This window comes from Clostridium bowmanii, assembly GCF_018861315.1.
GTDB classification, from domain to species: domain Bacteria; phylum Bacillota; class Clostridia; order Clostridiales; family Clostridiaceae; genus Clostridium_AD; species Clostridium_AD bowmanii.
Window position 1 is genome coordinate 1 of sequence record NZ_JAHLDL010000021.1, and the last position, 85,524, is coordinate 85,524.

At 30.4% G+C, this 85,524-nt stretch carries 79 protein-coding genes and 5 pseudogenes; 16 read left to right on the top strand and 68 right to left on the bottom strand.

Going from position 1 to position 85,524, the window contains the following annotated elements:
• Positions 1-122: 122 nt before the first annotated feature.
• The 4 genes and pseudogenes from KPL51_RS14280 to KPL51_RS14295 form a co-directional block, all read left to right on the top strand.
• Positions 123-317, top strand: a pseudogene (locus tag KPL51_RS14280) (tyrosine-type recombinase/integrase); the annotation flags it as partial.
• Positions 314-2,404 carry a tyrosine-type recombinase/integrase gene (locus KPL51_RS14285; protein ID WP_216162917.1) on the top strand — a complete coding sequence of 697 codons (2,091 nt, stop codon included), beginning with the start codon at positions 314-316 and terminating at the stop codon, positions 2,402-2,404. The pseudogene KPL51_RS14280 and the gene KPL51_RS14285, both read left to right, overlap by 4 nt.
• 13 nt (positions 2,405-2,417) lie before the next feature.
• Entirely contained in the window at positions 2,418-2,798 is a 381-nt protein-coding gene (locus KPL51_RS14290; protein WP_216162919.1) for a DUF6262 family protein, read from the top strand.
• Between the two features lie 93 nt (positions 2,799-2,891).
• Positions 2,892-3,086, top strand: a complete 195-nt coding sequence (locus tag KPL51_RS14295) for a hypothetical protein (RefSeq protein ID WP_216162921.1) — start codon at positions 2,892-2,894, stop codon at positions 3,084-3,086.
• Positions 3,087-3,252: 166 nt separating this feature from the next.
• Here the strand turns inward: KPL51_RS14295 and hag (KPL51_RS14300) are convergent, their stop codons facing one another.
• The 32 genes from hag (KPL51_RS14300) to murG all read right to left on the bottom strand — a co-directional run bounded on the left by hag (KPL51_RS14300) (position 3,253) and on the right by murG (position 34,796).
• Positions 3,253-4,182 carry a flagellin Hag gene (hag, locus tag KPL51_RS14300; protein ID WP_216162931.1) on the bottom strand — a complete coding sequence of 310 codons (930 nt, stop codon included), beginning with the start codon at positions 4,180-4,182 and terminating at the stop codon, positions 3,253-3,255.
• Between the two features lie 106 nt (positions 4,183-4,288).
• On the bottom strand, positions 4,289-5,233 hold the full coding sequence (gene hag, locus KPL51_RS14305; RefSeq protein ID WP_216162938.1) for a flagellin Hag: 945 nt from the start codon (positions 5,231-5,233) through the stop codon (positions 4,289-4,291).
• A 103-nt stretch (positions 5,234-5,336) separates the two neighbouring features.
• Positions 5,337-6,266 (bottom strand): flagellin Hag, encoded by a 930-nt coding sequence (gene hag, locus KPL51_RS14310; RefSeq protein WP_216162940.1) that lies wholly within the window; start codon positions 6,264-6,266, stop codon positions 5,337-5,339.
• A gap of 190 nt (positions 6,267-6,456) precedes the next feature.
• On the bottom strand, positions 6,457-6,792 hold the full coding sequence (locus tag KPL51_RS14315) for a hypothetical protein (protein WP_216162943.1): 336 nt from the start codon (positions 6,790-6,792) through the stop codon (positions 6,457-6,459).
• 60 nt (positions 6,793-6,852) lie between these two features.
• Complete coding sequence (gene fliD / locus KPL51_RS14320; RefSeq protein ID WP_216162945.1) at positions 6,853-8,922, bottom strand: flagellar filament capping protein FliD; 2,070 nt, start codon at positions 8,920-8,922, stop codon at positions 6,853-6,855.
• A gap of 18 nt (positions 8,923-8,940) precedes the next feature.
• Positions 8,941-9,336 carry a flagellar export chaperone FliS gene (gene fliS, locus KPL51_RS14325; protein WP_376770092.1) on the bottom strand — a complete coding sequence of 132 codons (396 nt, stop codon included), beginning with the start codon at positions 9,334-9,336 and terminating at the stop codon, positions 8,941-8,943.
• Positions 9,337-9,347: 11 nt separating this feature from the next.
• Positions 9,348-9,638, bottom strand: a complete 291-nt coding sequence (locus KPL51_RS14330) for a hypothetical protein (RefSeq protein WP_216162947.1) — start codon at positions 9,636-9,638, stop codon at positions 9,348-9,350.
• A gap of 51 nt (positions 9,639-9,689) precedes the next feature.
• A complete protein-coding gene (locus KPL51_RS14335) occupies positions 9,690-10,037 on the bottom strand; it encodes a flagellar protein FlaG (RefSeq protein WP_216162949.1) in 348 nt (115 codons plus the stop codon).
• 16 nt (positions 10,038-10,053) lie between these two features.
• Positions 10,054-10,269, bottom strand: a complete 216-nt coding sequence (gene csrA / locus KPL51_RS14340; protein ID WP_216162951.1) for a carbon storage regulator CsrA — start codon at positions 10,267-10,269, stop codon at positions 10,054-10,056.
• A 38-nt stretch (positions 10,270-10,307) separates the two neighbouring features.
• The gene (fliW, locus tag KPL51_RS14345) at positions 10,308-10,745 is read right to left on the bottom strand and encodes a flagellar assembly protein FliW (RefSeq protein WP_216162953.1); all 438 of its coding nucleotides are present in this window, start codon (positions 10,743-10,745) and stop codon (positions 10,308-10,310) included.
• A gap of 101 nt (positions 10,746-10,846) precedes the next feature.
• Positions 10,847-12,112, bottom strand: a complete 1,266-nt coding sequence (gene flgL, locus KPL51_RS14350) for a flagellar hook-associated protein FlgL (protein ID WP_216162955.1) — start codon at positions 12,110-12,112, stop codon at positions 10,847-10,849.
• Between the two features lie 53 nt (positions 12,113-12,165).
• Positions 12,166-13,932: a flagellar hook-associated protein FlgK gene (flgK, locus tag KPL51_RS14355; RefSeq protein ID WP_216162957.1), complete on the bottom strand. Its 1,767-nt coding sequence runs from the start codon at positions 13,930-13,932 to the stop codon at positions 12,166-12,168.
• Between the two features lie 21 nt (positions 13,933-13,953).
• Positions 13,954-14,364, bottom strand: coding sequence for a flagellar protein FlgN (locus KPL51_RS14360; RefSeq protein WP_216162959.1), 411 nt, complete (start codon positions 14,362-14,364; stop codon positions 13,954-13,956).
• Between the two features lie 2 nt (positions 14,365-14,366).
• On the bottom strand, positions 14,367-14,639 hold the full coding sequence (gene flgM / locus KPL51_RS14365) for a flagellar biosynthesis anti-sigma factor FlgM (protein WP_216162961.1): 273 nt from the start codon (positions 14,637-14,639) through the stop codon (positions 14,367-14,369).
• A 225-nt stretch (positions 14,640-14,864) separates the two neighbouring features.
• Positions 14,865-15,980: a flagellar motor switch phosphatase FliY gene (fliY, locus tag KPL51_RS14370; RefSeq protein WP_376770093.1), complete on the bottom strand. Its 1,116-nt coding sequence runs from the start codon at positions 15,978-15,980 to the stop codon at positions 14,865-14,867.
• A 49-nt stretch (positions 15,981-16,029) separates the two neighbouring features.
• The gene (gene fliM, locus KPL51_RS14375; RefSeq protein ID WP_216162965.1) at positions 16,030-17,025 is read right to left on the bottom strand and encodes a flagellar motor switch protein FliM; all 996 of its coding nucleotides are present in this window, start codon (positions 17,023-17,025) and stop codon (positions 16,030-16,032) included.
• 57 nt (positions 17,026-17,082) lie between these two features.
• The gene (locus tag KPL51_RS14380) at positions 17,083-17,484 is read right to left on the bottom strand and encodes a chemotaxis protein CheW (RefSeq protein ID WP_216162967.1); all 402 of its coding nucleotides are present in this window, start codon (positions 17,482-17,484) and stop codon (positions 17,083-17,085) included.
• Between the two features lie 12 nt (positions 17,485-17,496).
• A complete protein-coding gene (locus KPL51_RS14385; protein ID WP_216162969.1) occupies positions 17,497-17,856 on the bottom strand; it encodes a response regulator in 360 nt (119 codons plus the stop codon).
• A gap of 15 nt (positions 17,857-17,871) precedes the next feature.
• Positions 17,872-18,471 carry a chemotaxis protein CheC gene (locus KPL51_RS14390; RefSeq protein ID WP_216162971.1) on the bottom strand — a complete coding sequence of 200 codons (600 nt, stop codon included), beginning with the start codon at positions 18,469-18,471 and terminating at the stop codon, positions 17,872-17,874.
• Positions 18,472-18,483: 12 nt separating this feature from the next.
• Positions 18,484-20,520 (bottom strand): chemotaxis protein CheA, encoded by a 2,037-nt coding sequence (locus tag KPL51_RS14395; RefSeq protein ID WP_216162973.1) that lies wholly within the window; start codon positions 20,518-20,520, stop codon positions 18,484-18,486.
• 32 nt (positions 20,521-20,552) lie between these two features.
• Complete coding sequence (locus KPL51_RS14400) at positions 20,553-21,317, bottom strand: CheR family methyltransferase (protein WP_216162975.1); 765 nt, start codon at positions 21,315-21,317, stop codon at positions 20,553-20,555.
• Between the two features lie 9 nt (positions 21,318-21,326).
• Entirely contained in the window at positions 21,327-22,310 is a 984-nt protein-coding gene (locus KPL51_RS14405; RefSeq protein WP_216163072.1) for a protein-glutamate methylesterase/protein-glutamine glutaminase, read from the bottom strand.
• 76 nt (positions 22,311-22,386) lie between these two features.
• Positions 22,387-22,875 (bottom strand): chemotaxis protein CheD, encoded by a 489-nt coding sequence (locus KPL51_RS14410; RefSeq protein ID WP_216162977.1) that lies wholly within the window; start codon positions 22,873-22,875, stop codon positions 22,387-22,389.
• Positions 22,876-22,889: 14 nt separating this feature from the next.
• Positions 22,890-23,339: a chemotaxis protein CheW gene (locus KPL51_RS14415; RefSeq protein WP_216162979.1), complete on the bottom strand. Its 450-nt coding sequence runs from the start codon at positions 23,337-23,339 to the stop codon at positions 22,890-22,892.
• Between the two features lie 11 nt (positions 23,340-23,350).
• Positions 23,351-25,381 carry a flagellar assembly protein A gene (locus KPL51_RS14420; protein ID WP_216162981.1) on the bottom strand — a complete coding sequence of 677 codons (2,031 nt, stop codon included), beginning with the start codon at positions 25,379-25,381 and terminating at the stop codon, positions 23,351-23,353.
• Positions 25,382-25,471: 90 nt separating this feature from the next.
• Positions 25,472-26,353 (bottom strand): aminotransferase class IV, encoded by an 882-nt coding sequence (locus tag KPL51_RS14425; RefSeq protein WP_216162983.1) that lies wholly within the window; start codon positions 26,351-26,353, stop codon positions 25,472-25,474.
• 27 nt (positions 26,354-26,380) lie between these two features.
• Positions 26,381-27,025 (bottom strand): HAD-IB family hydrolase, encoded by a 645-nt coding sequence (locus KPL51_RS14430; protein ID WP_216162985.1) that lies wholly within the window; start codon positions 27,023-27,025, stop codon positions 26,381-26,383.
• A 198-nt stretch (positions 27,026-27,223) separates the two neighbouring features.
• On the bottom strand, positions 27,224-27,622 hold the full coding sequence (locus KPL51_RS14435) for a DUF1292 domain-containing protein (protein WP_216162987.1): 399 nt from the start codon (positions 27,620-27,622) through the stop codon (positions 27,224-27,226).
• Between the two features lie 248 nt (positions 27,623-27,870).
• A complete protein-coding gene (nifJ, locus tag KPL51_RS14440) occupies positions 27,871-31,389 on the bottom strand; it encodes a pyruvate:ferredoxin (flavodoxin) oxidoreductase (protein ID WP_216162989.1) in 3,519 nt (1,172 codons plus the stop codon).
• 174 nt (positions 31,390-31,563) lie between these two features.
• A complete protein-coding gene (locus KPL51_RS14445; protein WP_216162991.1) occupies positions 31,564-31,989 on the bottom strand; it encodes a flavodoxin in 426 nt (141 codons plus the stop codon).
• Positions 31,990-32,147: 158 nt separating this feature from the next.
• The gene (locus KPL51_RS14450) at positions 32,148-33,542 is read right to left on the bottom strand and encodes an MBL fold metallo-hydrolase RNA specificity domain-containing protein (protein WP_216162994.1); all 1,395 of its coding nucleotides are present in this window, start codon (positions 33,540-33,542) and stop codon (positions 32,148-32,150) included.
• 180 nt (positions 33,543-33,722) lie between these two features.
• A complete protein-coding gene (gene murG, locus KPL51_RS14455; RefSeq protein ID WP_512699087.1) occupies positions 33,723-34,796 on the bottom strand; it encodes an undecaprenyldiphospho-muramoylpentapeptide beta-N-acetylglucosaminyltransferase in 1,074 nt (357 codons plus the stop codon).
• A gap of 247 nt (positions 34,797-35,043) precedes the next feature.
• Here murG and KPL51_RS14460 point away from each other — a divergent pair, with 247 nt between their 5' ends.
• Both KPL51_RS14460 and KPL51_RS14465 read left to right on the top strand, forming a co-directional pair.
• Entirely contained in the window at positions 35,044-35,229 is a 186-nt protein-coding gene (locus KPL51_RS14460) for an alpha/beta-type small acid-soluble spore protein (RefSeq protein WP_216162996.1), read from the top strand.
• 254 nt (positions 35,230-35,483) lie between these two features.
• Positions 35,484-35,666: an alpha/beta-type small acid-soluble spore protein gene (locus KPL51_RS14465; RefSeq protein WP_216162997.1), complete on the top strand. Its 183-nt coding sequence runs from the start codon at positions 35,484-35,486 to the stop codon at positions 35,664-35,666.
• Positions 35,667-36,062: 396 nt separating this feature from the next.
• On the opposite strand, the pseudogene recJ (KPL51_RS14470) reads toward KPL51_RS14465, so the two are convergent.
• The 3 genes and pseudogenes from recJ (KPL51_RS14470) to KPL51_RS14480 all read right to left on the bottom strand — a co-directional run.
• Positions 36,063-37,571, bottom strand: a pseudogene (gene recJ, locus KPL51_RS14470) (single-stranded-DNA-specific exonuclease RecJ); the annotation flags it as partial.
• Between the two features lie 283 nt (positions 37,572-37,854).
• Positions 37,855-38,157, bottom strand: coding sequence for a hypothetical protein (locus KPL51_RS14475; protein ID WP_216162998.1), 303 nt, complete (start codon positions 38,155-38,157; stop codon positions 37,855-37,857).
• Between the two features lie 294 nt (positions 38,158-38,451).
• The gene (locus KPL51_RS14480) at positions 38,452-38,688 is read right to left on the bottom strand and encodes a helix-turn-helix domain-containing protein (protein WP_216162999.1); all 237 of its coding nucleotides are present in this window, start codon (positions 38,686-38,688) and stop codon (positions 38,452-38,454) included.
• A 312-nt stretch (positions 38,689-39,000) separates the two neighbouring features.
• Here KPL51_RS14480 and KPL51_RS14485 point away from each other — a divergent pair, with 312 nt between their 5' ends.
• Together KPL51_RS14485 and KPL51_RS14490 are read left to right on the top strand one after the other, a co-directional pair.
• Positions 39,001-39,243 carry a hypothetical protein gene (locus KPL51_RS14485; protein ID WP_216163000.1) on the top strand — a complete coding sequence of 81 codons (243 nt, stop codon included), beginning with the start codon at positions 39,001-39,003 and terminating at the stop codon, positions 39,241-39,243.
• A complete protein-coding gene (locus KPL51_RS14490; protein ID WP_216163001.1) occupies positions 39,212-40,159 on the top strand; it encodes a hypothetical protein in 948 nt (315 codons plus the stop codon). Before KPL51_RS14485 ends, KPL51_RS14490 begins: the two co-directional genes overlap by 32 nt.
• 157 nt (positions 40,160-40,316) lie before the next feature.
• Here KPL51_RS14490 and KPL51_RS14495 read toward each other — a convergent pair whose 3' ends face one another.
• The 9 genes from KPL51_RS14495 to KPL51_RS14535 all read right to left on the bottom strand — a co-directional run bounded on the left by KPL51_RS14495 (position 40,317) and on the right by KPL51_RS14535 (position 50,935).
• Positions 40,317-40,853, bottom strand: coding sequence for a tyrosine-type recombinase/integrase (locus KPL51_RS14495; protein ID WP_216163002.1), 537 nt, complete (start codon positions 40,851-40,853; stop codon positions 40,317-40,319).
• Positions 40,854-40,929: 76 nt separating this feature from the next.
• Complete coding sequence (locus KPL51_RS14500) at positions 40,930-41,082, bottom strand: site-specific integrase (protein WP_216163003.1); 153 nt, start codon at positions 41,080-41,082, stop codon at positions 40,930-40,932.
• A 479-nt stretch (positions 41,083-41,561) separates the two neighbouring features.
• Entirely contained in the window at positions 41,562-42,302 is a 741-nt protein-coding gene (locus KPL51_RS14505) for a hypothetical protein (RefSeq protein ID WP_216163004.1), read from the bottom strand.
• Positions 42,303-42,388: 86 nt separating this feature from the next.
• Positions 42,389-43,102: a M48 family metallopeptidase gene (locus tag KPL51_RS14510; RefSeq protein ID WP_216163005.1), complete on the bottom strand. Its 714-nt coding sequence runs from the start codon at positions 43,100-43,102 to the stop codon at positions 42,389-42,391.
• A gap of 77 nt (positions 43,103-43,179) precedes the next feature.
• A complete protein-coding gene (locus tag KPL51_RS14515; RefSeq protein ID WP_216163006.1) occupies positions 43,180-46,368 on the bottom strand; it encodes a type I restriction endonuclease subunit R in 3,189 nt (1,062 codons plus the stop codon).
• A gap of 16 nt (positions 46,369-46,384) precedes the next feature.
• Positions 46,385-47,791 carry a KAP family P-loop NTPase fold protein gene (locus tag KPL51_RS14520; protein WP_216163007.1) on the bottom strand — a complete coding sequence of 469 codons (1,407 nt, stop codon included), beginning with the start codon at positions 47,789-47,791 and terminating at the stop codon, positions 46,385-46,387.
• Between the two features lie 15 nt (positions 47,792-47,806).
• Positions 47,807-49,105 carry a restriction endonuclease subunit S gene (locus tag KPL51_RS14525; RefSeq protein WP_216163008.1) on the bottom strand — a complete coding sequence of 433 codons (1,299 nt, stop codon included), beginning with the start codon at positions 49,103-49,105 and terminating at the stop codon, positions 47,807-47,809.
• A gap of 19 nt (positions 49,106-49,124) precedes the next feature.
• Positions 49,125-49,385, bottom strand: coding sequence for a hypothetical protein (locus KPL51_RS14530; RefSeq protein ID WP_216163009.1), 261 nt, complete (start codon positions 49,383-49,385; stop codon positions 49,125-49,127).
• A gap of 29 nt (positions 49,386-49,414) precedes the next feature.
• Positions 49,415-50,935, bottom strand: coding sequence for a type I restriction-modification system subunit M (locus KPL51_RS14535; RefSeq protein WP_216163010.1), 1,521 nt, complete (start codon positions 50,933-50,935; stop codon positions 49,415-49,417).
• 617 nt (positions 50,936-51,552) lie between these two features.
• Here KPL51_RS14535 and KPL51_RS14540 point away from each other — a divergent pair.
• From KPL51_RS14540 to KPL51_RS14555, 4 genes are all read left to right on the top strand, one after another.
• A complete protein-coding gene (locus KPL51_RS14540) occupies positions 51,553-52,326 on the top strand; it encodes a hypothetical protein (RefSeq protein ID WP_216163012.1) in 774 nt (257 codons plus the stop codon).
• A gap of 22 nt (positions 52,327-52,348) precedes the next feature.
• Complete coding sequence (locus KPL51_RS14545; RefSeq protein WP_216163014.1) at positions 52,349-52,717, top strand: hypothetical protein; 369 nt, start codon at positions 52,349-52,351, stop codon at positions 52,715-52,717.
• Positions 52,718-52,892: 175 nt separating this feature from the next.
• Positions 52,893-53,156 (top strand): TIGR04540 family protein, encoded by a 264-nt coding sequence (locus KPL51_RS14550; RefSeq protein ID WP_216163016.1) that lies wholly within the window; start codon positions 52,893-52,895, stop codon positions 53,154-53,156.
• Between the two features lie 159 nt (positions 53,157-53,315).
• The gene (locus KPL51_RS14555) at positions 53,316-53,621 is read left to right on the top strand and encodes a hypothetical protein (protein ID WP_216163018.1); all 306 of its coding nucleotides are present in this window, start codon (positions 53,316-53,318) and stop codon (positions 53,619-53,621) included.
• A gap of 895 nt (positions 53,622-54,516) precedes the next feature.
• On the opposite strand, the gene KPL51_RS14560 is transcribed toward KPL51_RS14555, so the two are convergent.
• From KPL51_RS14560 to KPL51_RS14570, 3 genes are all read right to left on the bottom strand, one after another.
• Complete coding sequence (locus tag KPL51_RS14560; RefSeq protein ID WP_216163020.1) at positions 54,517-55,329, bottom strand: hypothetical protein; 813 nt, start codon at positions 55,327-55,329, stop codon at positions 54,517-54,519.
• A gap of 161 nt (positions 55,330-55,490) precedes the next feature.
• On the bottom strand, positions 55,491-55,691 hold the full coding sequence (locus tag KPL51_RS14565) for a hypothetical protein (protein ID WP_216163022.1): 201 nt from the start codon (positions 55,689-55,691) through the stop codon (positions 55,491-55,493).
• 50 nt (positions 55,692-55,741) lie between these two features.
• Positions 55,742-56,200, bottom strand: coding sequence for a hypothetical protein (locus KPL51_RS14570; RefSeq protein WP_216163024.1), 459 nt, complete (start codon positions 56,198-56,200; stop codon positions 55,742-55,744).
• A 197-nt stretch (positions 56,201-56,397) separates the two neighbouring features.
• On the opposite strand from KPL51_RS14570, the gene KPL51_RS14575 reads away from it, so the two are divergent.
• Complete coding sequence (locus KPL51_RS14575; protein WP_216163026.1) at positions 56,398-57,033, top strand: hypothetical protein; 636 nt, start codon at positions 56,398-56,400, stop codon at positions 57,031-57,033.
• A gap of 112 nt (positions 57,034-57,145) precedes the next feature.
• Here KPL51_RS14575 and recJ (KPL51_RS14580) read toward each other — a convergent pair whose 3' ends face one another.
• The 6 genes from recJ (KPL51_RS14580) to KPL51_RS14605 form a co-directional block, all read right to left on the bottom strand.
• Entirely contained in the window at positions 57,146-58,864 is a 1,719-nt protein-coding gene (recJ, locus tag KPL51_RS14580) for a single-stranded-DNA-specific exonuclease RecJ (RefSeq protein WP_216163074.1), read from the bottom strand.
• Positions 58,865-58,925: 61 nt separating this feature from the next.
• Positions 58,926-59,513, bottom strand: coding sequence for a hypothetical protein (locus tag KPL51_RS14585; protein ID WP_216163028.1), 588 nt, complete (start codon positions 59,511-59,513; stop codon positions 58,926-58,928).
• A complete protein-coding gene (locus KPL51_RS14590) occupies positions 59,504-61,324 on the bottom strand; it encodes a tyrosine-type recombinase/integrase (protein WP_216163030.1) in 1,821 nt (606 codons plus the stop codon). The genes KPL51_RS14585 and KPL51_RS14590 overlap by 10 nt, the downstream gene beginning before the upstream one ends.
• A 253-nt stretch (positions 61,325-61,577) precedes the next feature.
• Positions 61,578-63,923 (bottom strand): tyrosine-type recombinase/integrase, encoded by a 2,346-nt coding sequence (locus tag KPL51_RS14595; protein ID WP_216163032.1) that lies wholly within the window; start codon positions 63,921-63,923, stop codon positions 61,578-61,580.
• A 17-nt stretch (positions 63,924-63,940) separates the two neighbouring features.
• Entirely contained in the window at positions 63,941-65,278 is a 1,338-nt protein-coding gene (locus KPL51_RS14600) for a tyrosine-type recombinase/integrase (protein ID WP_216163034.1), read from the bottom strand.
• A 623-nt stretch (positions 65,279-65,901) separates the two neighbouring features.
• Positions 65,902-66,624, bottom strand: a complete 723-nt coding sequence (locus KPL51_RS14605) for an AraC family transcriptional regulator (RefSeq protein WP_216163036.1) — start codon at positions 66,622-66,624, stop codon at positions 65,902-65,904.
• 186 nt (positions 66,625-66,810) lie between these two features.
• Between KPL51_RS14605 and KPL51_RS14610 the strand changes: the two genes are divergently transcribed.
• Positions 66,811-67,389, top strand: a complete 579-nt coding sequence (locus KPL51_RS14610) for a GNAT family N-acetyltransferase (RefSeq protein WP_216163038.1) — start codon at positions 66,811-66,813, stop codon at positions 67,387-67,389.
• 261 nt (positions 67,390-67,650) lie between these two features.
• On the opposite strand, the gene KPL51_RS14615 is transcribed toward KPL51_RS14610, so the two are convergent.
• The 3 genes from KPL51_RS14615 to KPL51_RS14625 all read right to left on the bottom strand — a co-directional run bounded on the left by KPL51_RS14615 (position 67,651) and on the right by KPL51_RS14625 (position 69,861).
• Positions 67,651-67,875, bottom strand: a complete 225-nt coding sequence (locus KPL51_RS14615) for a helix-turn-helix domain-containing protein (protein WP_216163040.1) — start codon at positions 67,873-67,875, stop codon at positions 67,651-67,653.
• Between the two features lie 427 nt (positions 67,876-68,302).
• Positions 68,303-68,566, bottom strand: coding sequence for a hypothetical protein (locus KPL51_RS14620; RefSeq protein ID WP_216163042.1), 264 nt, complete (start codon positions 68,564-68,566; stop codon positions 68,303-68,305).
• 44 nt (positions 68,567-68,610) lie between these two features.
• Positions 68,611-69,861, bottom strand: coding sequence for a M16 family metallopeptidase (locus KPL51_RS14625; RefSeq protein WP_216163044.1), 1,251 nt, complete (start codon positions 69,859-69,861; stop codon positions 68,611-68,613).
• 162 nt (positions 69,862-70,023) lie between these two features.
• Between KPL51_RS14625 and KPL51_RS14630 the strand changes: the two genes are divergently transcribed.
• Entirely contained in the window at positions 70,024-70,491 is a 468-nt protein-coding gene (locus KPL51_RS14630) for a GtrA family protein (RefSeq protein WP_216163046.1), read from the top strand.
• Between the two features lie 76 nt (positions 70,492-70,567).
• Here the strand turns inward: KPL51_RS14630 and KPL51_RS14635 are convergent, their stop codons facing one another.
• The 4 genes from KPL51_RS14635 to KPL51_RS14650 all read right to left on the bottom strand — a co-directional run bounded on the left by KPL51_RS14635 (position 70,568) and on the right by KPL51_RS14650 (position 77,251).
• A complete protein-coding gene (locus KPL51_RS14635; protein WP_216163047.1) occupies positions 70,568-73,522 on the bottom strand; it encodes a DNA topoisomerase IV subunit A in 2,955 nt (984 codons plus the stop codon).
• 77 nt (positions 73,523-73,599) lie between these two features.
• Positions 73,600-75,555, bottom strand: a complete 1,956-nt coding sequence (locus tag KPL51_RS14640; RefSeq protein ID WP_216163050.1) for a DNA gyrase/topoisomerase IV subunit B — start codon at positions 75,553-75,555, stop codon at positions 73,600-73,602.
• Positions 75,556-75,676: 121 nt separating this feature from the next.
• Positions 75,677-76,699, bottom strand: a complete 1,023-nt coding sequence (gene mnmH, locus KPL51_RS14645) for a tRNA 2-selenouridine(34) synthase MnmH (RefSeq protein ID WP_216163052.1) — start codon at positions 76,697-76,699, stop codon at positions 75,677-75,679.
• Between the two features lie 165 nt (positions 76,700-76,864).
• Positions 76,865-77,251: a hypothetical protein gene (locus KPL51_RS14650; RefSeq protein ID WP_216163054.1), complete on the bottom strand. Its 387-nt coding sequence runs from the start codon at positions 77,249-77,251 to the stop codon at positions 76,865-76,867.
• Positions 77,252-78,289: 1,038 nt separating this feature from the next.
• Here KPL51_RS14650 and KPL51_RS14655 point away from each other — a divergent pair.
• Entirely contained in the window at positions 78,290-79,573 is a 1,284-nt protein-coding gene (locus KPL51_RS14655; protein WP_216163056.1) for an HD domain-containing phosphohydrolase, read from the top strand.
• Between the two features lie 824 nt (positions 79,574-80,397).
• On the opposite strand, the gene KPL51_RS14660 is transcribed toward KPL51_RS14655, so the two are convergent.
• The 8 genes and pseudogenes from KPL51_RS14660 to KPL51_RS14695 form a co-directional block, all read right to left on the bottom strand.
• Entirely contained in the window at positions 80,398-80,973 is a 576-nt protein-coding gene (locus KPL51_RS14660; protein WP_216163058.1) for an undecaprenyl-diphosphatase, read from the bottom strand.
• 248 nt (positions 80,974-81,221) lie between these two features.
• Positions 81,222-81,761, bottom strand: a complete 540-nt coding sequence (locus KPL51_RS14665) for a phosphatase PAP2 family protein (RefSeq protein ID WP_216163060.1) — start codon at positions 81,759-81,761, stop codon at positions 81,222-81,224.
• A 67-nt stretch (positions 81,762-81,828) separates the two neighbouring features.
• Positions 81,829-81,927: pseudogene (locus KPL51_RS24070) on the bottom strand (phosphatase PAP2 family protein); the annotation flags it as partial.
• A gap of 363 nt (positions 81,928-82,290) precedes the next feature.
• Entirely contained in the window at positions 82,291-82,884 is a 594-nt protein-coding gene (locus KPL51_RS14675; RefSeq protein WP_216163062.1) for a TVP38/TMEM64 family protein, read from the bottom strand.
• Positions 82,881-83,381, bottom strand: a pseudogene (locus KPL51_RS14680) (glycosyltransferase); the annotation flags it as partial. The gene KPL51_RS14675 and the pseudogene KPL51_RS14680, both read right to left, overlap by 4 nt.
• Positions 83,382-83,404: 23 nt before the next feature.
• Positions 83,405-83,686 (bottom strand): annotated as a pseudogene (locus KPL51_RS14685) (response regulator transcription factor); the annotation flags it as partial.
• 1 nt (position 83,687) lies between these two features.
• Positions 83,688-84,410 (bottom strand): DedA family protein, encoded by a 723-nt coding sequence (locus KPL51_RS14690; RefSeq protein WP_216163066.1) that lies wholly within the window; start codon positions 84,408-84,410, stop codon positions 83,688-83,690.
• A gap of 275 nt (positions 84,411-84,685) precedes the next feature.
• The coding region (locus tag KPL51_RS14695; protein WP_216163068.1) for an O-antigen ligase family protein at positions 84,686-85,524 on the bottom strand (839 nt) is incomplete at its 5' end.

Genomic DNA, 85,524 nt, shown 5'->3' on the forward strand with positions numbered 1-85,524 from the left:
GAAGTTATTATGGTGAGTGATTCATACAAAGACTGGCTCAAACTCAAGAATAAGTTGACTCACTCACCATTTTAAAACACTCACCATAATGGCGAAAATGGGGAGCTCCCCATTTTAGACACGCTCATGCAACTATCTATTACAGACAAACAAAAGATATAAAACAAGTGCAGGAGAGATTAGGACATTCTCAAATACAAACAACAATAAATATGTATTTACACCCTTCGGATGAAGATATAAGGGCAGGGTGGGAAATAGCACAATCAGCTTTCAAAATTAGCACTATTGAAAATAGTGGGGATGCCTACAAATGATAAATGCATTAACCATACTTGGATACAATACAGTAACAGAATACCAACAAAAAATCGAAGAAGAACTATCAATTTATACAGAAAAGTTTATTAATGCTGATGGTTCAGTAAATTATAAGAAAGTTAGCACATCATATTTTATAGATAATGATAAATGGAATATGGATTTCTTTGATGGTATAGAGCAGTTTAAAAAGCAATGCCAAAGGTATAAGTACACAAACAAGAATATATATTTTAAATTTAACAATCCTAATATTAATACGGAAATTAAATTTATATTCTATCATAAGGTTTTTAATAATGAATGGTCTTTCGCTACTGCTTTTGTAAACAATACTATGTTTAAACAATTATCAAACTTTATAAATGAGAAGTATCCCACGCTAAATTCTATTTTAAATTTAGATAAAGATAAAGCCAATTTTGAATGGGTAGATTGGCTTGTAAATAATGGAACTAAAACAATATGCAATGCCATTTCTAAATGCAATGGTAAAGAATATTCACATAAAATGTGGATATCAAACTTATTAAACCAAGTTTATAAGGAGTTAGTAAGCCTTGCCGATACAAGAGAAGAGTGGCATAAAGACATTTGGGATGTAAGAAATCTCGAACAATATGGTATAGGTTTTAATAAATCAAAAACCCATTATTTTATAACTTTTACTTCAATAAAAAATAAGAACATTAGAAAAGAAGTTAAGAGATATTTTAAACAAAGATTGTTATGTAATAATAAATTCTCAACTGGAAATGCAGTGTTTGTTTTAAATTATTTGTGTGACTTTATAAACTACATATCACAATTAGAACCTACTTGGAATGATTTTAAGAATTTAGAAAGAAAACATATAGAAATGTATATTGAATGGTTGAATTCTTATACGAAAAATAATTTGAATCAAAAAAATGCAGATCCACTGGGATATAAACTAAAAGCTTTGAATTGTATTCTAAAATTCTTATCAGATATTCAAATAAGAGAATATGAAATTGCTCCTGTTAAAAATGTAAGAATACTTATTTACCCAGAAGATAAACCAACTATAAAGAAAAAGCCTTATGACCAAATAGACTATGTTCCAGATTATGTTTTAGAACAATTATTCAACAATATAAATAACCTTAATAACGAAATAGTTCCTGTAGTATGGGTAATGTATAAAACAGGGCTTCGTATATCTGATGTTTTAGGATTAAAACAAGATTGTTTAATTAAAATTAACAATAAGTTTTGGGTAGAAGCTGATATAGAAAAGACTTATGTTAAAGGTCACAGAATACCTATTGATGATGCACTTGCAGATATATTAGCATTTTTAATCCATACCTCAAAGCAAAACAGTAATCAAGATAATAACCCCCAATTTTTTATTTTTAATAGATATACAGGTATTAGAAAAGGTAGGCCTTACTCGCAAACATGGATACAAGATAATCTTAATGCTTTTGCTAGAAAATATAATATAACAGATGAACTAGGAAATCTCTATCACTTCAAAAACCATGCATTTAGGCATACTTATGCTATAAAAATGCTGAATGGTGGCGCTGACATATTAACTGTCCAAGAATTATTAGCTCATGCCTCACCAGAAATGACTATGAGATACGCAAAACTTCTTGATGATAATAAAAGAAAAGTATTTGATAATGTAATAAAGCAAGGAGTTTTTAGTTTTAATGTAGATGGCAAACTCAGTGAAGAAACAAATGGAGAGATACCTAAGGACATACTTGATATGCTTTGGGCAAATCATAAACTAAATGCTATAGACACTCCTTACGGTACTTGTTTTCAACGAAGTAAAGGTAAATGTACTTTTGCAAAACAACCTCCATGTTTAACTTGTAATGCAGGTAAGCCTTGTAAAGACTTGGGAGTAGGTATTTTTGAAGGTGATGTTAATAAATATGAGATTCATATTAACTCTACAAAGGCTCTTATAGAACAGGCTAAAAAATTTAATCGTAAATATATGGTAAAAGAAAATGAAGATCTTTTAAATATTTATGAAGAAATATTTAATACAATAAAAAATGGGAATACTGTATATGGTAGATTAGAAAGATTAATTTAGTGAGGTGATACATATGAGCGAATATGACCGTAAAAAGCACTTAGAACAACTTCATGCTGCAAGGAAGGCTAATACTCGCAAAAAAGTTGATGAGGCTATAAAACTACTTATAAGAATAAATAAGACTATAAATTTTAATAGTGTATCGCAGGAAGCAGGATTAACCAAAGCAACTTTATATAATAATGCTGATATTAGAGAAAGAATTGAAACTTTAAGAAATCAACAAGCTCAAGTACCCACTCCAGCTCAAGTTAAAAGAGGAATGGATGAAAATAATAAAGATGCAATAATTGCAAGTCTTAAAAGGAAGATTAAAAAACTTGGTGAAGAAAATAAGCAAATAAAAGAACAAGTTAAAATTAATTATGGAGAGATATATAAAAGCATATAATTGTCAGTAGATATGATATGTATATAAAGAAATAATGAAGGAATGAGGTGGATCTTTAATGAGTTTATATAGTTTCTTTATTAAAGATAAATTATGATTATTACAAAAAAATATATACAAAATTTAAGTAATAAATCATTCTTAAATATATCAGAGAACATGAAGAATATTATTCTTGAGAATCTTGGCAAAGAACCTGAACCTGATGAAGCTGGACATTACTATGAATACACAGATCAAGATATTGGTGAGCAAGTAAGAAAAATACTTGTAATTAATAAAGCATGAAAAATAAGACAAGAGCTCATATTATACATGTATAATATGGCTCTTGTCTTATTCCACAGTGTTTTTATCAATTAGGTATTGATAATTATAAACCCGCATTTTCTTCTATACACCCAAAGTTTAGTAAGAACCCATTTTAATGCAGTTTCGCTCTTTTTTTTTAAAATTATCTTAATAGCTGAAGTACTTGTTGTGGCTGTTGATTTGCTTGTGCAAGCATAGCCTGAGCAGCCTGAGAAAGAATATTATTCTTTGAGAATGTTGACATTTCTTTTGCCATATCTACATCTCTTATTCTTGATTCAGCCGAAGTCATATTTTCTGATGTTGTTCCTAAATTAGCTATAGTATGCTCTAATCTATTTGTATAAGCACCAAGTTTTGCTCTTTCAGATGAAACGGTAGTAATAGCAGTACTAATTGTAGTTATTGCTGCTGTAGCTAAAGTTGCACTTGTAACATCTAATGCATACTCAGCTGCTGCTGCACTCGCTAAATTACTCTTATCAGATAATTCATTGCTACTTCCAGTAGCTATACCTGTCCCCCCCGAAACTCCTGCAACACCTAATTTTGTAGAACGCATATCACCAATATCAACTGTGAACTGTTGATTAGAATTAGCTCCTATTTGAAGAGTTGCTGCTCCATCTACTCCCACTGCAGCTGTACCAGTCTTATTACCATTGATAAGCTTTTGTGTATTGAATTCTGTTGTGTTACCAATTCTATTAATTTCTGATGTTAAAGCATTTACTTCCTTTTGAATTGCTCCTCTATCCTCAGTTGTATTTGTATCTGTACCTGCTTGTACTGCGAGTTCTCTCATTCTTTGAAGAATCGCAGTAGTTTCATTTAATGCACCCTCAGCTGTTTGAACCATTGAAATACCATCTTGGGCATTTGATGAAGCTTGATCAAGTCCTCTAATCTGGCCTCTCATTTTTTCTGATATAGCAAGACCAGCTGCATCATCACCAGCTGTATTGATTCTAAGACCTGATGATAATTTTTGCATTGATTTACCTGCTGCACCTGAATTAATGTTCATGTTTCTATTTGCGTTCATTGCTGCTAAATTGTGATTAATTATCATAATAAATTCCTCCTTGATTTTTAAGTGGACATCCATGTTCCACTGTATTTACAGTAAGCTTTATATTGTTATAGTCTTAAATATCAATCAATTTTTCTATTTAAAATTATCTTAATAGTTGAAGAACTTGTTGTGGCTGTTGGTTTGCTTGTGCAAGCATAGCCTGAGCAGCCTGAGAAAGAATGTTATTTTTTGAGAATGTTGACATTTCTTTTGCCATATCTACATCTCTTATTCTTGATTCAGCAGATGTCATATTTTCTGATGTTGTTCCTAAATTAGCTATTGTATGCTCTAATCTATTTGTATAAGCACCAAGTTTTGCTCTTTCAGATGAAACAGTAGTAATAGCCGTACTAATCGTTGTTATTGCTACTGTAGCCAAACTTGCTGTTGTAACATCTAATGCATACTCTGAAACACCAGAAGCACTTAAATCTGATAATGCATTCGAAGCGCCCGTAGCACCAGCAGCAGCAAATCCGCCTGTTGCTGCAGTTGTGCCTGAAAGTTTTAAAGATTTAGAACGCATATCACCAATATCAACCGTGAACTGTTGATTAGAATTAGCACCTATTTGAAGTGTCGCCGCACCATCAGTAATTACTCCTGTAGTTACAGCTGTACCAGTCTTATTACCATTAATAAGCTTTTGTGTATTGAATTCTGTTGTGTTACCAATTCTATTGATTTCTGATGTTAAAGCATTTACTTCCTTTTGAATTGCTCCTCTATCCTCAGTTGTATTTGTATCTGTACCTGCTTGTACTGCAAGTTCCCTCATTCTTTGAAGAATTGCAGTAGTTTCATTTAATGCACCTTCAGCTGTTTGAACCATTGAAATACCATCTTGAGCATTTGATGAAGCTTGATCAAGACCTCTGATTTGGCCTCTCATTTTTTCAGAGATTGCAAGACCTGCTGCATCATCACCAGCTGCATTTATCCTAAGACCTGAAGAAAGTTTCTGCATTGATTTACCTGCTGCACCTGAATTAATGTTCATGTTTCTGTTTGCGTTCATTGCTGCTAAATTGTGATTGATTATCATAATAAATTCCTCCTTGATTTTTAAGTGGACATCCCTGTTCCACTATATTTATAATAAGCTTTTTATGGTCATAATCTTAAATATCAATCAATTTTCCTCAACATTATCTTAATAGCTGAAGAACTTGTTGTGGCTGTTGGTTTGCTTGTGCAAGCATAGCCTGAGCAGCCTGAGAAAGAATATTATTCTTTGAGAATGTTGACATTTCTTTTGCCATATCTACGTCTCTTATTCTTGATTCAGCTGATGTCATATTTTCTGATGTTGTTCCTAAATTAGCTATAGTGTGCTCTAATCTATTAGTATAAGCACCAAGTTTTGCTCTTTCTGATGAAACTGTAGTTATAGCAGTACTAATTGTAGTTATTGCTGTTGTAGCTAAAGTTGCACTTGTAACATCTAATGCATACTCAGCAGCAGATCCAGAAGTTAAATCACTCTTATCAGATAATGCATTACTAGCCCCAGTAGAAAAACTTGTAGCACCAGAAGCTCCAGCAATACCTAATTTTGTAGAACGCATATCACCAATATCAACAGTGAACTGTTGATTTGAATTAGCACCTATTTGAAGTGTCGCTACACCATCTCCGCTTGCACCTGATGCACTAGACTTATTACCATTAATAAGCTTTTGTGTATTAAATTCTGTTGTGTTACCAATTCTATTAATTTCTGATGTTAAAGCATTCACTTCTTTTTGAATTGCTCCTCTATCCTCAGTTGTATTTGTATCTGTTCCTGCTTGCACTGCAAGTTCTCTCATTCTTTGAAGAATTGCGGTAGTTTCATTTAATGCACCCTCAGCTGTTTGAACCATTGAAATACCATCTTGAGCATTTGATGAAGCTTGATCAAGTCCTCTGATTTGGCCTCTCATTTTTTCTGATATAGCAAGACCTGCTGCGTCATCTCCAGCTGTATTGATTCTAAGACCTGAAGAAAGTTTCTGCATTGATTTACCTGCTGCACCTGAATTAATGTTCATGTTTCTGTTTGCGTTCATTGCTGCTAAATTGTGATTGATTATCATAATAAATTCCTCCTTGAATTTTTAGTAGGACATCCTTGTCCTCTATTTGTTTTTATAGTTAAGCTCTTTGAGCCATACTAACTAATTTATTGATGTTATTTTCTAGTTTGTTTTTGTTCCTATTATATATATCGCTACTATAAATAGAAACTTTATAGTTTTTTACAACATTTTTCAAAAAAACTTTTCATCAAATTTCTCTGCTCAAAAACACTGCTTTAGCAGATAATTTATTATACCCCGCCATTCCAACATGCCTTTTCTCGTTTTGTTTTATTTTTTTCAATAAATCACTTTTTCTAACTTTCATTTCAGATGCTAATACCTGCTCTAAATTTTCTATTCCATATTTGACATAGAATTTCTTCAGTTCCTCTTTTAAATAATTATTTTTATTAATATCGTCTAAAATTAACTGCCTTTGTTGAAATATCTCTCCTAGTTTCTCATATTTCTCTGCATTAACTATTTCAATAATAGTCAAAGTGATATTTTTATATTTAATAAGATTTTCCTCTAAATTCAATTTATCACCCGCTTTATTTAAATTAGAATCACTTTTACTATTGTCAGATACCACTTACATTTAAGAACTTGTCCCAAGCATAGATGCAAGTGAACTCTGTTGCGAATTCAAAGCATTCATAGCTGTTTCTAATGCTGTAAATTTAGCATAATACCTAGTTTGCGCAGCCTGAAGTTGAGTTTGAAATCTACTAACACTTAAAACCTTACTATAGACTTGATCAGGGAGTGTATTTTTTCCAGAAGTACCTAAACTACTGTTATCATATTGCTTATTTACGAATATATTCATATATCCGGCTGTAGTATACTTACCATCTTTACCTACCCCAGGTGATGCAACATAATCTCTTATTATGTTGTCCATTCTTTTGAATATTCCATCCTCATTGTATTTTTTTGAACCTATATAAGCTGTATTTGAATCTAAAGTGCTGCTAGAAGACCCAATAAATAATTTTTTAAAGTCATCCATATGATTTTCAATAGCATTTTTAAATTTTGCCTCATCCCCATCCTTAATTACAAGTTTACCACCATCTGAAAGATCCTCTGATGTTCCTAAGCCTATAGCCCCACTTCCATAGCTACCAAAACTTAAAGATACTTTTCCAGCGCTAGTATCTGCACTATCATAAGCACTGTAAACAGGTGCATAAAGTACTCCTCTAAGTTGCGTCAACAAACTACTTAAATAATCATCTTTTCTAAGTAATCCAACCTTAGCTTTAGCTTCCCATGTCTTAATTTGGTCTTCACTCATACTTGTTCTTTGATCGTCAGTTAATGGAGCAAAGTCCTTATCTTTTTTTTCTGTTAATTTTGTATTTATCGTTGATACTATAGTATTATAATCCTCAATAAATTTTTTCACATTAGTAACAACAGTATCTGAATTTGCTGTCACCGTTACATTTGAAGATTCACCTGTTTTACTAACTCCTACAAGATTATAATTAACTCCATTTACTGTAAATTTATTAGAACTTTGAGTGGTTGTTGTAGCTGTTTGTCCTGGAGCTGTTATAGCAACTATAGCATCTTCACCTATATCTATAATTGTAGTTTCAGTGCTGGATATGCCTAATTTAGCTATTACACTATCACCTGTTGATCCATTGGTTATGCTAATATTTGAATTAGACCCATCACCCTTAGATTTAAACGAAATTTTCCCCGTTGTATCGTCTATATTCATTGTAATTTGCCCACCGGTCGCACTATTCACTGCATCCATCAAATTCTGGATGGTAGTAGTGTCATTTACTGTAAGCGAAACTGGGTAATCAGTAGTTCCACTTTTCAAAGTGAATTTTAGATTTCCAGCAGTTCCTGTGGTGAACTTGAAATCTGAAACTAATTTTGAACTTGAAGATATTCCGCTATTAATAACTAAATCATCAGTTATTCCAAGAACAGAGCTTCCATGAGCGGTACTCTCTAATGTAATGCTAGTTGTAGCATCCAACTTTGTAAATTTAATGTAACTACCAGTTTCATCATTTACATAAGAAGCAGAAATTTTACCTTTCAAAGAAGTTTTTTCAGGACTTGTTGTCGTCACAGATAGCGCAATTTTTTTATTTATATCCTCTGCCAACTTAGACATATTGGCATTTGTTGGAGTAGTATCCGTTAAAGCACTTAAGCTAATGCTTGCCCAACCATCAAAATTTAAAGTTTTCCCACTCCAATTTGATAAATCTGTTACCTTAATCATTGAATTATTATTATCTCCCTCAATCTCCGCTTGCTGTGCCAACTGTGTAACATTCACCTTATATGTTCCAGCCTTAGCAGTTGACGCCGATGTTGCCATAACTACAGATGTGCCATCACTTGTAGCTGTATTAATGTTAAAAGAATTCCCCGACATCATATACTTACTTGAAAGCGGATCAAAATAATCCTGTAATCCCTTCACACCTTTAATAATTTCCCTATACCCTTCTTGCTGCCACTGAACTGTCTGCTTTGCCGCATTTGCTTTATCAATCTTCGATTGATAATTTGAAACCATAGATTTAACCAGTGCATCTGTATCAATACCAGATGCCATACCCGATATTCTTAACATATTAGCACTTGATTTAGTTCCACTAGTAGCACCTGTTGGATAAATGCTTGTCATACATAATCACCACCTATTTTATTTTCCGCCTTTAGATTTTTTATAAGCCTCATTCCAAGTATCCCTAACATCTTCAATCAGCGGAATTATTTCATTCATTATTTCTTCACTTTTCTTAATATTAGCCTCCGTAAGTCTACGTGCAATAAAGTCATAAACCTGCATTAAACTTTCCGCCCATTCCCCACCTTTTGCCACATCTAAAGTTGCCATTAATTCATAAAATATATTCTGAGTTTTTACAATGTTTTCATGAGCTTTTTTAACGTCTTTATCTACCATGGCTTGTCTACCTATTTTTGAAAATTTTGCAGCACCATCTACTAGCATCAAAAGCAATTGATCCTTTGATGCAAAATTCACACTATTGCTTTTATAAGTATTAAATGCGTTTCCATAAGCGTTCATTGCCATAATCACCACCTCTACTTTTTAGTATCTATAAAATTTCCCATTATCTTTTGCTCTTTTTCTAGTGCTTCTTTAAAAACCTCTACATCATATTGATTAGTTTTGTATGCTCCTACTGTTATTTTGTGATGTTTCTTATATTTTGAAAGTTTGTACTTATAATCTTCGTAAGAACTTGAGTTATCTCTGGGATTTCTGTCTTTATTTACAGTTATTTCATTTTTTCTGTGAATTATACCAGACTTGGTTGTGTCTTTAACTCGTTTTCGTATTTCAACATCAATTTTATTTAATTTAAATTCCATAATACTCCTCCCATCTTTATCCTAGTGGGTTACGAATTTTACTCTTAAAACCTATGCCTTTTTATCTACTAAAACACCAGCCATTTCACACATTTCAGCTACCATATCCAGTATCTTTTCATTTGGAATTTCATTTATTATTTCATTTGTATTGTTATCAATTACGCTTACAATCATTTGATTTAGCTTATCATGCTTTTTATATTGCAAGTGGGTGCCTTCGCCCTCTAACAATTTATTTATTTTACTTACTGCATTTTTAATTTCTTTTTCACCCTTATCTTTTTCACTTAGTGAATTTTCATTTTCAGCAGACTTTGATACAGAAACATTTTCTGTTACTTTATGAGTTTTAACAAAATCCATAGATTTGTTTCCACTAACACCTCTGATTTCCATTCTTTCCCTCCCATATTTATTTTTTTAATTTCTCTAGTGAAGATGCATCAAAAATAACAGCTCTTTGGTTTTCATCCGTCACTTCTTTATAAAGTTCTGATCTTAAAATGCTAATTTCTCTAGGTGCATTTATAGCAATTTTTACAGAGCCATTTTCAATTTTAACTATAGTTATTTCTACGTCGTCACCTATTAACAGGGATTCACCTTTTTTTCTACCTATTACTAACATTTATACATCCCCTTGCTTCTCTTTGGCGTAAATAACAATTATAAATTGTCATTTCTTTTAAATAGAGGTTGTTTTATTTTATATTTATCATTATCCAATATTAATTGTTCCCCTAATTTCTCTTTTATATTAATAATTATGGGAGCTTTTAAATTAGTTGTCATATTCTCAATATTTGAATCTAGTGTTACTGTAGTTAATACTAATACTTGTTCAGGTTTAGCTATTTGTAGTTCTTTTATATCAGGGTCTGGTATTTTAAATTCATAATCAGAAACTAGTGTAAATGGTGATACCAAAACTAAACCAACCTCAGTAGCCTCAATTGAGTGTAATATACTAAAAACTTCATTACTTTCTAAGGGAAAAATAATAAAGTTTTTTAAATCTTTAAATCCCGGTAACCCTTTTTTAAATACGATGATATCGTCATTACTGTATTCTCTAACTCCATGATACTTAGTAATTAGCTCCATATCACAAATCAACTCCTTTAGTAAAAATCATTTTTCTCTTGTTATAATTTTTCACAATAAGTTTTTAGTTCTCCACCTTCAATCTTCAATCATAAATTATTCTATCTTAGATAATCAAGTAATGAAGGCTGAAGCACCTTAGCACTGGTTTGAAGTGATGCCATATATATGGTTTGCATAGTTGCATATTGCATTGCTGTTTCTGTAATATCTATATCTTCTGTTGCTGACAAGATTTCTGTCATATTTAAATTCTGATCTGTATTCCTACTTTCAGCGCTTTCCATTCTATTTTGCTTAGCACCAACTTCTGAACGTAGCTTTAACACATTGGTCATAACGTCTTGAATACCTTTCAAATCTCCATTGGTCAAAGATTTAATATCTTCAGGCTTTGTAGAGTCAAGATGACTAGTAATACCTTCCAATAATTTCATAAGATTCTCACCAGCGCCCGTTCCATAGTTTAAAACTTGCGAAGCTGTAATATTATAATCCATAGTTACTCCTTGTGATACTTCCACCAATAACATGTCTGGTCCAGGTCTTAATCCTAACTCTTTAGTTTCAGTGGTATCAGAAAATGTTATAGCTCCTGATGGGCTATTGATTTCAAATCTTCCATCAGTGGTTCTTGTAACTTTAGCTAATTCAATATACCCAGCTTCTCCTAATAATTTCGCACCATTAGCAGTTGTTATAGCATTATTAATACTATCTTCAATAGTTTTAGCTGTAACTACCATAGTGCCTCCACTTGTAATCTCTGCGGTTGTTGTTACTTCCATTGCTACTCCATTTAAGGATATATCAAATTTAGTCCCTGCCGCTACTGTTGCACCTCCATAAGCATTTAAATTTGTAAGTTCCGCAACTACTTTTAATTTTGCATTTGAAACTAACTCACTATTTCCATCTACAGTATTTGTTCCTACTGGTTTACTTGCTCCGTCTGTTCCCCCAAATATATACTTTCCATCAAAGCTTGTATTTATCAATTGTGAAAGCTCTTGGACCCTCTGATTTATTTCATCCTTAATTGCTTTTCTTGAATTAGGATCACTGGCAGAACCTCCCGTAGATACTAAAAGTTCATCAATTCTTCCAATTACTTTTCCTATATGATCTAGGGTTGTATCTGTTACATCAAGCCAATTTGCTGTATTCTTTATATTGCTATTATATTGTTTGTTTGCATCTATCTCTGAATACATTTGCATTATCTTAGAAGCCTTAGCAGGGTCATCTGAAGGTTTATTTATTTGTTTACCAGAAGCCATTTGATTTTGTATTGTGCTCAAATTACTTAAATTTGTTCTCATATCTCTCAAAAAATTATTTGATAACATTTGATTTGTTACTCTCATATATTCACCCCTTAATTAGTACAGATAAATCATCACCTGCAGTATTTAATCACTTATTTTTTCAATCCATTTATAACCAAATCCAAAAGTTCATCAACAGTTGAAATTATCTTTGCATTAGCTTGATAAGCATGTTGAAATTGAATCATATTAGCCATTTCTTCATCTAATGATACACTAGATATGGAAGTCCTTGATTCGTTTAATCCTGCAAGTAGTGTTGTATGATTTTTTACAGTTTTTTTTGCGTATTGGGTTTGGTCGGCTAATCTAGTCACGGTATCTGTAAAATAGCCACTAATAGTCATTCCATTTGAACTAGACTTAACAGTGTTAAATCCTAAAGTAGTATCTACACTAAATCTATTCGTTAGAAGATCATCTCTCGTTGTCACCTCACCAATACTTTGAATTTCCAATTTCACATCTCTAAGCTGTGAAATAGCTAATGCCCTCTTTCCATCTGACGTTCCCGTAGTAACACCAACTCCAACATTAATAAGCATAACATCATCAAGAATTTTTTTATTAACTGAAATATTTCCTGCTGTTATTTTATCCTCTAAACCACCCACATCGCTATTAACAAAAAACTTAAGTGTATCATTCGTTGCATCGCTTTCACCACTATGCACAGCATTTACAGAAAAAGCAATAGCCTTAGCTAGATTATTTAACTCCCCTATATATTTGTCTATATCAGCTTGTACAGACATATACCCATTTAATTCTCCCGTTATAGGCTTAAATATTTGATAATCAGTCTCCGTCGCTACTACTGATCCATCAGTAATTGTTGTAACAGCACCCTTGGAGTCCGTCCCTGCAATTCTATTTTTGTCTTTATCTATCGCATACCCTTCCTTATCCGCCCAAAGAACTCTGTTTTGGTCTAAATCTGTATATTGAGTATCAGTTAAATCCATGGTTATTGTAACTTTATTCTTATCCGATGATATATCCCCATTTTTGTAATAAGTAACATCATATTTTCCAGCTGTATTTTTTTCAATCTTACTAACATAAGAAAATCTGCTTACGTCATCTTTTGAATCACTTCTTACAAAGTATAAATCATCACCAGGAACCGGTCCCCCAACATTATCAGTAGCCTTTAAATCCTCCCCCGCCAATGCTTTCTTATCTATACTAATACCAAATTTAGTGCTTAGTTGATCTACTAATAAGTCCCTTTTATCCATTAAATCATTAGGCTCATTGCCACCAATTTTCACCGCTCTAACCTGTTGGTTCAATTCATCTATCTGATCGATCATACCATTTACATCCACTACATCCTTCTGAATAACCTGTTGACAATTCTCTTTTAGTTTTGATAAGAGATTATACGTACTATTCAGCTGATCTGTTAATGCTTTAGATTTTTGTGCCACTACAGTTCTAGTATTGGAATTTTGGCTTGTGGAAAGCGATGACCAGGAATTAAAGACTTCACCTAGCATACTTGACACACCCGTATCACTAACTTCATTAAAAATACTTTCAACCTCTGTTAAAAATTTCTCACGTCCCTCGTATAATCCCATAGTACCATTTTCAGTTCTTACCTGATAATCTAAATAGCTATCCCTAATTCTTGTTATAGAGGAAACTTGTACACCAGTGCCTAATTGTCCTGCCCCTATAGCATTGTTCATGCTAGGCATACCAAATGGCCTTGTAGTTTCCATGGTAGCCCTTTGTCTTGAATAACCTTCTGTACCAGCATTAGCTATGTTGTGACTTGTTACATCTAATGCCTTTTGTTGAGCAGTCATACCTCGCACAGCTACATTTAAAGTTGAATATAATCCTGACATTTCATTCACCCCAGCCTCATACTATTTTTTTACTTTACCATATGCATTATAAGTTTTTGATTCTCTTACTGGATTTAATACATTTAATATCCTATTTGTAAAACTAAGTCCTTGTTTTATAAGCATTTCATTTGTGTCTTTTTGAAGTACCACTTCTTGTAATAACCGCTTGATTTTATAGTAATTGTTAGTTAGCTCCTGGTCATTGGCTTCTTGAAGAAGTTCTGTCATAGCTCTATTTTCCGTAATCCTTCGCCTTTCAACTTCACTATGAGCTATGTTTTTATTAGCTTTTTTAATCTTGTCCACGCAAGCTTCCATTCCAAAAATATCATTTTCAACTACACATTTGTGCTGCTCTTCAAGCGCTAATAGAAGAATCCCAATAGTTTCTATTTCCTGTATTATGATTTTATTTAGTTTATCTTTCATAACTAAATATCTCTCCCTTTCATAATATCCATCATTCTAGTAGCTGTTAATTTTGGATCCATTTTGTAAGTACCTTGCATTACTTGATTTCTAATAGCTTCTATTTTTTCTTTAGAATTAACTGGTTTACTATCTAATGACATTGCACTTAAGCTTTTCCCCGCTGTTGATAATTCTATAGTATCTTTTTTTGGTGTAGTCACCTTTGATTCTGCTTTAGGTGTATTCTTTTTATAAAAGTTAACCACGTTATTCTTTACTCCATCTATTTTCAATCTTAATCACTCCTTGCTTTTTATAACTTTAATCCTATACTAACTTTTCCATTGTTCTATCTATTTCTATTATCGTATATAATCCATCAAAGTTTATACTGATTTAACTATTAGTCTAATATTAATATTTTGTTTACTAAATATATTTAATTCATTTAATTTCACATAAAAAAATAAAAAGGAATAAATTTTCTTTATTCCTTTTTATATAATATGTAATTTTTTTTATTCCACTAATGCCTTAACCCTTTCTTCTCCACTAATTATACTAGTAATTCTAACACCAAAATTTTCATCTACAACTACTACCTCACCGTAAGCTACTTTTTTACCGTTTACTAATATATCCACTGGTTCTTCTGCTAACTTATCCAGCTCTATTAAAGATCCAGTTCCCAAATTTAAAATATCACGAATGTTCTTTTTAGTTTTTCCAAGTACTACGGAGATTTCTAATGGAACATCTAATATTAAGTCAATATTCCTAGGTGAATTATAAACAGGAGCATTTGTTAATGGTTTAAAGGATGCTTGCTTAACTTCTACTTGTGGCTCTTGCCTTTCAATAGGTTTAGCACGATACTCCGGCTCAGTTTGTGCACTGGTATAAGCTGCTTCCTGCTGCGCTGATATTTTTTGCTCCACCTGTTCTTGTTTTGGTTCTACCGTTGTAGTTTGTGGGATAATTTCTTTTGGAACCTCTAAAGGCTCTTCTGTACCCATCATAATATCTACTATTTTTTTAGCTGTCTTAATAGGAAGTACTTGCATTATAACACTATCAACTAAATCACCAATAGCAATTTTAAAAGCAACCTGAACAACTTGTTCGTCGTCATCTATACTATCACTTAAAGGGGAGGTAGTATCATCCCATATCTTAGATTGAGGTGGAGAAATATTTACTTCTCTAGCAAACATTGTTGCCATAGAAGTTGCAGCAGATCCAATCATCTGATTCATAGCTTCTGAAACAGCACTAATTTCAATTTCTGAAAGCGCAACTGCACCTTCTAGTTTGCCATCCCCACCCATCATGAGGCTTGCAATAACTGCAGCATCAGAAGTCTTCATTACTAAAAGATTTCCCCCTGCAATACCACTTGTAAACTTAACGTCTAGTGCAATATTAGGAAGTTCATAATTACCTCTTAACTCTTTAAGTGTAGTTACTGAAACCACTGGAGTTGCTATATTTACTGGTTGACCTACTATAGTGGAAAGAGCTGTTGATGCTGAGCCCATAGAAATATTTCCAACCTCACCTAGCAAATCGCTCTCAATTTCAGAAAGTTCAAATTGTCCTATAGGTTCAGAACTCGTTTCTTCTGTAGGGCTCATATCACTTCCATTTAGGAGAGCGTCGATTTCTTCTTGTGAAAGAAAGCCGTTACTCATAATTTTCCACATCCTTATCTATTATATCTAATATCTGAATCCCTTTGTTTTTACCTATAGTACCAGGAATACCTGTATAACATAATTGTCCCTCTACAAATACTTTAACTGGGCTGTCACTTGTATTATCCAATGTAATTACGTCCCCTTCCGTTAATTGTAGAAATTCATTTACAGTAATATTTGTCGAACCTAGCACTCCTGTCATTGGAACACTTACTATATTTAACCTACTCTTTAATTTGTCTCTGGATTCACTTACAATTTCTTCATCATTTTCTCTAAACCAATATTGAACCACTAGTTTATCTAATACTTTTTCAATGCTTAAATAAGGTATACAAATATTTATAAATGTACTATTATTACATAGTTCTACTGAAAAAGTAATTAGGGCAACAGGCTCATTGGGCGCTAGGGTTTGATTAAGTGCAGGATTGGTTTCCAATGTCTCAATTTCTGGCTGCACATCTAAAACATCTTCCCAAGCAAGTTTCAAATTAGCTATAAGCCCTGCATTAACATTTCTTAATATATTTTTATCTATATCAGAAAATTCTTTGAGTTTGACCTTTCTAGCACCCATTCCTCCGAGTAGTATATCAATTACTTGATATGAGAATTGAGGATTAGTCTCAAATAATATAGACCCACTTAGCGGTGGCATTTTGAATATAGTTAAAATAGTAGGGTTAGGTATTGAATGAATAAATTCCTCATAGGTTATTTGTTGAATACTTTCAATTTTAACCTTTACATTGTTTCTTAGCTGTGCTGATAAATAACTTGATATTATTCTTCCGTAATTGTCGTGAATTAGCTCAAGAGTTCTCAGATGATCTTTTGAGAATTTTTGAGGGCTTCTAAAATCATATAATTTAATTCTATGTTTTTCCTCTTCACCCGGGAGCTGATCTGGTTCTATTTCCCCAGAAGAAAGGGCAGATAAAAGTGAATCTATTTCACTTTGTGATAATACTTCTGCCATATTCCTACCTCATTTCTCTGTATAACATATGAATACTATTTATCTTTTGATAAGCTCTTATCTTTCGATAAGTTTACTAATATCAATTAACGTAATTATTCTATCATTAAAGTTTATTACCCCTTTAATATAGGTTTTATTTCTATCAGTTTCAATTTTTTCAATTTGTTTTTCATCAATTTCTAATACTTCATCAACTTGGTCTACAGTTACACCAACAGATTCATCGCCTAGGTTTAATATAATAATATTTTCTTGACTGCCTTCACCTTTTTCAATGTCTAAAAGGAGATTTATATCTAATAGAGAAATTATATTACCTCTTAGATTAATTAAACCTTTTATGTAATCTGGAGACTTAGGTACCTTTGTTATCTCCATCATATCATTAATGCTTTGAACTTTAGCTGTTTCCACTGCAAATTGTTCTTCATTAACTTTAAATACTACTACTTGCATAATATTCCCCTCCTAGCCTACAACTTTTTTTATTGCTTCAAGTACCCTATCTGCTTGAAATGGCTTAACAATAAAATCTTTTGCGCCAGCTCTTATTGCATCCATAACCATGCTCTGTTGACCCATAGCGCTACACATAATTATTTTTGCAGCAGGATCGAAAGCTTTAATTGCTTTTACAGCTTCAATTCCATCCATATCAGGCATTGTTATATCCATAGTAACAACATCTGGTTTTTCTACTTTATATAGTTCCACAGCTTTTATTCCATTGCTTGCTTCCCCTACAACCTCAAACCCATTTTTTTCCAATATATCTTTTATCATCATTCGCATAAATGCTGCGTCATCAACAATTAGTACTTTAGCCATTTATATTACCTCCAATTAATTTACACCTAATGAATTTAGTATTTTCTCTAATGATCCAGGCATCGGTATATAATAAAAATGCCCACTCACCTTTTGATTTTCTTGTAAAAACTGTGTTTCTAAATCAAGTACATACTCATCGAATTGACCTGACTCAATAAAAGTAGTTGATAGTATTGCTCCCATCATATCGAGTGCAACTGCTGGCACAGATGGTAAAAGTGTAAGATTCGTAAGTTTTGATATGGCATTCATGTAGGAACTGGAAATAATATTTCCTATTTCACACAATGCTGAACTTCCAATCTCCGTTATCTGTTCTTGCTTTTCGCCCATTAACGTGGATATTATTTTTAGTGCAGCTTCCTTTTCAAAAGTAAACAATATATTTCCTGGGATATCTCCAAGGACTCTTACAATTACACCAATTACTACTTCTTCAACTCCTATTTCAGAAAAAATATCATCAAAAGGAATAATATTTACTGATGGCACTGCCATATCTACTTTTTCATTAAGTAGCTCCGATAATGATGTAGCTGCATTTCCTGCACCAATATTACCTACTTCTTGTAGCACATCTAACTGCATAGCACTAAGCTCAGAATAATCCATATTATGTCCTCCTTATACTAAAGCAGCAACATCTAGTATCAACGTAACTAATCCATCTCCTAAAATAGTTGCTCCTATATATTCTTTTAATCCCTGCAAGGTTTTTCCTAGAGGTTTTATTACTATTTCTTGCTGCCCCAGGAGTGAATCTACTAAAAGTCCTACTATTTTTTCTCCCACTTTTACAATAACAATATATTTCTTTTTGCTGTCACTAGTTTCTATTTGCAATTTCTTGTTTATCCTTACTAAAGGAATCACACTATCATTGTAAACAATAACTTCTTTATTATTAGTTTTCTTAATTAGGTTGTCCTTATAATCTATTACTCTATCAATGTATCCAAGAGAAATTGCCATAGTTTCATCACCAATTTTTACTAGTAGCGCTTGAATAATTTGTAGTGTCAATGGTAATCTTATAATAAATGAGGTACCTTTGTCAATTTCGCTTATTGCATCTACAGTTCCACCCAAAGCAGCAATTTTAGTTTTAACAACATCCATGCCTACTCCACGTCCAGAAATATCTGTTACTTTCTCATTAGTGCTAAAGCCTTGTGCAAAAATCAAGTTCTTTATATCCGCTTCTGACATACCATCAGTATTTATACCAACTTGATTAGCTTTTGTTTTGATTTTATCAACATCCAGCCCTTTACCATCATCTTCCACCTTTATTATGGCTTTAGTGCCCTCAGCATAGGCTATAAGTTTAATTCGACCAATAGGATTTTTCCCTTTAGAAATTCGATCCGCAGCAGGTTCTATACCATGATCTGCAGCATTTCGAAGTAAATGTAGTAATGGTTCTCCTATTTCATCTATAACTGTCCTATCAAGCTCTGTCTCCTGTCCTTGTATTACTAGTTCCATTTCTTTGTTTAAGTCTTTGGACAAGTCTCTTATCATCCTTGGAAATCTATTGAATACTACTTCGAGGGGTAGCATTCTAATCTTCATAACTAAATCTTGCAGCTCTGAGGTAGCTCTTGCTACTTGTTCTAGTGTTTCATTTAAATCAGTTAATTTATGAACACTGCTTATCTGTTCTAGTCTTGTTCTATGGATTACAAGTTCAGACACCATATTCATAAATTTATCTAATCTATCAAGTTCAACTCTCACAGATTGATGAGCTTTTTTATGAACTACAGCTTCTTTCTTATCCTCATTTTTATTCTCTGGGGTGGCCACATTTTTTACTGCTTCACTAGCAACTTCTGGAGACTGCTCAATTGTTTTAAAATCTCCTGGGTTATCAGAAAAATCCTCTTTGCCTTTCTTATCTTCTACATCATATACAATTACTTTTTCTACCTCAGAAATATTAAGCAAAATATCATTAACTTCTTCTTTTAGTTTATTAGTAATATAAATTAAATTTATTTCAAACTCAAAGTTCTCATTCTCTAGGTCCTCAGCTCCTGGTATGGATTTTATTATTTCACCGTAATCCTCTAAGCTTTTAAAAATTAGAAATGCTCTCGCTGCCTTAAGTAGAGTATTTTCACTTAGTAGAATCTTTATTTCATAGACATTGAACATTTTTTCTTTGGCTTGCTTAACAACATCAATGTCATATTCATTAAGATTAATTCGCTCAATGTGATTATAAGTACTATCCGTAGTCACCGCAGTTTCTATTTCCTTGTCTTCAAGGGTGCCATGTCCTTCTGCTATGGAATGTAGGTCCGCTATTATATGCTCAATGGGAAGTTCCTGCGAATTGCCCTCTGAAATATTATTTACCATCTTTTCTAAGGTATCTAGACATGTAAATAAAACAGTTACCACTTTTTCTGTTACCTTAAGTTTGCCCTCTCTAAATTTAGATAGAACGTCTTCCATTTTGTGTGTTAATTCAGCCATTTGACTAAAGCCCATAGTTGCAGCCATACCTTTTATTGTATGAGCTACCCTAAATATTTCGTTAAGCTTATCCATATTTTCTGGTTGTTGTTCTAATGTAAGAAGTGCTTCATTCAATGTCTGTAAGTTTTCCATAGATTCTTCTAAGAACATTGACATATATTGTGATGTATCCATTTTTTCCCCTCCCCTTTAAATAATACCTGCCCTTATACTTTTTTATAGATAAATGTAGATGCCTTTTCAAATCCATACTCTTTATAATTATATATACTTTCAGTGGCCCCAACAAAAAGTAATCCACCCTTTTTTAATGACTCACTAAATTTCTTGTATATTTTATCCTTAATATCCGCATTGAAATAAATAACCACATTTCGACAGACTATTAAATCAAAATTGCTTTCAAAATTATCTAAAATAAGATCATGTTTCTTAAACTCCACCATTTTCTTAATTCCTGAATTAATGCAATATTTATCATCTTTAACCGTGAAATATTTATCCAAAAATTGTTTTGATACATTTTTAATTTCCGAATAAACATATTCACCATTTTTCGCCTTTTGAAGTATTGTACTGTCTATATCTGTAGCCACAATTCTATGATTAGTTCTTGAAGATAAGTCGTCCACAATCATAGCTAAGGAATAAGGTTCAGCCCCAACAGAGCAAGCTGCACTCCAAATTTTAAGCCCTGAGTTATAGTTCAGTTCAGATTTGATTTTGTTTGAAAGTTCCTGGAATATTTCAGGGTTTCTGAAAAATTCCGTTACATTAATTGTTATAAAATCTAAAAATTTCTGTTTTTGAAGGGGATCACTCGTAAGTAGCTTAATGTACTCTTCAACTGTTTTCACTCCAACTCTTGACATTAAACTTAAAATTCGTCTATGTAACTGATTGGATTTATAAGCTGCTAAATCTATTTTATATTCTTTTAAAACCCACTGCTGAAAATATATTAAATCCATTAGTTATGCTCATCTCCCCATTATAAGTCTATTAATTTCCTGTGCAACATTATCAAGGGGAATAACTTCATCTACTTTGCCTGTTTCAAAAGCTGCTTTTGGCATACCATATATTATGCAAGTAGATTGGTGCTCAGCTATAGTAATCCCACCATTATCTTTAACAGCCACTGTGCCACTGGCACCATCGTGTCCCATTCCAGTAAGTATAACACTTAATAGCCTCGCTCCATAAACTGTTGTGGCGGATAAAAATAGTTTATCCACTGCTGGCCTTACTCCCCAAATTGTTGGCTCTGTATTTAGGTGTATTTTTTTGTCTTGACCTATCTCCATATGAAATCCACCAGGAGCAATATAAACTGTATTTTTTTCAACCTTGTCTCCATCCTGAGCCTCAACAACCGTTAATTTACTGTTCAGATTCAGTCTATCGGCAAAGGCCTTTGTAAATCCCGTGGGCATATGTTGCACCACAAGGACTGGGACTCCTAAGTTATCAGGCAGCGCTGTTATCACCTTATATAAGGCTTTTGGCCCACCTGTGGAAGCTCCAATAACTACAGCCTCTAGCTTATGTGCTACTTGTGTTTTAACGTTTTTTTGATACATTATTGTATTTTTACCCTCACTTTGCATAAAAGCCAATTTTATTTTTTCCACCAATTCTTCTTTAACCTTATTAATGTCCAGAGATATTGCTCCAGAAGGTTTTGCTATAAAATCAAAAGCTCCTAGCTCAAGACATTCCATAGTTAATTCCGTGCCAGTCTTAGAAATACTACTGAGCATAATAACTGGTATATTTATATTGTTCTTTTTCATTTGTTTAAGGGTTACTATACCATCCATTTTAGGCATTTCAATATCTAAAGTTATTATATCAGGCATTTTATACCTTATTTTTGCCAGCAGTTCTTCACCATTTCTTGCTGTATCTATAACTTCCATTTCTGCCTCAGCATTAATCATATCAGAAACAATTTTCCTCATTAATGCTGAATCATCCACTACAATTACTTTGATTTTCTTTAACAATATATATCACCCCAATAACTACGCAATTATACTAAATTTCCACCGTTCCCATACCTACTGTTCTAATAGATAGTAATCCATTTGTAGTATCAAATATTAATGTTCTGCCTTTATTACCACCAATATCTTCAGATAATATTGGAATAGATAAAATTTTCAGTGCATTTTTTACCGCAATACCATTTCGGCTTCCAATGTCCATAACTATACTTTTATCCGGGAAGTTAAACATGGATGCTCCTCCCGCTATTTTAGCTCTCATATTTTTAAGCTTTGCACCCTTTTTTATCATATTTTCTACGAGTATAGGAATAGCTAAATCTGCAAATTTCATTTCGTTGGTTATTTTATTAAATTGAAGACTATCTGGAAGCATTATGTGTGCCAATCCTCCAATTCCTAAACCCTTATCAAAAATTGCTATACCCACACAAGATCCAAGACCTACAGTTATTAATCTATTAGGGGCAAAGGCTACATTTAGATCTGCTATTCCAACTTTTATTTCACTATATTCCATAATTACACCCTATTTTATAATATTTCATTTTTTTCTTCTTCGGTTAATATGCCTTCAAGATTCAAATATATTATTATTCTACCATCAATCTTAATGAGTCCTTTAATATATCTTCTGGATATTCCAGAAATGATTTCTGGTGAATCTTCTATACTATCTATCTTGACATCCTTAACTTCAGAAACAAAATCAACTATTATACCTATTTTACTATGGTCTTGCTTCGCAACTATTATCTTAGATTCCGCTCCAATTTCAGTTTTCTGCAAATTAAATCTTTTTGATAGTGTTATAACTGGTAAAATCTTATCTTCGTAATTTATAACACCTTCCACAAATTTAGGAGAATCCGGGATTTTAGTCGCTTCTTCGTATTCCAGTATTCTTTCAACTTCCATAATACTGGTAGCATAGTACTCATTATTTATGCTAAAAATCAAAATTTTAATTTCTTGCTGCTTCATATTACATCCCCCTACAATTGTAATTTATCTACAATTAAATCTCTGTTTTCATCTATAAATGCATGGATATTTTTACTAGAATTATCTAAAATGTATTCTTTAGCCCCTATAATAAATCTAGTATTGGGATAAGCAACTTCTGCCCATATGTGGCCATGGTGGCTTTCTACAATAAGCCTTGTTGCCACTCCCCCAAGTCCTCCAACTATTTTGCATTTAATTTCTTTTCCTGCTTTTATAATTCCACCTCTAGCTACACTTTTATCCTTTTGAAAAATCACACTGTCACTTGCCTCTATTTGTGACACATATTGTCCTTTACCACTAAAGATAATATTACCAGAACTCTTAATTATTGAGTCTTGACAGTAATCTAGCAATACATCCACGGGAAGAGTCAAATCCATCTCAAGCAAGGATATTTTATTGTCAATAATTGTTATTGCATCATTTAATTCCTCATAATGCCCAATATTAAGAGGGGCCAAATTTAGTATTCTATTTTTAATTATAAATAGTAATTCATCCTCTGTATTCTCCTCTTTCAATATTCTCTCATGTATCTTAATTGCATGTAGTGGGATTTTTTTAAATTTAGTTTCTAATAAAATTTTAACAAGTTCACCATCACTAGTATTTCTATCTAAAAGGTTCATATCTTTTAATTGCGTTATTGAAGATATTAATTTACTGAGATCATTCTTCATATTTTTTAAGTCACTTAAATATTCTAATGTTAATACATCTTCTTTTCCAGCTGCAACATTTGAATGAATTACATTACCTTTTATCACAACATCACCACTCGCAGTAATTTCTGCTTCTGCAACATTGTTTTTAATTAAAATACAATTGCCTGATTCTACTTTCATACCTTCTCTTACACTTCCACTTATAACTATATCCCCTACAAATTTAATGTTTCCTGTTTTTAATTCCACATCTCCATTTATCTCATAAATCTTATAAACGAAAAAAGTATTGCCCCTATTTGATGGTCTACCTTCGGCTGTAGCCACTACAGTAAATTCATCCATCATAGTGCAGCCTTCTCCTGCACCTAATACTATTTTTTTCGAAGTTTTAACTCTTATAATCTTACCCGTAATGTCTATTCCATCCTCACCTATTTTACCTGGAGTTAATACAGCTAGAACTTGTCCTTTTTCTACACCTTTTACACTACCTATCGCCTTGTAGTCAATCATTTCTGCATTGTCGTATACTTTATCCAGCTTACCCTGTGCATCCTTGTATTTGATGTCCAAACTATCATCTATTGCCTCTATAGTTTTCTTTCCAGATGCAATAAGCAATGTGTCAATTTTCTCAGCTTTTACACATTTTATAAGAGTCATCTTCAAAACACCATATTTAATATTCTGATTTCTTAGTTCATCTTTAATTTCTGATTCAGTAAATTTGGGTGGCATAATTTCTTCTTTTACATCTATTTCTAGTTTAAGTGAGTTTTTGGGCTCAACATCTTTTAGTTTATAAATAGTACTCGGACTATACGATATACTAATATAAGCCTCCATCTTGTCTGAACTTGTACTTAAATTCATTTGCCTCTTAGCCACAACTTCTTTAAAAACAGTTTCAATATTACTTTCCTCATATAAGGCGGCGCCCCCACGAACATTTTCGCCATCTATAATTACTGTGATATCACTATTAGTAGAAATTACCGCTGGCTTTCCACCCTCTTTAGGATTTTTTATAATAATTCTACCCTTCTGAATTTCTATAGTTCCATTTATCTCTTCCCTTTGAGTGTCTTTTTTAAGAACATCTTCTTTTAACTCATTCACTTTAGCATAATCTTGTGCAAGACCATCTTGCTTATTATTGTCTTCCTCAAGGTCACCTTCTATAGTATCAACAGAAATTACAGCATGTTTCTTAAAAAATCCATTTTTCTCCTCAAGTATTGAATATTTAAACTTTTCTATGGGTACCCCCAAACTAAAACTTGCGCTTTGTAAACATTCATCAACATTAACCCCTTTAAATTTTTCACCACATGCTTTAGTTACCAATTATACCACCTCTTTCATATAGAGAAATTATACCATAATTCCTGTATTTTTTTACTTTTTATTTCTTTTACTTTTATTTATAATGTTTTACTAATTTATCGTTCTATTTTTAAGAAACTTTACAAATTTCTGTTTATTATTGTCTAATTCTCTTTGATATTCAACCATTATGGAATTTATTATTGAATTTTTTGAGGAATTGAAGAAAAATGAATCTACACACTGTATTGGTAGCACCTCTGGTGAGGTTCCTGAAATAAAAAGTCCCGTTAAGGATTCAATATCTTTTTCATAAATATTTCTTTCCTGGAAGTCTATATTTAAATTTTGGCAAGATTTTATAATAAACTGCCTTGTAATGCCAGGCAAAACATTTTCAACTTTTGAGGTTACAACTGTGGAACCTATAACCATAAAAATATTTGATTTACTACCCTCAGTAATAAAGCCGTTATCGTCCACTAAAATTGCCTCGTAAACTCCACTATTTGCAATTTGCTGATTTACTTTTTCTCTAAAATCGCTATTTATGACCTTAGCATTTGGATTAATACGTTCTCCATGATACGTAATAGTTTTTACGCCCTCATTGTATTGCTGCTCAGTAGGGTATGAATGGGGTATGAAATAAATTAAAAATCTTTCATTTAATAAACTATTATTTTCACCACTTCCCTTATTAGGGTCATAATTTACAACTAATTTTACATTTCCGTTACAAATTTTATTCTTATCTATTAGCATAATAATTCCATTTATAATTTGGTCCCTTGTAACTCTCATAGTATATTTCATTATATCAGCAGAATTTTCTAATCTATTTAAGTGTTCCATGAGAAAAATTGGTAGGCCCTCACTTACCCTTATAACTTCATAAAGTGATTTACCTACACTCATGTCATAATTCCCAAACTCTTCGCTTCTCTTAAATTCGTCCCCAAATAAAAAGTATTCATTCATGCATTTGTCCATATCTATTTCCTCCTTGAAGTTTTTTGTTTATTTCCATTTTAAGATTTCAATCTTATCATGTGTTTTCCTGAAATTTATTAAGTAAGGGTGTCCCACTAAATTAAAAAGTGGCAAATCTGACAGTGAATCAGAAAACATATAAGATTCTTCGAAATCCACTTCAATTTTTTCTTTTTTTAAAACTTCCATTAGTCTTTTTACTTTTTCTTCACCTTTACAATTTTCACCCATAATTTGATTTCTATGTAATCCATTTTCCAGAACAAAGCGAGTTCCTATTACCTTATCCACTTCTTGTATTTTGTACAGCTCGTTTAAATAGAATTCAGCAGAAGCTGAAATCAAATAGATTTTATAGCCCTCTGCCTTCATTTTTTTTATCATTACAATTGCGTCTTTGTATAATATTTTGCTTAAACGTTTTTCATAAAATTCTTTCACAATTTTTTTCATATCATTTTCCTCTAAACCATCAATAAATCGTATAAAGGTTTTCTTTACTGTAGGAGCATCATGGAGCTTCAACAGGTAAAAAATAGATGAGTATATACTTTTAGGTAGATATTTTAATAATTTAGGATTCTTTCTCATCATAAAAAAATAGAATTCTACTAATGTCTCTCTTTTTGTTAGTGTGTAATCAACATCAAATATAGCTAATTTCTCCTTCATTGGTTATCCTCCCTCTTCATATAATGTAGTTGAGTTCATTGATCATAGAAAAGTCTGAGTAACTACGAATGTGTTACTTCCATGGTACTCTTATCACAAGAAAATTACTATTATTATTGTTACCATAAGGTTAATTTACATTCCACTATTTAAAATTTAAAAAAAGCCGCTGCATAAGCAACGACTCTTTTGGTAAAATTATTTCTCTGTTTTAATCATTTCTTCATAATATGCAGTTACTTCTGCGAATTCTTCATCCTCTGGGATAATTAATTCACCAGTTTCGTCATCTCCAACTACTTTGAAAAGATATATTGAATCGTCTTCTGGATTTTGAACTAATGCATATTCATTATCTTTAAAAGTAAATCCATCTACTATTTCACATGGAACTACATTACCATTTTCATCTTCTAAATCTACAGTTAGTGCTTCTCCTTCGCCTTCTCCACAGCCGCATCCACAGCCATCACTCTCATGTTCATGATCATGACCTCCGCAACCGCAACCTTCGTTTTCATGGTTATGTTCGTTTGAACCACATCCGCAACCATCATTTTCCTCGCATCCGCAAGAAGTTTTTTTATCTTCATTCATAATGTATTACCTCCTACATTCAGTATGTTCTAATTCTAACCTTAATCGTGAAATATTAAAAGGTTTTTTTTATATTTTCTTGTTAATTTATTGTTAAGTATTTTATTTCCCTATAAAACTTGGTATTTACTACTTATACATAGTATATACTATTTTATATTTTTTTATTTATTATTGAAAAAAATTAAAAGAAGATGAAATTTAATTCATCTTCTTTTAATTTTAAAACTTTAAATATTGTTTAAATACTATTTATCTTCAGCAAGTTTTTTGTAACCAGCTAATCTATTCATAGCATCTTTTTCTGTTTTAACGAATAATTCTTCAGCTGTTTCTGGATACATTTTAGCTAATGAAGAATATCTTACTTCGCCCATTAAGTAATCTCTAAATGAAGTAGTTGGTTCTTTAGAGTCTAGTATAAATGGATTCTTTCCTGCTTCTTTTAATTCTGGATTAAATCTAAACATACCCCAATATCCTGATTCAACGGCTCTCTTAGTTTCTAATTGTGTACATCCCATTCCAACTCTTATACCATGATTGATACATGGTGCATAAGCAATTATAAGTGATGGTCCTTTATAAGCTTCTGCTTCTTTTATAGCTTTTAGTGTTTGATTTTTATCAGCACCCATTGCTATTTGAGCAACATAAACATAACCATAACTCATTGCCATCATACCTAAATCTTTTTTCTTAGTTTTCTTTCCTGTTGCAGCAAATTTAGCTATAGCTGCAGTTGGAGTAGATTTTGAAGATTGACCACCAGTATTAGAATATACTTCCGTATCCATTACGAAAATATTTACATCTTCGCCAGATGCAAGTACATGGTCAACTCCACCAAATCCTATATCATAAGCCCAACCGTCTCCACCAAATATCCATTGAGACTTTTTAACTAATTGATCTTTTTTACTAAATATATCTTTTAATGCTTTATTATTATCTTTTTCAGCTGTTAATAATGGTAATATCTTAGCTGTTGCAGCTTTTGAACCCTCTGCATCTTGCTTATTTTCAATCCATTCACTAAGAGCTGCTTTTAATGCATCGCTTGTGTTTAAAGTTAAGGCCTCAGTAGCTGATAATTCTACCCTATCTCTTAATTGGCTAGTTCCAAGGAACATTCCAAGTCCAAATTCAGCATTATCTTCAAATAATGAGTTAGCCCAAGCTGGACCATGACCACATTCATTAACTGTATATGGTGATGCTGGTGAACTTCCTCCCCATATTGAAGAACATCCTGTAGCATTAGCTATTAACATTCTGTCTCCAAATAATTGAGTTATAAGTCTAGCATATGGTGTTTCTCCACATCCTGCGCAAGCTCCACTGAATTCCATTAATGGTTTTTCAAATTGGCTTCCTTTTACAGTTGCAGTTCCCATTGGATTTTCTTTTTTAGACAATGATTGTTCGAATTTCCAATTCTTTATTTTTGATTCTTGTGTTGCATATGGTTTCATAATTAGTGCTTTTTCTTTTGCTGGACATACTTCTGCACAGTTACCACAACCAGTACAATCCTCTAAACTTATACCAATAGTGAAATTAAGACCTTCAAAGTTCTTTCCACCAGCAGCTTTTTTACTTATATAACTTTCTGGAGCATTCTTAAGTTCTGCGTCTGTTGCTAAGAATGGTCTAATTACAGCATGTGGACAGACATATGCACATTGATTACATTGTATACATTTATCTACTTGCCATTCTGGTACATTAACAGCAATACCTCTTTTTTCGAAAGCAGCTGTTCCAGGTACTAGTGATCCATCTTCTATTCCAACAAATGCACTTACAGGTAAAGAGTCTCCCTCTTGTCTGTTCATTACATCAGCTATATTTTTAATGAAATCTGGTCTAGCTTCTTTTGAAGTTTCATTTTCATCTTTAGCTTGTTTCCAGCTTTCTGGTACATTAATATGAACAACTGATTCAATTCCTCTATCTATTGCAGCATTGTTCATGTTAATAACTTTTTCACCTTTTTTACCGTATGATGTAATAACTGCTTCTTTAAGGTACTTAACTGCATCTTCTACAGGGATAATGTCTGCAAGTTTAAAGAAAGCAGATTGCATTATCATGTTTGTTCTTCCGCCAAGACCTATTGATTGAGCTATTCCAACTGCATCGATAGTGTTGAAGTTGATATTGTGCTTAGCAATATATTGCTTCATTGATGCTGGTAAGTTTTTTTCTAAATCTTCCATACTCCATATGCAGTTTAATAGGAATGTTCCATTGTCCTTAATTCCTTTTAAAACATCATATTTATATACATAAGATTGATTACCACAAGCAACATAGTTTGCTGCATTAATTAAATAAGGTGATTTTATAGCTTTCTTACCAAATCTTAAGTGAGAAACTGTTATTCCACCTGATTTTTTAGAATCATATGCAAAGTAAGCTTGAGCATACATATTTGTATGGTTTCCTATGATTTTTATTGCACTCTTGTTAGCTCCAACAGTACCATCTGATCCTAGTCCCCAGAATTTACATTCTTTAGTTCCTTCAGGAGTTGTTGTTATTTCAGGTCCAGTCACAAGTGATTTATTAGTAACATCATCAACTATTCCTAAAGTAAATCCTTTTTTAGGAGAAGCTGCTTTTAAGTTTTCAAATACAGAAACAATTTGAGCTGGAGTAGTATCTTTTGATCCTAGTCCATATCTTCCACCAATTATAACTGGTCTGTTTTCTTTTTCAAAATAAGCATTTCTAACATCTTGGAATAATGGTTCTCCAATTGATCCTGGTTCTTTAGTTCTATCGAGTACTGATATTTTTTTAACTGTAGAAGGTATAAATTTGAAGAAATGGTCTAGTGAGAAAGGTCTGTAAAGATGAACTTTAAGTACTCCAACCTTTTCTCCTTTTCCATTTAAATAATCTATAGTTTCTTCAATAGTGTCACAAACTGATCCCATTGCTATTATTATTCTATCAGCATCTGGTGCACCATAATAATTAAATAAATGGTAGTCAGTACCGATTAATGAATTAATTTTTCCCATATATGTTTCAACTTTAGCTGGAAGAGCATCATAGTATGAGTTTGAAGCTTCTCTTCCTTGGAAATATATATCTGGATTTTGAGCTGTTCCACGAGTTACAGGATGCTCTGGGTTCATTGCATGGCTTCTAAATGATTCTAGTGCTTCCTGATTTACAAGACTTCCTAGAGTATCATAATCCCAAGTTTCAATTTTTTGTATTTCATGAGAAGTTCTAAATCCATCAAAGAAGTTTACAAAAGGAATTTTTCCTTCAATAGCTGTTAAATGCGCAACTGGTGAAAGATCCATTACTTCTTGAACACTGCCTGATGCAAGTAATGCAAATCCTGTTGCTCTAGTTGCCATTACATCTTGATGATCTCCAAAAATATTAAGTGCATGAGTAGCAAGTGATCTAGCTGCTACATGAATTACTCCTGGTAAAAGTTCTCCAGCAATTTTATACATATTTGGAATCATTAATAACAAACCTTGAGAAGATGTAAATGTTGTAGTTAATGCTCCTGTTTGAAGTGAACCATGAACTGCTCCTGCAGCTCCTGCTTCTGATTGCATTTCAGTAATTTTAACTTTTTGACCAAATACATTTTTTGTTCCTTTTGCTGCTAGTTCATCACAATATTCTGGCATTGTTGAAGATGGTGTTATTGGATAAATTGCTGCCACGTCTGTAAAAGCATACGCAACGTGTGCTGCTGCTGTATTACCATCCATTGTTTTCATTTTCCTCATTAATAAACCTTCTTTCATAAATATTATAAAAAGCATTTAAAAGCTTCATAAAGCATTTTTTCTTAAGTTTCTCTGTTTAGTTTGACTATAAAAACTGCTTATATTCAAAAATATGCTATGTAATTTGTAAACTATTTTTTACTACTTAGCATTACAGATTATTATAATTAAATGTTATTTGACTAAATTTTTTCCCATTTGTTCTGCTTGAGCTAATTGCTCATTAGTTGGCGCTTCATTAACGGTTAATTTTTGTATAACATTAAACTCATAATCCTTCATTTGAATTTCCCATTTATTCATAAATGCTCCATCATCCCAACCATAAGATCCAAATAAAGCGGTAACTTTATTATTAAGTGGAATTAGTTTGAACTTATCAATAAAAGGTTGCATTTCTTTTTGTTCTATTCTGTTGTTGTCCATTGATGGACTTCCGAAAGCAACTGCATCTGCTCCTGTTACATCTTCTACGGAAGCTTCACTAACTAGTTTAACTAGTACTTCTGCTCCTGCGTCTTTTGCACCTTTAGCTATGTGACTCGCTAGAACTTCAACATTTCCATTATTGCTCCAATAAATTATTGTTAATTTTTTCATTACTATCACCCCATACTTTCATATTAATAGATAGTTATTCTTACCCTTTAAGTATACATCAAAATGAAAAATATTCAAGTTCTTTGTTATGAATAATGCATAAATATTGCATTATACTTTAATAACTCCTTAAAAAAGTATAATATAACTAAGTTTCGCTAATTTTCTCTTATTTTAAACATTTCTCCACTTTTTACTATCACGGATGTGTACTCTTTTGAATCTAATAATTCCTTAAAACTCTTTTGAGCATCCATATCCCCATGTACAAGAAAAATCTCTTTAGGTTTCGTTTTCATATGGTCTATCCAATTAATTAATCCCTGTCTATCTGCATGGCCAGAAAGACCTTGCAAATTATATATTGATGCGCTAACCGCAATATCTTCTCCAAAAATTTTAACCATCTTATTTCCATCTAATATCTGTCTACCTAAGGTCCCCTCAGCTTGATATCCTACAAATACTACAGAATTTTCCTTTTTCCATAAACCATGCTTTAAGTGATGTTTTATTCTACCAGCATCACACATTCCAGACGTTGATATTATTATCATCCCCTTATTAATATCATTTAATTTCATAGAATCCTCTGCTGAATGGGTAAACACAAGTCCCTCAAAACCCAATATATTATTATCATGTTTCTCCATCTCTTTTGCTTCATCATCAAAAAATTCTCTGTTATTTTCAAAAATCCTTGTTGCTTTCTCTGCAAGAGGGCTATCCACATATACTGTAAGGTTTTTAAGCATATCCTTTTCAAAGTAATTATTCAGTGCATATATAACCTCTTGGGTTCTACCTACGGCAAATGATGGAATGAGTACATTACCTCCTCTCTCAAAAGTTTCACGTACTATATTGGCAAGTTCCTTTAATACATCTCTAAAATTGCTATGTACTTTATCCCCATAGGTTGTTTCTATAATTACATAGTCTGCACTATTTATAAATGTAGGATTATTTATAAGTGGAATCTCCACATTGCCTAGGTCTCCACTATAAACAAGTTTTACCGTTGAACCTCCTTCTTCCACTGTAAGTTCTGTAATAGCTGACCCAAGCAAATGACCTGCATCCTTAAAAACAATTGATAAACCATCAAAGGGTTTTATTTCTTCATTATAGGAATAACTTTTAAAAAGTTTTAAACATTCCGCTGCAATTTCCGAAGAATATAAGGGCTCTATTGGCGATAGGCCTTTTCTTTTAAGCTTTTTGTTTTTCCACTGCACTTCCATCTCTTGAATATGGCCACTATCTGGAAGCATCACCTGGCATAGCTCTTTTGTAGCTTTTGTGCATAAAATATCGCCTTTAAATCCACTCTTATATAAGAGTGGAAGTCTGCCACTATGATCTATGTGAGCATGTGATAGTATTACTAAATCTAAATCTTTTGGATTAAATTCAAATCTTTCGTTTTTACCTCCATCTCCATCACTACCTTGGTATAATCCACAATCCAATAAAATAGTCTTGCCACCTATCTTTAACAAATGACATGACCCAGTAACACACTGCGTCGCCCCTAAAAATTGAAGTTCCATTTTTCTCACTCCTTCAATGTATATTATTCATCTTTTTTCATAATTCATTCTTTTCACATAATTAATTTCTATTATAATGTGCAAATATATTTTCTTATTATTACAGTTTACACCGTTTTGGGCTTTTTTATCTAAAATATATTATTAGAAAGAAAAAAAGATGAAGAAATTTTACTTTCTTCATCTTTTCCTATATTTTTCTATTAAATCTACTATTAAATCAATACTATTTTCAGTGCTATTGCTTTTCATTTTCTTAACATATTGGGATGAATCCCTATACAACTCGTTAATTTTCATCTCTAAGTATTCAGGTGATAATTCCTCATCTTGTATAACCATACTATATCCACTTTTTTCAAAAGATCTAGCATTAAGAATTTGATCACCTCTGCTAACACTGGCTGATAGTGGAATTAACAAATTCGGCTTTCTTAGTGCCAAAAGTTCAAATATTACATTCGCTCCGGCCCTTGATACAACAAGATCTGCACAAGCCAGTAAGTGAGGTAATTCATCCTTTACATACTCAAACTGTGCATAACCATTTTTCTTTTGGAGTAATTTATCTAAGTTATCTTTGCCACAAATATGAATGATATTATATTGAAGTAGCAGTTTTTCAAGTTTCGTTCTTATGGCTTCATTTATAACTTTAGAGCCTAAGCTACCACCAATAACCAATAGTATTGGTTTTTCATTTTTAAAACCACATATTTCCTTGCCTTTTAATTTACTTCCCTTAAATAATTCCTTACGTATAGGATTACCAGTTACTACACCTTTTCCATTTTTTATTTCATTTAAGGCCTCTGGGAAAGTTACACATACTTTTGTACAATAAGGAGCTGCAAGTTTATTAGCAAGTCCCGGAGTAATGTCACACTCATGTGCTATTACTGGAATCTTACTAAAGTAAGCCGCCAGTACTACAGGCACAGAAACAAATCCACCCTTTGAAAAAACTATATCAGGTTTTACAATTTTCATTATTTTTTTTGCCTGAAAAATTCCTTTTATTACTTTCAGTGGGTCAGTAAAATTTTTCATATCGAAATATCTTCTAAGTTTACCACTTGAAATAGGATAATATTTTATATTTTCGCCCTCTATTATTTTTCTTTCAATACCTGCTTCCGTTCCAATATATTGTATTTCATATCCTAAGGTTTTAAGTTTAGGTACAAGTGCAAGATTTGGTGTTACGTGTCCTGCTGAACCGCCACCAGTCATTATTATTTTGTGCTTTTCCACTTTAACACTCCTTTTAAAAAACATGATTTACTAATCATAAAACCCATGCTTTACTCAGTTTATTCTACATTATTATATACCAATTTTAATAAAAAGTTCTACTATTTATTAAAAATTGTAATGTCCATAATTTACTAAACAGTATATAATTTTCAAAACTATCCTTCAACTCACTAATATAAAAACGTAATTTGGGGATAAACTACTATTATAAAATAATCACAAATTTAAAAGGAGGTTTTTAATTATGGCAAACAGAACATTGGTACCACAAGCTAGAGAGGGACTTAATAAATTTAAAATGGAAGCTGCTCAAGAAGTTGGAGTTAGTTTAAAGAATGGTTACAATGGAGATCTTACTTCTAGACAAAACGGTTCTGTAGGCGGACAGATGGTTAAAAAAATGGTTGAACAATACGAAAAAAACCTATAATTTAAAATTTAAGATTTAAGATTTAGGTTTTAAGATTTAAGATTAGTTAAGAGGTATATGCTAGCCATATACCTCTTAACTTTTTATATGATAGGACATTGTATACATTTAGTCTAAATTTATCTCTTTGTTCCTATTATTATATTGAAATGTTCTACTTGACTTATTTTCCACTAAGATTCTATTATATATTTAATATTTCTGCACAAGATACTATCATAACAAAAATAAAACACAAAAGGAGTGATTAACAAATGTCAAACAGAAAATTAGTACCTCAAGCTAAGGCTGGTTTAAACTCATTTAAGATGGAAACTGCAAAAGAACTAGGTGTTAACTTTACAGATTATAACGGTAATCTTACTTCAAGAGAGTGTGGATCTGTTGGTGGGGAAATGGTTAAAAAAATGGTACAACAATACGAACAGAATTTATAATATTAATTAAAATATAATGAGGGTACATAGAGATCAAATCTATGTACCCTTACTGATTTAATAAAGTTTAAGATATATATTTTTATTATGTAGAAAACAGATTGCGGAAAACAATGTGGATAAGTTTTCTATAGATGAGAATTAAAATAACACTTAGAAATTTTCATTTTTCTAACGAATGTTTTTATACGCAAAAAAAAGTATATATTACGTATAATGCATTGTAGCGAGCTTTAGAACTTCTTATTTTATTTTTGATTGATATGCATCAAGAAAAATATATGTTTGAGCGAAAGCGAGTTTATATTTTTTAGCAGATTAATTAAAAATAAAATTAGTAGTTCTTAGCGAAGTGAATGCATTAATCGTATTGCAATACGCGTAATATATACTTTTTTATTTACAGAGTTTAAATTCTATAATTTTTAATTGAATAGATTGCCTCCCATTGTACTCATTAATTTGAGGAGAAAAAATTAAGTCTAGTTTCATTCCTCTTGGGCTTTGAAGGTAGCTCATATAGTTTTCGCCGTAAGCATCCTTTAACATTTCCATGAATTCATCTACTCTATTAAAAAATATTCCATCTATTGTTTTATTTGAGCCTGGCATCAAAAATCTTATTTTTATTGTATTAGCTTTTTTTCCTAATACATCTATTTTTAGAACAGAAATATTTTTTTCAGCCAATAATGGCGATGAATTACCTTTACCAAAGGGCTCCAACATCTCTAATTCATTGATTAGTTCATAATTCAATTTATTAAGTGGCATTCTCTGGTCTATTCTTACTTTAGGAATAATATCTTCATCCGTTAACTTACAAAGTTTATTTAATTTCAGTCTTAATTTCTCTATATTTTCTTCTTTTATAGAAAGACCTGCAGCCATTGGATGTCCTCCAAATTTTAAAAGTAACTCTTCACATTTTATTAATTCCTCAAACAAATTGTATTCCTCAATAGATCTTGCCGAGCCTTTGGGGTTTTCTTTACCTTTAGTTAATATTATTGTTGGCACATTAAAAGTTTCTCTAACACGGCCTGCTACAATCCCCGCTATACTTTCATGAATAGTATCTTTATAAATTACTAATACTTTATCATTCAAATAAGTAGAATGCTGAATAAGCTCTATTACCTCTTCCACATTTTCCGTTGTCATGTCTTGTCTTTTCTTATTAAGATCAAATAATATTTTAGCTAGCTGGGCTGCACGAGTTTCATCTTCACATATAAGTAATTCCACTGAAATAGCTGCGGACTCTAGTCTTCCAGTAGCATTTATGCAAGGTCCTATTTGGAATCCCACATGATAGGATTTTATCTCTTTATCATTAATAGCTAAAATTTCCTTTAGTGCTTTTAGTCCAAGATTTTTTGTATTTGTCAACATCCCCAAGGCATTTTTAGCAATTATTCTATTCTCATCTACCAAATCTACCACATCACAAATTGTTCCTATGCCTGCTATTTCTATAAATTCCTTTAAAGCCTCCACATTAATTCCAAGTTTTATATAGAGTGCATGTACAAATTTAAGTGCAATGCCTGCACCACACAATTGTTTAAAAGGATAATTACATTCTACTTGTTTTGGGTTAATAACTGCATCCGCCGGTGGAATCTTGAAAGTTCGAAGGCCACTACTATCCTCATCAAAGGGTAGTTCATGGTGGTCTGTTACTATAACAGTCATTCCTAATTCTTTTGCCAATTTAACCTGCTGCGTTGCTGCTATTCCATTATCACAAGTTAAAACCACTTGAAAGCCTTGCTCATTCAGTTTTCTTATCCTATCACTATTTATGCCATAGCCTTCATGTTCCCTGTCTGGCACATAATATTCTACCTCTGAACCACACTGTTTTAATGCTTTATACATTATAACAGTACTAGTAACACCATCTGCATCATAGAATAGTTACTTGCATTATTGTACAGGATAGTAAACCAGTTGATTTTACAAGCTTTTCCCCTGTTATAATGATAATATTAAATTTAGACAATAAAAATTTAGTATTTAGCTATTAAGTTATTTTTGATTTATTAATAATTGTGTTCTAAATGTTATTTTCATAAATAAAATTAGACAATTTATCATTGATAATAAGTTCTTATTTTAAAATATTATTATGAAATATTCACATTTCGTTATTAAGGTATTACTCAATATGGTATAACTTAAATTAATCAACCTCCATCAAAAATAGCTTTTTAAGTTCGTCTATTTCATCTAAGGTATTTATTCCCTTCAATTCTTTAATTAAAATTTTAGTATTCATAATACATTCTACTAATTTGAATCTTACTGTCTCAATATCATCTGTACTATAGTTTTTCATATTACATAATAAAAACTCATTCTTCAAGCTTATAAGTCTAATAAAGTTAGTACATAGAACTTGTAAATCATATTCTTCTAATAATGTTTGTTTCAAATTAGACCTCACTATTTCATCTGATAAATTTTCAATTTCATTTAATCTCAATTTTTCGCCTCCATAATTTATTCCTATATTAATTATATTAAGTTCAAACAACTTTAATAAAAATATTGGTTTTATGAAGTCGAAGCTTTCATTAAAATAAATTATGAGTAGTTATCCATTACATCTATATTTTTTTATAGCCCTTTATCCTATATATAATACTAAAACACCATAAAATTCGTTTATAAATTTTACAGTGTTTTAATTAACAAGTCTAACCTTTTTAGATAATTAGACAATATGTTGTTTAGTTAACTGTGGTCAAAACTAAGAATCTAATCATAAATTATATTTCTACTTGGATATGTCCTTAAATATGTTCTTATGCTTTATTTTTAAAATTTTAGTAATTGCTAATAATTCATAATCAGAAACTCTTCTCGTCTGACTTTCAATTTTTACTATCATAGTCCTATCTATATTTACACCTTCACTATTTAAACGTTCTGCAAGACACCCTTGCGAAATTCCTAATCTTTCTCTGTAAGATTTAATTGTGGGTCCTAATATATTACTAATGTCTTTTCCCATTTAATCACCCTCTAATATCAACGTGTTCGATAATCGCACACCTTATATTTTTTTTTAATGATTAAAAGGATTATAGCATTTCATATTTATGGCCTAATTAAATATTATTATTCTCCTCCTGTTTCTCACTCAAATAGGAGAACCACCCCCCCATATCAACTTTTAATTTCTCTTAAATTTATTATAACATATTGTCGTTAATATAATATATCACAGTTGTCTATATATGGATGTATATATTTCAACAAATAGCATACAATAAAAGTGCGATAATCGAACATTTATTATTTTTCTGAAAGGGAGGCTAAAATAATGATAGCAAATGAAGTTTTTGACATAATAATGAATAAAAACAGGATAAGCAATGTTTTACTCAGTAAAGTTACAAGTATTCATACTACTACAATAAGCAGATATAGAAATGACCAACGTAATTTCGGCAAACAAAATTTCAATAAGATTTATGACGCACTAATTGAATTAAAAGTGAGTAAAAAAACTATGAAGGAGCTGAGAATGGAATATGAAAATCCAAGGGTTAAAAAAGTATTGTGATAAAGAGGGTTATATAGTTGAAATTTTTAAAAATGATAAGGAGGTATTCAAGAAAATTATTGAGAGTAGTATTAATAACATTCATTCGGAAGTTAGACTTAATAAAAATAAGATTAGAGTTGATTTAATTGGTGAGGCAGGAAACGGGTCACTGGTACTTGTAGAAGTTTCCATCAGAGATAGTTGCGTAAAAGATTTTGTGACGCACAGAAATCAATTAATTGAAATTTTAGAATTTATCGGTAAGGATAAATTTGCACATATAGTATTAATGTCGCCAAATTTTTTGAATGAAGATATAAAGAATATAGAAGAATTAATAGCTTCTTATAATGTACAGATATATTTTGTATATATCCCAATGGAACTTATATGGGCATTGCAAAACCATATAAATATCGGATTTAGCAAAAAAAATAGATTTATATATAATAATCCCATTGTTAATAAATCTATTAAAATTACTTCAAGAGCAGTAAATTCACATAATATGTTTGCATTTACTCTTAATAATGAAAAATGTGGGAATACTATTTCTAAGGCTGTTCTGAAAGGGTTAAGAGAGGAACTATATTGGCACTTAGCAGTACATAGGTACAAGAATTTGGCAAAGAATATAATAAAAATAGGTACTGGAACATCAGATATTATGCTTAATATCTACTGTGAAATTGATAAAATAAGGGTTGAATTAGATTTTGCACAAAGACTTAATGTATTTAGTATATTTAAGGATTATATGGCAGATATGTCTGAGGAAATAGGGAACTCAATCAGTATAACCCCTAACAGTCCTAAGATATTCACTGAAATATCAATGTTGGAAAACAATGATATAACAATAGATACAGCTATAAATATAGCTAAAGGTTATATAGAATATGCTACAAAAATGTATAAAATAATTCACCTCTAAAATCTTTAAGTATGGCTATATTTATAATACCCTATTTTATTCAGAGATGACATCTTTGCCTCAATTATTGTATTTATTACACACTCATGTCCATTGTAACGTTGAAAACTGCTATGGTAATTTACCACAGCAGTTAAGATATAATTATTGATATTTTTTAAATCGGTAACTTATCAGTATCAATTATATAATTTTTACATAGAATACAATCCTCTGGTATTTCGTGGGTACACTCAGATTGACAACTACCACTATTAACCAAATGATTTCTCATATTACTAATTTGAATATCCTCCATATTATTTGATTTAAGTAATTTCTTGATGTCAATCATAAATTTAATATTGCTGTAGTTTTTATTATCATCCGTACCAAATAAATATTTGTTTAGCGGGTACATCTTATCAGTTTCATTTTTTTGTTTAGTTAATAGTTCAAAGGTTTCCCTACTTATATTAACTACAATATCTTTACTATTTGTTTTTAAACCATTCAATTTTAAGTCCTTACGGCTTTGATAGTATAAATAATAGGTTTCTTCACTATCTTTCATACAGCCCTTATCTAAAGATAATGCCTCATTAAGCCTTATATCACTATCTCTTAAAACTGACAGTATGGTAAGTATGTTATCTGGAATTGTTTTAGCAGTTTCTATTATCTTGGTAATATTCTCCTTATTGTATCTACTCACAATTTCATCTCCTTTTCTAAATTATGATTCTAATTTAATGAGCTTATCAATATCATAGTCATTTATATCTCAGCTTCTATTGTAAAAGAGACAATGCTTCGTTACATCTTAAACCACTTTCAAACATGACCTTAACTAATAACCCATAGGATTTGTCTTCACTTACTATTTTTTCAAAAATAGTTGAGATTTCAGCAGGTGCAATTTCAATGCCTTTTTTATTTTTCATTATAATCACTTCCTGTATATAAAATTATTATATCGCTATAATGATACCATATAAGCTCTAAAAATGTCAAATCATGTCATATTGTCAATGAAAAGTGTATTATGTATCGTATTTGTCAATAGATTTATTATGAATAATGAATATGTAGCTTATTACAATTAGAAATACATGATTTTTGCATGATAAGATGTTTGAATTAGGGAAAGGTTTATTGAGAGTTTTAAAATATGTAATAAATATATGATGATATAACGGAAAAAAATTAAAAATATATTTTTACCTGTGCCAAAAAAAACTGATTTTACGAGTTCAAAACTATATAAATATTGATTTAAAAAAAATAAAAGTATGAGGAATTTTCTTTTATCAAATTTCCCATACTTAATCTATTCTGTAATACCGCTTTATTTTATTTTATACATATAACAAATATTACATTCTTTTAAAAATATAATCCAAAAATAATTTTACTATGTACCTTAATCATTCTCTATTTTTAATTGGAGTTTATTTTCATTATTAATAATCCATTCTTGTCCATTTTCTGTTATTCTGAAATATGCCTCAGCATTACCATTAATATCTTGTTCTGAACCTATTTCAATATATTCTTTAGATTTAAGCTTTCTTATTGCAATACTTACTGCAAGTTCATTATATCCATTTTTACTCATATCCTGTTGTAACGTATTTCCCCATACACATTCATTATCAGAACGTTGATTTGACATTATGGAAACAAGGGCTGTAATTTCATGGTTTGACAAGCCTTCTGTTTCCTTAATTACAGATTGTGAGAATTGTTGTAAGGCATTTTGTTTTTTTATAATTGCTTTAATTCTATTTGTAATATTATTCTTTAACTGCTCATAATCTCTTGCTGAGCCTGTTTTATATTGGATGATGTTCCTATGAGTAACATCAAAAGGAAAGTTACTCTGGCGTTCATCAGAACAGACCATGACAACTTCTTTATTACAAGCTATAGCATATCCTAATTCATACCATACATTAGGGTTATCAGTAGTAATCTCTGCAAAGCAAATTGTTGAATTTTTAATATTCGCCTCTATATCTTCTATCAAAATATTAACACTTGGGTCTTTATCAATTCTATAAGCTTTTAATTTACATGCGTTTATTGCAGGTTCAAAAGTATCTTCATATCTACTATCAAATTTTCCCTTATCAAAAGGTTGTATTACAAAACAATTATTCAAATTACTTCATCCTTCCATAATTAAATTCTACTATTTAAACTATAATGTTATCACTATAATAGCTTGAAATATTTTTTATCTCAAACTTATAAATCCATCCTAACGCCATAATTTTTCAACCACTCTTTTCTTATCTCATAGTCAGGAAGTACAGAAGCTACAAGTTCCCAAAACTCCTTTGAATGATTTTTGTGGTACATGTGGCACATCTCATGCACTATTATGTAGTCCATTGCATTAGCCTTTGCCATAATACATCTCCAATTAAATAATAGTTGGTTTTTAGATGTACAGCTCCCCCATCTCTTCTTTTGCTCTTTAACCTTTACAACAGTAGGAACAATATTAAAGAACTTCTGATAATACTTAATCCTATCTGATATAACTTGCTTAGCCTTATTTCTGTACCACTGCTCCATGGCGTTCCTAATATCTTCTTCATCCTTATTAGGTGCTGTAACAATAAATTTACCCCGATAAAGTTTTACATCTGGATTCTTGATAGTTAAATTTAATTCTATTTGCAAAGAGTAGTTCCTTCCCAGATACATAAAGGATTCCCCATTAACAAACTCTCGATTAATAGGTTCATAGTGCATATGTTTATAAGAATAAATCTTCTGTATAATCCAATTTGCTTTACTTTTCACCTTTTTAACTATTTTCTCCTCTGATGTTCCCATTGGAGCAATAACTGTAATTATATTGGGTGCTTCAACTGCAATTTCCATTGTCTTTCTATTTTTATATTCTACATTAAATGCTATATTTGTTGTTCCATATTTAAAGGAAAGCTTCATACAATACCTCATTTATTAGCTTTAGGGGAAATTTAAAACCCTAATTCTAACTTTCTAATTTTTAAATATATTAATTCTTAAATGACAGAAAAATGCTTCTTAGCTAAGTTTAATAATGGCTGGACCATCTGCTTCCTTACATCGAATTTAATCTTTTTAAAGTATTTTTTATTAAGTATCATAAAAATTGCTCTCTCAACATCTGATGTTTTGGAATTATTAGTAACCCAATCTACACAATAGTTTTCTTGGATAATTTGTGCCATATCCTTTGCTATTTCTTTAGATAACTCAATAATATCTTCACTAATATAGATTTCGCCTTCCTCAGAAACCTTATTCTCTTTTACCTCATTATCTTCTAAGATATATTTTTTTACAACCTCAAAGAAAGCAAACTCCTTCTCTGTTAACCCTAAGCTTTCAGATTGCAGTCTTGTACCTTTTTCAACCTCATTTTCAATAAACTCTTCAAGCTTCTTTTTTCTCTCTATCCAATTGTTCTTAGTTTCATCAAGTATTTTTTGAAGTTTTTCTAAAAGACTTGTGAAAAACACAGGGTTATCATCCATTTTTACACTTATAGCATGTTTTACAGCATGTTCCATGGCAGAAGCCTGGGCTTCATCTGATTTTAACGTGTTAATCTTACCCTTAAAATCATCGCCAAATAAAGTTATTGGCTCTATCCACTGGAAAACACCAAGAGATTTCAAATGCTTCTCTATTATTTCTCTTACCTTTTCTCCACAATCACTTATATCTAATTCGTCCTGGGGGGTGTATTTCGCTTTCGCTCCCGCTCGTATATACACAAGCCACTTTACATCGTTTATAATATCAGTTCCTACATGAGATGGTAGTAGTGCTTCTACAGCACTTGAAAAACGCTTATATCCTATTTCAAATTCTGCTCTTATATCCTGCGGTTCTAAGACATTAATTAATTCATCAAGATTGCTTTTATCTTTTCCCTTGAACATATTCATAACGTCTTCTCTATATGAAAGCATTTCTTTATATAACTCATTTAATGGTTGCATTGGCTGTCCTAAATCTTCCTTATCGAATATAGCCAGTGCTTCCTCTAAATAATCCGATACACCATAATAATCCACAACAAATCCACATTGCTTTACTATGCTATCCGTCTCAATTTTTCCATCTTCAACATTACGCATAATATCTGTAGTGCAAGTTCTATTTACCCTGGCAATGGCCTGTAATAAATTATGCTCTTTTAATGGTCTATCAAGATACATTACTTGCTCTATAGGTGCGTCAAAACCAGTTAGAAGCATATCTTTTACTATAAGGAAACATAGCTTGTCTTTTTCAACTGGTTGCTTAAATCTATCTATTATTACCTCTTGCTCCGACTTTGTAGTAAAATGTTCCTTTAAAAAAATTTCTTCATTTAAATTACCAGAAAAAATGACTTTACAGTCTAACTCTTCTCCTATAATTTCTTTCATGTATTTCTTTAAAGCATTATAATATTTTACACATGCCACTCTGCTTACGCAGACAACCTGTGCCTTAAAACCATTAGGTAATATATTGTCCCTATAATGCTTCAACATATCTATTGCTATATCCTTAATTCTATCATCAGCTTCAATTATTGTTTTCTTATTGGCATATCTCTGTTTTATAGCCTCTCTTTCTTCATCATTCTTCTCCTTAAAGGCCTCATTAAATAATTCATCTAAACTGTCGCCTTTGATATGAAGTTCTGACCGTCTGCCTTCATATACTATCTTTACAGTAGCCCCATCATCCACAGCTTCCTTAATACCATACTTATCAATATATCCACCAAAGGTTCTTGGCGTAGACTTATCATCCTTATCAATAGGAGTACCAGTAAAGCCTATAAAAGTTGCATTAGGTAAAGCTGTACGCATATTTAATGCAGTATCCTTGTATTGGCTCCTATGTGCTTCATCTGTGAGTACAATCACATTAGACTTTGTCGTCAATACTTGATAAGGAAGACTAAACTTTTTCATAACCTTCTTACCATTTTCAGTTACTTCTCTTTCCTCTATTTCGCTTTCAAATTTCTGAATAGTAGTCATAATAACCTTAGATTGTGCCTGTGTTAGTAAATCCTTCATTACAGAAATTTTATTAGCTCTTACTGGTGTAGTTATTTTTGATAAAGTCCTTATGAAAGTAGCATATATTTGCTTATCCAAATCAATTCTATCAGTTACTACCACTATAGTAGCGTCAGAAAGCTCTTTAGTTCTCTTTATCTTCCTTGCCAACATTACCATTGTCAAAGATTTTCCTGAACCCTGAGTATGCCATACAACTCCACCCCTTGATAAGCAATCTTTGCCTTGGTTCAATCTACTAATAGCTTTATTAACCGCTCTGAACTGTTGGTATCTACATATCTTTTTTACTGTAGCTCCATTATCGGTTTCAAACAATACAAAGTTCCTCATAATATCGAGGAGATTATTCTTCTCTAATAATCCTTGAATAAATAGATTCTGACCATTATCCTCTACTCCTGGAACCTTATCCTTTGCAACTGGATAGCTGTCTTTCCATTCTAAATAATGATTATACTTAGAGCTAATTGTCCCCAGATAGGCATGATACTTATTCATTATTCCCGTAAAGAAATTCGTATAAAAAAGTCTTGGATTTCCCTCTAAAATGTTACCATCTCTTTCATTCATATATCTTCTAAGTTGCTTAAAGGCTTCACTTTTACCTATTTTTTCATTCTTTGTTTTTTCTAAGAACGGTGATTTACATTCTAATACCACAACTGGTATTCCATTAACAAATATGACTATATCAGGGTAAATTGATTTTCCTAAAATAGTTTTAACTTCAAACTGGCGTGTAACTAAAAAATCATTATTATCTACATTATCCCAATCAATGAAATGTACTGTTTGAGGTTTCTTTTGACCATTACCATATATATCTTTATCTACTGTATAGTTTAAATCCACAATAGCGTCATAGAGCTTCTCATTTATCTCTAAGAGGCTTGCACCTAAGTTTTCTGGTCTGCTTAAATATCTAATGGTTTTGTTTATATTTTCTTCATCCATCCATGGATTTAATCTTTTCAAAGCTTTTCCAAACCTTTTTACAAGGATTACTTCTGTTAAAGAATCTCTTTCTCCTCTTTCTGGAATGAGTTCTTTACCATGAATAAAAACATATTTTAAATTATCTATTAAATACTTTATTGAAGGTAATTCTACTAAGGTCTCTTCATTCCCTAAATAAGACATACTACTATCCCCCTATTTATTCACCCTTAATCACAGTAAAATTATCATATAATTCTACCATTACAAATATGCGTTCTCTAACTCTTTTTTCATCCTCATTATCCATCCAATATCCCATTCCATTACCTATCCGCTCGTAATTTTGCAAACATCTAACATCTTTATCCGTATTACGTTGAGTTTCTTCTACCTTTTCTACATTTTCTTTTAATCTATTAATCTCATTGCTGTCATTTAATAGCCAAATTAAGTATGCTTTGAACATACAAGTTTTTCTATCTTCAAGCCATTCAATAATACCTTCATTTTGCTTTTCTAAGTTATCTATAATCTGTCCTATAGATGGTTGACTAAACTTAATCTTATTATACAATTTTCTATCAATTCTCTTTATTGCACATAATATCAGCAACGCATAAGGATATACATATTCATTTATATTTGCTTTCAGTATCATGTAAACCTCAACAACAAATTTCTCTATGTCTCTTAATGATAGCTTAAAACCAAGAACTACCTGTATCACTACTTTAGAAAAATCATTATATCCATACTCAACCACTGCTGTATTTGTAAAGTTTCTGTTTTTAAATATTTTATCAAACTCATACTTACTCAATAAATATTTCACATACTCTTCCTTATTACTCTCTTTAAGTCTATACTCTAAGTCTATAAATCTGGTTAAGTACCCATTAGTATCTGTTTGTTCTCCATATATAACCCTAACAGCATTAGATAATGCTTCTTTATCTATTCCTAAAACAAAAATTATGTTATTGCCATTGAAAAAGTGCTTTATTCTTTCTAATAAACTTATAGCATAATCTGGTCTACACCTATCTAATTCATCAACGAATATAACAAAAGGTTTATTACTTTCTTCAAATTGTTTATTAGCTACTTTCTCCAATTCTATTTTAAACTTTTCAACAGAATTCTTGTCTTTTTTATAATTTTCTATTTTAGCTGATACCATTTGTGCTAATTCATCATTTGAAACTATGACTTCACTATCAAAACCAGTCTTTTCTCTAATCATTTTAGAAGCCATTTTAGGTGTTTGCTTAACTAATGCTAACCCAACATCTTTAGCTTTCTCAATAAACCCTCTTATCTTGTTATCATCATTTATACTTTCTCTTATTTCATCTACAAAAGCGATGAATGGCTCTTCAACATAATCATTTTCCCAAGCATTAAAGAATATTGTCTTATATCCTTCATTTATTAAATATTGATTCCACATTTTTAAAAATGAAGTTTTCCCTGTACCCCATTGAGAATTTACTGCTAAAACCATTTGATTATCTACAATATCAAATATCGCTGTAAGATTCTTGACCTCCACTTCTCTATGTAACTTATCATTTTTAAATGGATTATCTATGTCAATTTCTAAATTATTATTAAATATCCCCATAAATTCACCTTACCCTTACCTTACTCTAATCTTCCCTGTCATAAGCTTATGCATAAGTCCCTTTTTAAGCTCCTGAAATTTTTCCTTTTTAGACTCATATTTTTCTATTTTTTCATCTATAGAGGATAGGATTGAAGCAATCTTACCTTGCTCACATAATGAAGGAATTATAACGGGTAAGTTTCTTAGCTCATTCAATGCAATTCTCAATCTTGTTGAGCCTGTGCTATTCGCAATTGCATTACTTCTAAAATACTTAGAATTAATTGAATACTTTATATAATCCACATTATTTTCACTTTTATCTACAGATATTCTGATACCATCGGAACACATTAAATATCTTTCTTCATTGCAAGGTATCTTACAAGCTCTTGCCACTGGTTCTGCCATTTTTGCAATTAAAATATCTCCTGGATATATATTGCAACTCCTTAGTTCATCAGCCTTTTTTACTGATGTGTAAATAGTAGATTCATTATTAAAATATCCATCCCCTATATTCTGTAATTGTATTACTCTTACTCCTACTTCTGTGTAATCACATGACTTTAAATTTGAACCAAAAGGTCCTCCTGTAAAAGAATACCTATCAGATTTGTCAACTATATCAATCAGCCTCTTTATTTCCCATTCTTCTGGTATCATTCCAAGCTCCGTATCCTTAAACCTATCATGTCCAATTCCTTTTGTAAGAAGCTTCTGCATAAGCCCTTTTCTAAGTTCCTTTGTCTTTTCTATAAGTTTATCAGTATTTTCTATTTTTTCATCTACGGAGGATAGTATTAATGATATATTTTGTTGTTCTTCCAGTGGTGGTGTTGTAATTATATATTCTTTTAAAAACCCTGTTGGCACCCTTCTTTGACCCGCTGAACCAGTCATATTAGCCTTCGCTTGTTGAATAAAATTATTTGATGATATTGTATAATAAATATATAATGGTATACTTTCGGTCTTCTTTGCTCTTAATACATGGAATTCTGTGCTTCCAAAACCCACTTCATTAATTAATTGAGTTGCTATTGCTTTTTTACCATTTTCAAAGCAAGGAGTAATTTTAGCAAGTAAAACATCATTATTTTTAAATGCTGTATATCCCTTTTTCACCTCGCCATATGTCCGTACATTGTCCTTAATAATACCTCCCTGATTTGATACATCCTCCATAGCTATAAAGGATACATCTTTATCATCTTCAATAATTTCTTTTTTAGGGTTTATCTCAGATATATCACATAGTCTCTTTATCTCCCACTTATTAGGTATTTCACCTACCTCTGTCATCTTATATCCTTCTCTAACTTCTTTCACTGTTATGCCACCTCTACCTCTATATTATCTTCATAACTAACCAAACAAGAAAAGTATTAATCAAGTAATAAAGTATTTTCCCGCCTATACTTCCAAACCATATGTCATTTGTTCTACCATAACTAAAAATTCTTCCAACAATTCTGTATGTTATTATTGATACTGGAACTCCAATTACAGCAGATTTAAATTCATTAGTGGCCCATAATATCTTAAATGCCATTAACATTCCATTTAATAATGGTTCATAGAACATCTTACTTATATCTGTACTATTCATATATCCATCTAACCCCTACATCCTTAATCTTATTCTATCTCCTCAAACCCCAATTCCTTCAAATACCCATTTAACCTCAATCCTATCTCTTTTTCATTAATTCCTAACTTATTAATTTCCTCAATAACCAACCCTATATCTACTTCTTCCTCTTCTTCACTTGTATCAACATATCTGCTGATATTGAGGTTATAATCATTTTCCTTTATACCTTCTATATCAACTACATTTGCATATTTTTCTACATCTATATATTCATCAAAAGCTTTTACAATTTTATCAATGTCTTCATCTCTTACTCTATTCTTATTTCCGTCTTTAACAAAATGATTGCTTCCATCTATAAATAAAACCTTATTTCTTCTATCTTCTGGCTTATTTTTATTTATCACAAGTATGGCCGCAGGAATACCTGTACCGTAAAATATATTTTGGGGAAGTCCTATTACAGATTCAACTAAATCATCTTTAATGAAGCCTTCTCTTATCTTTCTTTCTGACCCGCCTCTAAATAAAACCCCATGAGGAACTACCGAAGCCATTTTGCCTCTTACATTTAAACTTGCTACCATGTGACAAACAAAGGCTAAGTCTCCATAAGATTTAGGTGGTATTCCATATGGAAACCTGTGAAACTGGTCAGCACTCGCTTCTTCCAGGCCCCAGTTGCTTAAAGAAAACGGGGGATTGGCAAGGACTTTGTCGTAAGTCTTCAAAACTCCACCTTCTGTATGTTTTGGTTCACGAATTGTATCTCCCTTTTGTATGTCTGCACCTTTAGCTCCATGAAATAACATATTCATCTTACATATAGCCCATGTTGAAAGATTAATTTCTTGTCCAAATAAAGATATGTTCCTATAGTTTCCACCTTGGTTCTTTATATATTGTAATGACTGTATTAACATACCGCCCGAACCCGCAGTTGGGTCATAAATTCTATCGCCCTCTTGTGGCTTCAACACATTCACCATTATTCTTACAATCTCTGTTGGTGTGTAAAATTCCCCACCTTTTTTTCCGCCTTCATCTGCAAATTGTTTTATCAAATACTGATATGCGTCACCTAATATGTCCTGCGATTCCAGATTTGAGTTTGCAAGGTTAATAGTATCCAGAACCAAAAGGAGCTGTGAGAGCTTCTTATCAGGTACACGCTCTTTATCATTATAATTAGCTGTAGTAAGAACACCAATAAGTTCTGCATTTTTAGGTTCATCCTCTAATGCTTTAAAAGCTTTGTCTAACTCGGGTCCTATATTTAAATTCAAGTTTTTAAGCTTATCCCATCTTGCACTTTCAGGCACATAAAAGGTTTCATATACAGAGCTGTCATTTAACAGCATATTAACTTCTTCTGCAACCATTCCCTGCTCAATAAATTCCTTTTCTCTAAATCCTCTTTCTTCATAAAATTCATCATTTAATCTTTTTAAGAATAATAATCCAAATATATAGTCCTTATATTCAGCGGCCGATAATTCTCCCCTCAAAATATCCGCACATGACCATAATACACCCTCTAAATTTTGTAATGTCAGCTTCTCCATCATTCTCTCTCCTTGTCAATCTATATTCAGTATTTTTATATATTCCTTTTAATAATCTATCTATTTTAGTTTACCACAATTTTGTATTTTTTTGTCTATAGTAATTAGGTTAAAGTCATATAAATGCCTAATATTAATAAAAAATGTAGTCGAGGTATTATTTCTGCACTTTCTTCATGTTTTGGACGGAGTTTGTTTTTTGTGCAACTTGTTATATAAATAGATAACAACCGTAGTATTTTAGTAAATAGTAAATAGTAAATAACTAAAATACACCCTTAGAATATAATTAGAGTAAATATTCAACAAATATTTTTTATAAAATTTGGAAACCAACTTTAATATTTGGTTTCCGAAAACATTAATTAACGCCTATCATTTACTATTTTTCTTTTTATGTATAAATATTATAAATTATGATATAATTTATAATATCATAATTAATTTAATAGGAGGAATCCACATGTATTCATCCAAAATATTTATTCGATTGAAAAGTAAATATAAAAAATGCAACTTTTTGAAGTTGGTGTAGTGTTAGTCAAATATCTATTGACTATAATCTACACCAACTTTTTTTATTTACTATTTTCTTAAAAAAGGAGATGTAGTTTTACATGGAAACGCTTTACTGCCAATGCTTTTGCGATTTTTTTCGAAACATATACTATACCAGTTATTTAATCTATACAGTCAACGAAATTTTTATATTAGAGAAAATCAAAAGATTTGAGGCTACCAACGAGTATGAAGCATTAATTAAATTAATAAATAGAATTATATTGAAGCTTGAAACAGAATATACGAGCTGTTTAGCAGATAAAAACGTAGTCTTTATTATTAATAATGAAGAGCTGATTAACGATTTAACATCCGAGACTAAAAGAGCAAATTTAGATTGTTCTATGAATGGTTTATATAAGCAGATTGCTGATAGTGTAAAAAATATGGGCATTACCTTTCGTGAAGATTTTGATGAACAATTATTGCGGGGTACGGTTGTAGAGGATTATAGTAAGTTTTATAAATTTATAATTATGTTGTATTTAACTATTAGAAAATCCCAAGGGATGAATGAAGAATATTATAAAAGTCTTTCTAAATACAATATGGCCATTCAAGATATTTTACATTTCATCGAATTTGCTGAACTTGATAGAGCTAAGAAAATTGAGTATATGGATACCATAAAAAAAATTAGAAAAAAGCGGAGAGAACTAAAAAATGAGATAGAGGTCTTAGGATACTTTTCTCCCCCACTTGGATATTTACTCAATACTTTAGATATGTTCTTTAATTTGCAAGAAAGTCAAAACTATTGTGAATCATTAAAGCATAAACAGATGTTTTCCACTAAGGAGGCGAGGAAAAAGCTACTAAGTTCTTTATAAAGAGTTAGTAAAAGCTTGAATTATGGAAGTTTTAAAAGTCTTAAATAAGTTAGAAATATTGTTTCAAGAGTTAGAAATTCAATATAATGGTTATCTAAAAAAAGGTACTACCATAGATGACCTAATAAAGAAGCTTCTTATGGTAATCGAAAATGATAACTTTAATTCTGCCGAAGCTTATAACTACTGCAAAATCTTAAAGGAATTATTAATAAAAAAACGAGAAATTGATGATTTAAAATCTAAATACCAAAAAATATTGAGCATTTATACAAGCAAACAAATTAGGATTAATATAATTAGGAAAGAAAAGGATATTAAAAACAAAAAATATACATCAAGATTTTTTCATAAAGAAGAAGATATAAGTAAATATCTAAATGGAAATTAATTCATAAAATATTATTGGATAAACAAGGTAAAAAGAATATTTCCTGTTTCCATCTATATAAAACCACCTAAATGTATTTGGCACACTCTTGAATTATAACCTATATTAACATTACAAAACTAATACAAAATCAATACAAATAATACAAAAAGAATACAGACACAAGGAGGCTTATATGAAAAATCCTGATTATATTAAATATCCTCCAACAACAAAAATACTAATTGAGGAGATTAAGAGAGCTTGTGATGATTATATTGCCCGTAGAATTAATGAGAATGAATTGAAAAATATTATATGGACATGGGCTGATAATGTTGGTGAGAAAATGTTCAATGGTTCTTATGACTTTAACCCTACTATTATTCAAAGAGTAGGCACTAAAAGACTTACTATTGTAAAACATATGCTTAATGGACACCAGTACAAGTTGTTTTAAATTATAATGACACATTAGTTGATTTTGAGACGATAAATACCAAGAGAATACAGGTGTTCAAAAGGATATGTTAAGCAATATGATATATGATTGGAGGAAAATGTGGATACATTTGAATAATGAAAAAGAGAAGCATTAAAAGATGTTGTTGTCGGCATTTTGAATTTTATTACCGTAGATGATGAAAGGAAACTTGAAAAACTAACTTTAAACCAAATAAAAGGAGCATTACAAAACACAACAAAATGTAACGATTGTCAAACGGTTGATGAAATACTAAATAAAGCGATTTATGACTACAAAGATTTTAATGAAGTGTATGAGAAAGCTAATAAAGATACAAAGGTAAAAATTGCAAAGAGAGCAATCAAGCTAAAGATATTAAATCTACAACTTATTTCGGATTTAACTGAATTAAGCATTGAAGATATAGAAAAAATAGAGGGTGAAATCAATAAAAAATAAATGCTATTTTTAAGAATTTAAAGTATATACTTCCCGTAATTACAATAATATTAATACTATTATCTTGTCTGCTATGTTGAATTGCCATTATAGATAAGAATGGTCGTCATAATGAATGGTGGTTTTCTTAAATTTCATGTTATAAGTGTACAAATAACTATAATTTAAGACACAATTGTTTTATTTTACGATTTATGAATATTATAAATAAATCAGGTGTTCCTTATAAAAATACTATTGTTAAAAGTATAGTTAAATAAAGCATATAAAAACTGACTTTCTTTAATTGATAGTCGGTTTTTATATGCTTATATCCTCAACATTATCTATTAGAGTTTATTTTTAATAATTTAATAATAATTCATTTTAATTTATTTTATTTATCATCTAATAATCGTGTTAAATTTAATTAGTCAATTTTGAAGGCAATCATTATTGATTAACATAGTTATATCAATGGGTCAATAAATCAAAATAAAGTAAGAAACCACAACAGGAGAAGCCCAAAAATAGCTTCTCCTTTTTAAATTAATAATATTTAATGGAAAGAAACTCATATATAGTAAAAATACAATATACTATTTTAATTTATTCAACGGTCCAATTGTTCACCTTTATAGGCAAACAACCAGGATATTATATTAATATAAATCTAATAAAATAAGATTCGTAATTAATATAAAAATCAATCCTGTTGCTACTATTTTTAGAAACAAATGTTTAAATTTGCTCATAGCAATGGACTCCTTCCATCAATATTCAATTTTTATATACTAATTTTTTATTTGTTGATACATTATGCTTTTAAATGGCATAACATTGATAGTCATTATACCTTTAAACCTATAAAATAGCAATGAAAATAAATAATAACTAAATCTCTTTTTCAATATAATTATTTTAAAATCACGTATCTTTCACTTATTTTACCGCTAATAAAAATGACTTTATCTATATAGTTCTTTCTTTCTTCACTTTTAGATATTCTGCAATCTTCATAAAATAAATTATTTAGAGATTTATCTGGTTTGAAATATATTTTTTCTTTAACATAAGTTGCTATAAATTTATCATTATTATCCTTTCTTCTTGTAAATGATTTTACATTTTTTGAATAATCAATTGAATACAATAATTCAAATGCAATTTGTCGAATACAGGCGTAAACAGGACTATTATAAAGTGGTTTTTTTTCATTATTTACTAACAAATATCCTGATAATGAGTTATTCTTGGTTAGATTTGTATATGCTTCATTTAAATTCTTATCAATATGGGCCCCTCCATCTTTATTAGCCACATACAATGCAATATCTTTTCTACTGAATACATTTATTTTATCATCTAAAATTATTTCATTCCACCAGTCTTCAAATACTAAACATAATCCTTGTATTTTATTGTCACTTAAACAATGAGGAATGTATATCCCAATAGTTGATGTTGCTAATAATCCTTCATAACTCAGCATGTTCGCAGGTATATATGGCAAGGCAGTAGAAAGAAAAAGCATGTGTGTTTTCATATCAAGGTGTTTAAACAAAGATGTTGAGTTATCTGTGTCATGTAATAAAATTCTAATAGTTGTAGCAATTCTCTGACCTTCATCTTCAAATCCTGAATCATATGAACTAATTGAATTTTTTAAAAAAAATATTTGAGAGCCTAAATGTTTACGCATATCATTTATATTCTTAACATAATTCATAGCTTATCTCCTTTAAATTTGCAAGAACCTAATTTTATAATATATTCATATATTGGAATGTTTTCCCATTAAATAGTGCTAATCCATCATAATTAATAAAGGTGTAGTTTTCATTTATAGTAATCTTTTAAAGATGGTTGTTTAAGGGACTACTATATTGTTTATTTAGATAATCGTGCTGACCAAAACTTTCCATCTTGGTCTGATAAATTCACAAAATGAGCATAATCAATTGGCTCTTCACTCTTAAAATATAAATACCCACCATTTTTAAAGGGTACTATTCTAACATAAGGCTTATCGTCCTCAACCTGTATAATTGAACTGTCAATATGATAAACTGTGCTATTATCACCTGCCACAATTTTAATATTATGAAGTCCCGTAAAATTACTTCGACTAAAAAAGCTTCCTACTTCATCATTACCCCCAATAGCTTTTCATAGAGGTATAAATAATGATTATTATTACTACAGATAAAATGTGACATTCCTTTATCAAGTATAACCTCTGGATAAACTCTTATTATACTTGATAACTTGTCAATATCTATTATTAGCTGTTCCTGTAATAAAATAGTAGAAGTTGAAACAATTACAGGACTACTTGTTAAACTATTGTAATACATCAATGGAGCTAAATAAGCATAGGATTTTCCTATGCCGACACCTGCTTCTATTATAATATGGTGGTTGTCTCTTATAGCTTCTGATATATCATATGCCATATTTTCTTGCCCTTCTCTTAATTCAAATCCTAACTCTGGTAGCTTTTCATCAAACAGGTCCCAGACTTTCTGTGTTATTTCTTCATCAAAATCATATTCTTCAATAGCCTTATATTGACCTAAAAGGTAATCCGTAAAATTCATATAATTTATAAACACCTTCCTAATAAAATTTATAGTCGACATATATAACAATATTATACCATTTATCTATATAATCTTAATTAAATTTGAAAAAAGTCTTTAATTTAAAAAATATAGGTTTTTTTAACAATAAAGTGTTGATATAATATTAGTAGAACCATTTTTATAAAATAATTAATTTTAAGGAGGAATTATATATGAAAGATGTATTTTCTTATAACAAAGATATTCATAAAAATGCCTATTTGAATTGGAGAACTGAAAAACATTCATATATTGATAATATGATAACTATTGCGGAAGGATTTATGAAGTCTTCCATACTTTTAACTGAACAGTCATTGAATGATAATAGAGATAAGAAAGCAGATATTATTATTTTCCCAATATTGTTTAACGCTAATCATGGAATAGAGCTATACTTGAAAGCAATTACATGGTCATTAAATGTTTTATTAAAAAACGATGTTAAGATAGAGGGAAACCATAATATAAAGCAGATATTCACCATTGTATGTTCATTAGTAAATAAATTTGAAAAAGAAAAAGAAAACAGAGATGAATTTAAAAAAATAACCCTGAATTTAAAGGAATATCTTGATGAATTATATAAAAAAATTGAACCCGAATCATGTGGAAAACATAAAGACAATATGGACTTTTCAAGATACCCTTTTAGCCAGAAGTATATTAATCATTTTTATATAGACGAATTAGATAATGTAGTAATTGATTTGGAAAACTTCTTAGAGATATTTAAAGAGATTAGTAATAATTTGAACATGATAGCAACGCACTATTTATATGATTATCCCGAAGCTGATGAGGATTAATAATCCTCATTTACAGCTCCGAATAGATGGACATAAATAGATGGCACATTGAAAAATATGTTAATAACATGACAATAATAAACGTATTTGTAATGAGTTCCATACGTAATATTTATCTGTAATTTCCAATAACAACTTGAACACTTCTATTTCCCATATATTCATTTATAGAAACAGTGAAAGTTATGTCAATTCTAATATTATTAGAAACTCCATTAAACATTTTCATTGTTTCCTCATCTCCAAATTTATTTATTAAATAGCATTTAAATTTATCTATATCTCCAAAATAAATGCCTTCAATAGTTTTCCCATAAGTTGATAAGAATTTAAATTTTAAAACATTTTTTTTAGCTCCCAAAATAGTAGCCTTAGCAATTTTAATATTCTTTTCCGCAAATATGGGCTTATGATTGCCCTTACCATAAGGTTCTAATGTTTCTATTTCTTCTACTAAACTAATGGAAATATTATTAAACGGTAATTGCATATCTATATACACTTTAGGTATTAAATCTTCATCTGTTAAGGTAGTTTGTGTATTTAAACATACCCTGAACTTCTCTAAATTTTCTGGTTCCATAGATAAACCTGCGGCCATAGGATGTCCTCCAAATCGAAGGAGTAAGTCTTTACACATAAACAGTCCCTCAAACATATTGTACTGTTCTATGGACCTACCTGACCCCTTAATTCCATGTTCAGCGTCCGTAAGAACAAATGTTGGTGAATGATATTTTTCTCTTATCTTACCTGCAATTATTCCTGCTATACTTTCATGGAGGTCGGCATTGTAGACAACTAATATTTTATCTTTTCTTATCCCCTGCTTTTCTATTATTTCAATAGCGTCTTCAACACCTTTAAGTGTCATTTCCTTTCTTTCCTTATTTAACTCAAAAAGCTCTTTCGCTAAGCACTTAGCTTCTTCATAATCTTCCGATAGTAATAATTTTAATCCTTTCTTAGCAGAATCCAATCTTCCAGAAGCATTTAGGCAAGGACCTATAACAAAGCCTAAATGGTACACGCCTATTTTTTTTCCCTCTATTCCAGTTTCACTTATAAGTGCTTTAAGTCCCATATTCTGTGTATTGTTAAGAAGCTTTAACCCCTCTTGTACAATTATCCTATTTTCACCAATTAAATCTACTACATCACAAACAGTTGCGATAGCAACGTATTCTATTAAAGCATTAACTTTGTCCTTACCTTGTCCCATTTCTTCATATAATGCTTGAAGGAACTTAAAAGCAACCCCTGCTCCACATAATAGTTTAAATGGATACTCACAATCAATCTGTTTGCAATTAATTATCGAATCAGCATTAGGAATAATTAAAGTCCTACTACCATCACTATCTTCTTTAAATGGTACATCATGGTGGTCAGTAATAATACACGTCATACCTAAACTTTTAGCATAAGCAATTTGTTCAATTGCAGATATACCATTATCACAAGTAATTATTGTATCAATACCATCATTTTTAGCAATCTCTATAATATTTTTGTTAATTCCATATCCATCTGAAATCCTATGTGGTATTTCATAATCAACATTAGCACCACACTCCGTAAGACCTTTATATAATAAATATGTGCTAATTATTCCATCAACATCGAAATCTCCTACTATTCTAATTTTTTTGTTTTCGTTTATTTTAAGCTTTATTATTTTTATTCCAATTTCTAAATCTTTCATCAAAATTGGATTAGTTAGTCCATTTATATTTGAATTTACGAAGCTAACAACACTTTCATCGTCTGTTACCCCCCTATTTATTAGTATCCTACATAATATCTCACTTATATTTAATCTTTGAGACATTTGTTTAAAATCAACTTTATTATTCTTCAAAAGCCACTTTTCCAACTGTACATCCCCTTAATCATTTTTTATCATTATAGTTTATGCAATCATATTTTATTACATTATTATCTAATAGGTTTGGTCCGCCCTTATTTATTTTTTGTTCTAATTTTTTTATCATTTTTATATTTTGTATATTGATTTCATCAAGTTTCTCAACTTCGCTAATAAGACTACTGTTCTCATTTTCTAAGGTCCCAATTATATTCAAACATATTTGGTCATTCAAGTCTTTTTTTTGTAGTTTTAGTATTGTTTTATTTAATAAATTAATTTTTTCATTGAGTCCTTCTACAAATTTAAATACATCATTCTTTTCAGTTTCCTCTTGACTTTTTAATATATAAGGTTCAAGTATGTACCTATTATTTTTATTATAAACAGTTTGTCTTGCTATTCCAATTTTTTTTACAATATTTGATACATTAACCTTATTTGATTTATATATTTCTATTGCTGTTTTTCTCTCTTGATTTATATATTGTATTTCTGTTTCAATCTTAAATAAATATTCCCTAATGCTTGGTTTTAAACTTGAATATTGACACATTTCATATTTTATTAGTTTACCTTTTATGATTTCAATAGTATTTAATTTTATATCCACATTTCAACCTCTTCCATTATACCACATAGATTTTTTGTAATATATTCAAGCTTAGGATGTTTTTCTATTATCTTATTACTGCCCTGTTTTTCTATCTCAAATTTTAATTCTTGAAGTTCTTTAAATAAAAAAGATTTTGCTAATTTTTTTAACTTAATTGTTTCAATATTAGCTTCGGAAACAAAATTATTTATTTTATTATATTCTATAACCTTTAATTTATCTTTAAACCTTTTATAAGTAATATCCACAAAAATATAAACTGTACAATGATTAGGACACATATCAAATGCACACATAAATTCATTGAGCTTACATTTTTTACCGAAAGCACTTTTAATGCAAAATCCTTCTCTCTTTTCTCTAATAGGAACTTTAATTACCAGTTCATTAATAATCTCTTTCAAATCAGTTTTTATATTATACTTATTATGCTCAATGAACTCATTAATTTTTTTAATAAGTAAATCAGCCTCTTCTCCTATTAAGTTAAACTCCCCAGTAACTAATCCTTCTAAAACACTTTTTGCTACCTCTCTACCCTCTTCATTTTCAATCCTCTGGTAGTGCATTGTCATCTCGACAGTCAAATGATTCATATGCTGAGAAATCCACCCTATTTCAACCCCTTGGCGGATAAGTTCGTTACATACTGCAACCCGAAATTGGTGTGGATTTGGTATTGATACTGAATCAGAAGTTTTTAAATGATTACAATATTCTTTTTTAACCAATTTGTATTTTTCATTAAATTCCATAGTAAATATACGGAATCCTTCGCATTCCGCATTTATTACTCCAAGCTCCACAGAATTTCTTACTATGAATCTTACTAACCATGTTCTTAATGTTGCTGTTCCAATTGGATTTTCATTATCTCCATTTATAAAAATATAATCCGTATTATTTTTTAATCTTATTTCTGTAGTTAATTTTTCAAGTGTATCATATGCTAATTCGGCTTTATCCGTTAAAAATGTTTTAGTAATCTGGGAATGTTTTTTGTTTTTTATTGTTTTCATGGTTAAAAACTCTAAATATGAAACTTTTTTCGTACTATCAAAGCACTCAACAGACTTCTTTTTTTCCGCTTTAATTAAACTTAATTCATAAATTCTCATACCAACTTGTGATAAAAGCAATATAGAACTTGCCTCCATTTTCTCCATTATATTAGTTTTATTTGAGTATATTTCTTTTAAGCATAATGAAATTATTTTGTCATATATCTTTTGAGGTATATTAGGAGTCTTTCCATCTTCTATCTGTGCTTTTAATAAAGACGTGTCGTTATTTGATAATTCTTTTCTTGCTTTTGAATAATCAATTTTTTCCTGTATCTCAATATACTTCAATAGTTTCTTGAATAATCTCCTATGATGAATTCTTTCATTTTCAGATTTATAGTCTATATATAATAACTCATTATATTTTTGTACACACTTTAAAGTTATAAGAGTACAATCATAAATATATTTTCCAGATAAATATTTGCATATTTTCTCCATATATCCCATGTACTTTTTTATGCTACTTATGGCTTTATGGTTAATTAATGATTCTAAAACGAACTTTTTAATATACTTCTGATATACATAATGTATATTGCTAAAATCATATTTATTTCTATACGGACCCTTTTCAGGGTCAAAATTGCCAAAGTCCCAAATATCATCCGAGAAATATATTTCCACATCAAAAAAAGGCAATCTGCCAATATCTAATGTTGTTATTAATTTATTTTCTTCATCCGCAAGATTTGCTATTTCTATCAATTTAATTGCGTTAATTTTCAGAATATAATTATCCATTTCGTTTTTCTCCCTATTTTTTATTTAATATTTAATCTGTATTTAAATTCTAAAAAACTCCCCACCTTAATATCAATTAATAATGCTCGTATATTGATATTAATAAACCCATTATAAATAATGGATTTATTAATTTATGTGTAGCTAAGGCACTTTTAATTTAAATTGTAGGCCTGTCCAAAAAATATATACTTTTTAAATTGTAATTAGGCAGAAATATAATTGAGTTATAAAGTGCAGTGCTTTTCAATAATTAAATAAGCTTGTTTTTTAATATATATAACTGACCTAAATAACTTACATATAATTTTTTAATAGAAACTAAATGTTCTTTTTCATGGAATATATTTTCATTCTTTATAACTTCATTAATTTTATCTATGCTTTCTTCAAAGTATGGTATTCTATCCAAAGTAACAATAAAATTTCTACAAATTAAACAATCTATTTTTTTATTTCCGTTACAAGTTCCACCACAAAAACCACAGCCTTGTTTTACTGTTATCTCTTTAATATCATGTGAAAAATCTAAATCCACCTCACTTAGTTCAGAAACTATACGCCCTTGCAAAGTAACATTTCCTAATTTTATATTATAAAATGCCTCTAAATAACTTCTAACATCAGGTTTTATATAATGTTTAATTGTTGTAAAAACATCTTTATGACCAGTAGCAATAATAGCTTTATAAACGTTACCTTCTTTTACAGCATTTTCAAAGAGCTTTGTCATATATGTCGTCCTACAATCGTATAACGAATACGGACCACCTTTCAAATCCAATTTACCAGTAATATCTACAAAGTGTCTGTAAAACTTATCCACTTTTATTCCTTCAATTTGCTTATTCCTACTCTTATAAATAAAGATATAATTTTTTACTACTTCTTCTTCTTGCTCTTGCTCTTGCTCTTGCCCTTGCTCTTGCTCTTGCTCTTGCTCTTGTTGTTCTTCTTGTAATAGTTCTCTGGAAACGCGAGTCCCTTCATTAATTGCACGAATTGTATATTCAGATGGGTTTACATCCACATCTCTTCCCTGTGAAGTTTTCGTTTGCATTTCTAATGTCGCACTATCTTCTTTACAATGATAATCAATTTTATATTCACCTTCTTTCATACCATCTTTAATACAATTTATTTTTAAATTTAGAATTTCATTCGGTCTATAATTAGTTGTAAGCAAAAGATGAAGGAAAATAAAAAACATTTTATCAAAATAACTACCATTTAGCATTCTATTTTTAAATGTTTCTAAAATTTTATCCAAATCTTCTTGTAAAATAATTTTACTATTAAGGCTTTCTGTTGACTTTATTCTTAAATAATCGTATATGATAGGATTTATAAAATAATCTACTTCGTCATCAAGGAATTTTATAAATGAGCTTATTGAAGATACGTAACCATTAATTGTATTTACATTGTCATATTTTTGCTTTAGATATTCTCTAAAAATCAATATATTATGTTCGCTTATAAGTAAATTGCTTTTATTATTAGGTGCATATTCATTTAAATTAACAACCTTTCCGCTAATTTGTTTTGTTGTTTCACCTTCTATAAATTCAAAGAATATAAATAAATTATTAATTGAGGCTCTTAAAGTTTTAAGACAATTTCTCGATTTTACAAACCATTTTTTCATCTTGTTCCGTAGAAAGCTGTCTCCCACTCTTGAAAAATCTAATGGAATATATTCATTTCCTTTTAAAGTTGTTGTGTATCTTTCATATCCATTTGGAGCTAATAGCCATTTATCATTTTGCGGTATTTCATCATATTTATTTAAATATACAACTCTATAGCCTTTACCAAACAATATGTTAAAGTTATCTCTATAAAGAAAATTTCTATCAATACCGCTTTTCTTGCTAAATACTTTATGTTGTGGGTTACTATTTTCAAAATAATCCATTAAAAATATATAAAAACTTTTGAGATTTCTAAGTGCAAATGTTTTTTTCACTTTTAATTGATAGTATTGGAACTGTATTAAAAACGTATCATTACCGAATTCTTCTATAACATTTGGAAGCTTCCCCAACTTTTCAAGACTATTTTCAAAATCACAAATAAACTCTTCAATTCTGTCTCCTTCATAAGTTATATTCTCAGTTTCAAGATATTTTATAAATGTTCTCGCAATATTCAACAAAAATATATCATAAAAATTTAAATTAAGAACGAATTTATTTTTGTTGGTTTTCACCATAATAATACCTAATGGACTACTTCCAAGAGAATAAATCTCTTTATAATTAGAAATTTTATAGTCTTTTTCGTCATCACCAAGTAATATCCAGATGTTTTCTTTTAAAAATATTGTGTGTTCTCCTAAATCAATACCCTCTTTTAGCATATATCCATAAAATATAATTAATACCTTTATCCCTCTATTTAATACAAAAATCTGATTACACAATAAAGCCCAGGATAAATCTTTAATTTCTATGTCCTGAAAAGAATTAATCAATATATTAATGTATTGTTTAAAGCTTTCATTATATTTTAAGGTAATATAGTCATTTAAAACTTTATTTAACATCTTATCTTTAACCTTAATATTCAAAAGTTCTTCATAATGTTCATTCTTCATGTCTTACCCTCTTCCACTTATATTTCTAACTTTGGATTATCAGTAATCATTTTTTTTGCCCCCAGTGTATTTGCATTATAACAATCCTCTTCTGTGGCTCTAAAGTATTTCATTACACTTGACGGGCCAGAATGTCTTAAATCATCAACTAATTGTAATTGCGTTGCTCCTTCTTTTATTCTCTTCATCGCAAACCCATGACGTAGTCTATGGGATAAATTGTGTTTTTTTACATCTTTATCAATAGTTAACCCTGCTTTAGTAAAAATTACTCTCAGCACTTTATTCCAACCACCTGCATGTAATGGTTTCCCATTTTTATTCAAAAACAAATAAAAATTTTCTCCTTCAAGCGTACCCCCATCTGATATTCTATCTGCTATCGCAAAATTTATATAGTTTAATCTATTTGTTTTGCCCATTCTTCCATGGATAATATCAATATACTGTTCAATTTTATCTAAAACGTCATATGTTGGCTTTACTATTTGATACCCAACTTTCCATTTTTTATAAGCCTCACTTTTATATTTCAAATAACTTTCAGGTCTCATACATGTCTTAGCGTGTTGGTCAAATTTATCAGAAACTCGATTTCTTATAATAATTTTAGAATCTTCTATATCCTCTAATGTTAATCCTAATCCTTCACCTAACCTCACCCCATTCTCATACATTAACATAACTAATATTTCCTCTCGTAATGAATACTCCTTTTGAATTACAGAAATAATTCGCAAGTATTCATTAGGTCTTATATACATAGGAACAGTAAGCTTGTTTTGCATAGATTTCTCGCTTATTATATAGCGTTCAGTGGCTTTTTCTCTGGTGTGTCCAAGTAACCCATCACTATCTTTAATAACCTGGGCAACTGCTTTAGCATTTAATATTTTATTATCAATACCCAGAAAGTTTAGATAATTTCTGTAAACCGAAAAATACTGATTTATTGTATCGCTACTTCTAACCGTCATAAATTCAAATTCAAATCTTTCCCCCTTCTTACCATCTCCATATAGAAAATCTTTCAGCTTTGAAAAATCATCTTTTTTAATATCTTCCAATTTTACATTAAAAATTTTCAAAAAAGAATATAATATTCTAAGTGCTGATGTAACCTTATATCTTGTATTTATTGACATATTTCCACATTTTACATTTAAATATTCGTAAGCAGGTCTAATAACATTCATATCCAAATCATAAAGCAATATATTATCTACTCCATTTTCACTCATTGTTACGCTACTGAACTTTATCTCTATATCATAATTATTTTCTTTTTTTAACCCTACATACTTTTTAATGTAAGATATACAACCATCCTCATTTTTTTCTTGTATCAAAAACATACTTTATCCTCCCATCTAATTTGATTGCAAGTTGATAATCAGTGTAAAAGTTTCTAAAATACATTCATTTCATATAGTCAATGCTTATATTATGCGTTATATATTGTCAACGCGTTATTAGAGTGTTTTATCTCCTTATTACTTTCACATTCTCATTGTATCACACTATTTCATTTATAGGGAAACAATAACTTTAAAAAAAGGTATTTTAATTAAATGATAATTAGTGATTTATACTAAAAATAACTGTCTAATTAGATATATACGCATTTTTAACAAAGCAAATTGGATTTTAAATTAAATCCCTTGATAAAATGAATAGCACATAAGATGTGTACTGGGGCGTCTAATACATTCTTTTACTCTGGGTTATAAACCCTTTTCAATTAAAATGGCACTCTTAAAATCCACTGTAAGGCTTCTAATTATGTGTTTTGATGGAGTAAGTATATATATAGGTTCTTTGATAGTAATGGGAGTGTTGTGAAAAGTGATTTAAATACTTATAGGTGACTAAATAATTAAAAACAGTGTCTCTTTGTTTTTAATAAAAAAAATCAAGGGAACTCCAAATTGAAGTTCCCTTGATTTATTATTTAAGAATATTGAGTAAATTATGACCATTAGTTATTGGTTAATTGTTTTTCTTTCACAGGAATCCAAATCTCACTTATATAATCTTTAGATTGTAAATCTCCTTCTGTATAAGCTTCAATATCATAATCTGAAATTAACTCATATTCTGCCTGTGGAAGCCATTCACTGTAAATTCTTTTCCACATATCTTGTATTGCATTTGGCATAGGACCAACACATTTAAAAATAGCCCAAGTATATGTGGGAATTTCCAAAACCTCAAAATCAAATGGTATCTCTTTTGTGTATTTATCAATACAACCAATTCCATATTTAAATTCTTTACATCCTTTATTTTCTTGAATACAAATACCTATTGCTCCACATACTCTTTCATGCAGTCCAATCGAAAAATATTCACTCCAAAATGCAGGTATTCCCGTGGTACTGTTTTTATCAGTAAATTCCCTTGTTTTTACAACTACATTAAATGCTTCTTTCTTAACAATTTTGTAATCCATAGTATTACCCCCTTCCAATTTAATTTTAATCACAAGGCGATTAAATGATTTTAGATTTGCTCCTTCTTTTTTAGCTTGTTTTGGTGTAATCCCATGAAATCTGCTAAATGCTTTTGAAAAACTTTCAGGAGTTTCATAGCCATATTTGAGAGCAATGTCAATAACTTTTACATTTTCTTTATATACGGTAATAATCGGTTGATGGTAGTACACCATTGAAGATACAGTATTATTCAACTTATTTAACATAAATATTGAATTGTCTCATTGAAAATCCACCTGAAAGATGATATTATAAAATTGTGAGTATGTAATATTTTACTAAATAATATCCAATGGGGCTGTAGTACATAATTTAGAGAAGAACAGTAATTGTATAAAAATATTTGGTTTTATTAAGTCAAATGTAGAATTTGTAAATTAAGGAGTTTTAAAATGTATAATAATATAAGAATAGAAACAGAACAATTAATTATTAGAAATTTTATGAATGATGACCTTCAAGATTTATATAATATAGTCAATGCAGAAGAGATAATGGAATATGTACCTTTTACCAAGTCAAGGAAAATAGTAGAATGTGAGAACCTTTTACATAATATTATGATGAAAAGATATAAAGAAAGTACACCAGAGAACTTTGTTGGATTTATTTTGTTAGTAACATGTAAAGAAACTAACAAAGTTGTTGGTTTTGTGGGATTGTGTCCACTAACCTATGATAAAACAGAGAATGAGTTATTCTATGGACTATTTAAAGAATACTGGGGAAAAGGCTATGGAACTGAAATTGCCAAGTCTATGGTTAAATACGGAATGGAATATATGAAACTAAGCAAAATGGTAGCAACAGTAAATGAAGGTAACGATATATCAATAAAGATATTAATAAAGGCTGGTATGAATTATGAAAAGATTATTGATGATGAAGATACTAAAGATAGTTCATATGAAGGTGAGTTATTCTACTCAATAAGTTTGAATGAATATTTAGGCATAAATTCCATAGCGTAAATATACAAGGGGTATATTAAATTAATGTAAAATTTTCTTGTAAATCGAATGAATTAATAAAAAAGAAAGTAGCAGAAGTTATTATTACTCCTGCTATTTTCTTTGCTAAAATTAATGTTATTTCAGGGGCTAATTATTATGTACCTTATGAACATAAAAACATTTTAAATTCTATGCGAGACAACCCAGATAAATAGGCATATTTAAGAATTTTTCTTAGGTATGACTTTATACATGCTACTTCCCGTTATCAACCGTTATCTACCGTATATAAACATTTTCTTTTGTCAACTCTTGACCTGCGAGAGAAAGACGTCTATTTCGGATATACTCGCCAGTTGTAAGATTTGTTAATATACTAAATGTTCTTTGAAAATGAAAAGTGGAAATATAAATATGTTTAGCCATCTTATCACAAGTTATGTTTTGCAATAAATTATCCTCTATATAATCAATTGCTTTACTTAGGGATTTTATCCATTCCATTTCATCATCTCCTTGTGATAATAGCATAGCAACATTTTAATAACTTTTCCTGTCAGTAATTGCTTTGTTATGTCTACAAACTACATAAATAACTTTACTGCATAATTTTCTACAAACGCTTGTCTATCGTGTTTTTAAGATTTACTCAATCTAATTCAATATGACCTTGTTATTTTTACTTTTGTCTGTTTTTAATAATTTGATAACTACTTAAAGAACAGATACCCTCAACTAATATTTATAAAGTATGTTCCTTTAGTAATTCCCCACCCCTACTATAACTTATATATTTAATTTTATATACATAACCATGTAACATACCTATATTTTAGACAATTCTTTTAATCACTGTATCATCATTATACAATTAAAAAATAATACCTCTTACTAAGAGAGTGTTATTAAATATATACATATATACAAGTAACTATACATCGTAATCTCCATAGACTACTATTTTTTTCTTGTTTTCAATGGCTTGTTTAATTATCTCTGTAGCCTTTTCCATATCCTTCATTAAAAAAGGATCATATAGGTCCTCTATACTAGCTCTCATAAATTTTTTTATGTCTATTGCTTTGTGAAATCCTCTATTAATTAAAATCTTAGCTATAACCTCACTTACACCTGAGCCTTTTGCTAAGCCACTAATATCACTCGAGGTACTTTTTATTAACCACTTTTTCTCCATAATTATCTCCCATTTACCTATTATTAGAACTGCATTACTACAAATTATTTTTTCACTTTTGTGGTTAGTACTTGAATAGTAGCATTTACTAAGACACTCTTTACTACTTCCATTATTTCCTCGTCACTTATATTTTCCATTTTTTCAAATTCAGAAAAGATTACTGAGCCATCCCCGTACATAATTTCATATGCACATAAACTCACACTAGTTTGAATAGATTTTTCTAAGGCTAGCATTAGTCTTAATTTGTAACTTTTACATAGTTTCAAAATACACTGATGATCAAAAAAAACATCTAACTTTTTAACTTTTTCAATTTCATTGTTAATGATTTCTATAGTTTTATCCACATTTTCATAGGAAGTCCCAAGCGAGATAGTAAAAAGTTTTATCCCTGTTTCATTTTTAATTTTACTTCCTATATCATATACAAGGCCTCTCTTAGTCCTGATTTCATCATATAGTATACTACTTGTACCCTCTCCGAATACTAAATTAAATAGTTTTAGTGCACTAATCTGCCTAGCATTTAAATCATGAATTGAAAAACAGTATTGAATTTTGGCCCCTTGTACATCCTCTCTATATTGAAAGTGTGTGCCTGGCTTGTTATTTTCGTAGATATACGGAGCTATGCCTTCATTAGGCTGATTTTCATTAGCAAGTTCAGGACTAGAATTACAAAAATACTTTTCTACTATTTCTGAAACATCTTTAAAGCTCAATGAGGATATTACGCAGACTATACAATTATTTGATCTATAATACCTCCTATAAAAATTCACAATCTGCTCTATGGTTATGGAACGAATGCACTCCTCCGTTCCTATAATTAAATTCTTTATTCTTCGCCTTTCAAAGGCATTATAAAATAATGAGTCTTCACAAAATTGTGAGGAATCATCCTTCCATTCTTTCAGTTCTTCGCAAATCACCCCTATTTCTTCTTTAAATCCATGTTTTGGAAAGGTAGGATTCAAAAGAATATCTGAGTAGATTTCAAAGCCCTTTTCAAAATCTTCATCTAAGGTAGTGCCGTAATATACTGCGTATGGATAATTAGTCATAGCATTACAAAACCCAAAGGTTTCATCACATAATTTATTTATCTCGTATTCCGTGCGAGATGATGTTCCCTTAAATAGCATATGTTCCACCACGTGAGCAATTCCAAGTTCACTATTTTCCTCTACGTTTGCCCCTGCATTATATCCTATGGTAAAAGAAGTTAAATTATTCTCTGCACTCTTATATAGTAGCTTTACTCCATTTTTATATATTATTTTTTCCACTAGTTCACCTTCATTTTCTTATTTTACTTATGTTATAAATATTTCTGTATTATTTTTTATTCTTTTGTTGTACACTGTTGTTTGTGACAAATTATTATATTCTTTTCATTAAAAGGGTGGTGACTAATTTCTTAAAATTATTTTATTTAAGAAAAATATTATATGAGTAATAAAAATAAAACATTAAAATCCTTAACCCAATTTATTAAGTATTCACTAGTTGGTGCTACTAACATTATAATAGATATTATCATATTAAACATTCTTTCCTACACTACAGGCATTACTAGTGGAAAAATGTTATTTGTTTTTAATGTAATTGCCTTCTGCGTTTATTCATTTTGTGGCTATAAATTAAATAATAAGTTTACTTTTAGAGGAACTTCACAGAAAAAAGCTTATATTCAATATGCCTCTGTACTTTTTTTTAGTATGATTTTAAACAGCTTTATGTTAATCCTATTAACAAGTCACAATCCACTAATCCATCATATGCATAGGGGTGTAAATATAAAGAGGTTAAACCACATTTGGTTTAATATGTGTATCCTAATAGATTCTATGACTATAGGTTTTCTTGGATTTTTAGTTAATAAGACTTTTGTTTTTAATAAAAAGAAGACACGCTGAAATAAAGTTTTATTTAACTTTTATTGCGTGTCTTTTTTATATTTCTATTAAAGGCATCTTGCATTTCCTAACAAATCTATTTATTTTCAGGTGCTAAGATAACTTCCTCTACATAATCATCTACTAGCGCATTAGTTAAGTTTTTTCCTCTACCTGCTCTATTTTGAACATTTATGTCTTGTAGTCTTATAGTCTTTTTTTCACCTTTAAAGGAGCTAACTGTTAAGCATAAATTCTCCTCAAAAGTTACAGCTATCTCATTAGAACCTTCTTTTCCGTTAGGCTCCTCAGATTTTTTTGTTACTGCCTTTACCAAATCTACGAATATAACTTCGTCTTCATCATCTTTTAAACTTATTCCTGTTACACCAGATGCAACTTTTCCCATGAAATTAATAGCAGTTACATTAAATCTTATGCACATGGCCTTTTTTGTTACCATTAGTACATCTCTATCTTCATTATCCCTGTTAATTTTTACAACGGTTAATTTATCTTCTTCTGTTTTAAGTTTATAAACCAAAGCCCAGAAGAAATCCCCCTGAAGTTCACAAAGCTTAGTCCGTTTAGTAAATCCTTTTCTTGTAAAGAAATATATACTTGCTTCTTCACTAAAATCATCAACAGATATAAGGTCTACTATTTTATCATCAAGGTCAAAATTATCAAGCAAGGTAGTAATTCCCGTACCACTTTTGCCCATGTTTTGCATCATGTAGCTAGGTAATTTATGAACTGTACCTTTTTCTGTGAATACCAGCAGTGTAGAAGTAGCTTTAGTATAAGTACTCAAATGCGTATGAGTTTTTTTACTAGATACTTTTATGGACCCTTTTGCATTTATGCTAATATAGAATTCCTTATAATCATAATCCTGCGTAAATTCTATATTTACCACTTCGTCAACAGCCGTAAGATTAAATAGTTGAGTACCCAGTGTATTTCTATCAATGCTCTGAAGCACTGGTTCTTCTACAGAAAATTCTAACCCCTCTTTAGTGGTAACCTTAATAAAGTTTTCTTGCCTTTCTGTATCTATTAAGCTAACACTTAGGAGTTTTTCATTTTCTCTTAACTTCAAAGCAGATAGCTTACTATAATTTGTGATGAATTTTTCTAAGTCTGTTTTCTTTATATTCCCTTTATTAGTAAAAAGCATAAATTCCACATTAGCGGATAAATTTTCAGTTGTAAAAGTAGCAACAACTCTTTCTTTTGTTAAATCTATTCCTCGAAGTAGGGTATCTAGTCTTTCACCCTTTTCCTTCCACTTATATTCCGGAACTAAATCTCCTCTTAGTTGATACATATTTCCTGCGTCAGTAAAGATCATTAACGTATCTTTGGTATTTGCTGCGATTAAATATGTATTAAAATCTCCCTCTCTATACTCTATATCATCTATGTTAACGTTAGCCCTATTATAAGATTTCATTGGCACTCTCTTTATGTAACCCTCATTAGACAATGTTATCATAACATCCTCTACCACGATTAATTCTTCCACGTCTATCTTAGCTTCGTTATCATCTTCAATAATTTCCGTTCTTCTTGGGTCATTATATTTTTCTTTAATTTCTAAAATCTCTGCTTTTATCACTTTAAGAAGTTCCTTTTCATTTTCAAGAATTTTTTTATATCCCTTAATTAGTGCTTCTAACTTTTTATATTCTTTTAAGAATATCTTTATTTCAAGACCCGTTAGCTTATATAACATAAGTTCAAGTATTGCTTCAGTCTGGATAACTGAAAAATTAAACTTAGCTATAAGATTTTCACCTGCATGCTTTTTAGAATTTGAGGCTCTAATTATTACTATAATTTCATCCATAACATCTACAGCCTTAATAAATCCTTCTACAATATGAAATCTATTTTCTGCAACTGCAAGTTCATTTTGAGTCCTTCTAGTAACAACATCCTTTTGATGATTTAGATAGTGCATTAATATAGTTTTAAGCCCCATAGTTTGAGGTTTTCCATTAGCCAGCGCTACCATGTTAAAAGGTATATTACATTGAAGTTCTGTTTTCTTCAATAAATATTTAAGAACCTTGGAGGCAGTGTCCTTATCTGTGGACTTTTTAAATTCAATTACAGATCTAAGACCAGTTCTATCTGATTCATCTCTAATATCTATAATAGACTCAAGTGCCTTTGCATGTTTTTTGTCTGCTGTCATATCAGAAATAGATTGAAGTAATTTAGCCTTATTTTTTCTATATGGAAACTCTGTAATAACTATGCCAAGTTTCCCATTTTCTAAAGTTTCAATTTTAACTTTAGAACGAAGGGTTACCTTACCTTCGCCACTCTCATAGGCAGATTGTATAGCATTCTTACCAATTAATATACCTCCGGTTGGTAAATCTGGTCCTTTGATATACTCCATAAGCTGTTTTGTTGTAATGTCCGTATTATCAGCATAAGCAAGCAGACCATCAATTACCTCCCCCAAATTATGAGGTGGTATGTTTGTTGCTATTCCTACTGCTATACCAAAGGTTCCATTTACCAGCAAATTAGGATATCTTGAAGGCAAAACTGAAGGTTCCTTCTCTGTATCAGAATAGTTGTCTACCATCTCCACAACACCCTTGTCAATATCCCTTATCATTTCAAGAGCAATAGGTGAAAGCCTCGCTTCTGTATAACGCATAGCAGCTGCATTATCCCCATCTTGGCTTCCCCAATTTCCGTGACCATCTATAAGTGGTTTTCTTGTGGCAAAATCTTGAGCTAATATTACCATGGCACCATAAACAGAACTATCTCCATGAGGATGATATTTACCCAGAATATCTCCGACTATTCTGGCTGATTTGAAATAAGGCTTGTCTGGAAATGCCCTTAGCATATATGCTCCATAAAGAATCCTTCTATGTACTGGTTTTAAGCCATCGCGTACATCTGGAAGTGCCCTCTCTCTAGCAACCTCCACGGCATATGGAAGGTAATTATCTGGCATTGCTTCCTCTATTGGAGTCATTATTATATTATTATCTTTAGGTATGTCAATTTTTTTTGCCATTTAATAAATCCCCCTTAATCATCACCTAGGGTGATGTTCATCACACAATGTGATGCTAACGACTTTCAAAAGTGTCGTTAGAACTCAGCATATTTGTACATGTAATTTTTTCTAGGTGCAACTACATCACCCATTAAAAGTGAAACCATCTTTTCTGCCTTTGCTGCATCTTCTATAGTAACTTGCTGCAAGGTCCTAGTATTTGGATTTAGTGTAGTTTCCCAAAGTTGATCTGGATTCATTTCTCCAAGACCCTTATACCTCTGGATAAGTGCACCTTTCCCAATTTCTTTTTTAGTATTAACTAATTCCTCATCACTATATGCATACTTAACCACTTCACCATTTTTACTGCTTCTATAAACCTTATAAAGTGGAGGCATTCCCATATAAAGATGTCCATTTGCGATGAGCGGTCTCATATACCTATAAATAAAAGTCATCCATAAGGTTCTAATGTGATACCCATCAACATCCGCATCACTTAATATAATTATCTTACCATATTTTAAATCTTTTTCATGATAATTATCTAAAACTCCTGTTCCAATGGCAGTGTTGAATAATTTAAGTTCTTCACTAGCTAGTACATTTTCTAACTTTTGCTTTTCAGTATTCATAATTTTACCTTTAGAAGGCATTATAGCTTGAAATCTTCTGTCTCTCGCTTGCTTTGCACTTCCACCAGCTGAGTCTCCTTCTACCACTATAAACTCTGTAAAATCCGAATCCTTTATTGTGCATACTGCAATCTTGCCTGCAAGAGGAGATGCTCCCTTACCAACTTTTTTTCTTTCAGCATCATTAATTTTCTTTATTTTATCGCGCCTAGATGCAGCCGAAATAGCATTGTTTATCAAATTAGTGGCAATTTCTTTATTATCTTCTATCCATTCTAAAATTTTAACATAGCACAATTCATTCATCATGCTGAAGGCTTCATTATTTCCTAGTTTGCTTTTAGTCTGACCTTCGAAAATTGGGTTACTTATTTTAATTCTAACTATTGCCGTCATGCCTTCTCTTAAATCGTCACCTTCAAAGTCTTTATCTTTATCTTTTAAAAGATTAAGCTTTTTAGCTCCCTCTTTAAACGCCCTTGTCATGCCAGTTTTAAATCCAGTTTCGTGCGTTCCAGATTCTGTAGTTGGTATGTTGTTAACATAGCTAGCAATATACTCTGTAGTAGAATCAGTAAATTGTATGCATACTTCTCCGTACAATTGTAAACTATTTATTTCTTTTTCACCTTGAAAAAATATGGGTTCCTTGTGAAGTAGTGTCTTGCTTTCATTTAGATAATCAATAAAATCAAGCAGACCCCTTTCTGAATGATATTCCTTCACAGGAACTCCTTCTTTTCTTTTATCTATAAATACTAAGGTAATTCCTTTATTTTGAAAAGCTAGTTCTTGTAGTCTTTCATCAATGACATCATATTTAAATTCCAAGGTAGTGAATACATTCTTATCTGGCATAAAAGTAACTTTACTACCCGTATCTTTTGATACACCCACTACGCAAAGCTTATTTACCGGTGTTCCTGGCATAAGTCTTTTTAAATCATTGTCATAAGAATATTCGAATCTTTGAGTGAAAATTTCACCCTTTTGTTTGATTTCAACTACTAGCCATTCTGATAACGCATTTACAACTGCAGCTCCAACACCATGTAATCCACCAGAGGTTTTGTAATTCTTATTATTAAACTTTCCACCAGTGTGAAGTTCAGTAAAGACCATTTCCACACCAGATTTATGTTTTATAGGATGTATTCCTGTAGGAATACCCCTACCATTATCTACAATAGTAACACTTTTATCTTTATTTAATATTAGGGTAGCTTTATCCCCAAAACCATTTGCTATCTCATCTATAGAATTATCTAAAATTTCCCATATACAATGATGTAACCCTTTGCTCCCAGTAGAACCTATGTACATACCAGGTCTTATTCTTACAGACTCTAGTTTTTCTAGTGAAGTTAAGTCCGTTACATCATAGGTTTGAAGTTCTTCATTTTCTAAACTCATAAAAAATCCTCCAGTAAAATTTATTGTACATTTGTTATTTTATATGTTTATATGCAAAAGGTAAAGGATTTTAACTAAAAAAACAGAACATTAGTTTCTGTTTTTTGGTATTTATATTCTTTTATATAAATTTTGCCCAATTTTCTATTTCACTTGTGGCACTCTTTATGTCTTCTACTTTGATTTTTAATTCATAATTATATTTATTGGACGAATGCATATACATTGGGTCATAATGTTTTATCATAAGCTCACTTACTGCTACCTCATATTCCGATTTTAAAACAGAATCACAGTATCTGTCAACATTTTTTTCTCCAAGATATTTTTCCAGCCTTTTTAAACAATTAATTATTTCCTCGTTGCAGTTTTCATATTGTGTATATTCTTTAATAATAAGATCTGTCCTAAACTCAATATCTGCATCCACAAATATATGTATTCCAACTTTCATTTTATCAAATATAAAATCAGGTATAGTAGCATTTCCTATACGTTTGCTTTCAGCTTCAATAAACACATATGAACTTTTACAGCCCTTTAACATATGAAATATTTTAGATTCAAATGATTTTTGACTAGTTGTTTTTCCAAGTCCTACTGTACCTAAAAGTGATCCTCTATGATTGGCAAAACCTTCTAAATCTAAAACATCAAATCCATCACATTCTAATTGTTTAAGTATTTCAGTCTTTCCAACACCAGTGTTACCATGTAAAACAATATATTGAACCCTATCATTAAGTAGTGATAAATTTTCATTTACATACCTTCTATATCCCTTATAGCCCTCACTTATTCGCTCTATGTTTATTCCTAGCGAACTAAGTAGCATCCCAAGTACACCACTTCTCATTCCACCTCTAGCACAAAACAGTACAATTTTATCACACTTACTATAAAGTTCTTTAATTTCATCATAAATACGGAGTAATTTTCCAGATGCTATTTCTAGCCCAAGTCTTTTTGCTTTTTCAACACTTTCCCTTGTATAAATGGTTCCAATAACTTTTCTTTCTTCGTCGTCAAATAAAGGTATATTAATTGCCCCTTTTATAGTTGAATCGAGAAATTCTCCTGGGCTTCTTACGTCAACTAATATATAATTTCCTTCAAGTTCTCCATATTCTATGGTCTTTAGCATTAATTTTCCTCCTTGTTATTTTGCTCATCATATGTATAGTTAACACGCAGCAATAAACTTACCACTGACAACTGTGAAATCTAATATCATTTATCAAAACATTAACCGACAGAACTAAATACTCCTGCCGGTTAACACTGTGATTAGCTTTAATTTTGCCGGTACTTACTTTTCCAATTTATTAGTTGGTGGCAATAATGCCACAGCTAATCTTGTAAGATATTTTAGACTATCATTATCTATGTTACTTTTAAAACCAATTAAACTAATAGCATCCTTGGACTTCACAATAGCTTCTTGTTCTTTAACAGTATTTGCGCTATTCTTATAGTTAATTTCCACATATTGAACTCCATCTGAAACAATTCTAAGAATTTTTTTTATATTTTCAGGTGTAGCTTCCTCTGCAGATAAAGAGCCCAAGATTATATATTCAAGACCATAATAGTCTTCCCTAAAATTTACATCGTTATCCTTTAATAAGTAAACTAAATAGCCAAGTCCTGATACCAAAAGTAGTATTAACACATATTCTATAAGTATTTCTGACATGCACATACCCCCTTCATTTGAATTTATATTACTTTATATGCAATTCAAATAAAAAAGGGTACATTTTTTGATTAAATTCAAAAATAATATATTTTATAGTACTCTGTGAGCATTTATAGTATAACATATATGAGGTATATAATAATTTTTAAGCACTAAAATTATTTGATTATATCTAATCATATTTTATAATAATTATAAATTGCAAACTTTAGCCCAACTGGTTCGTAGTTATTATACTTAAATAATTTTGAGGTTTTGTTAGAATTGTACAAGTTCCTATAGGCTGGTGTTAAAGCATTCATAGGTTTTATATAATTACTGAAAGTCGTACAAGACTTATAATTTTGCTAACAAATCTGCCAACATGGAACTTTATCAAGCTCAAAACCTTGCAACATTATTTATAACATTGTTACAAGTTTGTCGTTAATTTAAATTATTGTATGGAATATATAATATATGCAAGCAGCTATTAAAAACTGCGAATTAAGTAACTTTCAATTCAGTTCTTTTAATGCAAAAAAATACCATGTTGTGGTATAATTTAATGAAAGTATATAGTATCTTATTATTACTATGTATACAGAGAGAATCATTGGCAGTAAATCATAAATATTATTTTTTACGGATATAGTATAAAAAGATATTGCTTGTGACTCAGAAAAGATAGAGTAAATGGTATTGAAGAAGATTGGGGTGGTTTTTTAAAATTATAAGATTAATAAGGGAACTCATGCTAACATTAAAATTCAGTCAAAATGGTACGAGCTAAAACTAGCTGGAGAAAAAGACTTAAAGTGACTCCTGAACTAAAAAGATTGAATTATGAGCAATCAACTAGTATCTTAATGAAATCAGCACTACATAATCTATTGTTTAGTTTACAATACAGCCACTCCACCTGAGTTGAGCGGAGAACAAATGTAAATGTAAGATACTCACCTGTTCCATATGTAAGTACTAATATAAACAATATGATATCTTCAATATTTGTTAATATTATCATTATTATTGTATAAAAAAGGAGATGGACTTATGAAAAAACAGTTGTTAGTGAATTTGGGTAATTTGCTATTATCGTTATCAGAAGTATCAGATTTATCAAATCCTCTGATTGCGCAACATCAACATAGAACAGCGTTTATTGCACTTGAAATAGCTAAGAATGCAAATTTAGAACCAGAAATTACTGAAAACATTTTCACGGCTGCATTATTACATGATATTGGTGCAATAACAGCGGAAGAAAAAATATCTCTTCACAATTTTAAAAATACAAATGAAAATATTCATACAATAAGAGGAGAATTATTATTAGAACAAATACCATGGTTAAAAAAAATTTCAAAGATAGTAAGAAATCATCATAGAAATTGGAATGATTGGGAAGAAGGCATAGAAAACCCGATAATTCTATCTTCTCAAATCATCCTGTTATCTGATTATGTGGAGAGATTAATAGATAGAAATAAATATATTTTACACCAAAGTAATGACATAGTCGAAACGATAAAAAAATTGTCGGATACAGTTCTCAATAAAAATATTGTATCTTGGTTTGTTGACTTATCTAAAAGAGAGGATTTTTGGTTAGATTTAACTTCTTCACGACTGTATTCGTTGTTATTGGATAATGGACCATTTGAAAACATACAAATAGGATTGATGGATATATCATTAATATCGAACCTATATCGAGATCTTATAGATTTTAAATCGAGATTTACGGCTACCCATACATCAGGTGTATCAGAATGTGCAGTAAAGTTATCTGAATTATTTGGCCTGGCTGAGTTAGATATAAAGTCAATTAAGATAGCAGGAAATTTTCATGATATAGGGAAATTAACAATACCAAACAGTATTCTTGAGAAGCCCGGAAAATTAACTGCTGATGAGTACTCAATTATAAGATGCCATACATATTATACATTCAGAACGTTAGACTCAATTGGTGGATTACAACGAATAGCTGAGTGGGCAGCCTATCATCATGAAAAATTAGATGGAAGCGGTTATCCATTCCATTTTACAAAAGAGGAAATTGGAACGGGATCTAGAATAATGACCGTTGCTGATATATTTACTGCACTATCTGAGGATAGACCTTATAGAAAAGGAATGGATAAGAATGATATTTATAAGGTTATAAAAAAACAAACAGATGAAAAATTATTGGATAAACGTATTGTTGAACTATTATTCGACAATTATGAAGGTATAAGTAAACAAGTAAAAGTAAAACAATCTATATCATTAAATTTTTATGAAAATCGGTTTTTAGCAATAGTTGATGAGAATAAATGCAAATATTTCTAAAAATAGTGTGGATACCAGATTTCTAATACTAATCTTATTTTTAAGGTTATTTGCTTTAAATGTATTAAGCCCCACATCATTAATTATATATGGGGTTACATGTTACGATATATAAGAAAATTACGACTCTTCAACACTTGTTATCCATTCCATTCATTAACTAACGAATTAAATAGTTCGCACTGTTCAATCTGCAAATTATGCCCTGCTCTATCCGATACAGCAAAAGTTGCTCTTGGAAAATTCTCTAATATGTTCCAAGCATCCTTATATCCTACACAATCGTCTTGTTTTCCTAATAATATAAGAGAAGGTTTATTAATTTTTTCATTTATCTTATCGACATCAAATGAGAATTCATATCCACTTTTTATAACATATGTAAAAGTTAATCATTCGCTATTTCAACACCAGACATTACTTCATTTTGGTATCTTTCATAGATTTTTTTACTTTGAACCACAAACCCAGAATTAAAGTCTTCTGCACTTTCTGATTTTCCATGCCTGGCAAGTCTATATTATAGGCTCCATAAATCCTACTGTAGTTTCTCATGCTTCATTGTGTAGGCGCTATACATATAAATTTTATATTTTTTCTAATAAGACAATATTAAAAGTATAACCTTTTGGTACATTTAAATTTAAATTTCTTAATAAAACAAACCCATTTTTATATGTTGTTATAAGATTTTCTGCTTTAATTAAAATCTTGTACCTTCTTATTTCATTATTCATATTGTACATATATTAGATTAAGAAGAAATAAAGATTAAATTCAAATAACATGATCTCAAAATTTTGTTCATGTCATTAATCCTCGTTCTATAATGATTTAAGCCTTAATATTGTAGCTATTTTCTTTTCAACTATTTCATATAGATGCTCAACTTTACTTCTTAATTTCAAATTATAAATGTAGCTTGTTGCAAAAACAATTATATATGCTCCTACAATATCAAGAGGATAGTGGTGTCCAACATACACTCTTGAAAAACTTACAATTATTGATAGCATTGTCATTATTATTCCAAGTATTCTATTGTATTTTCCTAAACCTAAAGCTATACTCATTGTTCCCGTAGCATGGTTACTTGGAAAGGATGAAGCTGTATCGTGAGGCAATAATAAATTCACCTTATTATTAACAAAAGGTCTGTCTACATAAAATATACTTCTAGTGATTAAATTTATAATTAAATTTATAGCTGTTATAACAACAGTACTAAAAGCAATTTTTCTATATTCATATTTTTTTTGTTTAATTCCTAAAATATATACTATTACAATAACTGCCATGAATATATAAGGTACATATTGGGAAAAGAAAATCATTGTCTTATCTAAAATTATGTTTTTATTTGCTAAATTATTTATTATTCTAAAAAATTCCATATTCATTTTTAACTATCCCTTCTATAATATATTTCAATAAAAAATAGTAACCTTTGTCACATATCCTTTCTATAAAATTATAAAGATTATTTTAGATGATAATATTGCAATTATAGCTCCTGCTATAACCTCTGTCTGGATAATGAACAGATTTCATTACAATTACATTATAGATATTCAAGATTAAATTCACATTAAAAAGCTCTTAGATTTGTCTTAAAAAATTCCTCTATATTTTAAAACTTAATTAAGTATCACCAAAACGAATGTAAAATAATAAAGATTACTTTCGAACATAATACCCCAATTATAAATCCTGCTATAACATCTGTTGGGTAATGTACATATAAATATAATCTTGATAAGGCTATCAGAAATGCTATTGACATAAATACAAATTTATATTGTGCAAAATACATAGACAGCATTTCCGCAACTGCAAAGGATGATAAAGTGTGTCCTGAAGGAAAGGAATAAGATATTGGTTTTAAACTTTGTGGACTAATGTTATCTTGTGTATTGCAAGGTCTAACTCGTCTTATTATATGTTTTACTATTCCTTCCCCAACAATTGTACTTATAATCAATGTTAGAATTACTGAATTCCCAATTACTCTATATGGTTTATTCAAAATTAAAGCAATAGCTATTATAATCCAAATAAAACCCAAATTTCCTGCAAATGTAGCTATGGGCATTATAATATCTAAATATTTATTGTGACCATACTTTTTAATAATAAATAGAATATAATTATCAAACTTATTTATTGTTTTTCCAATATTATGATACACCCTAATACCCCTTTCATCCTTTTCTCTATATGCCTACTTTATTAAATGAGTAAATTATTATTCCACTTCATAAAGACGCTAAAAATACGCCTAATAAAACATCAGTTGGATAATTAACATATAAATATAATCTTGAAAAGCCTATTAAAGCTGCTAGACTTAAAAACCCAAGTACATAGTGTTTGAAATATTTTTATAATACTGCTGCCATTGTACCTTTTATATACTTTCCAATATTTATATTATATATTTGTAATATGAATAACAGATTAAGATAGTCTTAGGTTTAGTTTAAAGATTAGATGATTTTATAAAAAAGCACCTATAAAGCAGACAATTCTTAGATCTAGATGTTAAATATAACAATTATTTTGTGCAATAGTTTATGCGTTAGTTGACGGTGCATTTATTTTTGTGGATGACAATAGATCCGTATTATATGGAGAAGCATATTGGATTAAGGACGGGAATGTTACGAAGGTATGTGAGACTTATAAGAGTATACAGATTTCATAGATTGCAACATTATTTAATGAGCCAAAACAGTTAAATGTTGGAGAGCGACATTCAGACCAAAGCTATAGGCTGCAATTGCCATGGGCTTTCCAAGCAAAATAATTGTCGTAAATCTTCCAAACGACATATTTGTTGTACCTGCCAGGTAGCATAAAAAATCATCAGGTGCAACCGGCATAAAAATTGCAAGGGTAAATAATTTTGAAAATTTCTTGTTATCAGCCCATTTCATATATTTTTCTTTTAGCTTTGGACTAAACAGTGATTCAATAATGGGTGTACCGTAATGTTTTGCCAATAAAAAGGCTGCAATTGAACCGAGGCATATACCAATATAGTTATAAAGAAAACCAGTCAACGGACCAAAAATTAATACTCCACCAAGCAGCCCAATTCCACCTGGTAAAATAGGGAATACAACTTGTATTCCCTGGAACAAAATAAAGATTATAGGAGCCCATATACCAAATATGTTAAGAAAAGCTTCCAATTCTAATTGTGAAGAAAATAGATTTGTCTTGAGGCCATAAATAACAAAGATCAAGGATACAACTGTGACAACAGCCATGATTATATTCGTTGCTTTGCGTATTACTAAATTTTTCATCGTTTAACCACCTCCGTATAATCCAACACAGACAAAGTTTTAATCCTGTAATTTTTTTTATAAGCACTGATTGTGTCCTGATATATATGTTCGATTTTTTTTGCAAACATATCAGACGAAAAGTCTTTGTAAGCACTTTCTATTGCGTTTTTCCTCAGATCATCATTATCTCTACTGATTGTAAAGTACAATTCATCATTAAACTGCTCAAAGGTTTCATATTGCCAACCATTCACACCATTCTTTACTACATTTTCAAGACACGGATCTTTTCGACAGATTGTAGGAACACCATTTGCTAACGCCTCAATATAGGTTAGTCCTTGTGTTTCACTGTTTGATGCGCTTACAAACACATCTCCTATCTGGTAATATGCTCCAATGTCGTATGGAGAAATCACACCTGTAAAAATTACCCGATCCGCAATATCAAGCTCTTTTGCATATTGCTCTAAAGATTTGCGATCCGGTCCATCACCAACGATCAGCAAAGTAAGGTTCTTTCTGTTTAGTTGTGATCTGACTTATTACTTATGGATTTATTTCTTTCATACACCCTTATCCTTGCTAATAGTTCCTCTATTGCAAATGGTTTCGTAAGATAATCATTTGCACCTACATCTAGTCCTAAAACACTGTACGATATATCACTTTTTGCAGTAAGCATAATAATAGGTACTCTAGATGATTGTCGTATTCTTCTACAAACTTCTATTCCATTAAGCCCTGGTATCATAATATCAATGAGTATTAAATCATACTCATTATTCTCTGCTATATTAAGACCTTCTCGTCCATCATATTTATTCTACAAAACCAATTATAACAACGGAAAGAACCAAAATAGATACTGTCATACCTATAGGTCTATTACTTACATTAACAATTGAATTAAATGTATTTGCTATTTTTCTATAAATTTCTTTACTAACTTCATTTAAATAAAACTTATATTTGATTAGAATGTGAATTGCTATTGCTATTAGAAAAATAGCTACCCCGCCTCTTACCAAAAAAGCTGTTACTAATCCATGATATTTATCCCAATTTGCTCCAAATAAAGACCCTAATGAAATAAAGGTACTTGTCCATATGATAGCTCCTACATAAGAATATAATGCAAATTTTTTATAGGAAATCTTGGTTATTCCTGAAAAATATTCTGTAATATGCCTAACACCAGGAATAAAATATGTTACAACTAACAATCTATTGCCATATTTTTCAAACCATACAGATACTTTATCTAAGTTCTTTTTATCCATATGAACATAGTGACCATACTTTTCAATGAATGTTGTGCCTAAAATCCCACCAATGAAATAGGATAAGGTAACCCCTATAATGGCTCCAATTAAGGCCACAAAAATGCTTAAAATCCAGTTCATTTTACCTTGATTAACAAGAACCCCACAGTAAGTCAGTATGGCCTCTCCTGGCAAAGGTAAGGCTATAAGCTCTAATATTAAAGATATAGGTAAAACAATATTCCCATAGTTATTTAATAATCCAATTATATGTTGCATAATTTTTCAACTCCAATTTTAAATTTGACTTAGCACTTTTTATTTAACTATTTCTTATTATCTATTAGAAATATTAAATCTAGATTAAGATCAGATTATTTTTAGAATAATAAAAAAATGCTTGGTAACTATTCCAAGCATTTTTTTGCATTCATTTATTAAATTTTGAATCTACTTACTTTTTCAATCATTTCTTGATAGGATGAATCAACAACCTCCGCTGACTGTGGAATTTTATGTATAGACTCACTTATTTCTTGCGAAGTTGTCGACACTTAATAACCATTACTAATTGAACTATTATATTGTGTTACAAGGGCAGTTATTATGGCTGAACTAGCTATAAATAATAATCCCGTTTGCGGTGCAATCATTGTAAAATCAACTAATCCATGACCAATTATTACAGCTTGAATACTTGCTAGCATTGGAACTAATCTACACTTTTGTTTATGAAGCATCTTTAAGTTCCGGAATAAATTAATTTTCATATAAGCATATATGAAAAGCCCAACAGTGCCAAGTGACGTCATAACAGTAATCCATATATTATGACCATGGTATAAGGTTGCATAATAGTAGCCTTTCATAAAATATGCTCCATGGTCGGTAATTCCCATAAGTCCCCAGCCTGTAATAGGTCTAAGTTTTATCATTTTTAAACATCCATTCCATATTCCAAAACGACTTGTAAATGAACCATCAAAATTATGGCCAATTACATTTTCTAAAATTTGTGAGGGCATAAATGTAACTACAGCTGTAATTATAAAAATTGTTATAAAAGGCCACATATCTTTTTTATTACCTTTAACAAGATAAAAAATAAAAAGTCCAAATAACAGTCCCATAAAAGCACCACGCGATCCCGTCAAATACAATGCAATCACGAAAAAAAATGTTGCTATTTGATAAAATAATTTTGTGGTTTTATATGTAGTGCTACAGAAATAAAGCCCTAAAAGAATCATTATGGCAAACCAGTTACCCGCTACATTAGGGTTTCCAAAGGTACTATATATTCTGTCATTAAATACCGGCTGAGACGTAATTTTAAGAAATTTAGCCCAAATATTATAATTAAAATACACATATATAGCTTTCTCAATAATTC

Excerpts from the sequence above, each read along its gene's own strand:
- KPL51_RS14285 (WP_216162917.1), top strand. The coding sequence starts at position 314 with ATGATAAATGCATTAACCATACTTGGATACAATACAGTAACAGAATAC.
- KPL51_RS14290 (WP_216162919.1), top strand. The coding sequence starts at position 2,418 with ATGAGCGAATATGACCGTAAAAAGCACTTAGAACAACTTCATGCTGCA.
- KPL51_RS14295 (WP_216162921.1), top strand. The coding sequence starts at position 2,892 with ATGATTATTACAAAAAAATATATACAAAATTTAAGTAATAAATCATTC.
- hag (WP_216162931.1), bottom strand. The coding sequence starts at position 4,182 with ATGATAATTAATCACAATTTAGCAGCAATGAACGCAAATAGAAACATG.
- hag (WP_216162938.1), bottom strand. The coding sequence starts at position 5,233 with ATGATAATCAATCACAATTTAGCAGCAATGAACGCAAACAGAAACATG.
- hag (WP_216162940.1), bottom strand. The coding sequence starts at position 6,266 with ATGATAATCAATCACAATTTAGCAGCAATGAACGCAAACAGAAACATG.
- fliD (WP_216162945.1), bottom strand. The coding sequence starts at position 8,922 with ATGACAAGCATTTATCCAACAGGTGCTACTAGTGGAACTAAATCAAGT.
- fliS (WP_376770092.1), bottom strand. The coding sequence starts at position 9,336 with ATGGCAATGAACGCTTATGGAAACGCATTTAATACTTATAAAAGCAAT.
- KPL51_RS14330 (WP_216162947.1), bottom strand. The coding sequence starts at position 9,638 with ATGGAATTTAAATTAAATAAAATTGATGTTGAAATACGAAAACGAGTT.
- KPL51_RS14335 (WP_216162949.1), bottom strand. The coding sequence starts at position 10,037 with ATGGAAATCAGAGGTGTTAGTGGAAACAAATCTATGGATTTTGTTAAA.
- csrA (WP_216162951.1), bottom strand. The coding sequence starts at position 10,269 with ATGTTAGTAATAGGTAGAAAAAAAGGTGAATCCCTGTTAATAGGTGAC.
- fliW (WP_216162953.1), bottom strand. The coding sequence starts at position 10,745 with ATGGAGCTAATTACTAAGTATCATGGAGTTAGAGAATACAGTAATGAC.
- flgL (WP_216162955.1), bottom strand. The coding sequence starts at position 12,112 with ATGAGAGTAACAAATCAAATGTTATCAAATAATTTTTTGAGAGATATG.
- flgK (WP_216162957.1), bottom strand. The coding sequence starts at position 13,932 with ATGTCAGGATTATATTCAACTTTAAATGTAGCTGTGCGAGGTATGACT.
- KPL51_RS14360 (WP_216162959.1), bottom strand. The coding sequence starts at position 14,364 with ATGAAAGATAAACTAAATAAAATCATAATACAGGAAATAGAAACTATT.
- fliY (WP_376770093.1), bottom strand. The coding sequence starts at position 15,980 with ATGAGCCCTACAGAAGAAACGAGTTCTGAACCTATAGGACAATTTGAA.
- fliM (WP_216162965.1), bottom strand. The coding sequence starts at position 17,025 with ATGGCAGAAGTATTATCACAAAGTGAAATAGATTCACTTTTATCTGCC.
- KPL51_RS14380 (WP_216162967.1), bottom strand. The coding sequence starts at position 17,484 with ATGCAAGTAGTAGTATTTAAAGTTAATGAAGAACAATTTGCAGTGGAA.
- KPL51_RS14385 (WP_216162969.1), bottom strand. The coding sequence starts at position 17,856 with ATGGCTAAAGTACTAATTGTTGATGACGCAGCATTTATGCGAATGATG.
- KPL51_RS14390 (WP_216162971.1), bottom strand. The coding sequence starts at position 18,471 with ATGGATTATTCTGAGCTTAGTGCTATGCAGTTAGATGTGCTACAAGAA.
- KPL51_RS14395 (WP_216162973.1), bottom strand. The coding sequence starts at position 20,520 with ATGGATACATCACAATATATGTCAATGTTCTTAGAAGAATCTATGGAA.
- KPL51_RS14400 (WP_216162975.1), bottom strand. The coding sequence starts at position 21,317 with ATGGATTTAATATATTTTCAGCAGTGGGTTTTAAAAGAATATAAAATA.
- KPL51_RS14405 (WP_216163072.1), bottom strand. The coding sequence starts at position 22,310 with ATGAGGAAAATTGTTTCTGATATGATTAATGCTGAGGCAGAAATGGAA.
- KPL51_RS14410 (WP_216162977.1), bottom strand. The coding sequence starts at position 22,875 with ATGGAATATAGTGAAATAAAAGTTGGAATAGCAGATCTAAATGTAGCC.
- KPL51_RS14415 (WP_216162979.1), bottom strand. The coding sequence starts at position 23,339 with ATGAAGCAGCAAGAAATTAAAATTTTGATTTTTAGCATAAATAATGAG.
- KPL51_RS14425 (WP_216162983.1), bottom strand. The coding sequence starts at position 26,353 with ATGGACAAATGCATGAATGAATACTTTTTATTTGGGGACGAATTTAAG.
- KPL51_RS14430 (WP_216162985.1), bottom strand. The coding sequence starts at position 27,025 with ATGAAGGAGAAATTAGCTATATTTGATGTTGATTACACACTAACAAAA.
- KPL51_RS14435 (WP_216162987.1), bottom strand. The coding sequence starts at position 27,622 with ATGAATGAAGATAAAAAAACTTCTTGCGGATGCGAGGAAAATGATGGT.
- nifJ (WP_216162989.1), bottom strand. The coding sequence starts at position 31,389 with ATGAGGAAAATGAAAACAATGGATGGTAATACAGCAGCAGCACACGTT.
- KPL51_RS14445 (WP_216162991.1), bottom strand. The coding sequence starts at position 31,989 with ATGAAAAAATTAACAATAATTTATTGGAGCAATAATGGAAATGTTGAA.
- KPL51_RS14450 (WP_216162994.1), bottom strand. The coding sequence starts at position 33,542 with ATGGAACTTCAATTTTTAGGGGCGACGCAGTGTGTTACTGGGTCATGT.
- KPL51_RS14460 (WP_216162996.1), top strand. The coding sequence starts at position 35,044 with ATGGCAAACAGAACATTGGTACCACAAGCTAGAGAGGGACTTAATAAA.
- KPL51_RS14465 (WP_216162997.1), top strand. The coding sequence starts at position 35,484 with ATGTCAAACAGAAAATTAGTACCTCAAGCTAAGGCTGGTTTAAACTCA.
- KPL51_RS14480 (WP_216162999.1), bottom strand. The coding sequence starts at position 38,688 with ATGGGAAAAGACATTAGTAATATATTAGGACCCACAATTAAATCTTAC.
- KPL51_RS14485 (WP_216163000.1), top strand. The coding sequence starts at position 39,001 with ATGATAGCAAATGAAGTTTTTGACATAATAATGAATAAAAACAGGATA.
- KPL51_RS14490 (WP_216163001.1), top strand. The coding sequence starts at position 39,212 with ATGAAAATCCAAGGGTTAAAAAAGTATTGTGATAAAGAGGGTTATATA.
- KPL51_RS14500 (WP_216163003.1), bottom strand. The coding sequence starts at position 41,082 with ATGAAAAATAAAAAAGGCATTGAAATTGCACCTGCTGAAATCTCAACT.
- KPL51_RS14510 (WP_216163005.1), bottom strand. The coding sequence starts at position 43,102 with ATGAAGCTTTCCTTTAAATATGGAACAACAAATATAGCATTTAATGTA.
- KPL51_RS14515 (WP_216163006.1), bottom strand. The coding sequence starts at position 46,368 with ATGTCTTATTTAGGGAATGAAGAGACCTTAGTAGAATTACCTTCAATA.
- KPL51_RS14520 (WP_216163007.1), bottom strand. The coding sequence starts at position 47,791 with ATGGGGATATTTAATAATAATTTAGAAATTGACATAGATAATCCATTT.
- KPL51_RS14530 (WP_216163009.1), bottom strand. The coding sequence starts at position 49,385 with ATGAATAGTACAGATATAAGTAAGATGTTCTATGAACCATTATTAAAT.
- KPL51_RS14535 (WP_216163010.1), bottom strand. The coding sequence starts at position 50,935 with ATGGAGAAGCTGACATTACAAAATTTAGAGGGTGTATTATGGTCATGT.
- KPL51_RS14540 (WP_216163012.1), top strand. The coding sequence starts at position 51,553 with ATGGAAACGCTTTACTGCCAATGCTTTTGCGATTTTTTTCGAAACATA.
- KPL51_RS14545 (WP_216163014.1), top strand. The coding sequence starts at position 52,349 with ATGGAAGTTTTAAAAGTCTTAAATAAGTTAGAAATATTGTTTCAAGAG.
- KPL51_RS14550 (WP_216163016.1), top strand. The coding sequence starts at position 52,893 with ATGAAAAATCCTGATTATATTAAATATCCTCCAACAACAAAAATACTA.
- KPL51_RS14560 (WP_216163020.1), bottom strand. The coding sequence starts at position 55,329 with ATGAATTATGTTAAGAATATAAATGATATGCGTAAACATTTAGGCTCT.
- KPL51_RS14570 (WP_216163024.1), bottom strand. The coding sequence starts at position 56,200 with ATGAATTTTACGGATTACCTTTTAGGTCAATATAAGGCTATTGAAGAA.
- KPL51_RS14575 (WP_216163026.1), top strand. The coding sequence starts at position 56,398 with ATGAAAGATGTATTTTCTTATAACAAAGATATTCATAAAAATGCCTAT.
- recJ (WP_216163074.1), bottom strand. The coding sequence starts at position 58,864 with ATGTCTCAAAGATTAAATATAAGTGAGATATTATGTAGGATACTAATA.
- KPL51_RS14590 (WP_216163030.1), bottom strand. The coding sequence starts at position 61,324 with ATGGATAATTATATTCTGAAAATTAACGCAATTAAATTGATAGAAATA.
- KPL51_RS14595 (WP_216163032.1), bottom strand. The coding sequence starts at position 63,923 with ATGAAGAATGAACATTATGAAGAACTTTTGAATATTAAGGTTAAAGAT.
- KPL51_RS14600 (WP_216163034.1), bottom strand. The coding sequence starts at position 65,278 with ATGTTTTTGATACAAGAAAAAAATGAGGATGGTTGTATATCTTACATT.
- KPL51_RS14605 (WP_216163036.1), bottom strand. The coding sequence starts at position 66,624 with ATGTTAAATAAGTTGAATAATACTGTATCTTCAATGGTGTACTACCAT.
- KPL51_RS14610 (WP_216163038.1), top strand. The coding sequence starts at position 66,811 with ATGTATAATAATATAAGAATAGAAACAGAACAATTAATTATTAGAAAT.
- KPL51_RS14615 (WP_216163040.1), bottom strand. The coding sequence starts at position 67,875 with ATGGAATGGATAAAATCCCTAAGTAAAGCAATTGATTATATAGAGGAT.
- KPL51_RS14620 (WP_216163042.1), bottom strand. The coding sequence starts at position 68,566 with ATGGAGAAAAAGTGGTTAATAAAAAGTACCTCGAGTGATATTAGTGGC.
- KPL51_RS14630 (WP_216163046.1), top strand. The coding sequence starts at position 70,024 with ATGAGTAATAAAAATAAAACATTAAAATCCTTAACCCAATTTATTAAG.
- KPL51_RS14635 (WP_216163047.1), bottom strand. The coding sequence starts at position 73,522 with ATGGCAAAAAAAATTGACATACCTAAAGATAATAATATAATAATGACT.
- KPL51_RS14640 (WP_216163050.1), bottom strand. The coding sequence starts at position 75,555 with ATGAGTTTAGAAAATGAAGAACTTCAAACCTATGATGTAACGGACTTA.
- mnmH (WP_216163052.1), bottom strand. The coding sequence starts at position 76,699 with ATGCTAAAGACCATAGAATATGGAGAACTTGAAGGAAATTATATATTA.
- KPL51_RS14650 (WP_216163054.1), bottom strand. The coding sequence starts at position 77,251 with ATGTCAGAAATACTTATAGAATATGTGTTAATACTACTTTTGGTATCA.
- KPL51_RS14655 (WP_216163056.1), top strand. The coding sequence starts at position 78,290 with ATGAAAAAACAGTTGTTAGTGAATTTGGGTAATTTGCTATTATCGTTA.
- KPL51_RS14660 (WP_216163058.1), bottom strand. The coding sequence starts at position 80,973 with ATGAATATGGAATTTTTTAGAATAATAAATAATTTAGCAAATAAAAAC.
- KPL51_RS14675 (WP_216163062.1), bottom strand. The coding sequence starts at position 82,884 with ATGAAAAATTTAGTAATACGCAAAGCAACGAATATAATCATGGCTGTT.
- KPL51_RS14690 (WP_216163066.1), bottom strand. The coding sequence starts at position 84,410 with ATGCAACATATAATTGGATTATTAAATAACTATGGGAATATTGTTTTA.